The sequence below is a fragment of the Phyllobacterium sp. K27 genome (assembly GCF_054796155.1).
In genome coordinates this window covers 633,727-749,069 of the sequence record NZ_JBTWND010000004.1, presented here as the reverse complement: position 1 = coordinate 749,069, position 115,343 = coordinate 633,727, and the positions used below count along the sequence as shown (strand labels likewise).

Sequence of the window (115,343 nt, the reverse complement as noted above, 5' to 3'; positions counted from 1 at the left end):
TGAAGAGATTCACACGATATCCCGCGATAAGCTGAAGCCTTATCATGCAATGGTCAGTGTGGCGGAAGGGTTGCCCGCACTTGGCATCGTCGCCGCAGTTCTTGGCGTCATCAAAGCCATGGGCGCTCTCAATGAGTCGCCTGAAATTCTTGGACACCTCATCGGCGCAGCTCTTGTTGGAACTTTCGCGGGCATCTTCCTTTCCTACGGTGTCGTGGGCCCGATCGCCACCAAGATCAAGACAACCCGCGAGAAGCAAAACAGGCTTTACATTATCGTCAAGCAGACATTGCTGGCTTACATGAATGGTGCCCTGCCCCAGATCGCACTCGAATATGGCCGCAAGACTATTTCCGCCTATGATCGTCCATCCATTGACGTTGTGGAGCAGGAAACTCTCTCCCCAGCGCCTGCGCAGCAAGCGGCTTAAGGTTCTGTGATGGAGGTCGAGGCCGAGCACAAAAAACCTGACGCACTGGCGGATAGCATCCTGCGGGCAGCAGGCCTTTCAGTCGATGATCTGAAATCCTTTGAAACGGTATTTCGCGATTTGGCCTCGTCGCTTGGCACCAGGATTGCCGCACAAACCGATGCGGCTGTCACTGCTGAATTCCTTAACATTCGATCCCTCGAGAAAGAAGCCGCAACCGACGCGATCCAGGGCTCAGCCTTGGTGGGAATGGTTTCTGTGCCAAAATGGGGATCGAGAATTCTCCTGGCCGCCGACCGGAGCTTTGTCGACTGTGGGATTGAAGCTCTCTTCGGTTCCGGCGGCAGTTCCGAGACGACAACCGCCATGAGACCCTTCACATCCGTGGATATGGGGATTGTGCGACAAATATTCCGCGATGTCACATCTTCACTCGATCATATGTTCTCCAGTGGCGAGCCGCTTTTTCAGATGGGTGAGCTTGCCGAAGCTGCCCACCTTGCGCCAGGCACGGTGACCGAAGCGCGAATGGTAGCTTGCACCATCGGCTTGAATGTAACGGGCCGTTCCGGTCACCTGTCCATTTTATTGCCGCGCTCTGCTTTCCGGCCAATGCAAGACGCAATTGCCCGCCTGTTGCGCCAGCCCGCTCATCATCTTGATCCGACCTGGGCCAAGAAGCTGCGACTGGAAGTCAGTCGCGCGCATATCGAAATTGAAGCCTATTTGCAGCAAGGCTCGATGACCCTTGAGCAAATCGCCCTGTTGCGTCCGGGACAAGTTCTGCATTTGCCCAAGGATGCAATCGATCAGGTCCGTCTGCGCAGTGGCGATCAGGCGCTTTACAAGTGCCGCCTTGGCAAAGCGGGAACTACATTCACCGTTCGTATCACCGATCCCGTCAACGAAGAAGAGGACCTCCTTGATGAGCTTGCTGCTGGTTAATCTGATCTTGTTAGGTTTAAGTGCTGTGTCATTGATTGTGTTTTTTGCGGCGCTGCGCAAAGCAAGCAAACTGACAGCAATGAGTCGGCTTATGGCCAATCAGGTCGCAAGTTCGGCGAACAATCTTCAGAAAGCATTGGCCATCCTTCAGGCAGAGCGGGAGATCTGCCGGGACGAAAGCATCCGGCTTGAAGCACGCCTCAAAGACTCTGATCGGGTACGTTCGGAAATGGCGCGTGCCATGGAGCTGATAAAGCGAGCACGGCTTGATCTGAATGAAGACGCGCTCGTAGCCGCCGCCATGCAGCAACCAGCGGCTGCGCCTCACATAGTCCACCCCACGATCAAGATGAACCCTGTCAATCATTTTGTCAGCGATCAGCTCAAATCGGCACCGCAAACGCATGTTGGTTCGAACGAACCAGCGCGTACATTGCCAGTTTTCGTCAACCGTATCGTCCGCTCCAGCGACGTTGCGGGTGCCGTTCTTTAACCCCTCCTCCGCATTCGGGATCATTCGCATCATGGCTATATCGGACAAGAATTCGATCGAAGATGAATTGAACGACGCAATTGAAGAACTTCAGCGCGATGAACCGCAACCGGCCCGAAAACCAGCCGGATCCAAACCCAATATTGATCTCATCATGGGTATTCCTGTTGATGTACAGGTTGTTCTGGGCAGTACGTCCATGCCGGTCGCGAATCTCATGAAGCTTGGACGCGGCTCTGTTGTGACGCTTGATAAACAGATTGGCGATCCGGTCGATATTGTCGTCAACGGTCGTGTTATCGCCCGTGGCGAAGTGATCGTTCTTGAAGATGACAGTTCAAGGTTTGGCGTCAGCCTGACTGAAGTCATCGGTAGCGGACATTAAGCATCGTCCCATGAGCGATCAAGCAACCGAAGAAGCTTCTAGCGCCATTCAGGATTTATCGGGGCCTGAGAAGGTGGCAGCGTTGCTCGTCGCCATCGGGCGGCCATCTGCATCCCGTCTCCTCAAGCATTTCACAGCGGATGACTTGCGTTCTCTGGCGATACACGCGCGCAAGCTCGAACCCATCACACCGGGCGATTTCGAGGAACTGGTAAAGCAGTTCGAAAACGCATTTGCCGATGGTGCGCCGGTGTCCGAAGCTGGCATGCGTTTTGAAGGCTTGTTGCGTGAATCTCTGACCGCTGATGAGGCAAGTGCGGTTATTGAGAACCGTCGTCCTGAACTTTTGGCTCAAGAATCCGTTTGGGACCAACTGCCGCGAATTCCTGTCGATATTTTGCACGCCTATCTCGTTGCCCAGCATCCACAGGTCACCGCCTATGTCATTTCCCGCCTGCCTTCCGACATAGCAGCGAAGCTGCTTATTCGTTTTTCACCGGCGACACGAAGCACACTGATCCAGCGTACGTTGCATATCCGTAAGGTGGCACCGGCTGTCTCTGCTATGCTCGAAGCCATTTTGCAGCGGGAAGTGACTGGAAAGGACACTACTGCTTCCGAAAACAGTCACCACGGCACGATCGCGAATATTATCAATCAGCTCGAAAAATCGGAAATTGATGAACTGCTTGGTGATCTGACAGATCTGGGTGCAGACGACCTTGCAAAGATCAAGGCCAAGCTGTTTACATTCGAGGACATTGCCCGTCTGTCGCAACGCTCAAGGCTTGTCCTCTTCGATGACATTCAGACCGATGTTGTTACCACAGCCCTGCATGGTTGTGAGCCGCAGCTCCAGGAACTCATTCTTCAGTCGCTATCGACACGCGGGCGCCGCATGGTTGAGACAGAACTCTCCAGCCCGAACAATATCAATGCCAATGCCGTAACGGAGGCCAGGCGCTCTATTGCACGTACCGCAATTGCTTTGGCTGAACGCGGCGATCTTCGCCTTGAGCCCGAGCAGGTCGGACCTTGACGGAGCAGTCTTGCTAAATGTCAGACGAGACCGATAAAGAGAGCAAAACCGAGGAAGCGACTGAAAAGAAAATCAGCGATGCAATGGAGAAGGGTAATTTACCCTTCTCCCGCGAAGCACCCATTCTAGCCTCGATCCTGGCGCTTATCATCATTGTTGTTTTCGTCGCGATTCCAAGTGGCGCGAAACTCACATCATTCCTTTCAGAACTTTTCGACAAGTCAGACGATTGGCGGTTGAACAGCGCCGACGATGCCCGGCAATTGTTCGCAATAATCGGGACAGCCGTCGGCCTTGCATTACTGCCTGTTATGATTTTGATCCCCGGCGCGGGCATTCTCGCCTCAGTCCTGCAAAATGCGCCGAGGATCGTTTTCAACCGTATTGAACCACAAGTATCGCGGGTTTCGCTTGGCAAAGGTTGGAGCCGGATTTTCGGGGCATCCGGGCGTGTTGAGTTTTTGAAATCAACGTTCAAATTTGCTGCGGCAAGCATCATCGTCTTTATGATCTTTTTCCGCGACAGCCATTTTTTTGTTGATGCCATAATTACCGAACCCGGGCAGCTCCCGGAGCTCATCAGAGCCCATATAACAAGGCTGCTTTCGTCGATAGCAATTGCAGTTACGATGCTCGCTGCTTTCGACATTGCATGGTCACGCATCCATTGGCGCAATGAACTGCGCATGACACGGCAAGAGATCAAGGACGAACATAAGCAGGCTGAAGGCGATCCTCTGCTCAAGTCACGGTTGAGATCTCTCAGCCGTGACCGCGCGCGGCAGCGTATGATTGCGTCAGTTCCGACTGCCACTCTCATCGTCGCAAATCCGACACACTTCTCAGTTGCACTTCGCTACAATCCGGCACAGGATCCCGCTCCTGTCGTTGTCGCCAAGGGGCAAGACATCATCGCGCTCAAGATAAGGGAAATTGCCGAGGCGAATGATGTACCGATTTTCGAGAATGTGCTGTTGGCACGTTCTTTGTATAAACAGGTGCAGGTCAATAATGTAATTGCCCCGGAATTCTACAAGGCCGTAGCTGAGCTTATTCAATTTGTTAATACCCGCCGAAAATAATAACATTGTCGATAGTCGGATGAATATATGAAGAAAACCCAGTATTCCGCGACGCGCGTCGAGATTCTAGAGCGCCATCTGACCGAGGTCATCAAAGACCTTCTGCTCGTTGATGTGGCCGACTATATCGCTTTTATCCGCTGTGAACTGTTCGGCAATATCGCTGACATCGTCAACTCAGCCACAGAATTGACCTTCTATCCCGATACGCTGACGTTCGGACACGGCGGTGAGTATCATCTGGACTGGAACTCGAAGCCCACAGTGACGCTTGATCTGGAGTTCAGCAACATGGGCGTAAATGCTTATTTTCGCTTGATCATTTCAGCCCATTCTACTGCTATTGATCTTCATCATTTGCGTTTCGCTCAAACGGGGCGAAGCCCGGCAGAAAATACAGCGCTGCTTGAAGCTGCCTTCGCAGATGCCCATTTGCCTCAATTCACAGCTTCGGAAAGGACTGATTAGAACCTGTTTGCGATAACGGGCATTTCTATAACCCCCAGAGCCAACGCAGTTGCGACGGTTGAGGTCCGATTGGCGCATCCGAGCTTGTTCTTTGCATTTTGCAAGTATGTCACAACTGTCCAGCGGGCAATGTCAAGAATTTCACCGATTTCCCCATCCGTCTTTCCATTGGCAGCCCAGTAAAGGCAATCCAGCTCCCGTTTTGTTAGCAGCTTCGCGACAACGGCAGCAAGTGCAGGATTACGATTGCCGTGGAGCGACGTGTGCAGACGGGCCGAACATGAAACCAGGCGTTGGCGCATCCGCTCAGTGAAACCCGCATGTTCAGATTTGTCGACGTTGAACGTGAACTCCGTAATCCCTTTGAAGCCATGGATATTGGAAGCACTGACTGCCAGAAACAGTTTGCCGGTGTTTCGCATTTCACGGTCCCAGAAGTATTTTTCTACGTGGGAGGACGTTTTGACTTCCTCCGCCAGATTCCGGATGACGCCTGCCGCCTGGGCAGGGCGGCGTGGCATAACCACGGCATCTAGCAGCGGATCTGACTTGTAATATCCCTTGGCCGAGTAGCGCATAACCCAACTGAAAGGCAAAGTTGTCGTGACAGAAACGTCCGGGGCGGACCCGCGATGGGGGATAGCCTGACTAGAGTAACCAACATGCGTTATATGGAGACAACCCAACTGTTCGCGGATGTCAATCAGCGTCTCCAGCGTGTCTCGCTTGGCAGAACTACCGAAAAAGCCTTCCTGAAACTCCGGGAAATGGGCTAAATCAAAATGCATTGGATAACAAACTAGTCCCCCTTGCGAGCATGATTTGCCAGCATTTCATTAGCACTCACAAGGAATGTCTCGTTCTAACGGGCAAGAATCGGCAGCGAGCATATGGTTGCATATTGCTGACGGCCCGCACAAGTTGAGAGCGATTGTATTTTCAACCTTTTGCATGTTTAAAGTAATGATAACTGTTCATCGCCTGCATAATCGGCCTGTGTTACTGTCTGGCATGGCAACTGAAGAAACCAACCATTTTTTCGAAACATTACCTGTATTCGAGCAGTTTGAAGGTGTTGCAGACAATTCCAATTACAAGGCGTTGCCGAATGACTGGATATTGGCCACAGCAGATATAGTGGGCTCGACCGAAGCCATAAAACAGGGGCGCTACAAGGCCGTTAACATGGCGGGAGCGAGTGTTATATCAGCGCTCCTTAATGCATTGGGGAAGCAGAACCATCCATTTGTATTCGGCGGCGACGGAGCCTTGGTCGCCGTCCCTGCATCACAGGAACTCAAGGCTCATGACGCACTTGCCGCAGTGCAAGTCTGGGTCGAGGAAGAACTGCACTTGAACCTGCGAACCGCCCTTGTCCCAATGGCGGATGTCCGCGCACACGGTCTGGACGTACGCGTAGCCAGATTTAAAGTCAGCCCGGACGTGTCCTATGCGATGTTTGCCGGTGGAGGAGCAAGTTGGGCCGAAGCTCAAATGAAGGCAGGCAAATATCTGATCAAGCCAGCACCACCGGGTTCGCGCCCGGACCTGACAGGTCTGTCTTGCAGGTGGAATCCCATTCATGCTCGAAATGGTGAGATCGTTTCCATTATTGCGATACCTGGCACATCAGGGGCGGATGCCCGATTCCAGCAATTGGTAACCGACGTGATTGCTGTGGCGGCCGAGCAAAGTCGCGGCGCCCATCCAATTCCTGAAGAAGGGCCGCCGATCAAACTTACATTGCACGGCATTGATGCAGAGGCAAAAGCAACTGCTCCGACTGGGAAAAGATTCTACAAAAAGTTTGCTATTCTCGCTCAGATCGGGCTGACCGTGATACTGGACAAATTTGGTCTGACGGCGGGGGGCTTCGATCCCAAAGTCTACAGACGCGAACTGGTTCACAATTCTGATTTCCGCAAGTTCGATGACGGACTGAAGATGACCCTTGACATTGACGCCGCACGGCTGACGCGTATCGAACAGCGTTTGAAAAAAGCGGCGAAGGACGGAATTTGTCAGTATGGCCTGCACAGACAAAACTCGGCTTTGATAACCTGCCTGGTACCGACACCGCTCGCGCATGACCATATTCACTTCATTGATGGTGCCACCGGAGGGTATGCGATGGCTGCCAGCAATCTCAAGGCTAAGCTGGTCTGACTGCGATATGGACTGCCCCGTTCTTTAGGCGGCACCCTCATGACTTTACTATATGGTCTGCCACAAGCCCGCGTTTTGTGAAAATATTGCGTGTATCAACGATCAAGGGTGACCATGCCGCTATCGATGCGTAATCAATGCAATCATGATCTGTTGAAATCAAAACCGCATCGTAGGATTCGACACACTCCCTTGTGAGGTCGACCGATTTTCGCCCCTTCAATGCCATATATTCACGCGTCGAGGGAATTTCCGTGACATATGGATCGTGGTAATCGGCCGTGCCGCCACGCTCATGGATGATTTCCATCAGTCGAAGCGACGGGCTTTCGCGAATATCAGGAACATTCTTTTTGTAAGCCAAACCTATGATTAGAATGCGCGAGCGGCTGAGAGCTTTTCCCTCACGGATATCCAAGGCTTCCGACAGCTTACTGACCACGTAACGCGGCATGGCGGAGTTGATTTCGCCTGCAAGCTCAATGAATCGTGTCGGCAGTTCATACTCCCGCGACTTCCACGTCAGATAAAAAGGATCAATGGGAATACAATGACCTCCAAGGCCTGGTCCGGGGTAAAACGGCATGTAACCGAAGGGTTTTGTTTTTGCTGCTTCAATAACTTCCCAGATGTCGATCCCCATTGCAGCATAAACTGTTTTGAGTTCATTGACCAAAGCTATATTCACGGCCCTGAAAATGTTCTCCGTGAGTTTTACGGCCTCAGCGGTTGCATTGGATGAGACAGGCACGACCGTCTTGACGGCTTGCCCATAGAAGGCCTGCATCAACTTGCTGGCTTCAGCACCATCACCAGCAACAATCTTTGGAATACTGGACGTATCAAAATCGCGATTTCCCGGGTCTTCCCGCTCTGGCGAAAACCCAAGGAAGAAGTCCTTGCCTGATTTCAACCCGGTCTTTTCCAGTATGGTTTTGACAACATCGTCCGTCGTACCGGGGTAAGTCGTCGACTCCAATATAATCAGCTGACCTGATCGAAGCGTGGCTGCAATTGAACGGCTGGTGGCTTCTACATAGGAAAGGTCCGGATCGCGATGTTTTGTCAGTGGCGTCGGAACGCAAATGACAATCACGTCACAGGCAGCAAGCTGCAGAAAATCATCCGATGAGCGGAATCTTCCCGCCGAGGTCTCTTTGGTGAGGTCTGCATTGCTTACCGCCTCAATGTAGGATTTTCCAGCGTCCAACGAGATAATTTTTGCCGGGTCAACATCGAATCCTGTCACGTGAAATCCACTCCGGGCAAGCGTGATCGCCAACGGGAGCCCGACATATCCAAGCCCGATCACTCCGGCCCTTGCCTGATGCGTTAGGAGTTTGTGCGAAAGGTCGATGAAAGCAGTATTGGTCACTTGATATTCCAGTCTTATCTGGCCTGCGCCTTCAGTCGTAGATGGCCGCTATACGGATAGCTGTCAAGCGAGCGGCACACCACCACTGATGTCACAATGAAGTGACAGCGCCCTATTGTTTCAAACTGCTGAAATGCCCATCTAACAAATTCCAATGTAATCAATTGAAGGACGCCTGTCTGTTTGCCTGCGAAAATCAAACGCAACTGGCGGGTTCACCTCAAAGGTGGATTGTTTGCCGGCGTTGACACTGCATCCGGATTCACTCATCCTGTTGTTATTATTCTCCTGTTCGCGCGTAGCTGATACGTTCGACAAATGGCATACGCGGAAAATGGACGTGGCTCGAATTTGTAAGGACGAGGGATGAGCGCGACCCAAGCGGATATTTCCACAATTCTTCTCGACAAGGTGGCGGACTGGGTTACTCAGTCAGCTTTGGCTGGTGACAGCCTCGAGTCAATCGTTCGCGGATTTTGCGAGCGCATTGCGGCGGCGGGCTTGCCCATAGCGCGTGTTAATCTTTCCTTTTCAATGCTTCATCCACTTTATGACGCTCTCGGCTTTACCTGGAAGCGTTCAAGCGGCATGACCGTGGAGGGTTACCGCCATAATCCTGGTGAAAAACCCGAGCGGTTTCTCCTCAGCCCTTATTTCTATTTGCTTAGCAATAATCTTGAGCATCTGCGGCGGCGTATCGATCTGGATGGGCCATCGGAATTCCCAGTTCTGGACGAATTGAAGCTTGAAGGCATGACTGACTATCTTGCTTTTCTGCAATCATTCGGTGGCCAGTCGACACAGGGCATGATGGGGTCGTGGGCAACTGATTCCAGTGAAGGCTTCAGCGACCCTATGATTGCCAAACTCTTGCGTTTGCAGAACCATCTTGCTGTAGCGGCAAAAATGGCTGTTCTGGGAAAGCTTGCTGACAATATGCTGACAACTTACCTTGGTGGCAATGCCGGCAAGCGCGTCCTTAATGGCCAGATTCGCCGCGGTGATGGTGAAACTATTCGTGCCGCACTGGTCATGGGCGACATGCGCCAATCAACGATACTGGCTGAAAAGGAAGGGCGGCAAGCCTATATCGATACCCTCAACCACTTCTTTGACGCGATTGCTGCCCCCTTTAACCGCGGCGGCGGCGAGATTCTGAGCTTCATGGGTGACGGTTTTCTTGCCGTTTATCCATGCGGTCGGCACAAAGATCCTTCCAAAGTCGCTTGTCAGTCCGCGCTTTCTGCCGTTTCCAAAGCCCAGGCACGCGTTGCCGAGCTCAACACGATGCGCCAGCAAGAAGGCCTCAGTGCCATCAGATATGGCATCGGACTGCATGTCGGCAATGTTATGTTCGGCAATGTTGGACTGAAGGACAGGCTGACATTTTCGGCGTTTGGTTCGGCCGTAAACGAAGTGCAGAGGCTTCAAAGCCTGACAAAGAAATATGACCGTGAGGTAGTCGCCAGCCAAGCATTTGCCACCTATTGTGGAGGTGATTGGACTACTCTGGGCGAGGAAAAATTGCGTGGTGTAGGTCAAAAGGTAACGGTTCTATTGCCGAAACATGCAGGACAAACGGCGCAGCTCGACGATGCTTATGACGAAATTACCTATGACGGACTTTCGGAAGCCGAACAGGTCATGCTACTTCACCGGGATGCCAAATCTACTCCACCAAAACGTCCCCTCCTAGAGAAATTCATGCAATGACAGGAAGATACATCACTATGGCCTTTCTTGCGGCAGCTTTGAGTGTAACGGGCGCGGCAGCGGAGTCCACAAGCGATGTCCTGGTTGATCGTTTCGATGGAAAAGATTTTTCCGCCGCAGGCGGGCTTTATTATCGCCAGAATTTTGAACAGCAGGCCGGTAAGGTCGAGTTTCAATCCGAGGTCAAACAAACCGGCGCTGGAGCACTGAAATTAAGCGTCAGGCCGTTTTGCCCCAAAGTACGAAAGAATTGCAGTGAGCGTGCGGAAGTTTGGGAGAAAACCCAGCATCGCGTCCCATACGACCAGGGTGTCTGGTATGGTTTTGCCGTCAAGTTTGCTGATCCAATTCCAAAGGACGATCACCGCTATTTGATTGCGCAATGGAAAAGGGAAATTGGGCCTGAAGCCGTAGGTGATTTCAGTCCGTTTTTGGCGTTGCGTCTTAATCATGGAAAACTTTTTGCAACGATTGAAACCAATTATATTGCGCCAGCAAAAGCAGCAGGACAAAGCACTGTTAAGGCTTGCGGGGATGGACAAACGCCTGTTTGGTACCGGCCTGACACCAATCAAATGCGCGCGCTTGTTGCAACTGACGATAAATGGACGCCGCAGGACGGCAAGCAGTTCAATAGTTGCACTGATGCCATTCGCATAACTGACAGGGGCAACAAGCTGCCTGCTCCGGATTCCGGTTGGATCGATTTTGCAATATACACACAACCGGGTCCTGATGGATCTGGCCATGTCGAGATTTTCGCCAATAGTAAATGGATTGTGACTGTTAAAGGGCATATAGGCCACGGCGACAAAGGGCTTGGCGACAATCAATATTTCAAGTTTGGCCCATATCGCGCAGCCGACAAGACTGAATGGACGCTCTATTTCGATAATTTCCGCCGCTCTCCCCGCTGTTCCGATGTTCTCGACGCCTCCGCCTGTCCCTTGCCGTAACTGAGAGTATGTATTTGATCTACTTGGGCAATCGCCATTCAACCAACTGGACTCGCGTAAGAGCGTAAGCTAGTCTCATTTCAGTTGACAGAAAACGACAGCCTTTAAGGATTAAGTCGCTCGCATGACGTCGGGAACGGATTTATTACGCATTGAGAACCTTGGCATCTCGTTTGCGATGCTTGGTGGACGAATGAATGTGGTCAAGGGCGTAAATCTTCGCGTTCTGCCAGGCAAAGTGACCGCTCTTGTGGGCGAGTCTGGCTCCGGAAAATCTGTTATAAGTCAATCAGTTATGGGTATTTTGCCCAATACGGCCAATGTCACGGGCAAAATCCTTTTCACCGATCCCGAAAATGGCCGAACGAACGACGTTCTGCAGATGTCCCCAGACAGCGCACAGCTGCGAGATTTGCGGGGCAAGCGAATGGCTAAAATCTTTCAGGAGCCAATGACGTCTCTGTCGCCATTGCATACAGTTGGCAATCAAATCAGCGAAGTTCTCCAAATCCATACGCGCGCAACCAAAGAAGAACGCAGGGCTCAGACGGAGGAGATGCTGGGGCTTGTAGGATTTCACAATCCTGCACGCACTTATGACATGTACCCGTTTGAGCTGTCTGGAGGTATGCGCCAGCGGGCCATGATTGCAATGGCTTTGATCTGCCGCCCTGCCCTTTTGATTGCAGATGAGCCGACGACCGCCCTCGACGTGACCATTCAAGCTCAGATACTCGAGTTGTTGAAGGACCTTCAGCAGAAGTTGAATATGGCGATGCTGCTGATCACACACGATCTGGGTGTCGTAGCCAACATGGCTGACGAGGTTGTGGTGATCTATCACGGCGAGATCATGGAAGCTGGTCCTGTGGAAGCAATCTTCCGCAATCCACAGCACCCATACTTAAAAGGGCTGATGGCTGCCGTACCGCACTTCGACATGAAGCCCGGAGAGCGGTTGAAGGCTCTACGTGAGGTTCCGGTCAACTCGGACACGCTTTGGGCAAAAAAGCCAAAGCGTGAAAATACGCCGGAGATTTTGCTTAGCGTAAACAACCTGACGAAAACATATGCCATTCGAAAATCTGGCATGTTCAGCAAGCATGACAAGACCCGCATAAAGGCCGTTGATGATGTCAGTTTCGACATCCGCCGGGGTGAGTGCCTTGGCCTTGTCGGCGAAAGCGGGTGTGGCAAGACCACATTGAGCAAGATTTTGATGCGTGCGATTACGCCCGACAGTGGCAGCGTGACTTTCAACGAGGGAAAGGGCGAAGTCGATGTTCTGGCGGCACAGGGCGATGCCCTGATGGACCTGCGAACTCATATTCAAATGGTTTTTCAGGATCCTGTTTCTTCTTTGTCTCCGCGCATGACAGTCCAGAATATTCTGAGCGAGCCGCTGGAAATACATGGACGCGGGAATAAGGCCTATCGTTTGGAGAAAGTGCGCGCATTGATACAGGCAATTGGCCTCGACCAACGCTTTCTCAATCGTTATCCGCATAGTTTCTCAGGTGGACAGCGCCAACGCATAGGTATTGCACGCTCATTGGCGCTTGGACCGCAACTGTTGATTTGCGATGAGCCGGTCTCTGCTCTGGATGTTTCCGTACAAGCGCAGATTTTGAACCTGCTCAAGGATCTGCAAAAGAAACTGGGGCTTACCTACCTGTTTATTTCCCATAACCTCGCCGTGGTTGACTACATGGCTGATCGGATAGCGGTCATGTGTGCCGGACGCATCGTCGAGTTGGCGCCTCGAGAAGTCATCCTGCGCAATCCGATACACCCCTATACCCGATCGCTTCTCGCCGCTGTCCCTTTTCCCGATCTGGACCGGCCTCTCGATTTTAAAACCCTCAAAACAAGTGGGGCCTCCGATAAACGAGCCTGGGGATCTCATTTTTTTGACGAAACCGGTTCAAACGACCTTGCACAAACCGATCTGGGTGGGGGGCATCTTGTTCTGGCTAGACGCAATGTTGATGCCAGGGAGTTACGAGCGTGATAACGCGGCGCAAAGTGCTTGGTACATTTGGGCTTGGTGGTTTGGGATATCTGCTGTCACCGAATTTCGCGTCAGCAGCGGACCGCGATATCGAACCTGAGTTCTTGTCTGATCGATTGAGAGCGCGCAGCCTACCGCCACTTGTCGAGCGGCTTCCTACACGTCCTCGCATCATTGGCCTTAAAAAAATGGGGCGCGTACCCGGCCGTTATGGTGGCACAGTTCGCACCATTATTGGTAGCGCCAAAGACATTCGTTTCATGACGATCTACGGATATGCCCGGCTTGTCGGATATGATGAAAAATTAGTGCTGCAACCGGATATACTCGAGGCGTTTCACGAAGAAAACGACACTGTTTTCACTTTTACCATTCGGGAAGGTCATCGTTGGTCTGATGGTTCACCTTTAACCGTAGATGACTTTCGATACTGGTGGGAAGATGTACTTCTCAACAAAGACCTGACGCCGGGCGGCGGATCGCTTGATCTGCGCGTCAATGGCAAGCTGCCGCAGTTTGAAGTTCTCGACGATCTGACCGTACGCTATACGTGGGATGCGCCAAATCCAAATTTTCTGCCAAGTCTGGCAGCACCGCAGCCACTGGCTATTCATGGTCCCTCAGCCTACCTTAAACAGTTCCACAAGAAGTATCAGGATCAATTCAGGCTCTCTGCATTGATGCAGGAAAACCGGGTAAAAAAATGGGCCGACCTGCACATCAAGATGGCGCGCGAATACCGGCCGGAAAATCCAAACCTGCCAACGCTGTATCCTTGGCGAAACACGACAGCGCCACCTGCCGACCAGTTTGTTTTCGAGCGTAATCCATACTTCCACCGCGTCGATGAGAACGGCAAACAATTGCCTTATATCGACCGCGTTGTTCTCAATGTCAGTTCGTCTTCGATTATCCCGGCAAAGGCAGGTGCGGGAGAAAGCGATCTTCAGGCAGCAGGCATTGATTTCAATGACTACACTTTCCTGAAGGATGCGGAGAAGCGTTATCCTGTAAAGGTCAATCTGTGGAAAATGACCCGCGGGTCGCGCGTTGCAATTCTACCCAATCTGAACTGCAAAGACGACGTATGGCGCGGTTTGTTCCGTGATGTGCGGGTACGTCGGGCACTGTCACTCGCGATCGATAGACATGAAATCAATATGGCTGTTTTTTACGGTCTTGGAACGGCGAGCGCTGATACTGTGCTTCCAGAAAGTCCCCTTTACAAACCAGAATATGCCAATGCCTGGATCAATCATGATCCGGAACAAGCCAATGCCCTGCTCGACGCAGTCGGCCTGCAAAAGCGCAATGACGACAATATACGTTTATTACCAGATGGGCGGTTTGCCGAAATTACTATAGAAACGCCAGGCGAAAGCACACTGGACACTGATGTTCTGGAACTCGTGGCGGATCATTGGCGAAAGATCGGCATTGCACTTTATATCCGAACTTCGCAACGCGACATCTTCCGCAGCCGTGCACAAGCTGGCAGGATTATGATGTCGATCTGGTACGGTATCGAGAACGGTGTTGCCACTGCGGACATGAATCCACAGCAATTGGCGCCCACCTCCGAAGATCAGCTCCAATGGCCTTTATGGGGCATGTATTACCTTTCGCTCGGTCAAAACGGGCAGGCCCCCGATTTGCCCGAAGCACAAGAGTTGATCCGACTGCAAAAAAGCTGGCGGAAATCCAGGAGCATGGATGAACGAACCGCCATTTGGCACCAGATGCTTTCAATCTTTACAAGCCAGGTTTTCTCAATCGGGCTCATAAACGGCACGTTGCAACCCGTCGTTCATACGAACAAGTTACAGAATTTGCCGGAACAGGGCCTCTATGGCTTTGATCCTACATGTTACCTGGGCATTTATATGCCCGATACATTCTGGCTTGAGACGGAGCACGTTTAGGGATGCTTCGTTATATTCTCTGGCGTGTTGCCGCCATGATCCCCACTTTGCTGATCATATCCGCTCTCGTTTTTGTAATCATTGAACTGCCTCCGGGCAACTTCATCGATAGCCAAATTGCAGAAATGCAGGCTCAAGGTGAAACAGTAAACATGCAGGACCTGGAAGAACTGCGCAGGCAATATGGCTTGGACAAGCCTCCTGTGCTGCGTTACTTTTATTGGGTTGCTGGTATGTTGCAAGGTGATTTCGGTTATTCATTCGAGTATCAATTACCCGTTAGCGAGGTGATCGGCGATCGCATGTGGCTGACGATCCTCGTGTCCTTCGTCACGATTCTCTTCACTTGGCTGATTGCTTTTCCAATCGGCATGTACTCGGCGACGCATCAATATAGCTGGAGCGACTATGGACTGACATTTCTGGGCTTACTCGGTATTGCCATTCCCAATTTCATGCTCGCGCTGATCCTGATGTACTTTGCCAATGTATGGTTTGGCACGTCGATTGGTCACCTGATGGACCAGCAATACCTCAACCAACCCATGAGCTGGGAGAAGGCGCGTTCAATTCTTTCGCATTTGTGGATACCGGTTATCATCGTTGGTACGGCAGGCACTGCCGGAATGATCCGCCGGCTACGAGCCAACCTTTTGGATGAGTTGCAAAAGCAATACGTCATGACAGCAAGAGCGAAAGGGCTTCATCCATTCAAAACACTGGTTAAGTACCCTCTTCGCATGGCCCTGAATTTTTTTGTGTCCGATATAGGATCCATCCTGCCGGCGATTATTTCTGGAGCGGAAATCACGGCGATCGTGCTATCTCTTGAAACGACAGGCCCCATGCTCATAAAAGCGCTTCAGAGTCAGGATATGTATCTTGCCGGCTCATTTCTCATGTTTCTCGCGTTCCTGACTGTTATTGGCGTCCTGATCTCCGATATCGCTCTTGCTTTTCTTGACCCCCGTATCCGGCTTGCTGGCAGGAGCACGAAGTGACGGATCAAATACCTCTTCCCGGCGAACCCTTGCAGCACTTTGTCTCGACTGCACCGTTCGATCCGATGTCCATTGAGGAAATGACCGAGGCGCAGGCCAAGGTTCATCTTGCCTCCCAACTGAAGTTGATGTGGTGGAAATTCAAGCGGCATAGGATTGCTCTGGCTTCGGGCATATTTCTGCTGATTCTATACGGCATGATCATCATTGCCGAGTTTTTGGCGCCTTATAATCTGCATACACGCAATGTTGATTTCATTCATTCTCCACCCCAACGCGTCCATCTTTTCCACGATGGCAATTTCGTTGGACCCTTTGTCTATGGCCGCGAAATGCGCTTGGATATGGAATCGCTGAAGCGGGTCTATACCGACAATAAAACCGATGTTCAGCCGCTCCGGTTTTTCTGCAGGGGTGACGACTATCGCTTCTGGGGGCAGGTACAGTCCAACCTCCATTTCGTGTGCCCGGCTAAAGGCGGCCAAATGTTTCTTCTCGGGACCGACCGTCTAGGCCGCGATGTGTTATCCCGTATCATCTACGGTGCGCGAATATCTTTGACTATCGGACTGATCGGGATCACCATAAGTTTCGTTCTTGGCATCGTCATTGGCGGTCTTGCGGGCTACCACGGCGGTGTTTTTGATCTTCTGGTTCAGCGTGTTATCGAAGTTTTGCAATCCTTGCCCAGTTTGCCACTGTGGATGGCTCTCGCAGCCATCATGCCTGTAACCTGGAGCCCCATACTGATCTATTTCGGAATAACCATAATTCTCGGCATGCTCGATTGGACCGGTCTTGCTCGATCGGTTCGTTCCAAGCTGCTCGCTCTGCGCGAGGAAGACTATGTCCTTGCTGCACAACTCATGGGAGCGAAGAGCAGCCGCATTATTGGACGGCATCTGGTCCCAGGCTTTATGTCGCATCTGATTGCAACGGCCACAATTTCTATTCCCGGGATGATCCTTGGCGAAACCGCCCTAAGCTTTCTCGGATTGGGCTTGAGGCCGCCGATAACCAGCTGGGGCATACTCCTTACCGAGGCAAGAAGCGTCAGCGTTATTGCCTTTTACCCTTGGCTGCTTTTCCCTATGGTTCCCGTTATTCTTGTTATTCTGGCGTTCAATTTCTTGGGAGATGGGTTGCGCGATGCCGCTGATCCATACAGATAAGAGGCTGGTAGATTGCAATTGATCACCTATTTGAATGGTATCGCGCGGGCCTGTCCGCAAAAAAGAAAGTTCCGACAATGATGCGTCGTTTCGAGGATGCACGGATCCTGATGTATAGTCATGATACGTTCGGCTTGGGTCATTTACGGCGGTGCAGGACCATTGCACATTCGCTTGTTGAGGATTACCGCGGATTGAACATCCTGATCATTTCAGGTGCAACCATTGCGGGCGCATTTGATTATCGTGCGCGGGTGGATTTTGTTAAGGTGCCAAGCGTCATCAAATTGCGCAACGGCGAGTACACATCCCTCGCCCGGCATATTGACCTGCACGAAACCCTGAAGATGCGGCAATCCATCATCAGACACACTGCAGAAACGTTTCAACCTGACATTTTCATCGTCGACAAAGAGCCTATGGGACTGAAGGGAGAAGTCGAGGAAACTTTGACCTATCTCAAATCACGAGGCACCACGCTCGTCCTTGGTTTGCGGGAAGTCATGGATGCTCCGCACCTTCTGGAAGCGGAGTGGAAGCAAAATCAGGTTATCAATAAAATCGATCAGCTCTACGACACTGTATGGGTGTATGGTCCGCCGGATTTTTATGACCCATTGGTTGACCTCGAGGTACCGGAGACCATCCGGGATAAAATGAAGTTCGTTGGCTTTCTGCAACGCAGCGTCTCTCATGAAACCGCCTCCGTACACGTTCCTGATGGTGACTACATTCTGGTTACCACGGGCGGTGGCGGCGATGGTGCAGACCTGGTCCATAATGTCATTCATGCCTACCAACAAGACCCTACATTGCAGCACAAAGCTTTCATTGTTCTTGGGCCTTACATGCCTGCCAAACAGCGGGCGAAACTGGTAAAGAAGGGCAGTAAAATTCCATACATACAGGTTATCGAGTTCGACAACCGCATGGAGGAATTGATCGCAGGAGCAAAGGCCGTGGTCGCCATGGGCGGATACAATACCTACTGCGAAATATTGTCGTTCGATAAACCAGCATTGATTGTACCGCGTATCGCTCCCCGGGAGGAGCAGTTGATCCGGGCCAAACGGGCTGCTGAGCTTGGTTTGATTGAAATGCTTCTGCCGGAAGAAGCTGAGGATCCGATAAAGTTCGCAGAGGTGCTCAAGCGTCTTCCTGAACGGGCACCGCCCTCCCAAAGCGGCAAAGGCGAAGGCATGCGCCTGGAAGGACTGGTTCACATCTCTGAGATTGTCGGCGAATGGTTGGAAGAGCGAGAGAATCAACCGCTTCCGGCGGTTGCCGAATAAGAGCAAGCATTTTGACGATACGCCGTAAAACACTGGTTGTTCTGAAGGGCTATCCGCGCCTTTCAGAAACTTTCATCGCGCAGGAACTACTTGGACTTGAACGCGCGGGTTTTGACCTCACCCTTATATCCATGCGCAAGCCCACCGATAAGAAGCGCCACCCAATCCACGATGAGATTAAAGCCCGGGTCGTGTATTTGCCGGAATATCTCCATAACGAGCCGTTGCGGGTATTACGGGGTCTGATTGGAAGTTTGAAGCGTCCGGGATTTCGGCCGTTGCTTCGTCAATTCTGGTCAGATCTCTTGCGTGATACAACCCGCAATCGTTTTCGCCGATTCGGGCAAGCATTGGTACTGGCTCATGAATGGCCAGACGCTGGCGAATGGCTGCATGCCCATTTCATTCACACACCGGCATCAGTGACGGCCTACACCAGCATTCTGACCGGTGTGCCATGGACCTGTTCTGCGCACGCGAAAGATATCTGGACATCTCCGGACTGGGAGCTAACCGAAAAACTGGGTAAGGCGCGCTGGAGTGTTACCTGCACGCGTTCCGGTTTCGAGCACATGCGTCAACTCACCGACCGGAAAGAAGAAGTGCATCTAAGCTATCACGGGCTCGACTTGACCCGTTTTGGGCATTTTGACCAACGACGATCCGATCGTGACGGCACCGATAAATCTGATCCGGTGCAAATACTGAGTGTCGGACGTGCGGTGCCGAAAAAGGGCTATGATATTCTTCTAAAGGCTCTGGCTCAATTATCGTCGGATATCAATTGGCAGTTCACGCATATTGGTGGCGGTGATGAGTTGGCCAGACTTAAGCCGCTCGCTGAATCTCTCGGTATTTCAGACCGCATTCTTTGGAAAGGAGCACTTGCTCAAGAAGAGGTGCTGAACCACTACCGACAGTCGGACATTTTTGCGTTGGCATGCCGTGTAGCTGCCGACGGTGATCGCGATGGACTGCCCAATGTACTTGTTGAAGCATCCAGTCAAAACCTCGTCTGCATCTCGACCAATATTTCGGGAATTCCGGAGCTTTTGACCGGCGGAGAAAACGGCTTCGTTGTACCGCCCGAAGATCCTCGCCTCATGGCAGTTGCCATTGAGCGAGCCATACGCGAACCGGATTTAAGACATCGCCTTGGCCTGGCCGCCGGGCGACGCGTTCGCGAGCATTTTGATCACAATTCCAGCATCCGGCAGCTCACTCGGCTGTTTGAAGATGAGTGGCAGAAACCATGAAACCACCACACGTCTTCTTTTACGTTCAACATTTGCTTGGCATAGGGCACCTCGCAAGAGCCAGTCATATTTCACGCGCGCTTGTAGATGCCGGCTTTGATGTGAGCATGGTTACGGGTGGGTCGAGTGTATCCGGATTTCCCGGTCCCGGAGTAAAACAGATCGCATTGCCGCCTCTGCTTGCAGGGAATGCTGGTTTCAGCGGACTTATCGACGGGAATTCCAGACCCGCCAACGAAGATTACCTCAATAAACGCCGCAATCTTCTGCTTGATGCCTTTCACGAAGCGCAGCCCGATATCGTGATTATCGAAGCCTTCCCCTTTGGCCGGAGACAAATGCGCTTTGAGCTTATGCCGCTGCTGGAGGCGATTGAAACAACTTCTCCAAGGCCAATTTTGTTGACGTCGGTACGCGACATACTCCAGGAGCGGACAAAGCCGGGGCGTGATGAAGAAACCGTCTCACTGATCAAGTCGCATTTCGACCACGTTCTGGTCCACGGCGACCCCGGTTTTATAGCCCTGCCTGATACTTTTCCATTGGCAGAATTGATTGCTGACAAGGTTATTTATACAGGGCTTGTAACCGGGCCTGCGCCCTCTCCCGCTGCCGACAGGTTTGATGTTGTTGTTTCGGCTGGCGGTGGCGCTGTCGGCGCTGATCTGCTCCGATCCGCATATCGCTGCGCCACACAATCCGACTTTAAGGGAACCTGGTGCCTTGTCGCTGGCCCTAATCTTCCTGAACCCGATTTTACAGCTCTGTCCGCGGAGGCACCTGACAATGTCACTGTTGTCAGATTTCGTCAGGACTTTCCGGGCCTGCTTCGAAACGCGCAGCTCTCAATTTCACAGGCAGGTTATAATACGGTTGGCGACATCCTTCGTGCCCAATGCCGTTCGATCCTTGTTCCATTCACAACAGGTGGTGAAACAGAGCAGAGTGTGCGCGCATCGCGCCTCGAAACTCTCGGCCTGGCAATTGCATTGCCGGAAGGTGGCTTAAGCAGCGAAGTTCTTGCTAGCGCCATAAAATCTGCTTTCACTGCAGGACCTTGGCCAAAACACAATTTGGACTTGAACGGCGCCCGGCAAACTGCAGCATTGTTACGGCAGATGCTATAGGCTGCATTTGCCACAATACGCATCCACAGTGCCATGTTATATGGCATCATTGGCTTTGATGATGTAAGTTCAGGTGATTCAGCTCACAAGGTCATCTCCACCGCTCCGCCTGTTTCACGATCTAGATTCCTGCTGACGTCACAGCTCACGGTTGTTCATGGAAAAAAGTTTAACTCGGTACATCTGGTCGAACACACGACGGCAGCAGATATGGATTCTGATTGTTGTAGCCGTTTCGATGATCCCGTATTTTTTATCGTTCGATCTGCCAAAACAAATTGTAAACGGACCTATACAGGGAACTGGCTTCGAATCTCCCGGAGCTACGCAGACCTTTATGCGCGTCCGGTACGAAATTCCTTATGTGGGCGAAGTTACATTCTTCAATGGTCTCGAACTGACCCGCTTCGAGACGCTAATGGCGCTCAGCCTAGTTTTCCTATTCCTGGTAATCATCAACGGGCTCTTCAAACTCTATATCAATACCTATAAGGGGCGCCTTGGTGAGCGAATGCTGCGCCGCATCCGGTTTGAGCTGATCGATCGCGTACTGCGTTTTCCTCCATCCCAGTTCAAACGGGTAAAGTCGGCCGAAATTGCTACCATGATCAAAGACGAAGTGGAGCCGATGGGTGGCTTCACCGGCGATGCATTTGTACAACCTGCCTTGCTTGGCGGCCAAGCTTTGACAGCACTGGTCTTCATCATCATGCAGAACTTCTGGCTGGGCATGATTGCTGCCGGCATTGTTGCCATACAGGGCGTCGTTATCCCGCGCATGCGCAAGCGGTTGCTGGAGCTTGGACGACAAAGACAGCTGACCGCTCGCGAGTTGTCAGGTCGTGTAAGTGAGATTGTCGATGGAATTGCTACCATTCACGGCAATGACACCTCCAACTACGAACGGGCTGATATAGCATCACGTCTGGGGCTGATATTCTCGATCCGTTATGACCTTTACCAGTGGAAGTTTCTCGTCAAGTTCATCAATAACTTTTTGGCGCAAGTCACCCCGTTCTTATTCTACTCCATCGGTGGCGTTTTGGCTTTGCAGGGAAGGCTCGACATTGGTCAGCTTGTTGCCGTCATCAATGCATATAAGGATCTGCCTGGACCACTGAAAGAATTGATCGATTGGGATCAGGCGCGGCAGGATGTTCAGGTAAAATACGCCCAGGTGGTCGAACAGTTCAATGTCGACCAACTGGTTGATCCCAAGATTCAAGCGCTCGCGCCCGCCCCGGCAACCCGGCTTGAACACGCATTGCATGCGGTCAATCTAACTGTTTTGGATGATAGCGGCGCCCCGCTACTTAATCATATCTCGCTTGAGATAAAGCCTTCTGAAACTGTTGCAATAGTCGGCAACAGCGCCAGTGGCGCTGAAGCGCTTGCGGAAGCTGTTGCCCGCTTGGTTTGGCCACATCAAGGACGTATTACGATTGACGGAACTGACCTGCTTGAGTTGCCCGAGTCCGTCACGGGCCGCCGGATCGCCTATGCCGCGTCCGATACCTATTTCTTCCATGGTACGCTTCGCGACAACCTTCTTTATGGACTTAAACATGCCCCTTTGACAAAGGTCGAGTATGAAGGAAAACAGGCAGTCAACTATAAATGGAACGTCAATGAGGCACGTCGCGCAGGCAACCCGGAACTCGATCTCAACAGCGATTGGGTGGACTACATCTCCGCAGGCGTAACTGGCCCTCACGATCTTTTCAAAGTCGTTCGTCCCGTTCTTGACGCAGTGATGATCTCACAGGATATCCAGGATATGGCGCTGCGATCCTTGGTCAATACCGCAGCGCACAGCGATCTCACCGACAGGATCGTCGAACTCCGAGAAGCCCTTCGCAAGCGTCTGAAGAAAGAAGACCTTGAGGATTTGGTCGTTCCGTTCAAGCTGAAAGAGTATAATCCGCAAGCCACCATCGGCGAAAATCTTCTGTTCGGCACCATGAAACGTCCCATGATGACCAACAGAAAACTTGCGGCTCATCCCTATTTCCGCTCGGTTCTGCGAGAGAAAGATCTTTATATCGATCTGTATTTGATGGGTCTGGAAATCGCATCGAATGCCGTGGAGCTTTTCCAGGATCTGCCACCAGATCATCCATTTTTTCAGCAGTTGACATTCATGACTGCCGACGACATTCCGGCATACCAGATTCTTCTACAAAAACTGCAAGGCCGTGGAATTGAAGCCGCGTCGCCAGAAGAACGCTCAAACATTATCCGGTTGAGTTTCTCTTATATCGAGCCAAGACACCGTTTTGGTTTGCTGAACGATGAGCTTATGGCCAAGATTGTAGATGCACGCGCTCGCTTTCATCAAAATCTGCCTGACGACCTGAAAGAGGTAATCGAACGCTACGATCCCAAGACGTTCATCTCGTCCGCGACACTTCTGGACAATGTGCTTTTTGGCAGAATTGGATTTGCACAGGCGGATGGCTCCGACAAACTGCGGGATATAATGCGCGATATCTTCAACAAGCTCGATCTCTTCGAGAGTGTTCTTTCTATTGGTCTCGATTTTGACGTGGGTTCAGGTGGAAAGCGCCTGACAAATGTTCAGCGCCAGAAATTGAACGTGGCGCGTGCCTTGCTCAAACGGTCCGACTATTTGATCTTTAATCGCCCGCTGCCAGCACTTGACCAACGCGTTCAGGATAAGATCACGCATAACATTATGGAAAATCTTCACGAAGAAGGTCATTCACCATCAATCATCTGGGTACTTTCCAACACCAATCTTGCCAAACTGTTCGACAGAGTCGTCGTATTTGACAATGGGGCACTGGTGGAGGACGGAACACATGCTACTCTTCTGGAGAAAAACGGTGTATTCAAACAATTGGCTTCATAAAATCCGATGACTGTCACAAGGGATGCTACGCATATGCTGCTTAAAGACGAAGTGGAAATGTTGCGGCGGGTGCCATTGTTTTCGGGGGTTGCTCCCGCGAAGTTAAAACTTCTTGCGTTCACATCGGAACGCGTAAGCTATAAGACAGGCCAAGTGCTTTTTAATCAAGGCGACCCTGCCGATGCTGCCTATGTAATATTGTCAGGCGCAGCTGACATTCTCGCTGACAGTCCAAGCGGCGAAATAAAGGTCGCCGAGATTGAACACGATTCAATTGTCGGGGAAATCGCGATCCTGTGCGACGTCTCGCGTACAGCTACCGTCAGGGCAAATTCACCGCTCGAGGCTCTGCGTATAAGCAAGGATCACTTTATCAAACTGCTGAGCGATTATCCGGAAATGACGATTGAGATCATGCGCGTTCTCGCCGACCGACTGAGCCATACAACAACAGAACTCAGCGAAGCCCGCAGCAAACAAAAGCAGCACGCTGCAAAATAAGTTATCGCCACTGCCCGTTTTTCACTTGGCCCGTTTCAAGCGAAACAGAAAAATTGCACGATGGCAGTCCCGACATGTATGACGCCATCATGCGGAAGATTGTTGCAAATATGCGCTTGGCTTCCCCATTTTTACATAGATCGGATTTGTAGGCATCGATCAACAACCGATACATTGTCATTCTGTCTGCTGATATCCAGTCCAACGCCATCTCGCTGCCCATTCGCAAGCGATACCAATCGCCAAGCATGTCCAGGACTGGAACAGAACTCATTTCTTTCAAGGTCTCTTTCATAACGTTTGAACAAGACCGCTCTGTCTTCAATGTCAGAGCGATATCATCCAGATCAACGACCTTCTCCGATTGGGCCAGCAGAAACAGATCGCCAAGATTCAACTGTTTGACCGCTCGCGCCAGTTCTTGCGGCCATTCTCGTTTGAGATAACGATGTACTACCAGCTGATCTATGTGCCCTGACAGAAACTCACCATAATTGCTGGCCTCAAGCATTGAACCAACATTCTTCTTTGTGACTGCAATTTCGTTTCGATACTGGCAGTTAATCTTGTTATCAATCGGCATATCGCCCAATGATATTGTCTCAATATCCACCCTCTCGTTTCCAATGGTTAAAATCTTGAATGCTGGAGGAAATGCAACAAGCGATGGCACACCAATATTCGTCAAGGTGCCGGAGTTGTTCGAAACGGTCGCCGTGTCATTCACGTGCAGATGGCCACTGAAATGTATTGACACTCCAGCCTTTATAACTGCATCGGCGACCTCCACGGATGGAGTTCGTCTCACCGAGCTTGTCATGCCAAACAACGTCTGTTCATCTGCCGTCGTATTGTCCATCATGTCAATCATCGGGTAGTGGGAGAAAGCCAGAAGTGTCTTCCCCTCAGACTTGGCTCTTGTAGATACATCTTTCATCCATTCCAGAATGAAGGGTTTGTGAATGAGCATGGCGTTCCAGCCCGCATTCGTACTATCTATGAACGCAGCCGAATCTGCGTGTGAAAACGCGCCGTTACGAGGTTCAAATACATTTGCGTCAATCATGAGTAGCCAAAGATCCGGCACCGGTTCAATCAGATAGGACGCGTCCATGAGTTGATACTCGTTGTTCCCATCAGCAGAACAAGCGGCATAAAGACGGCGTTCCGGGACATTATCCCTTCCAAAAGGCGTTTCCCAATAGATTGCATTCGCTTTTGAAAAAAAACCGAGATCGGGAAGCGCGCGCAAGCCTTCAGGATATCCCAAACAGTACATCTTGTCGCTGAACACCATTGCCTCAGCATCTTCATCGACAAATTCATTGTCACTGGCAACGGTCGTATAAGTGCCATTCGCGTTCAGAAACCGCTTGGCGTGATGACGGCCGTTCGGGCCAAAAATATCGTGATTTCCTGTAGTCCCTATGAAAATCAACCCATGGCCTTTGCTATAGCTATCAAGCAGTTTCTTTAGTGTTGAAACTGTACCAACCTGACCATCGTCTGAATGATCGCCGAGCAAAACGACAAGATTTATGCCTTTCGCCACAACGCAATCAAGAGCGTTTCTCAGGGCGTGATAACTCTCGTTGAACACGCGAGTGGAGCGCATCGTATCTGTCAGCCTGCGGGCTATCATGCGCCCCCCCTCGACCTCTATCCCTTCGAAATCATAATCACCATAGAGATCGTGGAAATGAGCATCTGCAATAACGGCGATACGAGCAAATTTTAAAGAAGACATGAGGTCAGCCGTTCAAGTGATAAACATTCTATTCGTATTGGTTAGAGCGGAGAACATCCAAATGGAATCATTCTGCTGGAGGGAATTCGTGAACAAGGTCGAGGGATTTGGCGAGGCCGATGCCTTTCCATCGGACGATGTCGAAGCCCGATGGATTTGGTCCGAATTCACCCGGCCCTTCGGGTTTCCGGCTGGCGGCCAACCACGTTGTCAGGCGGCGTCGGACGATGGAAAAACATCGACCTCGCCACCTTCCTCGTGGATTGTCTCGCCATCCGAGAAACAGAACTGGTTCCATTTGGATGTTCTCCGCTCTAATTGTCATAAACCTTAAAAAGCAAGTTGCTATCGCCTACATATCAACAGAAGCGAATTTTTAATGCGTAGCCTGTCAATAAAAAGGAATACAAGCCTCGCATAACGATCGCAGTTTGACTACGATATCCCCCAAATTGGGGAACTAGGTGTAAAGAGCATAATGAACGACCAAGTATTTCGGGTGAAATTCTGGGGGACGCGAGGCAGTGTTGCGGTTTCGGGACCCGAGTTCGTACGGTATGGAGGAAATACCGCCTGCATCGAGGTTCAATGCGGAAACCGTAGATTGATTTTTGATACCGGCTCGGGTGTACGGCAAGCCGGTGAGGCTCTGTCCCGGGAAGGCGTCGAGCAACTCGATATAATTTATACCCATAGCCACTACGACCATATTATCGGCCTGCCCTATTTCACGCCTCTTTATAATCCCATGATGAGCGTCCGTCTCTGGTCAGGCCATCTGGCCGGGCAAATGACAACAGGTCAAATGATCAAGCAGTTCATGCGCCCACCCTGGTTTCCGATAGAATCTGATATCTGCCAGGCATGTCTCAATTTCCAGGATTTTCGCGCCGGAGACACACTCACTCCGTTTGAGAAGGTTATCATACGTACTGATAAATTGAATCATCCAGGTGGCTGCGTTGGTTACAGAATTGAATGGGCTGGACGCGTCCTCGCATTGATTTTTGACACGGAGCATATTGACAACGAACTGGATCCGGCCGTTCTCGGTCTCATTCGGGATGCTGATCTTGTTGTTTATGACTGCACATATACTGAAGACGAGATGCCACGGCGCTTTGGGTACGGTCACTCGACTTGGCAACACGGAGTCAAGCTGGCAGAAGCTGCAAAGATCGGCAAACTGGCCTTGTTCCACCACGCTCCGTCACGGACGGACGACGAAATTGATGAGTTCGAAAGGCTTGCAAAGTTGCGCTTCGAGCAAACATTCGCGGCCCGGGATTTTCAGGTAGTCGACCTTTAGAGCGGAGAACATCCAAATGGAATCGTTCTGCCGGAGGCAGAACGATTCCATTTGGATGTTCTCCGCTCTAAATCAGCTCCCCTGCAGATACCCAGCGGCAACCTCCCGTTTCAGTTGAAATTTCGAACAGCATCCTTAGAAAACTCCAGGCAGATTCGTCATGGACAAGATGATGGGTCAGAATGCCGATCGTGCTGTCATGATCCTCAAAGCGATCACGCATTTCCTTGACTATCTCCGCGACCAGTTCGGAATGATCCCGGCAACCACGCGTGCCGTGCCAATCAATCAGATCAATGTGAGCATTCACAACACGAATATGGTCTCTCTGATCAACCTTTCGCTTCCCAAACACCGAAAGCGCCGCGAATCCCACGCTGTTCAAGTGCGGCAACAATGAAGAATCGATACGATTCCATGGTGGCACAAGTATCGGCAAAGCCTGTTTGGGAAACAACGTCCCGGTGCGCGTTCTTCCCTCGTCAAGCTCGGCGAGAATCACGCTCAATGGGCGATGGCGACCCAATTCCTGTTTCTTTTCCCCATCCCAGGCATGATTTTCGTGTGACCAGCCATGCGTCGCAACGCCAGCAAACCGCTCCGATTGCAACCGCTCAGCAAGAGGTATACCGGCCAAAGACGGTATCACTGCCAACAATACCGGTACCGCATACTCATTGCTCAGCATCAGCAAGCGTTCGAGAGCCACGGTGGGCTCCACAGCATCATCATCGCGCAACCAGAACTGTACACTGCGGCTGGCATTTATCCAGCGGGATAGCTCGTCGCGCAACGGTTGCCAAACGGTATTCCTGGTCATCGGTCTTGTTCCGTATGCGCTCTCAACAATAGATCCAACTGCTTTGAAGCCAGTTCAAGGGAGTGTTCTTTCAAAACAAATCGCCTCGCCGCATTTCCCATGACATAGCGCCGCTCATTGTTCGTGTGTAAATGTTCTATTGCTTTGGCAAAGGCAGCCACATCGTTTGCCGGTGTAAGCATACCAGTGACGCCGTTTCTTACGACTTCTGGAACGCCAGCTACTGCTTGCGCTACCACTGGCAGCCCTGCTGCCTGCGCTTCAAGGTAAGCAATTCCATAGGCTTCACCAAAGCCTGGCCAGACATATACTCCAGAATCATAAAGGATCTTCGTGACTTCATGTGATTGTTTTTGCCCAACCCATTCAATGCGATCCTGGTTGATACGAGCGAAACAGGCTTTCACCAGAGCGCTGGCAGGGCCATCACCGACGACCTTCAGGGTCCACGGGATATGATTCAAAAGCGCCAGCGATGCAGCCAACATCCGGTAGCTTTCCAATTTATCACCCGGTCTCATCATAGCAACAGTGACGAGTTGATTGGTACCAACCGCAGTTGGCTCGTCGGAGAAGGCCATTATATCGATAAATGGAGATAATCTTTTCAAGCGCTCTTTTGGTACAAGCTGCTCAAGCCCGATCTCGTCTCTTCCTGTAAAACAGATGTTCACTGCCGCCTGCCGGACACCATCAACAACATGTGATTGTTGCTCCCCCCACTCATCACCACTGCGGCGTTCGGAATAGGAGGCTTCGGCGGTAATGTAAGGGAGTCCGAACATACGCGCCAAGTCCGGTCCGAGCAGATCCGGTGCCTTGTAATAGGGGTGATAGGTAAACCAGAGATCGGGCTTGCCTCCCTGTTGCCAAAGTTTGCCGAGGCGATGGCGCTCCTGTTCTGCACTGCTGTAAATCGCAGACCGGCTGGTTGGGTCAGGTGTCCTGGTAAAGCTTCTGAGTTCAGATGCAACCACTACACGATGGCCAGCCATCTGCATTGCCCGGATTAAAAGCCGAGCCATGGCACGATCCCCTGAAGGAACAGAATGATTGGGTGATTTCAGCGGGGCATAAAAAGCAATATACATATGTGAAGCGAGATAACCTTCTCAACAAACATGCCGCACCATGCGGGAAGATTGACAACGGCACAAGAGACCGACTTGCAGAGCGAATGATCATCTATCGATCTAGGCTTTGTCTTGCCATTTTTAGCAGGCAATGCGAGCGCATCGTCTCGCCAAACGACATTGGCTCAACTAAGCTAACCCAACAGAAATTGCTATGGATTTCATGACAGCTTTTGCCGGCAAAATCAGTTCCGAACGATCATTGCGCAGACTACGCCTGATCTCAGGCCTGATTATGCTCATTTTTGTCATGCTTCATCTGGCCAATCATTCACTCAATCTGATTTCGCTGAGAGCCGCGGAAGAGGGGCGCCACTGGTTTCTCGCCATCTGGAGAAACCCAGTAGGAACGTTTATTCTCTACGGAGCGGTAATTGTACATGTAACACTCATCATGAGATCACTTTATCTGCGTCGCACATTGGTTATGCCAGTACGCGAAGCCAGCCAAATCATACTTGGACTATTGATACCTGCTCTATTAATCGAACACGTCGTCAGTACACGTATCCGATACGAAGTCGTCGGCTTGCATGATACATACGAATTCGTCATCAGAAGCCTATGGGTCGATTCCTCCAGCAACGCTATAAGACAGTCATTGGCACTTCTTGTTGTATGGGCGCATGGGTGCATCGGACTGCACTTCTGGTTACGATATCGCGACTGGTATTTTCGAGCGGCTCCGTTCTTTCTAACCCTGGCAATCTTGCTGCCAGTCCTCAGCCTTTTGGGTTTTGCCGATACGGGAAGAATTCTTGCGAGCGAACCTGTCCAATCAAGCTACGGCAGCGGCTATTCCTCGGCGCGCACGCATGGCAACAGCTTTGTGAGCGCGGCGGCATCGCAGCAGTTGATCATGATCAAATTCATGCTCTATGGGCTTTTTGCTGCAAGTCTCCTGAGTGTGCTGTCCCTACGTCTCGTTCGCAGCTGGCGTGAACGTTTCGATCAGATCCAGATTCGCTATCCTGAAGGTCAGATTGTCCGCGTTCCGCGCGGCTTTAGTGTCCTTGAAGCAAGCCGTCTGGGCGGTGTACCGCACTATGCGGTGTGCGGTGGGAAGGGTCGCTGCTCCACGTGCCGTGTCCAGATCATCGAAGGTGGAGATACACTTGTGAAACCGGACACGACCGAGCAGGCAACCCTGAACCGCATCAACGCCGATCCCGATGTTCGGCTCGCCTGTCAGTTACGACCCTTGAATAATATCAGCATTGTTCCATTGCTGGTACCAACTGTGGAAAGCAATCTGCCTGCCAACAGCCAGCAAGTGAATCCTGGCCGCGAGCAGGAAATTGTCATCCTCTTTTGTGATATTCGTAACTTCACCACTCTCACCGAAGCACAGCTGCCATACGATGTGGTTTTCCTGCTTAACCGCTATTTCGCTATTATAGGGCAAGCAGTGGAACAAGCTGGCGGTCGTCTGGACAAGTTTATCGGCGACGGTGCGATGGCTTTGTTTGGCTTGCAAGGACGACCGGAGGATGCTTGCCGGCAAGCACTCAAGGCATGTGCAATAATCATCCGTGAGATAGACCGGTTAAGTGAGGAACTTGCGACTGATCTTGCGATTCCCCTGCGCGTAGCGATTGGAGTGCACTCAGGACCTGCAATCGTCGGCGCCATGGGCTATAGCAATGTGAAGAGCTTAACTGCGATAGGTGATACTGTGAATGTTGCGAGCCGGCTTGAAGCAATTGCCAAAGAACTCGATGTGACCCTTGTCGTGTCAGAACCAACGGTCGTGAAGGCAGGTTCTGATACCAGTCTATTCGAAAGCCGTGAAATAACGGTGAGAGGACGGGCTGAGCCGCTCAGAATCCATGTTGTTACTCGGGAGATGAGCGCTTACTTCTTATGAAAAACAGATGGATCCGACGTTTTGATAAATGGAAATTCGGTGCTGTCTCTCGCTTCTTCGATACACGATATGGACGTGAGCTGTTAATCAATACAATTGGTCCCCGGACCGTGAACTTGACCGTCAATTGCGGCGATCATCTCATGACAGTGTCCCCACATGACTACATTGGCAAGAAAGTATTCCGTAAAGGCAATTTTGAGCGAGACCACGTTGACCGGCTATTTTTAACACTTAGAGAAAAGAAGCTTTTGACCAGTGGAACCACCTTGCTTGAAATCGGCGGGAACATTGGGACGCAAACAATTTACTTTGCATTGAGCCAATCATTCTCACAGATTGTCAGTGTAGAAGCAGATCCTCGTAACTTTAAACTTTTGCAACATAATATTCGTCAGAACGGGCTGGAGGATAAAATACTGGCGATACAATGCGCCGCTGGTGACCTTGAAGGCGAGATTGATTTTTTCCAGCACCAAAACAATCACGGGAAAAGCAGTACGGTCAGGAAAAGCCACCGGGATCACAAAATTACGGTAGCTGTAAAACCTGTCGACAAGATTCTGTCCGAGGCAAATATATCGCCGCAAGAAATTGGACTTATATGGATGGACATTGAGGGGTATGAGCCGGTTGCATGTAATTCCATGCAGACGCTGTTAACAAGAAAAGTCCCGCTCTATATGGAGTTTTCACCGATATTCTACGGTCGGGAACAATCCATTGCTTTCATACAGTATTTGGCACGCTTTTACGAGGATTGCCTCATTTTTCGCGAAGACCACGTAGAGGCAATTAAAGTTTCAACTCTACCTTTCACCGAACCTCAGTTTGATATTCTGCTATTCGGTTCGGCTGTATAGAAAGTAACGGCCGGGCTTTACACTATCAGGAAGCGGCAACTGCTTGAGTGCAGGATGTTTTAGTTCAAGGCCACTGGCTACAATTCCTTGCGGGGCTAACAGTGCAGCTGCCAATTCCGGCAACCATGTCAGTGTCACAGCATCCTTTTCATCGTATCCGGTACCGATATCCGCGTGGACAAGCGCGGCACCTATGCCGATGAATCTTTGTGCTGTGTCGCGTATTTCGCCAATGACAAGATTCTCGGGCTCAGGTGTTGAACACTTGTGCGCCCCGACAGCACGATCAAAAGCGATAATTCGGCGATCCGGAAATCTTTCGCGGAGATGATCATATGTTCGACCATTCCCAAGCCCCAGTTCAATCACAGGCCCCTCCCGATTTTTGACGCTGTCACAAATGTGATTGAGAGTATCGCGCTGTGCCGTCATCCGGCGGATAAAACTGTCAAGCCTGCTCATAGGATATTCGTTTCCGTCACTTCATTGCAAAGTGGCTTATCATGCCAGCTGCAAAGCCGTCGATAATCCAGCCGTACCAGGATTGCACATATACCCATAATTTATCCCGCCTCGGCATCATGTTTGATTTGATGGGACCGGAGCAACCCCATCAGCACAGGTCCTGACGAGAAGGATCCGTCTCGAGCCTTATCCGTCAAAGCACGCAAATATCCTCCCGGGCTCAAGATACTCTCACCTTTTTGAAGTATTGCGGAAACGACAATCGCCGCTTCATTTGGTCCGAATATCTCGATGGCCTGTTGCCATGCATCAGGACTGATCCCAAGAGTTACTCGAACCAGATTTGCTGTTTGTATGAGATCAGGCCAGCTGTTTATCCCGCCGAGCGCGTAATCGATTATGTCCGGGCAAGCCTTTAAAACCAGTCCCAGCGGAAAGGCCTTGGGCGGTCGTAGTGCACTGCGGGCCGATTGGTGTGAACTGGATATCTCTTCGTTATCGGATTCATCTTTCCAATCAGATTGATCGCTGCCATCGCCTCGTTGGGTTTTTCTAAAGCCAGGTTCAAGTTCAAATTTAGAGTCTGGGTTTTGATTCTGTATATGCCGTTCATTTTGAACGTCACTGGCGGTTGTTTTTGCTGAATTGTCGTTTAACTCCAATAACTTCTCAACATCAACGCGCAAATCATCAAGGCACACCGCCAGCGCTTCGAGACCGCCTCTGTCCAGGCCCCTAAGTAATGGCCGCGCCAAGGGCATAAATCTTTCGTTGAGAGCATCCCATGGACCTTCAAGGGCCTCCTCTTCGGCAAAGATGATCATCTTTGCAATATCCCGGCGATGAAGGCTTACTCGCTCTCGCAAGATGCGCTTTGCCAAATCCTCTGCGCGAATAGTTGCTGCAAGCTCCTCATACTCCACTGCCTTGACCACCAAAGGTAGCAGATCAAAGCCGAATGCCGTCTTCAACTCACCTTCCTGATCCCGGCGAACATAGCGCTTTCCATTGGGACTATCACGCCGAATGATCATTCCGGCCTCTACCAACGATGCCAAGTGCCTGCGCAAGGTAACCGGCGCCATTCCGTGACAACGCAGTGATAGCTCCCTGTTCGAGGGAAAAACAATAAGATTCGCTGTGCTATCCAGCTCAATCGGTTTGTGAAAACTGAGCAATGCATGAAGCACTGCCAATGCCCGATCTGAAACACCTAGCAATGGCCGAGCTTCTGTAATCATGCGGAAGAGCTTCCATTTGTCAGCAACTACCTCCGCCTCACTTTTTCTGGCCCCCGCTTGCGCATCCAGCATGGCATACGACATTGGCCGCCGCCCAAAGGGCGTCGTCGTCATTTCCCTGTTCATTGCTTTCACCCTCAATCAGGCAAAAGAAATCCGCTCGCCGAAACGGCGTTAAACGCTTGACAGTGATTCTCGGAAATGCGATTCTCAAGTTGCTTAGACTTTGAGAGGGCTTCCGGGACGTCAGTTTCGGGGGCCTTTTCTTTTGCGATCTTTCTCCAGTTAGAGTTTTCTTATACGCGGTTCACTCTTTTCGCCGCGAAGATAGGCGGCGTAAATCTCAGGCAGTTGTGCTATTAAGTAGTGTCCGAATTCCGGGGTCAGGGCTTCGTCAACCGTCACCTTCGTTTTGCCATTGGCTTGCTCAATTTGGGCATAAGACAGGCCTTCTTTGGACTTCAGTGGATAAATGGCAGGGCTCGATTTTCGAGGCGACAGGCTCTTGAGTACCAAAGCGAAGCGGGCATCACTATCAATCCGAAGCAAATGCTCCAAATCAACTCTTTCTCTCCAAGGGGTATCGTCGTTCTGCAGCAGCTGTGAAAGTTGTTCCCAACGCGGCCGTCCTATTTTCGGAGCAGGACCGATCACCTGAATGAGATCTTCCGGCAGAGAATTTGCAACGGCGATCATTGTTGACAGATTGCCTTTGTGAACTGCAAGCGCAGCCATAAGGGCGTTGCGTTCAATCCCATGCGCTTCCAGTTTTGCCGCAAAAAGTGCACGCTCAATAAAAGAAAGGTCTTTTCTCTCCAGGTTTTCCTTGCCTTGCGCGACAATCAAATCTTCATCCGAAAGATTGCGAACTATCGCTTTGACAGGTCTGCCTATGGCGCGAAGCGCTGCAAGGCGCCTATGCCCATAGGCTACCTGGTAACGACGTTCATCGAGCGGATTTGGTCGTACAAGAATTGGAACCTGCTGGCCATGTTCTTCAATGCTGGCTTTAAACTCATCGAAGTCTTCGGCGTTGACGTCATCAAGCCGATCACGAATGAATGAACCGTCTATGAGATTCGGCTCGATCTGAACAATGTGTTCACCCGAAGCAATTTGTGCCCGCAATGCCTGCGCCTCGTCAGCATCGTCCGAAAGACTTTGCAATGACAATCCCATAGCCTTCAATGAACCAGATTTTTGGGCCGGTTTAGCGTGTCTGTGTTCGTTATGTGACGTATCATTAATAGGTGTCATCATAGCTTTAAGAGCGTCTCTACGCTTGTTCATAGAGCCCTCCCCCACGCATCACGGACCAGCTCCTCTATTTCGAGGTTCACTGCATCCAGCGCTTCAATCGCCCTGTCATAGGTTGCGCGCGTAAAATACTCCCGGCCGACCTCGTACAGTGTCTGTTTCGTCAGACCAGCATCTGAGATTGCAGTAGATTTTAGCAGGGCGTTCGTTAAAACCCGCTCGCCAAAAAGGCTTTTCAATAAACCAACAATTTGTCCCTGAGGGCCATCGCTCGGTTCATATCGGGTAACCACATATCTGAAAAAATCGTAATCGGCATCACCACCAGCTTGCTCAACGACGTCCAGCAATCCTGCAGTCATGTGCAGGAATTGCGACATTGAAGCGACATCGAGCATTTGCGGGTGGATCGTTACAAGGACGCTTCTCGCTGCGCACAGAGCCGATAGAGTGAGGAACCCCAGCGAAGGCGGGCAGTCCAGAACAACAACGTCGTAGCGATCGTCCACTGTTGCCAACGCATTGGCTATGCGGGAAAAGAAAAGCCTTTCCGTTCCTCGACGTCGCTCGGCAAGGATGCGTGGCGTATCATGTTCAAACTCCTGGAGCTCCAGATTGCCAGGAATGATGTCAAGCCCAGAGAAGTAGGTCTTGCGAATAATGTCCGCAATTGGCCGCTGCTGGTCATCATAGCGTATGGCGCCATAGATCGTATCATTGTCTTCCAGATCGAATTCCGGCTGAATGCCGAACAGTGCCGATAATGAAGCCTGCGGATCAAGATCGATAGCCAGCGTCCGATAACCCCGCATTGCAAAATATTGTGCAACATGAGCGGCGGTCGTCGTCTTGCCTGAACCGCCCTTGAAATTCGTCACGGCAATAACCTGCATATGTTCGTTGCCCTGACGAGACGGCAGGTAGCTCTTCTTTGACTTGGCCAAGTGTCGCCGTATCTCATGAACCTGTTCAAGTGAGTACAGCCGGCGGCCACCGGAGGTTTTTTCCGGTTCAGGTCCTTCGCCGGCCAATGACAGATGCCGGATATAGGCGTCAGTAATACCAATCAGACGAGCGGCTTCGCCTGATGTGAACTTTCTCAGTTCCTTTTCTGCAGTTGGTGGAAAAGCACGCGACCTCAACTCCTGCAGCTGTGCGCTCAGAAGATCAGCATCCGCTTCGACCAATCGCGTAAGCGAGCGGACTTTTTTGCCGGTACGGTGGCTCTGGTCTTTTTCAGTTGGAGACAACATACACGCTTAAAACCCAATTTCTGATGTTAAAGCGTAAATTCAACTGAGTCTGACTGAGTCGTCAAGTGATTTCAGTCGTAGTCACCAGTTACTGCCTTAATCGGATCCCTATCATCCAACGATTGATCTGATTATTCATGCATGCTGCAGTCCACCAGCACTCTCGATAAACCGGATGACTTCCTCCAGCCCGTCTCTTCGCAACATGTCGGTGAAGACAAACGGTTTCGGCCCGCGCTGGTTTTTTGTATCACTGGCCATGACGTCGAGATCAGCACCAACATAAGGTGCCAGATCCTTTTTGTTGACGATCAGAAGATCCGAGCGTGTAATCCCCGGGCCTCCCTTGCGCGGGATCTTTTCACCTTGGCAAACGGATATGACATAAAGCGTTAAATCGGCAAGGTCCGGCGAAAAAGTGGCGGCGAGATTATCGCCGCCCGACTCAATGAATACTATATCGAGATCGGGATGTAGCTTGTTCATTGCCGCGATAGCCTGAAGATTGATCGTCGCATCTTCGCGGATCGCCGTATGCGGGCAACCGCCTGTTTCGACGCCCATGATCCTGTCTTCCGGCAGGGCCTGCAATCTGTTCAGGATCAACGCATCTTCCTTGGTATAAATATCGTTTGTGACCACAGCCAGCGAGTAACGATCACGCATGGCTTTACACAACATTTCAGTGACGGTTGTTTTGCCTGATCCTACAGGACCGCCAATACCAACGCGAAGTGGACCGTTTTTTGAAATCATGATCTGAAAACCCGGGAATATTGCGTTTCATGGCGCATCGCCATCACATCCGAAATTATGGCGCAAGTGCCAAGGTCTCCCAGCGTGGATTTTGCTGCCTTGCTAGCGCAGGACTGTATCTCTTCTTCCAATGACGCCAGTATTGCAACGCCATCGCGCTGCCCTAATGGGACCAGCCGCACTGCACCCTGTACCAGATTGGAAACAAAGCCGTGTAGGAAAGCACAAAGCGCTGCTTCAATCTCGATACCATGGCCCCCGGCTATTGCGCCCACGGCTATTGGGTTGGCAATTTGGGAAGGCAACCTTTTCGATACCGGATTTGGCCAAGCTTGGGCTGCCGACAAAAATGCCTCACCTTGCAACATTGTCTCCATATGCCGCTCGCGCGAGCCCGCCAGTGCTTCCGCAAGTTCTGTAATATCTGAAAAATCAGAGCCGCTTCTGGCAATGTGGTAGCTTTGAACAAAGAGCACCGCATCATTCCATCCGGAGCCTTCGCTGAGGATATCGACCAGCCAATCTTCAAGGCTTTGCCTGTCGTGAACTAACCCCTGTTGAATTGCCTGTTCAATACCATGGCTGTACGAAAACGCGCCCACCGGAAAAGCCGGAGAAAGCCATGTCATCAAACGAAGCAGTGCCCCATTTTCAATCATGATGATGATGTGATCCGTGAGAATGATGATCGTGGCTATGTCCACTATGATAGGCACCGCGTAGGGGCTGAAATGGTGCAGTAATCTCGCTCACTCTCGCGCCCAGTCCTTCCAGCATTGCTTTGATCACGTGATCCTTGAGAATGAGGATTCGGTCCCCCTCAAACTGGGCAGGCAGGTGGCGATTGCCCAGATGCCAGGCCAGCTCCGTTAAATGTTCGCGACTGCGCGGAATCACTTCGTAGAGCGCTTCTTCTGCCGCAATAATTTCCGCAAGGCTCCCATCTTCAAGGACTAGTACATCTCCATGGCCAAACAGGACAGCTTCTGGCAGATCTACCAAAATCTGTTCTCCTTGCTGCAGTTTCAAAACTTTTCGGCGCAAATGCCGTTCATCATGTGCCAGGACCACGCTGTCGAAAGGTGTGCCGCGATAATGACCAAAATGTTGATGTCCAGTAACGCGCCTCATACCATGGCTCCTTCAACAAAATCATCATTCATGCAGAAAAAGAAATCCACCGGCGGCGCATCGCCGGTGAGCTGAGATAAAAGAGTATGGGCTTGTCCGCGATGATGGGTCTGGTGATTGAAAATTTGCGTCAAGCATCGGTCGAGTGTGGATGTACAAGGCTCGCCGTTCAGCATGATCCAGTGAAAGGGTGCAGTAATGTCAACCTGCTTCATAGCCTCGATAACATCGGTGATGCGTTCATCAAAGATATTACGTGCGGCGTGCAAACTGCCCAGATCATCATGCAAAATAACATCGTACGAGGGCAAAGCGTAGAGATCGCCTGTAAATCTGCCAAACCACAATTTGTCGACCGCAAGCAAGTGGTTCAAGGTACCATGCATTGATTTGAAGTAAGCTCGGCGATCTGCGAAATAATCTTCCTCATCAAGAAGAGCGGCGGCATCATAAATCTGTTTGTTCGCCCATTTGTTATAACGAGCCAGCCTTAAAAAGTGTTCTTTCATTTTACTCACACTCAGAACAGGAAATAGCGCTGCGTCATCGGCAGTGTGGTTGCTGGATCGCACGTCAACAGTTCACCATCGGCTCGGACTTCGTAGGTTTCCGGGTCAACTTCTATATGGGGCGTTGCTGAATTGTGCACCATCGACGATTTGGAAATGCCTGCGCGCGTGTTCTCCACTGCAATCAGTTCTTTATCGACTTCCAGACTCGAACGAAGACCATTTTCAACGGCTGCCTTGCTGACAAAAGTCACAGATGAGGAAGCGACACTCTTGCCAAAGGCCCCGAACATGGGGCGATAATGTACCGGCTGCGGCGTCGGGATCGAAGCATTTGGATCGCCCATCGGTGCAGCGACAATCGTGCCGCCAAGCAGCACAAGGTCAGGTTTGACACCAAAGAACGCTGGATTCCATAAAACAAGATCGGCACGCTTGCCAGCTTCGATCGAGCCTATATAGCGAGAAACGCCCTGCGCGATTGCCGGATTGATCGTATACTTGGCAATGTACCGCTTCACCCGGAAATTATCATTATCGCCCTGCTCCTGCGGCAGGCTTCCGCGCTGGCGTTTCATCTTGTCAGCTGTTTGCCAGGTACGGATCAGAACTTCGCCGACCCGGCCCATGGCTTGGCTGTCTGACGAGATGATCGAGAATGCGCCAATATCGTGGAGAATGTCCTCTGCCGCAATCGTCTCTTTGCGGATACGGCTTTCTGCAAATGCCACGTCTTCCGGGATGGATGGAGAAAGGTGATGGCAGACCATGAGCATGTCCAGATGTTCTGCTATGGTATTTTTTGTATAGGGCCGCGTCGGATTGGTGGATGAGGGAATCACATTGGGAAGCCCGCAGATCTTGATAATGTCCGGCGCGTGTCCACCGCCTGCCCCTTCAGTATGGAAGGCGTGAATGGTACGTCCTTTGAAAGCAGCGACGGTATCTTCCACAAATCCGCTTTCGTTCAGAGTGTCGGTGTGGATCATCACTTGCACGTCATACTGATCGGCGACAGTGAGACAATTGTCGATGGCAGCGGGCGTAGTCCCCCAGTCTTCGTGCAGTTTCAAAGAACACGCCCCCCCAAGGATCATCTCTTCCAGCGCTGCTGGACGTGACGCATTGCCCTTGCCAGACAATCCGATATTCATCGGTATCGCATCAAAGGAACGGATCATGCGCCCCATGTGCCATGGCCCGGGTGTACACGTCGTAGCCAACGTGCCATGCGCTGGCCCTGTACCACCACCGAACATGGTGGTGATGCCTGACATCAAGGCCTCATCAATCTGTTGGGGACAGATGAAATGAATATGCGCGTCCATCCCGCCTGCTGTAAGGATTTTGCCCTCGCCTGCAATAATTTCGGTTCCCGGTCCGACAATGATCGTTACACCTGGTTGCGTGTCCGGATTGCCAGCCTTGCCGATACCGGCAATTTGTCCATCGCGCAGGCCAATATCCGCCTTGAATATACCCGTCACATCGACAACCAAAGCATTGGTGATTACCGTATCCACGGCTCCATCTGCTCGTGTGACCTGGCTCTGCCCCATCCCGTCACGAATGACCTTGCCGCCACCAAACTTAACTTCTTCGCCATAGATCGTGAAATCCTTCTCGATCTCAATAAAAAGTTCGGTGTCGGCCAACCGAACCTTATCGCCAACAGTCGGACCAAACATTTGAGCATAGGCAGATCGCTTGATTGTTGCTGGCATCTCAGAGCTTTCCCATGATTTTTTGTTGAAATCCGTAGATGACGCGGCCGCCGCCAAATGGGATCAATGTCACATCGCGTTCTTGTCCCGGCTCGAAACGAACTGCCGTGCCAGCTGCAATATCCAACCGCTTGCCTCGAGCCAGTTGGCGATCAAAAACCAGCGCCTCATTGGTTTCATAAAAGTGATAGTGCGATCCGACCTGTATAGGACGGTCACCCGTATTGGCGACCTTCAAAACTGTCACGGGGGCTCCAGCATTAAGCTCGATATCCCCTACTATGGTTATGATTTCTCCGGGTATCATATTGCTCATGCTCCAAAGGCCAACCAGAGACCGGCGAATGCTGTACCGGCGCCAATTGCGCGAATTACGGTCCGCCCTGCACCTGTTCCCAATAAACTACCCAGAGCCAACCCCAACGCATGGAGCAATGTCGTGGCAAGAGCAAAGCCCGCAAGATAGCCGCCAACCGTCGCTGCTCCCATTTCACCACCATGGGCGTAGCCATGAAACAGTGCAAAAAAACCGACAATGGCCATTGCCAGCGATGCAGGAACCTTGAGTGCTATGGCAGCAAACAATCCGATAGCGACAACCGAAGCAAGAATTGCTGGCTCGACGAATGGCAGTGGCGCGCCGGCAATAGCCAACAAAAAACCCGCAATCATTGTGCCAACGAATGCAGCGGGGACCAGCCACATGGCACGTCCCCCAAGCAGTACTACCCATAGGCCAACGGCTACCATCGCCAGAATGTGATCGGCGCCAAACATTGGATGGGAGAAACCTGCACCAAAGGAACTATGTTCAGCAGGGTTGAGATGAGCAAGGGCAGGAGTGGTCGCTGCGACCAGAGGCAAAGTCAATAACAATATCTTCTTCATGAGTTTTCTCTTTAAACTGACTATCGGATTGGTTCGTGAACTGTGACGAGCTTGGTGCCATCGGGAAAGGTGGCTTCGACCTGCACGTCGTGGATCATCTCGGCAATCCCCTCCATCACCTGAGCGCGCGTGATCACATGCGCCCCAGCCTCCATAAGGTCTGCGACGGAGCGTCCATCACGCGCGCCCTCAACGACAAAGTCGGTGATCAAAGCGATTGCTTCGGGATGATTGAGTTTCACACCACGTTCCAGACGGCGCCTCGCCACCATGGCTGCCATCGAAATCAGTAGCTTGTCCTTCTCGCGCGGCAGTAAATTCATCGTTCAGTTTTCCTTTCTATGATGTCCATATTCGCGGCAGCTCGCCCCCGCCATTCAGTAGGCCAAGCAGCGGGATGAGACGTTTTCGCAAGTGATAGGCATCACAATCGACTAGGCGAGCCACCAGCTTACCCATCCATGCTGACGCCCCTCCTCGATCACCTATGATCAAGCGTGCTGTTTTAAGCAACCGCTCGCAATCTGGAGAGACAAGAAGCACCGTTGCCATAGCGTGGTTGCCTCCAAGCAGTGCGGGCCGCCTCAATGATGAACCTGCATGGGGGCCGATAGAAAAATTCTCGGCGTGGAGCAATTTACCTTCCTGTCGGATACGCCATTGATCCGAGAACTGTGTAGTTTCGATTGTTTCGCCAAATGCCTTGCGACCGAATATGGTGGATTCAACCAATAAAGCCCGCGCACGCGCAGCCAGATTTACATTCAGCGATCGCTTGAGATCGGCCGTCTCGAACAGGATGGTTTCTTGCGGCAGCCACGCGACGTAAGAATCAGGTCCAACGTCAATATGCGTTGATACGGTTGCGACCGTCCCCAAAACAGCTTTGTAGATTTTTTCGCAAGCCTGCGTTGTTATCTGAGCCGCGCAATGGTCATCAAGGGCAAAATTCCATTGCATGGTATCACCGCCCGTGAGACCGCCAGCACTGTTGATCATGACCGCTTCCAAGTGATTATCCGAGATAACCGGAAACCGCAGTTTCGCGCAGCCCTCCTGAAACAATGTAGAAATTCGTGTTTTGCCCTCCACTCGCCGGACTGACAATCGCCCTGCTCCAGATGCGCGTTGCGCCCGGTTCTGAACGATCGACGGGTGGCCGAGCATATCCAAAAACTGTATCCTCAATATTCAGACTGTCAGATGTCGCCGTGCTTCACTGGTGTCGAGTATTTCGGCAGCGCCCTCAGTCACAATCTCACCACGATCCATAATGTAAACATGGTCAGCGAGTTCGCGGCAAAAGTCGAGATATTGTTCAACAAGAAGTATCGCTATTCCAAAAGAATCGCGCAGATAAATGATAGCGCGGCCGATGTCCTTGATGATTGATGGCTGGATCCCTTCGGTGGGCTCGTCGAGCACCAGAATTTTGGGGCGCATAACCAGCGCACGTCCAATTGCCAGCTGCTGCTGTTGGCCGCCGGAAAGATCGCCGCCACAACGCGACAACATAGTACTCAGAACCGGAAACAGGTTGAACACATCGGAGGGAATATTGCGTTCGGATCGGGGGAGCTGCGCGTACCCGGTTTCGAGATTCTCCTTCACGCTCAGAAGCGGGAAAATTTCTCTGCCTTGCGGTACATAGCTGATGCCATGTTTTGCACGGGTGTATGGTGCCATACCGGTAAGTTCAACACCGTCGAACGCCACTTTGCCCGCGCTAATACTGTGCTGACCGGTAATTGCCCTTAACAAGCTTGTTTTTCCAACACCGTTTCGACCGAGCACACAGGTGATTTTCCCTGACTCTGCTTGCAGCGATACACCCCGCAAGGCTTGCGCCGCGCCATAGTGCAAATTGACCTGCTCAACACTCAGCACGGCTCACCTCCCTAAATAATTTTCTATGACCCTGGCGTCGTTGCTGACGAAATCAAGTGAACCTTCGGCAAGTACCGCGCCTTCAGCAAGACAGGTAACCCTCACGCCAAGATCGCGGATGAAACCCATATCGTGTTCGACAACAATCACTGCACGGGTTTTCGCAATCTCTTTAAGTAGAATTGCTGTTTCCGAGGTTTCCGCATCGGTCATGCCCGCAACCGGCTCATCCACCAGCAGGAGTTTGGGTTCTTGCGCCAGCAGCATACCAATTTCCAGCCACTGCTTTTGGCCATGGCTCAGATTGGCGGCCAGTTCATCTTTGCGCGCAGTTAGCCGTACGGTTTCAAGTATTTCCTCAATACGCGCGCTATCCCCCTTGGACAGATTGTAGAATAGCGTCGCGAAAGTTCCTCGCTTGCGATTGAGCGCCAGTTCGAGATTGTTCCAAACCGTGTGGCTTTCAAACACGGTTGGCTTCTGGAACTTGCGACCAATGCCAAGCTGAGCGATATCAGCCTCGTCTCTGGTTGTAAGATCGATATTATCTTCGAAAAATACCTCACCTTCGTCTGGCCGCGTCTTTCCGGTAATAACATCCATCATTGTCGTTTTACCGGCACCATTCGGACCAATAATTGCCCTTAGCTCACCTGGTGCTATCACGAAAGACAGTGCATTCAATGCCCTGAAGCCATCAAACGACACGGATACATTGTCCAAATATAGCAGGCTCTTTGGTTTGACTTCCGACATGATCTACTCCGCAGCCATTGGTTCAGCAGGAATATCAGTGCCCTTTTCGCCATTCTTGGAAACAAGCAGGTGATCTCGTGTCCGCGCGCTCTTTTTATCTTTGCTGGATCTAAACACCTGGGGAATTGTTCCGACAATGCCTTTTGGCAAGAACAAGGTGGTTGCAACGAAAAGTGCTCCCAACGCAAATAGCCAGATTTCCGGAAACTGCGCGGTGAAAATGCTTTTGCCGAAGTTCACAAGTGTAGCCCCAATAATGGGACCAATGAGTGTTCCACGCCCTCCTACGGCGGTCCAGATGACGACCTCGATCGAATTGGCCGGCGCAAACTCACCAGGATTGATAATCCCGACCTGCGGCACGTAAAGCGCACCGGCGATACCTGCCATCATTGCGGAAATTGTAAAGGTTACGAGCTTGTAGTTTTCTGGCCGATAACCGAGGAAACGTGTCCTGCTTTCAGCATCGCGCAATCCAACGAGAACCTTGCCGAATTTAGATCTAACAATAGCGGAACTGATAAACAACGCGACTGCCAGTGCGATCGCAGAGGCGGCAAACAATGATAGCCTCATGCCTTGTGATTGAATGTTGAAGCCAAGCAAATCTTTGAAGTCGGTAAGGCCATTATTACCGCCAAATCCCATTTCATTGCGGAAGAAGGCGAGCAGCAAAGCATAGGTCATCGCCTGTGTGATGATGGACAGATAGACGCCCGTCACGCGCGAGCGGAATGCCAGCCAGCCGAACACAAAAGCGAGAAGTCCAGGAACGGCCAGCACCATAAGCGCGGCGAACCAGAAATGATCGAAGCCGTACCAATACCAGGGCATTTCCTTCCAGTTCAGGAATACCATGAAATCTGGCAATAATGGATTGCCGTACACACCGCGTGAGCCGATCTGGCGAACCAGATACATACCCATGGCATAACCGCCAAGAGCAAAGAATGCGGCGTGTCCAAGAGACAATATCCCGCAAAAACCCCAGACAAGATCAAGTGCCAGCGCCAGCAAGGCATAGGTCAGATATTTCCCGAACAGTGACACAGCATAGGTTGGAATATGGAAGATGCTGTCGGCAGGTACGAAAAGATTAAGCGCGGGCACGATGCAGGCAATGGCCAGCAGGATAGCAATGCAGATCGAGATATTCTTGTCGAGCGATTTGAAGACGAATGCGCTGATCATGCCTCCACCGCCCTTCCCTTGAGTGCAAAGAGCCCGCGTGGCCGCCTTTGAATGAAAAGAATGATGAGAACCAGGATGAGAATTTTGCCGAGTACCGCGCCGGCATATGGTTCAAGCAGCTTATTGACGATGCCCAGCGAAAGCGCCCCAACGAGCGTCCCCCAAAGATTTCCAACCCCACCGAAAACCACGACCATGAAACTGTCGATAATATAGCTTTGGCCAAGATTGGGCGAGACATTGTCGATCTGCGAAAGGGCAACGCCGGCAATTCCGGCAATGCCAGAACCCAGAGCAAAGGTAAAAGCATCAACCCAAGGTGTCCTGATACCCATCGAAGATGCCATTTTCCGGTTTTGAGTAACAGCACGCATCTGCAAACCGAACCTTGAGCGCTTCAGCACAAACAGCAACGTCAGAAAGACGCCTGCCGCGAACACCACAATCCACATGCGGTTGTAGGTCAGCGTCATGCCGCCAAGCTCAAAACCGCCTGACATCCATGACGGATTTCCGACTTCACGATTGCTGGGACCAAAGATGGAGCGAACGCCCTGTTGCAGAATGAGCGACACGCCCCATGTTGCCAATAGTGTTTCCAGCGGCCGTCCGTATAGAAAACGAATAATCCCCCGTTCAATGACAAGACCAATGACGCCCGTAACAGCGAAGGCAATCGGGAGTGCAATAATCAACGACCAGTCAAAAAGGTCGGGATATGACGACCTGATTACCTCTTGAACGACGAAGGTCGTGTAGGCGCCAACCATCACCATTTCGCCATGCGCCATATTGATGATCCCCATCACACCAAAGGTAATGGCAAGACCAATAGCAGCCAGCAAAAGCACGGATCCAAGAGACAAACCGTACCATACATTCTGGCCAACATCCCAGAGCGCCTGAGCTGATTGTAATGCTTCTATGGCATTATCTATGTCTGTTCGCAGCTCACCATCAGCGTTTGCCTGAGCGGCACTCAAAATGCCAAGCGCATCTCTGTCCCCGCGTTCTGCAATGATTTTTACAGCGGCGCGTCTGTCTTCAAGCGCGCGATCTGATTTCAGGATCGCGGCCGCCCTCGCCTGCTCCATAACCGACTTGACGGACGCGTCTTTCTCACTTGCTATTGCTGTCTCTATAAGTTCCAGAGCGTCTTCGCTTGGCGATGAGAAAACGGAATTGGCGGCCCGAAGCCTTGTCTCCCTGTGCGGGCTGAGCAGCGTGAGCCCGCCAATCGCAGTTCTGACAGCGCGACGCAGGCTATTGTTGACCTTGATACGCTCGAAATCCGCTTTAGCCCCTCGCCCCGCCGATGTCCCGGTTACAGCATCGGTCAGGTCCAGCCCGCCGCCATTCTCCTTGACTACGAATACAACTCCATCAGCTTTTCTTTCGTAAAGATTACCTGCCGCGAGCGCTTCGAAAACCGGAACGAGCTTAATATCACCCGTGCGGGATAGTTCAGCGATCTTGTCGGCAACCTGCGAAAAGTTGCCTTGTCCCAGGGAGTTTATACCCGAGCGATTGTCCTGCTGGGCCTGACTTGCCGAAATTGGAACAAGCAGGATCAAACAGAAAATAAGCATAAGTGCTTTGATTGCGCGATACATGGATTTTGAAAAGGCGCAGTGGCCTTGTCCTCTAGTCCGAGCAAATGGAAAGCCACGAGCGGGCGTGCCCGTGGCTCAATTGAATGATCAGGAGCCTTTGCCGCCACATTTTCCTGTAGCAACATTAAAGTTGCCGCATGACATCGGCTTGCGCCAATCGGAGATCAGATCTTTGGAATCCGGCAAATAATCAGACCACTCGTCTCCGACCAGCAGCCCCGGCGTTTCGAACACGGTTTCAAACTGGCCATCCGATTGAATCTCACCGATCAAAACAGGCTTCGTGATGTGATGGTTTGGCATCATCGTGGAGTAGCCGCCTGAAAGGTTCGGCACCGACACGCCAACAATGGAATCAATGACCTTGTCCGGTTCTGTGGTTCCGGCGGCTTCGACAGCCTTCACCCACATGTTGAAACCAATATAATGCGCCTCCATTGGATCGTTTGTTACACGCTTGTCGTCTTTGGTGTAGGCTTTCCAAGTCTTGATGAATTCGGCATTAGCCGCCGTGTCAACTGATTGGAAGTAGTTCCAGGCCGCCAAGTGACCGACGAGTGGTGTCGTATCAAGTCCAGCAAGTTCTTCCTCGCCAACAGAGAATGCGACAACCGGAATGTCTTCAGCTTTGATGCCCTGATTACCAAGTTCCTTATAAAAAGGCACATTGGCATCGCCGTTTATAGTCGAGACAACGGCAGTCTTCTTACCCGCAGAGCCGAAATTCTTGATGTCTGAAACAATGGTCTGCCAGTCTTTGTGACCAAATGGCGTGTAGTTCACCATGATGTCTTCAGCGGCAACGCCCTTGGCCTTCAAATAGGCTTCGAGTATCTTGTTGGTTGTTCGTGGGTAGACATAGTCCGTACCGGCAAGGACCCAGCGCTCTACGCCTTCATTTTCAGCGAGATAGTCGACGGCAGGAATTGCCTGTTGGTTGGGTGCCGCGCCAGTATAAAACACATTGCGTTCACTCTCTTCGCCTTCATACTGAACAGGATAGAAGAGCAGGTTGTCCAGCTCTTTGAAAACAGGCAATACCGATTTACGCGAAACTGAAGTCCAGCAGCCAAAGACGGCAGCAACCTTGTCCTTCTCGATGAGGTCGCGTGCTTTCTCAGCAAAAAGTGGCCAATCAGACGCAGGGTCAACGACAACAGCCTCAAGCTTTTTGCCAAGTACTCCGCCTTTTTTATTCTGCTCGTCAATAAGCATTAACATTGCGTCTTTCAGCGTGGTTTCCGAAATGGCCATCGTTCCTGAAAGCGAATGCAGTATACCGACCTTGATTGTGTCTTCCGCTGCAAATGCGCCCTGCAGCGCTGTTGCCGATAGCATGCCGGCCAATAGAGCGCCTTTAATACGTGCTTTAACATTCATCGTTGTGATCCCCATTGTTTTGAACTGACGCTGATTGCGCCTTGTTATTCAGGTGCGGCAAAGCAAATCCGCTGTGTTTGTGAACTATCCGCCAGCCAGCAGCGATCCCACATACGTTAAACAACGTAGGGACGATGACCCAAGTTGGCACATCAGTGCTTTCTTCCGCATCCCATCCAGTGTTTAAGTAAGAAAAACACCATCCGGTCAGCGCTTTTGCCTATGCGCCAGACCATTGCAACGGGGAAAACAGGACGAATGGTTGCGCGCCAACGCATCGTTCCTATCAGACGCGACTATAATCGCTGGGTAGCGGATCAGACACTGGAGGATTATGCCCTTCGCTTTACGGCGAAGAGTGCCCGACGCTATTCATCGCAGCGCATTGCGCAAACTGCAATTGGCGCGATTTCGTTTCTCGCGCTGGAAGCCATCGGAGGGGCTATTACCCTGTCCTACGGCACCACCAATGCCATGGCCGCCATAGTCGTAGCCTGTCTTGTCATGCTGTGTGTCGGATTGCCAATAAGCCGCTATGCCATACGGCACGGGGTGGATATCGATCTTTTGACCCGGGGAGCCAGCTTTGGCTATATCGGATCAACAATCACTTCCCTGATATATGCGACCTTCACCTTCCTGCTCTTTGCTATTGAAGCGTCGATCATGTCCGGCGCTCTGGAGCTGGCTTTTGGAATTCCGTTGTGGATCGGGTATATCATCAGCGCCGTTGTTGTGGTTCCCCTGGTTACCTATGGCGTTCGGATGATCAGCAAGTTCCAGCTGATTACGCAACCGTTCTGGATCATTCTTAACATCCTCCCGTTCGTTGTGATCGCATTTGTCGATTGGGAAAAATTCGACCTCTGGCAGGCCTTCGCAGGTATCAACGCGCCCATTGCAGCTCCTGGAACGTCCGCCCCATTTGTGTTAGCGCAGTTTGGCGCTGCAAGTGCAGTGATTTTGGCTCTGATGGCTCAAATCGGCGAGCAAGTGGACTTCTTGCGTTTTCTGCCGCCTGAAGGACAGCGAAAACTACGGCATCGTATTGCAGTGTTTCTAGCTGGTTCTGGCTGGGTTCTTGTCGGCGCACCGAAACTGCTTGCCGGTTCATTTCTTGTTGTACTGACGCTCAGCAGCGGCGTGTCCGTCGATCGCGCGTCGGACCCTTCACAGATGTATTTGACCGCGTTCGGCTATGTCACACCATCCCATACTTTGGCGTTAATGCTGATGGTTGCATTTGTTGTGGTATCACAACTGAAAATCAACGTGATGAATGCCTATGCGGGCTCCTTGGCCTGGTCCAACTTCTTTTCCCGGCTCACGCATAGCCACCCCGGACGCGTGGTGTGGCTGCTATTCAATGTCGCTATAGCTCTCTTGCTGATGGAACTTGGTATTTACAGACTGCTTGAAGAGACTTTGGGCATTTTTTCGCTTATTGCCATGGCTTGGCTCTGCGCAATCTCTGCTGACCTTTTTGTCAATAAGCGATTAGGACTTGCTCCGCCTGGCATAGAATTCAAGCGCGCTCATCTTTACGACATCAACCCGGTTGGCCTCGGAACGATGGCTGCGGCGACAATGATCTCGCTGATAGCGCATTTCGGCTTTTTCGGTGAAATGGCATCGGCACTTGCGCCATTCATAGCGCTGATTGTGTCTTTCATTGTCTCCCCATTGCTCGCATGGCAAACCAAGGGAAAATACTATCTTGTGCGCAAGCCGCGGCGGGCATGGAAAAAACTGCAAACACTAAAATGCTCGATTTGCGAACACGATTTTGAATCCGAGGACATGGCTTGGTGCCCTGCTTACAGCGCTCCGATTTGCTCACTTTGCTGCTCCCTCGACAGTCGCTGCCACGACATGTGCAAACCCAACGCGAATCTCAACGCACAAATTGCTATAGTAGCTCGTTCTTTTCTGCCGCAACGAATCATCCAAGCGCTAGCATCAAGATTGGGGCGCTATGGAACGTCCGTTGTAATCGCTTTGACGGCGATCGGGACAATCCTCACAATGATTGCCCACCAGGCCGGAGGACCATCGGAAACGTCGGGCGTCGTAGATCGGACGTTGTTGATCGTATTTTTTGTGTTCGCAGTTGTAACAGGAATTGCCTGCTGGTTTTACGTGCTGGCGCATGACAGCCGTGTCGTTGCCGAGGAAGAATCTTCGCGCCAGAATACCCTTTTGCTAAAAGAAATAGCCGCTCACAAGAAAACGGATGCAGCACTGCAAGAAGCGAAGGACACAGCCGAGGCCGCCAACCGTGCCAAAAGCCGCTACGTGATTGGCCTGAGCCACGAATTGCGCACTCCGTTGAATGCCGTGCTTGGCTACGCGCAAATTTTAGAACGAGACGAAACCATCCCTGCTCCCCGCCAATCTGCAATTCGCGTCATAAAGCGGAGTGCAGACCATCTATCTGGCCTTATCGATGGACTGCTCGACATCTCGCGCATCGAAGCCGGTCGGCTGCAGGTTTTCTCCAATGAGATCAATCTCGTTGATTTTCTGGATCAGATTGTACAGATGTTCCAACCACAGGCCGATGCCAAGCAACTGACCTTCACGCATACACGTTCAAGCAACATGCCCGGCTATGTGCGAACGGACGAAAAGCGTCTTCGGCAAATCCTTGTCAATCTCTTGTCCAACGCGATCAAATTCACGACAAGCGGCAGCGTTCTATTCGATGTAACCTACCGCAGTCAGGTCGCAACATTTACGATTTTGGATACCGGGCGAGGCATTTCCGAGCCGGATCTTTCTCGCATCTTCGAGCCCTTTCAGCGAGGAGAAGCCGAAAGCATCCAGCCCATGCCGGGTCTCGGGCTCGGCCTGACGATAACACGTCTGTTGACCGAAACCTTGGGCGGCGAGATTTTGGTTTCCAGCACGTATGGCGAGGGATCCACATTCAAGATCAGGCTGATGCTTTCCGCCGTAACGCGTCCACACATACAGCGGCCACTGCCACGAAAGATTCGGAGCTATACCGGACAGCGCCGCACCATCGTCGTTGTCGACGACAATGAGGATCATCGTGAGCTGGTGCGAGAGATTTTGGTTCCCCTTGATTTCATCGTGCTAACAGCCGCCAGCGGACCCGAATGTCTGACGTTGATAGAGGGCGTCGTGCCTGACCTGTTTCTGATCGACATTTCCATGCCGCAAATGGATGGCTGGCAGCTGGTAAGAAGACTCCGTGAAACCGGGGAGCTTTCGCCAATCATTATGCTTTCTGCCAATATAGGTGATGCAGCCCCCACGGGCGGACCAACTGACCATAATGATACGCTGGCAAAACCCTTTGATCTTCGGCAGCTTCAAAACAAGATTGCCCAGCTTCTGGTGCTGGAGTGGATCTATGACGATGAAACACCGGCTCGTGTCGTGACACCGGGCAAATTGGTTAGCCCGGGTGAAGCGCATATAGGTGAGTTGATCAGTCTTGGCGAGATCGGCTATATCCGCGGCATTGAGACAAAGATTGCCGAGTTGGCGAAGATTGAAGACAACCGCGCATTTGCCGAGGCTTTGGGACAGTTCGTTCAGATGTTTGACCTTGCCGGATATGATCGTTTCCTTCGCACATTCGAAAGCAACAAGGAGCCGGTCAAAGGTGAGTGAGCCAACCAACCCGCGTGACATTGTCCTGATTGTCGACGACTCGCCGCAAGCCCTTGGGTTTTTGACCGATGCGCTCGAGCAATCGGGTTTTTCTGTGCTGATTGCAACGTCAGGATACGCTGCACTCAATGTTGTCGAACGCATCACGCCCGATATCATCCTGATGGATGCGGTCATGCCGCAGATGGATGGATTTGAAACCTGCGCCCGCATCAAAACCACGGCCTCGGTTACGCAGGTTCCGGTTATTTTCATGACAGGACTTTCGGAGACGCAGCATATTGTCCACGCACTTGAATCGGGTGGCGTCGACTATCTGACAAAGCCGATCAATATTGATGAACTACAGGCGCGGATCAGGGTTCACCTTGCCAATGCCCGCGCCGCCCAAAATGCGCGTATAGCGCTGGATGCCGCCGGCCGGCACCTTCTGGCCATTGGCAAGGACGGCGGCTTGCGCTGGTCTACCCCTCAGGCAAACCATCTGATCGAACTGACCATGGGAAGTACACAGGCCGGTTACGAGGCGCTCTCGACATGTGTTGCGGCATGGTTGATCCGGCAACAAAGCCACAAAGACTCCGGCCCCATTACAGTGCCCGGAGAGCAGGGCGGATTGCAGCTAAGTTATCTGGGCGCCCTTACCTCTGACGAGTATCTGTTCCGGTTGACCCTTGCCAATCAGGCCAGTGCAGATGAATTGCTGCGCCAGCACTTCAAATTGACTGCCCGGGAAGCAGAGGTTCTTTTGTGGATTGCCAAGGGCAAATCCAATCGCGATATCGGCGATATTCTCGGACTGAGCGCCAGGACCGTCAACAAACATCTTGAGCAAGTCTATATCAAGATGGGCGTCGAAAACCGCGCTACCGCTGCCGTCAAAGCCGCGCAGGTGTTGCACAGTAATTAATGGAATAACGGGTTGCCATGCGGCGGCTGGACATCGAATGATGCCCAGCCGTTTGGCTTTAGGCCGCCAAAGCCGTTTGATTCAGGGATTTTTCGGCGAGAACCGTCAGTGCCTCATCGGTCGCCTCTTCCTCCCTCAGTGTGGCAACCAGTAACTTATGAGCGTCGGTATAGCGTAGCTCTTTGGCCCAACGTGCCAGAGTGCCATAGCGAGCGATTTCATAATGTTCGACTGCCTGTGCTGCCGACGCCAAGCCGGCATCGAGCGCTGGCTGGCCCTTGAAATCCTCAAGGATTTCTTCACCTTCTGCGATAATACCTTCGATAGCCTCACACGTTTTTCCTCGTGCAGGTTTCCCAATAGCTTCGAACACACCCTGTAGACGTTCAACGTGCACTTCAGTCTGGTCACGGTGCTTTTCGAAGGCAGCTTTTAGTTCTGGCGAGGTTGCACCCTTTGCCATTTTAGGCAGGGCTTTGAGTATCTTTCGTTCAGCGTAATAAATATCTTTGAGCGTCTCATGAAAAAGCGCTTCAAGGGTCTTTGCACTAGCCACTGTCTGTCCTCCTATATCAGCCACGGTTGTGGTCTGAGAAAACAAGCAAACATGTTTAAGGTTCCACAATTAGTTGCAGTTTTTTGTTTCTCATTCGATATTGAAAACTCGTGCTCTCGATGTTCGACTGGGCGAACTTGTATGGCATAATTGCGAGGTGTGGATGAATAACTGGGACAAGTTCTTGATTGCTTTCTGTATCGCGACGATTGCAGCAGGCAGTTTTCTGGCGCAGTCTGATTACGAAATAAACAAATCAAGTGTCAGGATATTTTCCACGGCTCAAGAGGCCGCTCGCTTTGAATGACCCAAAAGAGCCCAGCATCGCCAAATACCGGGCTCTCGCTACGCTCCACAATAGCGAATTGTGTACGACATTGGTTATTTGGCAGGAGTCCGCTGCATAAACAAAGCCTTACGCTTCCTCACTCGCCCCGTTGCCGGTCAACCCTGCCGCTCAACGTGTTGATGCCACCCGGCTTTCGGTCATCCAGATTGTTGTCTCGATGAATCTCATTGAATATAGGTTGTCGTCGTAACGGTTATGATCATCGTTATCTTAAGGGAGCGATTTGCCATGATTACATGCGTTGTCAATTATGAGATTGATCCGAAAAAGATTGCAGAGTTCGAACGCTTTGCCGCAGCATGGATTTGCCTTGTGAATGAGCATGGCGGCACACATCACGGATATTTTCTTCCGTCGGAGGGAGCAAGCGACAAAGCACTTGCGTTGTTCAGCTTTGAAAGCTTTGCAGCTTATGAACAATTTCGCGCGCTGTTTGGAATCGATCCGCGGTTCATCGAAGCAGATCAAATCAGAGATGAAAGCGGCTGCGTGATACGATACGAACGCTCGTTCATGCGCCCATTTTTTGGCGTCGGGCATCGATGCGTTGGAGGATCGGGGGCTGCCCCGAGATGATGTTCCAATAACATTTGTGATCGACGACAATGAATTATAACATCCCATACTATCGGGGGTGTTTTCAACACGTAGGCCTACCCTATCGGCCACCTCTCCAGGTTAAAACTTTCATGGAACCTTACGTCATCTGAACTGTTTTCAGCCCGAAGGGCGTTTGAAAGGAGGAAGACCATGAAACGCATAATTGTTGTGACAATCTCTGCTCTGCTATTGAGTACAAGTCCGTTGCTCGCACAAGACGCCGTCATCGTCGAAGTGCCACAAACTACACGCGACTACGTGGTTGCCCATCCAACAGATCCAGTTGTCCTTGAAGAAGATCTAACCATGGGAACAGTAGTCTCCGAAGACATTGAACTTGTACCTATTCCCGATACGCCGGAGTACAGTTATGTATATGTCGATAAAAAACCAATAATTGTTTCCACTAAAGATCGCAAAGTAGTGTACGTAGCTGAATAATTCACAGGCGCCTATGCGAGATCATGGGCGCATTTCTATGGCAGGCTGAAAAGTGATATATGACTGGTTGCCTTTTCCCAGTATAGATCCATCGCCGGGAAGCGAACCGATCTGTGTCGTGTGGCACGCGTCACGCAACCCGGAACAGAGTTTGGCGGCGCGTTTGGATCGTGCTGTGGTGAACCAGTTTAGCTGGATATTGTGCACTGGATTCTCGCTCGGCTTTGCCACCGGTCGCACACAGTAACCCTCACATTGCTTTTGCTGGCGTCCAGATAACTGGGCATATGGGCAAGTCTCATTTAGCGGCACATTGATTTGTTGCCTGATGAAAGCCTATAGCCCCGCCTAGTTTCGCTCGACAGACTGATGTTGATGGATTGCACCGCCGCGACGGTTGCCATAATGGGAACAATTCAACCCTTCGTTCGTTCGACCAGATAATCAGCCGTCAGAGGTGCAATACACTTTTGGTATCTGGAGCCCTCTCTTGGGGTGGTAAACGGGGGAAATCATGGGTCCTATTACTGACCATATGGCACTCCATATCGTCACGATGAATTTCATGGCACCTGGCTTGGCCCTGTTGGTTGTCTGCTATCACGGAAAAATGGGCTCCGCAGCGCGGTTTTTAGCTATCGCTACAATCGTGCAAGTCGTGGCAATATGGGCTCTGCACACGCCGGTTGTCCTCAATTTTGCTTTTTCAGACCACGCACTTCATCTGTTCATGCAGTTGAGTTTATTCGTTCTGGCTTTGTGGTTCTGGCTTGCGGTGTTTGCAACAACTGGTAACGAAAGATGGAAGCCTGTCGTCGCCCTGCTTCTAACTTCCAAGCTTTTTTGCCTGCTGGGTATACTTCTATTATTCTCTCCACGGCCCCTATATACTTCCTCTCATCACGCGGTCTTGCTTACCGCGTCTCTGCAAGATCAGCAAATGGCGGGTTTGCTGATGTTGATTGCCTGTTCTTTGACTTATGTTCTCGCCGGTATCGTCGTCTCCGGCAGGTGGTTGTTTTCTGTTGACGGCGAAGACCGTGCATCAGGTGTTCGGCATGCCTAGCCACTGGATAAGAACAGCGCGTGTTCTAGGTGTCACTGGCGCTTTAATAGTCGTTGCTGGCGGCCTGTTTATCTGGTCCGGCATCTACAATGTGGCTGCTTCTGCAGATCATCTGGGTGTTACAACATGGCTGCTGGAAAAGGTGCGCGATCAGTCAGTCGCCACACAAAGTAGATCAGTCAAAGTACCACCCACGTTTGATAACGCGATGGTTCTCCTAGGTGCTGCCCATTATGAGGGCGGGTGTGTACCCTGTCACAACCGTCCAGGTGCGCCTGTCAACGCAGTCGTTGCCGGAATGTTGCCCGCTCCACCCGATCTCGCAGGCGCGGCACCACACAGACCTCCGGCGGAACTCTTCTGGATTGTTAAGCACGGGCTCAAATATACCGGCATGCCCGCTTGGCCGAGCATTCAGCGCGATGATGAGATTTGGGCTTTGGTGGCCTTCTTAAACTCCTTACCAATCTCCGACAAAGAATATTCCGTTCAGGCAGGATTGAGTCGGCTATCAGAAAGGCGAGAAGGCGGGCGCAACGCAGATACAGTGGCACTAACCCAATGTTCACGCTGTCACGATAGTGAAGGATTTCTAACAAACGGTAGTCGCATCCCCCGCCTCGCGGGTTTGCCACACGATTATATTGCTAGAACGCTTCATGAGTATGCCCGCGCAATCCGCCCGAGCGGGATTATGCAACCGGTTGCCGAATTGCTTGATGACCGTGAAATCGAGCAGATCGCTGCATATTATGCAGCCTTGCCTTCGCCTGGGGCTCGATCTGCACAAGCGGACGAGCGCGAACAAATGCACCGTGGAGCCGAACTGGCAAAAAAGGGTGCTGCCAGCCAGGACTTGCCCGCCTGTCAAAGTTGCCATTCGCCAGAAGGAACGGGACGAATTCCGCCACTTGCCGGACAGCATGCAGATTACCTCGAGCTTCAACTTGATCTGTTCAGAAAGGGCGAGCGAAACAAGTCCCCCTATGGCCGGGTCATGACCACCGTTGCGCGAAGAATGACTGATCAGCAGATTGCCGACGTGTCGCGCTATTTTTCATCTCTGGAACGGCAAGGGCGAAGCGAGACGAACGCAACCGAGAAAGGGCCGTCATGACCCTGAGACTAGCGGTATGGATGTTGCTGTCGTCAGGTGGGACACTCATGCTCGGCGGGTGCGCGGGAGTTCAGTCGGCGCTTGATCCTGCCGGCGCCGAGGCACATCGTATCGCATCGCTTTCGTGGCTACTTATTGTTGGCTGTAGTGTAGTTCTTCTAGTTGTCTGCGCACTGACCGCCCTTGCACTGTTCGGAAGTGCGCGATGGCGCCAACGCCTATCGGGCGAAAGTCTGGTGATTGCAGGAGGAGTGATTTTCCCCCTCGTCGTACTGACTGCATTGCTTGCTCTGGGGTTTTATCTGATGACCAGCGGCAAGAGTTCAATTCTCTCTTTGACGGGACGCTTGCGCGTGGAGGTTGTTGGCGAGCAGTGGTGGTGGCGCGTCACTTATATTGATGCCGAGGGGCGGCGAACCGAAAGTGCAAACGAAATCCGCCTGCCGGTCGGACAGCCGGTCGAGATACATCTGACATCTTCCGATGTAATTCATAGCTTTTGGGTGCCGCGCCTGGCTGGCAAACTCGATATGATTCCCGGGCGCACCAATGTGCAGACGCTGGAGGTTACGGCGCCCGGCTTCAGCAGAGGACAGTGCGCTGAGTATTGCGGCGGAGCCCATGCGCTCATGTCATTTTATGTCGTCGGGATGACAGAGCCTGAATTCAGTTCCTGGCTTGCCAAAGAGGCCGCCGAGAGCCACGCACCGACCACAAGAGCGGCTGTCGAAGGCCACGAGCTTTTTCTCGCGTCTGGTTGCGGTGGGTGTCATTCAGTACGCGGCACGTCAGCCGATGGCACTATCGGGCCCGATCTGACCCATGTTGGAAGTCGTCATTCGCTGGCTGCTGCGACTTTGAAGAACGATGTAGAGGATTTCGCGCGTTGGATTCAGGACAGTCATCACATCAAGCCTGAAAACTTGATGCCGTCTTATGACGGCTTCTTCTCACAGGAAGAAACGAACCGGCTGGCCTCCTATCTCGAACAACTAAGGTGATGTTGATGTTTGACTTTTCTGCCTTGGGTCTTTGGTTGAATCTGGCGCTGTTCAGCGTTGCAGCTGCCTGTGTTTGGTTTGCTGGTGTGAGGATCACGCGCTATGCAAATGTCATCAGCCAAAAGACCGGGCTCGGGCAAGCTCTGATCGGTTTGCTGCTTCTTGGTGGTGTTACTTCACTGCCGGAACTCGCAGTTTCACTCACGGCCTCGTTCAGCGGAAAAGCGGACTTGGCGGTGAACAGCATCCTTGGAGGAATTGCTATGCAGGTAGCGATTCTTGCTGTTGCGGATGCGCTCACCGGCAAGCGTGCTCTGACGTCGATTGTTCCGGATCCCGTGGTTATTTTTCAGGGCTCCCTAAAGATACTTCTTTTATCGATCGTTTCGGCGGCTCTCATCGTTGGTGACTACCCCGTCCTCAACGCCGGCATCTGGATGTGGCTGCTGGCGCTGGTAACCAGTTTTTGCCTCTGGGCGTTGTCCAAGGTCCAGGGCGACGTTCCTTGGATTCCCGCCGAACGCCATCTCAGAGACAAGGAACAGCAGCGGGCAAAATTGATGGCTGGGAAAGATGGGGAGAAATCGCTCCGCTGGGCGGCGTGCCGGGCCAGTATTGCCGGAGCGGTAATCGTCATCGCCGGTTATGTTCTTGCTCGAACCGGTGATGAGATCGCCCAGGCAAGCGGCCTTGGCCAAAGCTTTATCGGCGCGGTTTTGGTGGCAATTGCGACATCGTTGCCGGAGCTTAGCACTGTACTCAGCGCTGCACGGGCCGGCCTTTACACGATGGCCATGTCAGATATCTTCGGCACCAATCTGTTTGATCTGTCGTTTTTGTTTCTGATCGATATCAGCGAAGGCAGCCAAGCAGTCATGAACGGTGCGGGCCGCTTCGAATCGCTGGCCGCCATGATCGGCATAACCGTGACGGCGATTTTTCTGGCAGGCCTGTCGGAAAGACGAGATCGCACGATCTTGGGCGTAGGATATGATTCCTTCGCAGTGACAATTGTCTACCTCGCGGGGCTTGTTGGCCTTTTCTTTTTGCGTCAGGCAGGAGGGGCGTGATGGTGAAGCTTCCCAATCCCGGCCGCCGGCCAGAAGGCGAAATCGCAGAACTTGAACGTATATGGGCCACTCCCAAGGGATGGCGAATGTTCACGGCAGTCAACAATACCGTCATTGGCCTGCTTTACATTGGTGTTGCTTTTCTCTTTTTTCTGATGGCAGGTGTTCTGGCGCTTCTTATGCGCACACAACTTGCCGTCGGCGATAACGATTTTATCGGCCAGAATCTCTACAACCAGCTTTTCACGGTCCACGGAACAACGATGATGTTTCTGTTTGCTGTGCCTGCCGTCGAGGCACTAGGGGTTATGCTGCTTCCGCAAATGCTTGCCGCCCGCGATCTGCCGTTTCCCCGGTTGAGCGCTTTCGCCATCTGGGCATATGTCGTCGGCGGTCTCGTCTTCTTCTCGACGATTTTTTATGACCTGGCACCGAAAGGAGGCTGGTTCATGTATCCTCCCTTGACGCTTATGAAGTACTCGCCAGGGGACAATGCAGACTTCTGGCTTCTGGGGATCGGTTTTATCGAGATATCGGCAATCGCTGGAGCTATCGAGATAGTCGTCGGGGCGCTGAGAACCCGACCACCCGGAATGACGCTCGCCAAGATGCCTGTCTTCGTCTGGTCCATGCTCATATTCGCAAGCATGATCATGTTCGCGTTTCCTGCTGTCATCCTCGCCACGATGATGTTGGAAATCGAGAGGGCGTTCGGTTGGCCGTTCTTCAGCGCGACAGGGGGCGGAGACCCGGTTCTGTGGCAGCATCTGTTCTGGTTTTTCGGACACCCCGAAGTCTATATCATATTTCTCCCCGCAGCCGGCCTTGTCTCCATGATGGTGCCGACGATGGCACGCACGCCGTTGGTGGGATATCCGCTGATTGTAGTTGCTTTGATCGGGACCGGTTTCTTTAGCTTCGGACTTTGGGTGCACCACATGTTCACAACAGGCATACCTGCTCTAAGCCTGGCATTCTTTTCCGCGGCAAGTATGGTCGTTGCCATTCCATCTGGTATTCAGGTTTTCTCCTGGATCGCAACAATCGCGGCGGGGCATCGACGCTATCGGATTACCACCCCTTCTCTTTTCATTCTCGGATTTTTGTTCATCTTTACCCTCGGCGGGCTCACGGGAATAATGGTGGCGATGGTTCCGTTCGATTTCCAGGCACATGATACCTATTTCGTGGTAGCGCATTTTCACTATGTCCTAATTGGCGGCATGGTGTTTCCCCTATTCGCTACGTTTTACTATTGGGCTCCCATGGTAAGTCGAAAGATGTTGTCCGAGCGTATCGGCCGCTGGGTCTTCACGCTGATGTTCATCGGCTTTAATGTCACCTTCCTGCCAATGCATGTGACGGGTTTGCGCGGCATGCCCAGGCGGGTATGGACCTATCCCGGGAATATCGGCTGGGACACGCTCAACACCGTCTCGACGATCGGATCTTACGTGATGGCCGTCGGCGTCCTGCTCTTCGTCATCGATCTGTTTCGCAACTTCCGTATCGGAAAAGGCGGGCCGCAGAACCCCTGGGGCGCCGGGACGCTCGAATGGCTGCCCGGTGGTGTCTATTCGGCCCGCAGCATTCCCCACGTCACCAGCCTGGATCCGTTGTGGGACCAACCGGGGTTGGCGCACCAGGTGACAGCCGGACATCATTATTTGCCTAATGCCCCTACAGGAGGACGCGAAACCATCGTGACCTCTCCTATCACAGCGCAACCACAATACGTCATCCGGATGCCAGGACCAAGCTGGTGGCCCTTTCTTGCAGCAATTTTCACGGCAGCATTCTTTCTACTCCTGACAGTAAAGGCGGTTGTCATTGCCTCCATCTGTGGCATTCTGGCAGTGGCGTTTTGCCTGCTTTGGGCGTGGGAGCTGGATCTGGGTCCCTCGAAGGGCGACATCGAGATCGGAAACGGGATCAAGGTACCCACCTATATGTCCGGCTCGACATCACATTCCTGGTGGGCAATGATCGTCCTGATGTTCGTTGCGGGCTCACTCTATCTCGCCTACATTTTTTCCTACCTTTATCTGTGGCTTGTTTCGCCGGACGTATGGCCATCGACAGATGGTCTGGAAATTCCGTCGCTTGCTTGGCCTTCTGCCTCGGCCAGTTTTCTGGTGGCAGGCACGGCCGTTTTATGGTCAGCGAACCGCCGCTTGGCATCACTTGCGACACGTCGTTTCGTCCTGCCACTCATATTGCTGGCATCGCTTTTTATACTTTTTGCTGCAATCGGTTTGGAACTGCTGGGGCACTATCGCAGCGGCCTTCGGCCTGGCGACAATAGCTATGGAGCGTTGGTATATCTGGCAGCGGTCCTGTTTGGGCAGCTCGTGCTGGCTTTGTTTGTCATGGGTTTGTTTACGATCGCTCGCCATATTGCCGGACGCTTGGATTCAGTGCGCAGGGTCACCTTTGACAACTACAGGCTGCTTTACTACTACGCCGCCGCGCAGTCACTTGCAGGACTGCTTCTCGTTCACGGTTTTCCCAGGATGATCGGCTGAAAATGGCGATGAGTAAGGGTAAGAAAGAAAACTCGATAACAAGTGCAGTGCTTGTCCTGCTGATCGGCCCTCTGCTGTGGGCCGTACATTTCACATTGGTTTATGGATATCAATCCGCATTCTGTGCCATCAGCAATCAAGGTAATGGTGAAGGCTCCTCCACTGCCGTTGTTGTCGCTATTGTGGTCATGACGGCCTGTGCCGCTTTTGGATTAGCCGCCGCGCTTTATTGGCCTGTAACTCTTACCCGCTGGCTGCGCTATCATCCACGCAGTAAGGCAACTTGGTTGTTCTCCGTCAGAGTAACGAGGCTTCTGATTTTGATTTCGCTCGCCGGGGTTCTTTGGGGAGGAGCGGCTGCCCTCGTAATCGATACCTGTGCTCATTTTCGCTGAGACCGTTGTAACGCGCGAAGAGATCACCGCGAGTAATGCCGTGCCAAGACGAGAACTCGTGGGCGAACCTCCACATGTGGTCTGTACATTGTCGATTAATGAGCCTCCGACCGGACGCGATCGCGACTGCAGATCCCGTTTATGCGCCGACCTATCGCTGCCTCAATGCCATCAAGCATGAGCCGGAGGTCAGATCCGAATAATTCCAGCATTAGGGAGCAGTGACTTTGGTTAAGGTATGGTGGCTGGATGACATCGCGGGTTCCAAAAATGGTTTACGCGGCCCAGCACGCTGTTTTGGCGAGTTCAAAGTAATGAGCTCAGATTTGGAACAATGGAGTGCCTCATTCGTTATTTTGTGAAGCGGAGAACTGGATGCCCACATTAACTTTGAATCACGCACAACTCCAATTGCTCAAAAGTCTATATACCGACGCAGCCTTGCGTCTCGACGACAGCGACGATCATGAGCACATTCGAGCCCTCAAACTATTGCCCAAAATTCGCCAGATGACTCCTGACCATCCTGTCGAGTTCAATCATTCCGAATTTGAAAGCATAGCCATGGTCGCAGATGTGACATTGGGCTGGCATCTTGCCGGAACGCCGACGGCTCTGTCTCCCGAAGAAGTTGCACTTGGCCAAGAAATTCAGGCCAAGCTCCTTCAGGCAAACAGAACCTGATTCGTCATGGATTGCGCGTGAATCTGGCATTGCCAAGGCCGGTTCCGATCGTGAGGATACCCCAGCGATGAACATCTCCCATTAACGGAACTTGAGAAAGTCCCTGAACGACGGCATCATTATGGATCACTACGAAAGTGTCCTTGCCCTGGATCGATGGGATTGAGCTGGTGATTTCATGGGCCAGATTGAAAGACTTGCTCTCCCAGTCGCCCGGCAAATTCTGACCTCCTGCGGCAATAGAACCATCGCTTTCAATGATCCCGGGGCAGGCAATTCCGATTATGGGAGCCACCCTGATGTCGGCTTCTTTTGCATCTTCCAAAAGATTTTTGATCATCTTGGCCAAACGCTTTGTAGCTTTGCTTCTTGACGGCACCTCGTCGCCATGACGCCACAAATCCATCTTCCAAACCTTTGCTTTAGAGACGAGGGTGCCTTTCTTTTTGGTCTCCCATGCGACTATTCCCGCCCGGATATTGGTACCTCCTATGTCTACACCGACGATCGCGTCATGGCCCTTTAGCACCCATGCAGGCACAAGGTGAACGGCGCCGATCAGTCCTGCCTCATCTGCCGGATATTCAATCGGAACAAGATCAATTTCAGTCCCCAGTGAATTCAAGCGCAACATTGCCTCCGCGATGGCAAGTCGTCCGGCGGCACTTTCGCTGAGACCACCTCCGACGGCAATCCGCTCGGTTTTCGCCCAATTTTTTTCCTTCAAAAAGCGATCAATAACGTCAGACAAGTCGGCTGCAAAGTCATGGATTGCCGACCAGACAATGGCCTGAGCCAGTTCATCCTCGCCCTCGAGTATCTTTTCTATACCCGTTTTGGAGATGTCGGAACTGGCCTTGTGCAAGTGCTTTTCGGCTGTATGCCCATCAATCTGCTTGCGCCAATGGGCCACTTTTTCCAAGAATGCGGCCTTGTTTGCATTGTCTCCTATAAACCCGTCTTTGTCGCTAATTCTGAGATTATAACTGTCGACCTGGACCGAGGATAATATGCGTGCGCCATGCTCAAAGGGTATATTGGGATGCTGACGCTTGTTGCGATTACGCTTCGGCATTCGGTGCTCCGTTGTATGAATATGATGCCTGAACGTTGACCTAGTGCAGTAGGTTCCAGCGACAGACTTCGCTGCCCCGCAACTGCTGGCTGCATCTTTGAGTCAAAAGCTGGTCTTCCAGCCCATGCATTTCGATCATAATCTTGGTGGTTATACACCTCACCATTAGTTCGGATTGCTTGTCTTGAGCCTGCGAGCAGCACTTGGAATATTAATGCCTGTCAGCTCGAAGGCTTTGCGCGATATTACCCATCCGAGTTGCTCCTAGAAATGTTGGACATCTCTCGGTTTCATGAGCAGACTGTCGTAAATGGGGCCCAGACACCTTTACGACCGCACGGCCGAAATTGAAACCGAGATGATCTGGTGTTCTGCCTCAAGAGACATTGAAGCCGGATTTAAACTGGAACCAATAGGCAAAACGGGAGTTGGAGCAATAGTCGAAACCAAGGAAGTGTGTGATTGACATCGTCCGTTGAATATGGCGCGCTTCGCCAATCATCTACTCTGACACAGGCAAGTTCCATTACCAAAATAGGAATCAATGCTTGGTGTAAAGCTCATTCTCGGCGTGTTGCAATTATTGTAGATGCTGCGGACTATTATCGTTATCTCGAAGAAGCGTTCAAAAGTGCACAAAAATCAATCCTGATAGCAGGATGGGACTTCAACGGCCGGATCATGTTGCGACCTGATCGCCGTGGTCCGGAAGAGCTCGGGCGCTTGTTGCTTCGCCTCGTGGAGGCCAAGTCCACCCTCGTCATTCACATCCTCATATGGGCAAGTGGACCAATCTATTCCGGCAGACAAATGCGTTTTTTTACCCGCGAACCATGGGCTCAACATCCCCGTATAAAGCTATGCTATGACAGTCGGCATCCTTGGCGCGGCAGCCATCATCAAAAGATTGTCTGCATTGATGATTCTCTCGCATTTTCAGGAGGTATTGACTTAACGATCCGCCGCTGGGACACCTCTCGTCACTTGGTCCACGATGTCAGACGCAAGGATCCGGACGGTAAGCCGTACGATGCTGTTCATGATGTGCAAATTGCCGTCGACCACGAAGCTGCCAAGTCTCTGGCCGATCTCGTACGTGCGCGATGGTCAGCCTGCAATGCCTCCCGCATTGCAGCGCTCGAAACGACTGAAGACCTATGGCCGGAAAGCTTGAAGCCCGACCTGCGCGATACTTTTGTCTCGATCGCGCGGACAATGCCGGGCACGCTGTTTACTCGCGGGGTCCGCGAAATCGAAAGTTTGAATGAAGCGGCATTAAAATCGGCCAGACATCTTATCTACATCGAAACGCAATATCTTACCTGCCGCAAAATCGGAGCGTTGCTTGCCAGGAAATTGGCTGACCCCAACGGGCCGGAAATCACAATTGTTGTTCCAAAAGAAAGCCACGGACACCTCGAACGCATTTACATGGGCGGCAATCGAGACCGGCTTGTTCGCCGCCTGCAACAGGCAGACATATTCAAACGGTTACGTGTCGTCTATCCTGCGGTACAGGATCCTGAAACCCTCGCCTCCGTGCCCGTTTTTGTTCACTCGAAAGTCTTGGTCGTTGACGATGTGTTCTTACGAATTGGCTCGTCCAATTTCAACAATCGCTCGCGAGGCATGGACAGCGAATGCGACGTGGCTCTTGAAACGAACTCATCGTCCGAAAGCGAAGCGATTTCGCGGATGCGCAATTCGCTAATTGGTGAGCATCTGGGCCTGTCGCCACTGGCGGTGAATGATCACATCCGTAGATGCGGATCTATTATTACACTGATTGACGCGAAAATTGAAAAAGGGCAGCGTTGGTTGACCCCGCTGTGCATAGACCAAAAGAATGGGACGAGAACTCCGATCCCCCTCACCTCGTTGTTCGACCCCGCAACACCGTTTCGTCCGCTTCGATATATTCTGAAGCTTGCGCGCGCTTTTCGATCCCGGACTTCAATGCGCGATTTTTGAAAGAGCGCTCTGCAGCAGCAAACAACAAGAGACCAAATGGCAGAGGCAGGAAAAAATAGATGACGCGAAAAGCAATTACGGCTCCGATTGTTGCTGCTTGTGGTAACAAAAATTGCGTGGTTGCCTCCAGCACTCCCAGCCCTCCCGGCACGTGACTGGCTATTGCCGCTCCGTTGGCGATTGCATAGACTGTTGATACATCCCAATAACTGACGTCCTGGAACGCCAGAATAAGTTGATGGAGACTGGCCGCTATAAGCGAAAAATTCAAAGTTCCCAAGACGATCTGAGTGATAGCCAGACGCATAGTGGGTAATTCAAATTGCCAACGCCAGATCATCACAGGACGGCGAAGCTTTGCACATAGAAAAACAAATATCACCAGTGATGCCGCAATTGTAAGTCCGACTGCCATAATCCATCTGTGAGCTATGCCAGTAATTTCGACGGCAGAAAGAGGACTCGCGAGCATAGAAACTGCACATAAGGTCAGAAGGCCCAGGGCGACCGTTAATCCTGAAAAAAGAACAACCTTGGCAACGTCCTGGGCGTCCAATCCCCAACGCGAATAAAAGCGGTAGCGAATTGCTCCGCTGCTGAGAGCCGAAAGCCCGATATTATGGCCAATTGAAAGGCTGACAAAGGATGTCAATGCGACGCGCGCATAAGGCAGTGGCTTTCGAGCGTATCTCAGTCCCAGTGCGTCGAAACCTGTGAGGCAGGCGTAACTCGTCGCTGCAAATCCGACCGCTGGGATCAAGTGTTGGAATGGAATGCCGCCGAGTGACTGGACAATTTCATCTAGACTGTACCGATTGATGCTGCGATAAATCAAAAACAACGATAGCAATATCGCCACGGTCACGGACAGTTTTACAACACGTTTGCGCCAAGTCATCAATTATCGCTCTGCCACTGTTCACATTTCTCGACCTAGATGGAACGGAAGTCGGACAGGTAGGTTCCTTCTCCAACAAGTGGGAGCAGCAAATCAGAATCCTAACGTATAACGTACACAGTTGTATTGGTTCTGACGGCCAAGCTTCGCCTTCGCGCATTGCAGAAGTAATCGCAGCTTGCCGCCCCGACGTGGTAGCACTTCAGGAACTTGACGTGGGGCGAAGGCGCACCGGAGGCATAGATCAGTCACATGCGATTGCTGTTCATCTCGGTATGAAGCTATTTTTCAATCCAACAATCACGGTTGCCGAGGAACAGTACGGAGATGCCATCTTGACGACAATGGACATGCGCCTTGTGAAAGCGGGCGCTCTGCCATCAATTGGTGAAACCAGGGGAGCAATCTGGGTCCAAATTGAAAACCAGGGAACCTGCTTTAATGTCGTCAATACGCATTTGGGTTTGTCTCGCAAGGACCGATCACTACAAGTTGCGGCTTTGCTTGGACCGACGTGGTTGGGTAATCCAGACTGCAAGTCTCCCAGAATTCTTCTCGGTGACTTCAATGCCATACCTTCATCCTTGGCTTACAAGCAAATCACACGGGAGTTCGCAGATGTCTGGGTGGAAGGAGGATTTCGCCCGAAGAACACATTTCCATCCCGTCTCCCCCTGCTACGCATAGACCACATCTTTACCGATAGGCGGCTTGGCGTGTCAGAGGTGACTGTCGGTGGCATCAAGACTGCAAAAATGGCATCCGATCATCTGCCGCTTGTTGTCAAATTCGACCGTTGATAATTCAGCAAAATCGTCCGCGTGATCGCAGCGCGAGCGCGATGGAATTCGGAAGTGCAGTGAGTGGATTCGCCAATCAAACACGATACGCCGATTACTAAAGCGATCAACTGAGCACTCCCATCGTTAGCGCCCCATCAGTCTCGGTCCACCCCTGCTCTCCGACGAGCGGAACGAACATCACGCCTCCAAGATCGTCTTCCTCAAATCCTGTTTCGCTCACGCGCGTGATCTTGACGAGGCGCTGATCGCGCGTTTCGCCACCGAGTGGAATAACAAGGTGGCCGCCAATACGGAGTTGTTCTTTCAGGTCTTTCGGTACGCTCGGACCGCTTGCCGCAACGATTATTGCATCGAATGGAGCCGCTTCCGGCCAGCCCTTGGTTCCATTACCAATTCTGAACTCAATATTGTTGTAACCAAGCGTTTTGATCCGCTTTCTAGCGGCGGTGCCCAACTCTGTATGACGCTCTATTGTATGAACACGTGCAGCAATGCGGCTCATGACCGCGGCGGCATAACCAGAACCAGCACCGATCTCGAGCACCCTGTCCCCTGCCGCGACTTCGGCAGCGTCAATCATCAACGCAACGATATAGGGTTGCGAGATTGTCTGATTGGCCGCAATCGGCAGCGGATTATCCTCATAGGCGAATTCCTCAAAACCTGGATCAACAAACTTTTCACGCGGCACATGGCGCATTGCATCCAACACGTTGCGGTTGTGAATCCCGCGGCGTTCGATATGCACGTCTACCATGCGGTTGCGGGCGCGGGGCATGTCAAGCATAGTATCTCACGGTGCCTCCAATCACGACATTTGTGGGAAACGATCCAAACAGCGGCGGGTTTCTTGTTCCAACAACACAATCAATAGTCGATGCTGTTTACCAGATCGTGCCTCAAGTCACTTTATCGGTAGCGGAACGAAAAACGGAGACGGTCGTTGATTCGATAAAACTGGAACCGTTATTCATGTTCAAGTTGAGGCAAACCAATCTCTCGGAACTTGTGCCTTTTTTTGCACGGAACATTCGTCCGGCTTCAGCCGCAGGTAAAAAAGTTCCTTATTGGGAGATGGAAAAAGGTCTTTGGTTCAGCGGTGAAAGTTACTACCGAAGTTTAATTTCTGACGACTGCGTAATGGTTTTTCCGGATCCGACTGGTGTTTTGGTGGGAGAGGAAATCACTTCATCCATGTCAGAAGCCCCACGCTGGAATGCAGTGACAATGCTGCAACCGAGAATCACGCAAGTGACAAAACAGTTTGTTTTGCTGACCTATAAGGCAGAAGCTCACCGCGACTCGAACTTCCATTATCGCGCCTATTGTAGTTCTGCCTACGCACAAAAAGACTCTCAATGGCTCCTTGTGTATCACCAACATACCCCTGCGACTGTCTGAGCGCTTGCATAGAAGGCGATGCCGCCGGCTTATTAGCGCGGCAACTCCATGCTAAACGGACAGAAACCTTGCTGGCGTAGCGGCACGTCTCAATATTATCCAATGCTGTGGCACCCCTGCAGTGATCCTATTTCGGTTGTCTCAACACCGGTTTCCAGCTCAAAGGAACCGAACTAATGGAAGCAGGCCAATAGTTAGAAGTCCGACCGGAACAAGACGGTGTCCGGCCAGACCATTGCAGCGTCGATGTGCGATGTAGAGCTCGTCGTGGGTCGTCACAAGCTTCTTCCAGTCATCCCTACCGAAAATCCCACGCCGTTCCAATCAAATAGCAGAACCCTCAGTCGACCATTGATGCCGTTAAAGTTGAAGATTGCGTTTTTTTAATCGCTCCAGCGGTCGACGTTTATGTCTGTGTGGGGCGAATGTTGTCGACGGCAACATGGCCGTCTATCACACCACGCCTTAAATCGGTTCTGTCTGTCTCAACTTCGATAACTGTATAAAGCTTATCATCGCGAAAGGCGCTCGCGTTAAAAGTAGTGACGTCATCCGCCGGTGCCGCATCAACTTCCATGAAATCCAGCTCACGTCCAGCAGCCACTATCCGGGCATCGCCGGTTGATCTCGCGGCAACCCCAATTTCACCTTGATACGGTGAATTATCCCATCGTGGATCATCCGGCGATACCGTTGGGACGAGCTTATAAACGTGAAGTGTCTCTCCTTCCCCTACCCTACTTGACGATCGTATTTCCGCATCGGCGATCTGCGCTTGGCTTTCAACTGATCGACCCAAAAAAGACGAACTGCCTCGATTGTAAGCAGAGTTACCGTTGGATTTATCGTTGTCTGACATGATAGTCTCCCTTAGAGACAGACGTAACGGGTACTACCCCTAAACGTTCCCGCTGTGGAACGGCGCCCCCCATGAAAATTCGAACGCAGCCATCTTACATTCAAAAATGAGGTGCCCATGCTTTGGATCGACTACTGGCTATATGCTGCAGCCCTCATGGGCATGATAGCTCTCGGCTGGTTTATCTATAGGGGCAAAGACTAACTTAGCGAAGCGCGATCGTATTCTGCCCAAACTGGAAGCTCCCTAAGCCCGTGCAAATTGACCAGCACCTCAACGTCTTGAAGGATGGCTTGACTTCATCGGATTTCATCATTGTCAGTTTCTATGGATCAATCTGGTTGATCAAGCGTTGCGTGTGAAAGACTATAGCTACAGGAGAGTGCCATGAATGCCGCCAATCTGCAGATTGAGGGTCTATGTCTTGCCATAGCGTCGATCAATCGCTTGCTTGTATCCAAAGGTGTCGTTAGCCAAGTTGAGATTGATAATGCATTGGAAAAGGCAGAAGCCACTGCCCGCGGAGACGACCGATTTATAGAGGACCTTTCGCCAGCCAATCGCGATGCCGTCTGTTTTCCAGTACGCGTGCTTCAGATCGCCAACGACACAGGTGCAGAAATTCCTTGGTCCTTCTCGCAATTAGCCAAATTGGTGGCAGAAACCAAAGATCCCTATAATGATCAGCTCTAACGGACATTGTGCCGGGAATGGACGAAACTGGTCATCCAAAGCGGTCGCCGACGCCTTTGATATAGCCCGCAGTTTTACTCCTGGGCAGGACCACTTCAACGACTCAGTTAGTTATCTTGACAGTCACACGCTGCCAAGATTGTTCTTGAATTGCTAATTCGCTGCGCCTTTCGGGTCGTTCAGCATGTTGGGTGTGGCTACCTTGATATTTTCTCTGAAGAAACTGGTATTGCATGAATGACCTATCCTCGTGAGTAGCAACTGGACCGCAGACCTTAATGTTTATGGGCCGCAGTCGTTTGGCGATTGCGACGGATTATCATCAGTCACGGCTGATAAACTTATTGAAACGGCTTTTTTCCCCATCTTCTGTCTTGTCCTGATAAAGAAAGGAAAGTTTATTGCTGTCGAATACCCGAAAAAAATCCTCCCACTCAATTTTCTCAAGTTCATCATCGGGCTCACCGAAATCAATGCGCAAAATGCCACCATCTCCTTTTGTTCTGATAATGGCAGGCTGGCCACCGCGGGTTTCCACCCAGTTACGGATTTCATCGTGATTGATGGTACTCTTTGAATTGCTCATCGAGATCTCCTCTGCTCATGTCTGATGCAGAAATAACTCCAGCAGGCTAAAGCTGGTTCCACCACAAGCTCGTGTCGGCGCCGAGTTGCTTTCAGGAAATGCAAGCTTCAATATCCGGGGAGCAAAAATTAGCACTCGCCTCGCGCTGCTGCCAACATATTGGAAAGGCACAATAATTTCTGTAATGACAATGGATTGTCTGTTGATTTTCACGCAAAGATGCGTCACCCTGATGACCGTTAAGGAACGGAGATGAAGCATGCAGAATTCATCAGAATTGGAGCGCCAGCTCAGTGGTTACGGCCTGACTACAGCGCATATTCTTTATCGCATTCCGGATTTCAAATTCATCCTGCAGACTTATATTTGGCAGGATTATGATCTTGCACCGGACTTCCTGGAGATGAGAAAGTTTCTCGACTTCTGGCAAAACACGCTTGATGGCCCGATTCACTCGGTTCGATATACTCACAAGCGCCTTATCGGCGCCAATGAGTGGCGACAGGTCAACGGCGAAATCACCATCCACTGACTTACAAGCTTGAGTGGCTCTTCAACGCGCCGTCACAAGACAATGGCTCCCCGAGTAATTCTCAACTGATATGAGATCATATGCGGCGATGTTTATCTCGAGATAGTATTGCCGGAAATGCTTGCCTGACTTGGTTCTGAGAACAATCCGACTGCCCTCGTTGAAGACTAAACAGCGAAAACCGTCCCATTGAAGTTTATATTGCAAACTGGCACCTCTGGCAGCTGTCCGTGCGCCCCCTAGGCGGATTTCTAGCGGCAAGCCAAATTGGCCTCCCGCTGTCAATCATGCGGTCACATGGCCGCATGAAGGCTCTAATGGCACGTATTCATTCTCACTCCAGTCGCCGCCGGAACAGCCATGAGGCGGCAGTGAGTGTGGTAATGGCGATCAGTGCTAGAGGGATGGTGTTGGCCAAGACCTCGCTGGCGGGCAGGTCGCGCAAGAACACGCCTTTGACGATAACGAGAAAATAGCGCAGCGGATTGACGAACGTCACCGGTTGGAGCCAGGCAGGCATGTTTTCTATCGGCGTTGCGAAACCGGATAAAAGCATCGCCGGAACCATAAACAGGAATGCACCGAGGATTGCCTGCTGTTGCGTCATCGACAAAGCGGAGATGAATAGACCGATCCCAACTACCGCCGCCAGATAAACGACCGCACTACCATACAGCAGGAGCAGCGAACCTCTGAGCGGCACACTGAAGATGAAAACGGCGGCCAGGATATAGATCGTCATATGAAACAGGCCGATGATCATCGGCGGCGTCAGCTTGCCAATGAGTATCTCGTGGGTGCGAAGCGGTGAAACCATCAACTGGTCGAATGTTCCAAGCTCCCGTTCGCGCGCGATCGACAGTGCGGTTACGATGAGTCCGATCAAGAGTGCTATGCTGGCGATCAGGTTGGGGACCATGAACCATTGGAAGATCAGGTTTTGATTGAACCAGTTGCGTGGAATAACCTCGATCTCGGTCAATGCAGCGCTCCTACCGGCAGGCGTATCGGCGGCAATGCCCGAAACGATCTGGTTGAGATAACCAGCAACGAGCTGCGACGCGTTCGACCGGCGACCATCGAGAATGATTTGGATCTCGGCCGGACGTCTTGCCTCTATATCGCGTGAAAAGGACTGCCCGATCTGCACGGCGGCTATCACCTGCTGTCGGTCGATGGCGTCACGCACGGTGGCCGGATCCTGCGCATAGAGGATCGTGCGGAACGTCGGCGCACCGTCTATCCGATGCACCAGTTCCTGTCCCCAGGTCCCGCCGTCGCGGTTGAGTATCATGATATCGACGTTCTTCACTTCAAGAGTGGCGGCGTAGGAAAAGACGACGAGCTGGATGATCGGTGGTCCGATCAGGATGAGCCGGCTCTTGGGATCGCGTAATACGGCCAGCAGTTCCTTGACGATCAGAGCCTTGATCCGGATCCACCACATTTCAGCCAATCCTCTTGCGGGTGCTACGGGCGGCAAGGGCGAAGAATACTGCGCCGATAATAAGCATGGCAGCGATGGCATTCAAAAACATCGGCCAAATGTCACCAGCCAGGAATACCGTCTGCAAGCTTGGAATGAGATAGCGCGCAGCAACGATCGTGGTCAGCCACTGGATCACCTGTGGCATCGAATTGATCTCGAACAAGAAGCCGGAAAGCAAAAAGGCTGGCAGGAAGGCCGAGATCAGCGCCAGTTGCGAGGCCAGGAATTGGTTCTTTGTGGCAGCGGAAATAAGCAGGCCCTGACCGAGAGCAGGCACCAGGAATGTTGCCGATAGGGCATAAAGTGCCAGAATTGAGCCTCTGAACGGCACGCCAAACAAAAAGATGGCGAGAAGGACGCAGAGCGTCATCGAGGCGAGCCCCAAAACAAAATATGGCAAAATCTTTCCCGCCAGAAGCTCCGCCGCGGTTACGGGCGTGGCCATAATTGCTTCCATCGTCCCGCGCTCCCATTCGCGCGCAACAACGAGTGATGTGAGAAGCGTTCCGACCAGCGTCATCACGATGGCAATGGAGCCCGGCACCAGGAAATAGCGGCTGGTGAGCTGCGGATTGAACCAGAAACGCTGTTCCACGTCGATAGCAGGCGGATGCGCCGCGACCTGGGCGCTGTGCAGCGCCGCCCAGGTTGCCACAACGCCCTGCGCATAGTTCTGCACGAAGCTTGCCGTGTTCGGATCGGAGCCGTCGACGATCACCTGGATTTTCGGCGCGGCACCCTCGGCATAATCGGAAGCGAATGTCGCGGAGATCACCACGATGCCCCTCACCTCGCCAACGATAAGACTCTCCTGAAACTCCCGCCTGTCGCGACCATTCACAACGTCAAAATAGCGGGAAGCCTGGAAACTTGCGGCCAGATCTCTGGTAATAGGTGTGGGTTCCTCCACCACGAGTCCGATGCGGGTGCGGGTGGCATCGAGCGAGACCCCATACCCAAAGAGGAAGAGCAGGATCAGCGGCAGTACGAAAGCAATGAGGATACTGCTCGGATCGCGGATGAGCTGATAAGTCTCCTTTCGCACCAGAGCGACAAACCGGCGGACACGGTCAAGACGCGGGGTATGATCAGGGTCTTGACCAAGCTTGTAGGTATTCATGCTACAATGCCTTCTGCTTCGGATTCTTGCACCAATGCAATGAACGCATCTTCCATTGTCGGGTCGGGATTGTCCTTCCCGGCGACGCGTGCCTTCAGTTCATCAGGAGAGCCGAGCGCGATGGAACGACCGCGATAGATCAGTGAGATGCGATCGCAGTATTCCGCCTCCTCCATGAAATGAGTGGTAACCAGCACGGTCACACCCTTTTCGACCAATCCGTTGATATGCGTCCAAAATTCACGCCGCATGATGGGATCGACACCAGAGGTCGGTTCATCAAGGAAAAGCGCTTCGGGCTCATGCATAGCCGCGCAGGCAAGCGCCAGGCGCTGCTTGATACCGAGCGGCAGATCCTTCGCAGACATGTCGGCATGCTGCGCGAAATCGAATATCTCCGTCATCAGCGCAATACGCTCCCGCTTGCGCCTGCCGCTCAACCCATAGACACCGGCAAAGAAGGCGAGGTTCTGGGCAATACTCAGATCACCATAGAGCGAGAATTTCTGGGCCATATAACCGAGATGATTGCGTGCCTCGCCCGTGTCGCGACCCAGATCGATGCCAGCGACACGGCCCTCGCCTCCCGTTGGCCGCAGCAGTCCACAGAGCATCTTGAAGGTGGTGGACTTGCCAGCCCCGTTGGGCCCGAGCAATCCGAATATCTGTCCGCGTGGGATTTGAAACGAGATGTCGGCGGCAGCGGTGAAATCGCCAAAGCGCTTGGTGAGGCCATGTGCCACGATGACTGGATAGCCCCCGTCAGATGCCAGGGTCGAGGCAGCTTCCGCCAATTTGGACCTGCCGCCCGGTCCGCCGCCAAGCATATCAACAAATGCGTCTTCGAAACGAGGTGTTGCAGGCTCCAGGCGCCCCCTCGAGCCGATCTTCTTCTCGATAGCAGATTTGACTCCGGGAGCCAGCACCAGTCGGATCGCTTCCCCCTGAATGACCCCGTCCACCACACCATCTTGGTTGAGCATCTCGGCAAGAAGAGGACGGCGCCGTTCCACCATGCCGGTTAGCTTGAACACCCTGCCCTTCACCCGGCTGGTCAGTTGCGAGGGCGGGCCGGTAAAGAGCAACTTGCCCTGATTGAGAAGGAAGACACTGTCGCAAGCCGCCGCCTCGTCCAGATAGGCTGTCGACCACACCACGCCGATGCCTTCTCGTGTTAGATCCTCGACCATCCTCCAAAGGTCGCGACGCGAAATTGGATCGACGCCCACGCCCGGCTCATCAAGCAACAACAGGCGCGGCTTCTTGAGCAGCGCACAGGCAAGCCCGAGCTTCTGCTTCATTCCCCCGGACAGCTTTCCGGCAAGACGACTCCGAAATGGCTTGAGATCGGTGAAGGCCAGCAAGTCGCCATAAACGGCAGGTCGCTCCGCATTCGGCAAGCCCCTGAGATCGGCATAAAGATCAAGGTTCTCCTGTACGGAAAGGTCTTCGTAGAGGCCAAAACGCTGTGGCATATAACCGATCCCAGCCTGGATCGCGGCAGAGTTTCGCCGTGTGTCAAAACCCAGCACGTCGATGGTACCGGATTCAGGCAGCATGAGTCCGGTCATAAGCCGAAGAAGCGTCGTCTTGCCAGCGCCATCTGGTCCGACCAAACCCGTAATTTCGCCACTTCTGACTATTCCCTCAATCGCATCAAGGGCTGGAGGCGCATTTCCAAAGCGTTTGCTGACATTCGTCAGACGGATAACATCGACAGTTGCGTGTTCGGCAGGCGAGGACCGGGACTTCACGATTTGCCTCCGCCAGTGTCATTGAGCAGTCGCACTGTCACGGGCATACCCTGACGCAGTCCGGAGTCGGCGTTATCAATAATGATCCGCAGGCGGTAAACAAGATCGGTTCTCAGATCGGGCGTTTCGACGGATTTCGGGGTGAACTCAGCGACGGGAGAAACAAAGCCCACCTTTCCCCTGTAGGGTTTGTCAGGCGTCGTGTCGGAGATCACTTCCACAAGCATGCCGGGATGGATCCTGCCAAGGAACGGCTCCGAGATATAGGCACGCACCCAGACCGGCCTGGTCAGCGACACGACATAAACGATATCGCTTGGCGACACGATTGCACCCGGCTCACGCACCCGCGAGAGAATGACACCTCCCTCTGGTGCGCGAAGCTCGGTATCAGCAAGCGATGTCTCGGCAGAGGAAAGATCTGCCTCCGCCACTTGCAGATTGGCACGTGCCGCTGCGATATCTTCGGGCCGGCTGCCCTCCTGCAGCAAACGCAGCCCCTCAAGCACCGACTGAGATCGTGCCGAGGCCATATCTTTCAAGGCCTTCGCCTGATCAAGTCGAGCCTGTGAGATCGCGTCACCGGGCCTGAGCTGACGCGCCCGTTCGAAAGCCTGGCTGGCATTTTGCAGATCGGCACGGCTCTCGGTATACAAGGCTTCTGCCTGAGCAATCTCCGCGACGCGTGGACCGGCCTGGAGCTTTTCCAGCGTGGCATGCAAGCTCGCAACTTTGGCTCGCGCCGCGCGGACGGCATTCTCGGCAGGTGTTTCATCAAGGCGCGCGAGGACGTCACCGGTCTTGACGGCATCGCCTTCATCTACCCGCACTTCCCTGATCCGCCCTGCAATGCGGAAGCCGAGCTGGACTTGACGAATGTCGACATTGCCGTAGAGCGTCAGGCGGTTGTCCGGCTGCATATCCCAGCCAAGGCGTGATGGAATATCGAACCGCCAAGCTACCACGGTACCCGCAATGAGCAGCAGAACGATGATGGCAGCAAGCTTTTTGGTCACGCGTACTTACCTCCCGAGTTGATGGCGGCAACGAGCTCGCGTGCGAGTCCTCGCACTGTTTCGACCTCTTTAGGACCGATAGACTGCCACTCAAGCTGTGCCAGAACTGCCGCATGAGCCACCCGGAACACCATGACACTCCCCAGCAGCGCCAGCGTCCGCAGCCGTACGCGCTGCGAAACATGGGGCTCGTCCAGGAGAATGGCGACAAGCCGCGCCACAACTTCAAGCAACGGCTTCATGACACCGCCATAGATCCGCCTGAACGCTTCCGTTGGCTCCATCTGCTCGCGAATAAGGAAGCGGGCCCATGGCTCGGACTCCCGGCTGACGAACAGTGTCGCGATCACCTGCAAAATTTCCGTCAAATGGCTGCGCGCGTCATCCTCACCAAGGGGAATGCCCGTATCTTCCGCTTCGGCAAGCCGCGAGCGAGTGTCATTGCGCAAAGTCGACACATGAGCCGCAATGGCCGAGCCTATATGCTCTGCTGCAGCGATATAAAGCCCTTCTTTGCCACCGAAATAATAAGGGATCGCCTGTTGGTTCACGTCGGCCGCTTCGCTCAGCGTCCGCGTCGTCGCGCCATCGAAGCCGTAGCGACCGAACACATCAATCGCTACTGTTAGTAGCTTCTCGCGGGTTACGTCCCCGCGATCCTCTTTGGATTTGCGCATGTCATTGACCCTGTCTTCATCTGCAATTCTCGATTTTAATTCATTCAATTGATTTAGTCAACTTGCATGCTCATAGAGGTACAAAATGCCCGCCGCTAGCTGTGGAGCCTCAAGAGGTTGTCCCAGTTTAGACTGAGTCGACTGATGGGTGTTTGTGATTTTAGGCTGCCGTGCGGGCGATGCCAATTGTACATATGCGTCCACTGTGGGAGATGGGCTTTGCGGAGCTCTGACGAAGGATAGGCACGTGCATAGGCCCATTCTCGCAAGGCTGTCTGGATGAAGCGTTCGGCCTTGCCGTTGGTTTGGGGCGTATAGGGTTTGGTTCGGATATGCTTGAGACCGAGCGCCTTGCAGGCCTTTGCAAAGTCCTTGGCTTTGTAGCATGAGCCGTTGTCGGTCATGACGCGTGTGACGGTGACGCCGAGGTGCTTGTAGTAGGTGACCGCCGCCTTGAGAAAGGCAATGGCGCTGACGGCCTTCTCGTCGGGCAAGATATCTGTGAAGGCGATGCGGGAGGCGTCGTCGATGCAGACGTGAACGTATTCCCAGCCGACACCACGTGAGTTGCTCTGCCCTTTGCGGTCACCGGTGATGCGGTGACCGACCCGTTCGAAACGGCCTAGCCGCTTGATATCGAGATGGATCAGGCCACCTGGCTCACTATACTGGTAGCGCACCACCGGTTCGGCCGGTTCAATGTCCTTCATCCGCGAGAGCTTTGCGCGCCGCAGGATACGGCTGACGGTAGCGGGCGAGACGCCCGTTTCGAGAGCAATGTGCTTGCCAGTCAGGCGCTGGCGGCGAAGCGTGATGATGCGCTGCGCCAGCGCCTGATCTGTCTGCTGTGGACTGTTTTGCGGGCGCGACGAGCGATCGATCATCTGGGCACGCCCACCCTGTTCGAAGCGTTTGACCCAGCGCGACACGATCTTGAGCGAAACGGCATAAACGCGGCCGGCTTCTGCCTTGGTCAGCGCACCGCAAAGAACCGCGACAGCCATTTCCTCTCGACGCAACGGGGTCAGTCGGGCATTCTTATGAATGTTCATTCGGAGCGATCCTGGAAAACTGAGGTGTGGTAACTCCAGTCTCCTAAATCCGCTCCGAATGGACAACCTCCTGAAAGCTCACAGCTAGAGCGTAGATCTGCTGGCAAATCCTATTTGGATCAGCACTGCTTGCTGATCATTCAAGCCGAATGGGGTCCACGGAATCAAGGATGGATTGCAGACCAGTGCATCCCTACCGGACGGGCGCATTGACGAAATGCGTTTCTTTCACCATACCGTTAAGGGTGACTCTTGAGAGGCCAAGTCTGGCGGGAAGCGAGTTAGCATGATTCTGCTGGATTGAGAGAACTGCTGGTTGCCACCAGAAACACATAATTGCGCAACATTTCTTAACATTACAAAACCCACGAAAATACCAAATGAGATAACCCTGATTCAAGCTGGATATCCAAGGTCAGGTTGGCCCCGATTATCTGGTCGGTGATGCAGCAGAAGGCCCAATTGCACAAGATTCACACGTTGGCGCTGCTTATGCATGGCTATAAACTTTAGCCGTTCAGGGGGGCACAATTGTTCAATAATACGGCACCAAGGCTCTCGCGGAGACATGATTGGCTCTTAATTTTCACCATAACTAAATGTGGCTCCAGATGACAAGGTAACGCCATTCATGGGACATTATTTACCCTCACACCCGAACACGGTTTGAGGGACTGGAGAATGAATACTCACATGCGCGTTAAAGTCTTCGATCAGTCTGCAAGCGTGCTTCTCGTGGAGGATGACCCCGAGATCGCCAAGATGGTCATAGAGACCTTAATGGACAACAGCTTTAACGCCGTCGCCACAGGTTCGGCAGCAGAAATGGAAGCCTTGCTTCGCGAGCAATCATTCGATCTTATTTTACTGGATGTGATGCTGCCCGGTGAAGACGGCTTTAGCATTTGTCGCAGGCTGCGTGCACAGGCGACAACTCCCATCATCATGCTGACAGCCCTTGGTGATGATATTGATCGTATCGTTGGCCTCGAATTGGGGGCCGATGACTATATCACCAAACCTTTCAATTCGCGTGAGCTTCTGGCACGAATTAAAAGCCTGCTCCGGCGCTCTTCATACACTTCTGCCAGTCCGCAAATTCAGGACCCATTGCAATTTGAAGGATGGCGGATTGATCCCATATTGCGGCGAGTACGCGATCCCAATGGGGTCCACATCTCAATGACGACAGCCGAATTTGACGTACTCCTCGCGTTCTGCCGTAATCCTGGCAAAGTGCTTACGCGCGAACAACTGCTGGGCTTGACGCATGCCGGGGCTGCAGGCCCCGTCGAGCGCAGTATTGACGTTCATGTCAGCAGGGTAAGACAAAAAATTGAGCCCGATGTCCGCGAGCCTACCCTCATCAAAACGGTTCGACTTGCGGGCTATCTCTTCACACCTAAAGTGGAGCGCGTGTGATGTTGCAATCATCCAATCTCGACACTATTCGCGGACAGATTATTGCGCTCGCAATTGCGCCTATTCTAATTGCTTGTGCGATGGGCGTTGTTACAGAACCCTTGGTGTTTGATGATTCAATTCCATATCACCGCTCGACAGCTATCCAGATTGAAACAGTGGTAAATCAGTTTCTGGCAGCAAAAACTCCAGAGAACGGCAAAACAATTTTACAAGTGACGGCCAATAGCGACATCCCGGTTGAAAAGGTTGGCAATGCGCAGTTCGATGAAGCCGCGTCAAACGCCGATCAATCGAATGATCTTGGCGCGCGCATCCGGGATGCGCTTACAGGAAAGTTTCAAGTGGCTCTGCGATCTTCAAATGTCGATAATGTTCTGCTGATCAAAATAAATCCCACAGAATCATTGGCGTTCTCAATCAGGCCAGAACCCAAAGAATTCTGGTTGCCTGAGACGCGATTCAATTCTGTTTTGAAAGGTTTGGCAATTGTGGTTCCGGTGATCCTTCTGGCTTTTTATGCCGGGTGCGTGATCGTTGCTCCCTTGTCGCGTTTTTCCGCGGCAGCTTTGGTATTAAGCGCAGATGAGGGTCCTGACAGACCTTTCGAGGAGCGTGGTGCACAAGAAGTCGTTGCACTGGCCCGTGCTCTAAATGACATGCGCAGCCGGTTGCGTAGCATGATGAACGATCGAACCCGAATGTTGCGTGCCATCGGTCATGATCTCAGAACGCCGCTGACGCGCCTGCGGCTTCGCGTTGAGCGTTCAAAAGAGGACGTTTTGCGCGAAGCGATGCTGAATGATATCGCCACCATCAATGGGATGATGGAAGAAACCCTCACCTATTTGAGCAAGGAGGTGGCTTCAGAGGCTCTTTTGCGATCAGATTTGCCAAGTCTTCTGGGCACGGTCTGCTCTGACTTTGCAGATATGGGATTTAATGTAAGCTACACGGGTCCAGACCGTCTGGCCTATTCCTGCAAGCCTCGCGCCCTTAGCCGTGCCATTACTAATCTGGTAGACAATGGTACCAAATTTGGCACACACGTTGTTGTGTCACTTGTCGCTTCAGGAGACGGCGCTTTGGCAATCGAGGTTTCAGATGATGGACCTGGACTGCCAGTGGAGCTTCAAACAGCGGTGTTCGAACCGTTCTTCAAGGTTAGCCCCGCTCGTGCCACCAGTGGGTTTGGCTTGGGTCTTTCTATCGTTCAGGATATCGTTAGAGGGCATGGCGGTTCTATTTTTCTGAAGAACAAGAGTATATCCGGGCTGATAGCTCGCATCAGCCTGCCATGCGACCCGGGAAAGCCGGAAAAGAAACGTGTTTTCGATTCGACGCAACGTGGACTGCTCGCGACGTACAAGACTGTGTCAGAAACAAACTGTTCATAGCTTTGACCAAACCGTCGCCAGCCATGTGTTAGAAACAAATTTGAACATGCCATCAAATGAACTCCTGCACCTACCTTCAACTATATGTACTGTGACATTAAGTATTATCTACGTATAAAACAGACTTTTGCTGAAGGTTATAGTTTTATTATTATTCGCTTGCGGATATATTCTTCAAGTGCAGAATGTTACATTAGGTGTAAACAAATCCATACATTCTGAAACATATCTAAATAAAATCTCGTGAAAGAAGCCTGTTTTCAGCTGGATACTCATTGAGAGGCCACAATGTGGCGCCCAAAGATGGTGAGTATCAATGACAAGTTACAAACGACCAGTTCGCCGCAGAAGCCGGCGCTTCACACGGCGTTCGACGCGATCTCAAACTGCAGCTGATCCTGCGGAAATGTTCAAATCAAACTAACGCATCGCGTCCAATCATTTCCCATCGCCGAGCTTCAAATCGCCTCCTTAGTACAGTCGAAGGCCAAAGAAGCACGCTTGCTTACTGAGGTCTCAAAGTATCATGAAATATATTCAACCCGTCTCTATTATCATTCCGACACTCAATGAAGTTGACAATATAGACTTGCTTTTGTCTTCAATCACGTCTCAGCCTGCTGCGGATACAATATTGGAAATTCTCGTCGCCGATGGTGGCTCAACCGACGGGACATTGGAGCGCGTTCGGTCTTGGCAAGCCGAAATTCCTGTCAGGCTTATCTGTGGAAATGGGATGCGGGGATTGGCTGGTGACGTGCTGGAAGCGTCGCGCTGTGCCAGTGGCAGCATCATTGTCGTCATGGATGCCGATCTAAGTCATCCGCCAGACCAAATCGCCAATATGATCGAGCCCATTATATCGGGGACGAGTGATATGGTGCTCGGCAGTCGTTATGTATCTGGTGGAGCTACGCCGGGTTGGCCTGTATCGCGTCGTCTCTTATCGCGTCTTGGTGGCGCGTTGGCGTGGCCGATTACCGAACTGCATGATCCAATGTCCGGATTTTTTGCGGTTCGCAAGGAATATCTTTTGGCCGTAGACCCTGACGCTGCAGGGTTCAAGATCGGATTGGAAGTCATAGCCGCCGGCGGGCGGAACTTCCGGGTTCGCGAGATACCCATCATTTTCCACGACCGAGCTTCAGGGCAATCCAAGATCGGCCTTGGACATTTGACAAGCTATATTCGCCGTCTGCTGGTCTTGGGAGGTGGCAACATCTCGCTCGGCACCGCTGGACGTTTTGCAGGCGTGGGGCTGTTGGGTTTTACTGCAGATATTCTGTTGTTCCAGCTTCTGATTGCCGCTGGCTTCAGCCTGGGCCAGTCCCATGCGATCAGCTTCGTCTTTGCTGCAATCATCAACTATGGGCTCAACTCCCGATGGGCTTTTTCTAGCAGCACGACCGGTGCCCAGCAGCGGGATTGGACACGCTTTGCCCGGTTCATGACCGTGTGCTTGCTTGCGTTCTCACTACGGGGCGGCATCATCGCCTGTGCCGTTCAGCTCTTTGGATGGCCACCATTGGCGGCGCTTATGCTGGCTATCGGAGCTGCTGTAACTATAAACTACTTTGGCAACGCCTTCTTTGTTTTTCCTTCCCCGAAGTCACGTTTGACATTTGATATATCGTGGCGCGTGGCTGCCATTGGCATTCTGGGATACACCCTTGCGCTTCGGCTAGTCTTCCTCGGTACTGTGGATCTCATACCGGAAGAAGCCTATTACTGGAACTACGCACAGCATCTCGACATCGGGTACCTCGATCATCCCCCTATGGTTGCGTGGTTGATTTGGGCGGGAACAAGCCTGTTTGGCAACACTGAATTTGGTGTACGCATTGGGGCTTATGTTGTTTGGGTCGCAGCGGCTATCTTTGTCTTTCTGTTGTCCCGCAGTCTGTTTGGAAAATCTGCAGCACTGGTCAGCTTACTTCTGATAGCAACGCTACCATTTTTCTTTTCCACCGGCATCCTGATGATGCCGGATGCTCCTCTTACAGCCGCCTGGGCTGGAACCCTTTATTTTCTGGAGCGAGCATTATTGGGTGATAAACGCTGGGCGTGGCTTGGCATAGGTGTTTGTGTCGGTCTTGGAATGCTTTCCAAGTATACGATCATTCTGCTCGCACCAGCTACACTCCTTTTCCTGATCTTGGATGTTGCATCTCGACAGTGGCTGCGACGACCGGAGCCCTACATCGCAGCAGCACTTGCTGTTCTACTGTTTTCACCCGTGATCATATGGAATGCGACGCATGAATGGGTTTCTTTCACTTTCCAAAGCACGCGACGGTTAGGAAGCCCGTTCAATTTCTCATTTCCCGCCTTGATAGGCAGCATTGTCATCTTGCTCACTCCGCTTGGGTCGATTGCGGCATTTACTGCACTGAGCCAGCTTAACTTCCGGATAAAAAATTATAACTCTATGGCCATTCGCAGGTCGTTCTTCATTGCAATATACACGCTCGTTCCGCTTTCAGTCTTCATCGCGTTCAGCGTCTTTCACAGCGTCAAGCTAAACTGGACGGGACCCGTCTGGCTCGCCGTTATACCGGCAATCTCTGCCGCAATCGTCAAGACGACAAGCGACGAATCCAGATTTGCCGCCGTGCTCCGACGACTGTGGGTTCCTACCGTGGCTTCTACGTTTCTTATTTATGGACTCGGCCTGCATTACCTCGCTCTTGGATTGCCGATGACCCAAAATATCGGCACTATTCGTACTTTGCCCATCGCGTGGGAAGAATTCGGAGATACTGTCGGACTGATCCAAAACTCGGTTGAACAGGTGACAGGCGAGCCGGTGTTGTTGATTGGAATGGACAGGTACTTTCTTGCCAGTCAAATCGCCTTTTATAATCGCCGGTCCAAAGACCCGGTTAATAGCTCGGTTGGTAGCGGTGTCCTGGGTAAAAACAGCCTGATGTACAATTACTGGTTTCAACCAGCAGATTTACAGGGAAAGAACGCAATTCTATTTAGCTTGAAACGGCATGAATTGGAGCACGATTCTCTGAGCAAGCACTTCCACCGCCTTGCCAACATCCAGCAGCAAGAAGTGATTAAACAGGGTATTGCCGTTGGCAGATTTTATTATAGGATTGGACATACACTGCGCTCATGGCGTGCATCCAGCCCTTAGAAAGAGAATTCGGAATTTATTGAACCCAACGACGGTGTGTCCGAAGGCACAAACCTGTCACTACCGGTTTACCCCGCGTTGCGCCTCCGAAATCCTATATTGAGCACCTTCTTTTAGGCCCTTGACTTAGAGTATACTCTAACCATTAGCCTCGTATGCGTCGTGGAGAAGGTACTGATGAAGATTGGCGAACTAGCAAAGCGTTCGGGGTTGTCGGCTCATACCATCCGTTACTATGAGCGGATTGGGCTACTCCCTTACGCGGATAGGGACCGATCGAAGCAACGTGACTACGACGCAACGGTCCTCATCTGGATTCAGTTTCTTGGTCGCTTGAAAACAACCGGGATGCCCATCCGGGAGATGCTGCACTATTCAGCCTTACGGGAACGGGGCGTCGGCACGGAGACAGCGCGTTGTGAGCTATTAAAACAGCATCGTGAGCGCGTCCGTGCCCATGTGACTGACCTGCAAGCCTGCCTTCTCGTCCTCGACACAAAGATTGCCGGATATGCCGGTAAGGAACAGAGGAAGAAGGAACATGATACAGCACTCCCAGAACGCCGGCGAAAGCCGACTGGAACGCGGACAACGCGTGCTCGCTGAAATCGACGGTGAAGCCGGGGGAAATGTCATCGCCGCCCTGGCGGATATAGCTCCCGATTTTGCACGCTATCTTTTCGAATTTCCCTTCGGAGACATCTATAGCCGCCCCGGCCTTGACCTGCGTGCCCGCGAAATCGCAACGATTGGCGCATTGACGGCGATGGGCAACGCCACTCCGCAACTGAAAGTTCACATCGAAGCTGGTTTGAATGTTGGACTCAGCCGCGAAGAAATCACCGAGATTATCATGCAGATGGCGGTCTATGCCGGCTTCCCGGCAGCACTCAACGGGTTGTTTGCAGCCAAGGAAGTATTCTCTCGGCGCTTCCCTACAGCGCAGGAGAATGCGGCATGAAGAATTTTATTCGCGCTTGTTTCGCCGGCAGCTGCCTCACTCTCGCTATTGCTGCGTTGCCTTTGCCGGCAGCAACAGTCACCGCCTATGCGAACCAGGCTGTGCCTGTGAAGCTTTGGGATGGATTCAGTTCGCCCGTCGGCATGGCTTATGATGCTACGGGCAACCTGTTTGTCGCGGAATGGGGAGCGGGACGCATTTCCCGGATCGACCCCGACGGAAATCGCACGACCTTTGCGGATGGGATTTCCGGCCCTACCGGGCTGGCGATAGGCTCTGACGGCACGATGTACGTTGCGTCCTATTCCCGTGATGAGGTCTATCGCTTTACACCGACAGGAGAACGCAGCGTACATGTAACTGGCCTTGCGACACCCGCCGGGATCAGCTTCGACAGGTCAGGACGGCTTCTGATTGCCAATCGTCGCACCAATCAGATTCTCGCTGTGGTTGGCAATAATCGACTGGAACCTGTGATCGACGGTCTGCGAACGCCGGTCGGGGTCGTCCAAACACCGGACGGCGGTTATGTTGTTTCCAACATTGACGGCGACGTCACGATCGTCCGCCCGGATGGTTCTCGCATCCGGACGGACGAGGCTTTCAGCACACCTGGCCCCGGTGTCGCTATGACAGCGAGCGGACGCGTCTTTGTGGTCGACTATGGAGGAACCACCGTTCGGGAAATTTTGCCGGATGGGAAGTCACGCGCTGTTGCCGATGGACTGAGAAGCCCCGTTGGACTGGTATTGGCACCTGACGGTGCATCTTTGCTCACCGCTGCATGGGGTGATGGGACGATATATCGAATCGCGCTTTCAAACTAAGAGCACAATTGCTGACTACCGTAGCGAGATGAGTTTACACCACATACTGCACCAAAGGGACACAAAGGCTCAAACCTTGTGAAATCTTCTGTCAGGAGAATGGACCGGGTGTATCCCGGTCCATCACAAATCACAGAACGCCATTAGCCCGGGCAAGGCCAGGAGTTAAAAGCAAGCACCGGCACCTAACTCTACCATACCATTCCTCATGCCCAGCCGGACTATAAAAGCCCACACAGCGCACGGTTCGAATTGTATCTTTCGATTTCAAACAACAGGTCGGATCGACATTCAGGATTGAATTAAGCGGCTGTCGCGGCGTTTGGGGCTGACTATGACTAAGTCCTGCTGACTGGATAGTGATGTTGCCCTTCTATCTGAATACGAGCCCGATCCGATCCCCGTGCATCTGGTCTTCCAATCGCGACTATTCGAAGGTGGTGCCTTACGCGCATTCATAGACTTCGCCGTGCCTCTCCTGCGAAAATCGGTTGGCGTGACGCCGTCTTCGTGAAGCGGTTGAGGCATTAGAACGCGACCGCTGCGAAGGTTGATGAACCTTTCGTTGCCTTCCGGCCGATGGCAGCCGGACGCGAGTCATAGAGGACTACAGCTACACCGGCCCCTCGCTGCGCTGCCACCCGATATCCCGTTCCCAAAGCCGCAGACATGGCCGTTGTTTATTGCATTGACATATCGGGAAATATCGATATGATTAGCATATGGAATTGCTCGAAATATTCAAAGCCCTCTCAAACCGTACACGTCTTGAAATCGTGCAGGGTTTGAAAGATCCAGTGAAGAACTTCCCTCCGCAGGATGAAGGTGACGTTCATACAGTGGGGGTCTGCGTCAGTAGTATTCAGGAAGGGGTCGGACTGTCGCAGTCAACGGTGTCCGATTATCTTGCAACGCTGCAACGGGCTGGTTTGGTAGAAGTCAAACGCATCGGTCAATGGACCTACTACAAGCGGAACGAGGCGACCATCCGTGTTCTTGCCGAGATCATCGGGAAAGAACTCTGATTTTTTACCGAACTATATCGAGAATTCTCTATATTCCTTTTAACCGAAACGAGGATCTGCAATGAAAGCGATGACACTCAAATCATTTGGCGGCCCGGAATCGTTCGAGCTTACCGAAGTATCCAAGCCTGTTCCGCATGCGGGACAAGTCCTGGTGCGCGTACATGCCACGTCGATCAACCCGTTGGATTACCAGGTTCGGCGCGGTGACTATCGCGACCTGGTACCATTGCCCGCCATTACCGGTCATGACGTATCCGGGGTTGTCGAAGCAGTCGGTCCAGGCGTGACGACGTTCTCCCCAGGAGACGAAGTCTGGTACACCCCGCAAATCTTCGACGGTCCTGGAAGTTATGCCGAGTACCACGTCGCAAACGAAAATATCATCGGAAAGAAACCCGCCTCGCTCAGCCATCTCGAGGCGGCAAGCCTCAGCCTGGTCGGTGGCACAGCGTGGGAGGCGCTGGTCTCGCGTGCCGCTTTGCGAGTAGGAGAAAGCATCCTGATCCATGGCGGCGCGGGAGGGGTCGGTCATGTCGCGATCCAGGTCGCGAAAGCCATCGGCGCGAAGGTCTACACGACGGTACGCGAAGATAACTTCGAATTCGCACGGAGTGTCGGGGCAGATGTCGTCATTGATTACAGGAAAGAAGACTATGTCGATGCCATTATGCGGGAAACGGATGGCCGCGGGGTCGACGTCGTATTTGACACCCTCGGTGGTGACACCTTGTCCCGCAGCCCAAACGTGCTCGCGCAACTTGGCCGCGTCGTCACGATCGTAGACATCGCACAGCCACAGAACCTCATCGAAGCATGGGGCAAGAACGCTAGTTTTCACTTCGTGTTCACAAGGCAAAACCAAGGCAAGCTTGATGAACTGAGCACATTGGTAGAGCGCGGTCAGCTACGGCCGCACGTTGGCGCTGTCTATGCGCTCGCTGATCTCTCTCTCGCCCATGCGCTGCTTGAGGCCCCGAACAACGGTGTCCGGGGAAAAATCGCGATTGCTGTTGAGCCGTCGGCTGACACTACGCGCGCAAATCATAAACACTACAATTCACTTTGAAGGTGCAACCATGATTTATGAGATCGCTCAGCTGCCCGTTTATGGGGAGCATACTGAAAAGTTCAGACAAGCATTCGAAGAAGTCGTTCCGCTACTCAGCCGCGCACAAGGTTACCTCGGTCACCTTCTGGCGCAAGGGATCGAAAGGCCCGAACTATTTCACCTGATCGTGCAATGGCGCTCACTCGAGGATCACACACCGGGCTTTGAAACAAGTGAAGACCATCGGATGTTCATGAGAGGCATACAGGAATATTTTTCGGAAGAACCGATGGTCTATCATCTCGAGGGCGGAGCTTTTGCCGCAAGCGAATATCTTCTTTAAAAGCTGACAAAGAGCACGTAACGGAAGCTGGGGGCAACGAAAACCAAGCAGAGTCCTTTTCCAGCCAGTCTCGCCGATGAGAGTAAGGCGTTTCACACCGCGTGAGGCCAGCTTATCCGGCGGATTACACAAATGATATGGCCTGGCGTGAGGGCGTTTGCAGTTTTCGAACAGGACGCAAGTCGAACTCCTTTTGGAGAAAATGCTCACTGTAGGGCATTCACGCTGGAGGCGCGGTACTGAAATCCTCATGAACCAGGGCGCCCGCCATCATACGCGCCCGGAGCAACTGCCCTGAGCCCTCGACGTTGGTTCTTGGGCCTGTTCCGCTGGACTACCCGTCCGGCGGAACAATGGGCCTACAGCCTCAGCTCCGCATACGGAACATCATCGTCCACCGCCTTGCCACGCGAGCCGACTAACAACAGGATTTCGTTTTTGGACCGCTTAAGGCTGTTGCGCGCCCGTCGCTGTTACATAGATCGCGTACAGCGATTGCGTTGCTGTGATAAACAAGCGGTTACGCCGGGTTCCACCAAAGGTGAGGTTTGAAACTGTTTGTGGAACTTTTATTTTGCCAAGCAGCGCCCCGTCGCTGCCAAAGCAGTGAACACCATCGGCAGCGCTCGACCAGAGATTGCCCTCCATATCAACTCGTATACCATCGGGAATTCCGTTATCGATCTGCGCAAAGACACGGCCGTTGCTCAGGGTTTTCCCATCTACAACATCAAAGACGCGGATATGCCTTGGAGCAGTATCCGCATGGCTTGCGCCGGAGTCGGCTACATAGAGCAGGCTTTCATCGGGCGAAAAAACCAGACCGTTAGGCTGGAGAAAATCGGTCACCACCGCAGACAGGCCACCGCTCACAGGATCAAGTCGATAAACATTGCGCGATGGCTGTTCGGGTTCAGATTTGTAACCCTCGTAATCCGAGAGTATTCCGTAGGTCGGATCGCTGAACCAAACCGAACCATTCGAGTGGACAACGACGTCATTAGGAGAATTGAGGCGTTTGCCAAGGTGGCGATCGGCCAAAACGGTGATGGTCCCATCCACTTCCGTGCGTGTCACGCGGCGCGTACCGTGTTCGCACGATACGAGGCGGCCTTGCCGGTCCCGTGTATTGCCATTGGTGAAACTGGAGGGAGACCGGAACACAGAGACGCCCCCGTCAGGTACCCATCGCAACATTCGTTGGTTCGGGATGTCGCTCCACAAAAGGCTGTTGCTATCATTGAACCAGACCGGTCCTTCAGCCCAGCGACAAGATGAATAAAGTTCCTCAAGCGCCGCGCTTCGTACTATAAGGGCGGCAAAGCGTTGATCGTGGACTTCATAAAGCGCTGTATTGATCATTTCATGTGCACCAGTTTTAACGTTGTTCAGAGTCGTGTCCACCGGCAAGGACGATAACGCCGATGATAATAATGCCCGTCATAATCAGGCGAATGCCGGCATCAAACCCATAGGTATTGAGCATTGACACAACGAGGAACATGAAAAGAGAAGCACCCCATATGCCAGGCACGTTGGAGTTGCCGCCCGCAACTGCTGTTCCGCCGATGACGACAACAGCGATAGACATCAGCAGATACTCCGAGCCCATATTGAGCGCGGCACCGCCTGAGAAATTTGCCAGCAGGAAGCCGCATACGGAGGCCAGCACCGCACACAGAACATAGGTAGCAATACGCACCCCATCGACCGGAATCCCAGTCATGCGGGCCGCCAGTATATTTTGTCCAATTGCAGAAACCCACCGACCGTAAATCATCTTGTGCAAAAGCCAATATGCAATGATGGAAAGAATGAGTGCAATCCAGGCAACGTTGGGAATACCCAGTGTGGTCGATATGGCAAAATCAGCAAGAACCTCCGGCGGCTTGATCCGAAGTCCGCGATTGGTCCAGATTGCCGTCGACTGCACGATAAAACTCATCGACAGGGTAGCAATGATTGGTGGAATACGCAGCAGCTTGATCAGGCCATAGTTACACACACCAACGGCAACGCCGATTGCGATAGCCACCAGCAAACCCGGTACTACCATTGAATCGGCGCCGCCCATGATTTTCAATGCAACCGTACCGGCCAGCGTCAGTGTCGCTGGCACACTAAGATCGATATTACCCGGTCCGAGCGTGATGACAAACATCTGGCCAATGCCGACGATGATCGTAAATGCCGCGAAGGTCAATGCGGCCTGCGTGAGGCCAAGCGCGCTCGCGCCACCGGTGAATATGACCGTGACAAACCAGACGATTGCAGCCGCGACGAAAGACCAAATCCATGGCTTGCGTAGTGCGAGCTTGATCGGTGTCATGCGGATTTACCCCGCTTTTCCAGCCGGTTGAGCAACAACCGAAGAGCAAGAACAATAATCAGGATCGTGCCTTGTGCGCCAATCTGCCAGTCCGGTGATATCCTCAGGAAAGACAGGAACGAACCGGCCAATGTCAGTGTCAGCGCGCCAATGACTGCGCCGATCGGCGAAACTCTGCCCCCCACAAACTCACCACCGCCCAGAATAACGCCGGCGATTGAAAGCAACGTATACCGCAGGGCAATATTGGCATCAGCCGAGGTTGCAAGGCCTACCAGCGCAAGGCCGGCAAGAATGGCAAAAAACGCTGCCAGTGCATAGATTGTGGCGCGCGCACGCACGATCGACCACCCTGCTCTTTCAACGGAACGAAGATTGCCGCCCACCCCGCGCAAAACCACACCGAGGGAGGAGCGCATAATAAGGAAATGGGCGCAGACAGCGATAAGAATGCTGGCAATAATTGCCAACGGCATCAGAGGCGGCTTCGAGATCATCAATGTCCGCAACCATACAGGGGACTGGCCTCCGGGGGCTGGCAGGATCAGAACCGCCAAGCCGCCCCAGACAAAACTCATGCCAAGCGTAACAACAATGGAAGGCAGGTTTCGTACATAAATGAGAACACCAAGAGCAGCGTAAACGATGATCGCGGCAGCAAGGATGGCGACACCGAGCAAGGGATTGGTATTGAGAAATGTAGCCACAACGCATGCCACAAAACTGACAAAAGTGCCCATGGAAAGATCAAGATCGTTGACTGTCATGATAAGCATCTGGGCGATCGTGGCCAGAGCGATCGGCACGGCAAGATTGAACAGCAGGTGCAGTCCATTGTAACTCATGGCGCGTGGTTGCAGATAAAAGATTACCAACAAGAGAGTGGTAAGCGAGAGCGCCGGGATCAGCAGGCGCACGGTATCACGTGTGAACCAGTTTATCATGCGGCGGCACCCATGAATGATGCTGCAAGAATATTCTTTTCCGTTACTTCGTGCCCGGTCAGCTCTGCAACAATGACACCACTGTTGAACACGTAAACACGGTCGCACAGACAGATTTCATCCATCTCCGTTGAATACCAGACGAAGGTACGTCCCCTGTCCGCTTCTGAGCGCAGGATTGAATAGATTTCCTGCTTCGTCCCAATATCAACACCACGCGTCGGATCGTCCATCAAGACCGCATCGGCGCGCGTCGCGAGCGCGCGGGCGAAAAGCACCTTTTGCTGATTGCCTCCCGAGAGCGAAAGAATACCGTTTTCCACATTTTTCGTCCGTACTTCGATCTTTGATTTCCAGGTGTCGACAAGCTTCGCCTCGTCCTGCTGTCGGATAAAGCCCCGTGTTGAAAGGTCCGGCAGGTGACCGATCGACATGTTCTCGATGATGCTCCATAGGGGAAACACACCATTCAGGCGGCGGTCACCAGCGACAAAAGCGACCCTGGGTGCCCGTTCACGCAACCAGCTACCGCTATGCCTGAGATAAATGTCCATCAGTGTTTCCGTCTGGCCATGGCCGCCAAGGCCTGCCAGTCCGATGATTTCCCCCCGATACGCCCGGAACGGCAATCCCTGTCTCCGGCGGCTGGCAGAAAGAACGGGGTCACCGGTACTGATATCTCGAACTGCTCTTGCGGAAGGTCCTTTGACCACGCTGCCCATGGATTCAACAAGGCTATGTTCGGTGAACTCCGCGGATGGCCTGGCTGCAACCACCTTACCGTCCTTCATGACAACAATCCGGTCACAGGTCGAAAGTACCTCTCCCAGAATATGCGATATGAAAATGACAGCACCACCGGTTTTGACAAATGCACGCACATATTTCAGCAATTGTGCGGCGAGCCCCGCATCAAGCGACGATGTCGGCTCATCCAGAATAACAAGCCGGACCTTTTGCATCACCTGGGAAAAAGCGGTGGCGATTTCCACCATCTGCCTTTCTGCGATAGTGAGATCGCCAACAAGCGCCCCAGCTGGGATGTGATGGCCGGGGAAAATTTCGTCAAGCTTTGCACGAACAACGGCACTGGCTCTTTTCCGCCAACCCCAACCTGCAAGGCTCCGATGCATGATACGGGTATTTTCTGCAACTGTCAGATTGGGACACAATGACAATTCCTGAAAGACACAACGTACTCCATGATCGCGTGCCACCTTGACATTGTACTTTTCAATGGACTGACCGCCGAGTGCAATATCTCCTTCATGCGGTGTAAGGCCGCCATTGATCACATTGACGATCGTGGATTTGCCCGCACCGTTGTGGCCGATAAGACCGACACATTCACCGGGCTGAATGGCAAGCGATACACCGTCAAGCGCCTTGACCGCACCAAAGCTGATCCTGGCATCTGTCACCTCTATCACGGCATCCTGCGGTCTGGCATTCGTCATGCGGTAATCCTCAAAGCTGCAATCGCTCTGCCTGATCTTGCGTTCAGGCAGAGCGATTTTTATCGAACGACGAAATCTATTTGGTTGACGCAATTACCTTCTGCGCGTCCTCAAGCGAATACTCCACGTTGGCTACTCCACCCTCCTCGGTATTCTTCAAACTGGCCTCCAGATCATCTTGATCTATCTGAAGGAACGGAACGGTCAATTCCTTGTTTACTTCTTTGCCATCGAGGATCTGCTGCGCAACCCAGAATGCCAGCGTCGACACGCCAGGGGCAATCGACACCGACATGGTTTCATACTTGCTGGCATCCTTCTGTTTTTTCCACCAGACAAGTTCGTCATGGCGATTGCCCATGACAATCACCGGCGTGGGGCGTTTTGCAGCCTCGAATGCTTGGGCTGCACCGTAACCATCCCCACCTTGGGTGACAACGCCGACGATCTCAGGCAAGCTTGGAAGAATGCCGGCGACAGCACGCTGGGCTACATCCTGTGCCCAGTCTCCATGTACAGACCCCGCGATTTTGAACTGCGGGAATTGCTTGACGCCGTCATGAATGCCGGCGGAGATTTCGTCATCTACCGAAACCCCGGCAAGACCGCGAATTTCCAGGAGGTTGCCGCCAGCGGGTATTTTTTTGGAAAGATACTCGACCTGCTTGCGGCCCATCTCTTTGAAGTCAACTGCAATGCGCCAGGCGCAGGGCTCCGTCACGATACCATCGAAGGAAACCACCGTGATGCCAGCATCACATGCTTCCTTTACTGCACCGTTCAGGGCCGTGGGCGATGCTGCATTGATGACGATTGCATCGTAGCCCTGCAAGATCATGTTCTGGATCTGCGCAGCTTGTTCTGTTGCCTGATTTTCCGCCGTAGTGAATGGATCAGCTGCAGCAACAATACCGCTCTTGGCTGCTTCACCGGCAATTTTTGTCCAACTCGTCAACATGGCCTGTCGCCACGAATTGCCGGCATAATTGTTTGACAAGGCGATTTTCTTGGCCGAGGTATCAGCAATAGCCAGATTTGGTATTGCAGCACAGACAAGCGTCATTGTCGCCAAAAGAATATTGGTAGTTTTCATTGCTCTCTCCCCAGATTTAGCTGTGTCTTCGAACAGATCCCGATCAGCGTTCTTTCTGATCAAGACTTCCTCCTGTCGAATTCTCCTCCCTTAGGACTTACAGAATGAGTTACGTTGTCAGGCTTGTATAGGCGTTTTAAGGCAGGCATTTTGCGGATTGTGCCAAAAATGATGCGGGATCACGCAAGACGAACTCACATGGGTTGGCGCTTTATGCGAACAAGCGAGATGTACGCCATTGCCTGTGGGCCACAGGCGACACATTTGCGGGAGGAGAGACAGTATGTTGAAGATGGCACCAGCTGCCCTGCTTGATCACTATATCGGGATTTCGCGACTGCTGGCGGGTCAACTGGAATTTCATTCTGCGATCCGCGCCGTGGCTGTCGAGATCGCCCACATCATTCCCCACGATCATCTCGATGTCTGCATAATCATGCATGGGGGCAAATACCACACCGCCTATGAGACCGGATTGGAAACGGCGTGGGGAACTCATCCACCTGCACTCGTCTCCCAAAGCCCCATCCGGGCTCTTTTGTGGGGCGAAGTACCGTTTATGTTGACCGACGACGCGCTGGCAGATGCACGTTTCAATTTCAAGGGCGCATTTATTCAGCCCGCTTTCGAACAAAGATTGCGTAGCCGCATCCACCTTCCCCTGAAAGTTGAAGGGGACATTATCGGGGCGCTGAGCTGTTCTTCACATCAAATTCATTTTTATACAATGGAAGACGTCGATAATGCGCGTTTCATTGCCGATCTTCTATCTGCATATTTCTTTGCGCTGCGCGCTGCCGATCAGGCCCAAAAATCGGCCATTGTTGAGGTGGAAGCGAGGGTTAGAGAAGAGGCACTGCGTCTCGGCGCGCTGAACCTTACGGAAGCGTTGGAGCGTGAGCGTCAACGTATTGGCATGGATCTGCACGATCAGACATTGGCCGATCTTACCCGTTTGGCGCGCTGGTTGGAACGCCTGGCCAGCGAACAGGTCGTTTCAGGCGACGAGCTTGAATCACTTGCTCGAAGCCTGCAACAGAGCATGCAGGATCTGCGGCAAATCATAGAAGAAGCAAAACCCTCGGTTCTCCAGCTTTTCGGCTTCAGCCAAGCTGTGGAAAATCATCTCGACCGGTCAATCCGTGACAGCGGCTCAGGACTTGTGCAGCAACTGGTAGACGAGACCAATGGCATTATCGATCAACTCGACCAGACTGTTTCGATCGCCCTCTTTCGCATCACTCAGGAAGCGATCAACAATGTGATACGCCATGCTGCAGCAAAACGCATTGTCGTGCGGTTGCTTGAACAGGCCGGTGGCATCTCAATAGAAGTTATGGACGATGGATGTGGTTTGAAAACCCGCCGTCGCGCGGGGGGCGGCATCAACAACATGAAAACACGAGCCCGGCTGATTTCAGCCAAGTTTTCGATCGGTCCCAATCAGGACAATGTGGGAACACAGGTCATCGTTCATCTGCCATTGACCACCGCACCCAATCGCGAATTTTGAGGAGGATGGAATGCAAATACTAATCGTCGAGGATGATTCACTCCATCGATCTTATCTGCGCGACGCGGTCAATGCCGCGCTGCCAGAATGCAAAGCCATCTTCGAAGCTGACAATGGCATGATCGGGGAGAAAATGGCGCGCGACCATAAGTCAGCCCACATTGTCATGGATCTTCAGATGCAAACCAGAAACGGTATCGAAGCTGCCCGTACCATCTGGAAAGAGCGGCCTGACACACGTATTCTGTTCTGGTCAAATTACTCGGACGAGGCCTATGTGCGCGGTGTTGCCCGCATTGTTCCGGATGGTGCCGCATTTGGCTATGTTCTCAAATCCGCATCCGAGGAACGGCTGAAGCTTGCACTTCGCAGCATATTCATCGAGGCGCAATGCGTTATCGATCGCGAAGTGCGGGGGATGCAACAGAAAAGCCTCGGTCAGGCAAAAGGCGTGAACGATATCGAGTATGAAATTCTGATTGATGTTGCTTTGGGGCTGACGGACCGGGCTATAGCGGCCCGTCGCAATCTTTCGCTCCGCAGCGTGCAAAACCGCCTGCAACAACTTTACGAGAAACTTGGCGTCTATCAAACATCCAGGGATGGTCATGACGGACAATTCAATTTACGCGCACGCGCAGTTGCCGTCGCCTTTATGCGTAAACTGATAAATTACAACGGGCTGGAACGCTCCGAGGTCGAATTGAACGAATGGCTTGATGCTGACTGACCGGTCAAAAAGATTGGTTTCTCGTTTATCTTCAAGCCAGTATCGCAGATTTTTAATCCTGTCGATGACACCATGTGGCGGCTTATTGGCTCAGCGCGGAATTCCATAAGCTCACGGGTTTCGTCGCATATCGTACTTAGTAGCTACAGAGGCACGATAGACACGCCATCAGGAAACTCTGATGACAGATAATACCTACTGATCATGCTTCCGAACGTGCGCCAGGGCTCACGTACAAACCCATTCGCGCTTACACCAATTTCGGACCCCGGAGAAGTAGACTGATTGTACTATGAATCCGACCCGGTTTTTCGATGAACGGTATCAAACGGCGGCATCTCCGTGGAGATGTCATTCTTTGAGCAGCAGTGCGTTGGACAACGTACGTGTCTTGCAGCTTTTCAGCACAGGCAGATACGCGAATCTGGCCGGGCCATCAGTTGCTGATAAAAAAAAGCCCGATCAGTTCGTTTCACTATCAAAACATGCTCAATCGCATTCGAGGATACTCCAGTGCGTTAGGGAACAAGATATCAGGTAAAGACTGCTCGCGTTGCGAACATCGTCACTGACACAGTGCGACATGGTGCAAAGGAAGGCCAGATGTGTCTTCAGACTTTGCTCGTTGCCAGTAATTTATCCAGCGACATCCTTCCAGGTCCCCATGCCATGATACCGAACGCCATGGCTGCCCAGGTCAAGTGGATTGGCCAACCTTCGGGGACGGTGAGCTGAACCACAAGTGTCATCAGCAGCAGGCCAAAGGCAGAAAATCGCGTGGCGAGGCCGACAACAAGGAGGAGCGGCAGAACAATCTCTGCTGAAGCTGCGGCAAAGGCAAATGTGCCCGGCGCTGGAAATGGGTATGGACCGCCCGGCAAGTGCAACCTGAACTCCGAACTAAACAGCAGTACTGCAACATCGTTCAATTGCAGAAAGCCGTCCCACTTGTTGATGCCCGATCTCCAGAAGGGTAGCGCCAGCCCGATACGCAAAATGAGCTGGGTCAAGGAAGGCGGAGAAAGTGCAACAATGAGGCGGTTCGCACGTTCAAACAATCCGCGCATCCCGCTTCGGGTTATATTGCCGATGTCTTTGGGCGCGAAAGTCATTTGTTCAATCTCCTTGGTGGATCGCTGCGAAAACTCCTGCCTGAAGCATTCCAACGATGTTGCTGGGCAGATCAAAGTCTGCAGATGCCGTAATTGCTGCGGCAACGGCTGCGTTGAACATCTCTCCTTTGATGAGGTGATCCAGGAAGGTGAAGCAGCCAGGTGGCAAACTCCTAACGGTGACGTCGAGCGCCGGCCTGGTCACCAGAGCAGCCTCCGGTCCGGCGACCTCGATTGGCCCTACCGGACCTTTGCTGCGGTTTGCTGCAAAAATGGTAACTGCTGGGTAAGGTGAAAAGACAATATGCGTTGCCGGATGCGGCACAAGGACGATCTCTCCGAGGCGTTTGGGCGAGATTGCAGCCAAGTCCTGCGGTGAAAGGGGCGCAACATCGGCCGCGTGATAGGCATCAAGCCAAGCACGTTCAATGCGGGCGACGTCTGCCAGCCAGGGCATGGAACGCGCATATTCGTATCGCTCGATAAATCCGGGAAAATCACCTCCATAATCGAATAATAACGATGAGGTCGGTGGACTGGTACGAATGTGGAAGCGCGCCATAGCCCGAAAAAAATGCTCGCCAGTTATGCGTCGTGTTACCGGAAAGGTCGCTGATAGTGCCTCGATGAGACTGACCGTGACGTTATTGCGATAAATATTATATCGTTTATTCACGACCTTGCCATCAGGTCCGCAAATGGGGACTGGCATTGGACGTTCCGGATCAAGCAGGGCTAAAGCAAATGTCGCTGCATAAGAGGATAGACTGTCCAAGTCTGCGGCAGAAAAATCAGGCTCCGACATGGGCAGCTCCAGACGTGAAACTCATAGCATGACGATCAAGAATGGATTGTGCTGCGAGCGCCTCCGCCTTGAGGATGGCCCACTCGGGAATAGCGCTGTCCCATTCAACAAGGCTTGGAATAGGACCACATTGACTGATGACGATATCAAAGAGTTTCCATACAGCGTCGGCAACGGGTCCATCGTGGCTGTCAATGAGAAGGAGATCCCCCTCATCGTCCTGTTGTTCGGCATGTCCTGCCAAATGAATTTCGCCAACATGTTCGAGGGGATAGTCGACCAGATAATCCAAGGCTGAAAAACCGAGATTGGCGGCAGACACAAAGACGTTGTTGACGTCGAGCAGCAGACCGCAGCCGGTGCGCCTGACCAGAGCCCTGATGAAATCGGTCTCGCTCATCGTGGACTCTTTGAAAATCAGGTAGCTTGAGGGGTTCTCCAGCAGTATCGGGCGTCCAATGGCCTCTTGAACCTCGTCAAGATGGTCGGCAACATGGTCAAGGGTGGCTCGCGTATAGGGTAGCGGCAGCAAATCGTTGAAGTAGGTTGTATCATGCGTCGACCAGGCAAGATGTTCCGATACGAGCGCTGGCTCATAGCGTTCGATCAACGCCTTGAACCGTCCTAGATGCACAGCGTTCAAGGGCTGCGGCCCACCAATTGACATACAAACACCATGGAGTGAGACAGGATAGTCGCTCCGGATACGGGTAAGTGCATGATGCGGCGGACCACCGGCGCCCATGTAATTTTCCGCATGGACCTCGAAGAAGCCCTGATACGATCTGTCATCGAAGATATCCGCCAGATGCTCGTGCTTAAAGCTGGTTCCTACGCGCGACGCAATCGGATGATCCGGAAAGTGGACGGCTTGCGAGACGCATAGTCTCGGCTGCGTTGCCCATATACTCATCTCTACCTCCACTTTCCGGTATTTTACCTGTTACGATAGGATATCGCGGGTAAGCGGCTCGGCAGAGCCCTTCCGGTCTTCAGGCAGTTGCATTGTGGTGCAGGTACCGCCATCAACGAATTTCCAGGCATTGCCCTGATAGTCGATGGTGGAAGTACCCTGGCAGGTCGTGCCGGGACCTGCGGCACAATCATTCTGGCCCTTAAGTGCCACTCCGAAGCATTTCTCCTTGCCCGCATCCATCGCTGCCTTCGCCTGTTCAGGCGTCAACGGCGCGGCCATCACAAATGAAGAAAGCGCCAATGATACAGCGCTCGCCAATGCAGCTGCAGTTACGGTTGATCGCGTTGACATGGATATCGTCTCCCTTGGGTTGCATGCGCTGTTTTCAGACGCACACAGGGCAATTCGGTCGGACGCGGAAAAAGTTACAGTCGGCAAGTTCACGACGCCGTGATCAAGCCGGTTGAATGGTGTCATTGCGAATGGCTGGGCAGAAGGTCGCAAAGCACCCCGGTCATCATGCGTGTGCATAAAAACCGAGAGTACCGAAGCGAGCCTCAGGCTTCAATTGGCGGTGGTACTTGGCAGAGGACATCATGCCGGTTAGGTTTCAATTTTGGGAGTTTAGCTTGGCAATTCTGGACGATCACAAATCCCTCTCAGGTGCCCATACGCGGACAGATTCGGCTTCGCTGGAAACCGAGCTGAAATTACTTATTTCCCCGGCAAATTTCGATAAGTTTTGCCGCGCGGCTCTTGAGCGTCTGCCTGTCAAAAACAAGGGTACGGTCAGGAATCTGGAAACTGTATATTACGATACCAACAACCAAGAATTATTCGCTTCCAACTCCTCCTTGCGCGTCAGGCGTGCTGGAAAGCGTTTCATCCAAACTTTGAAAAACTCTTCAACGGACGCGGCACTAACGCGTAATGAATGGGAAGTTGAAATCACGGACGAAATGCCGAATCTAAGTGCCTTTACTGCAAAGGAACTTGCGACATTTCTCAATGGTACGAAGCAAGCAGATCTAGCTCCCATTTTTACAACAATTGTCCGCCGTCATGCAGTACTCGTCGAAGACGTCGATGCCCGGGTTGAGATTGCATTTGACCGGGGCACGATCAATGCCGGTTCGCATCAATTGCAGCTTTCGGAGGTGGAACTTGAGCTTAAGGAGGGTGAACCAGCTGCCCTCTATCGCCTTGGCTTGAAGCTGGCGGATATCGCACCGCTGCAACTGGGCACTCAAAGCAAATCTGCCCGCGGTTATGCACTTGTTTCGAAAAAGCAGAGCAATTCCACAAAAGCGTCAGAGTCGACCTTTCTCCCCGGTGATACGGTCGATGAGGCAATAGCCAAGCTATTTTGCGAGTGCCAGAGGCAGCTGACCGCCAATATACATCTGGCAGAAAATTCAGATCCGGACGGCATTCATCAAATGCGTGTTGCGCTGCGCCGGTTGCGAACGCTACTTTGGATTCTGCGACAGGAGCTTGCCGGGCACTCTTTGGCAATCTTTGACCAGGGTGCCAGGACTTTGGCAAAGACACTTGGTGAAGCCCGAAACTGGGATGTTTTTGCCGCTTCAACGATTCCCGCACTTGAGCGATTGGAAATACCCAATATCAATCTTGCTTATCTGAGTGATGCGAGTGCGGCTTTCAACACGCAAGCTCATGATGCTGTCTTTGCAACGCTCAAAGAACCTCAAACGACGCAGTTTCTTCTTTCACTCGGATTGTTCATCGAAGAGAAGCGTTGGCGCAACGAAGCGGAAAGTAAAGACTTGGCGGTATTGGGCGAACCGGTCAGGATTTTCAGCAACCGGGTACTTGCAAGTGCTCAAAACAAGGTTCTCAAACGAGGACAACACTTCGAACGTTTGACAACAAAAGAAAGACACCGTCTCCGCTTGTCTCTGAAGAAGCTACGTTACACAGCGGAATTCTTCCTGCCCCTTTATGGCAGTCCCAAGACCGACAAGTTTATAAAACGATTAAAAAAACTGCAGGATGCACTGGGTCAAAGTAATGATGCGGAAACAGCTCAACTCCTCATGATGCAGATTACAGAACACTCCAGCGAACCAGAAGTACACCGCGCCATAGGAGCTTTGATTGGTTGGCATCACTCTCAACAATTGGCCGCTCTTTCCGAACTTCGCGGACTGTGGACGAAGTCCAAACATCAGCAAGTATTTTGGAAGGGCCGTTAAGATGAACCCGCACGGCGGTGAGGTTTGGGTTTTCCGTTATGCGTTTTTATACGAACAGCCGCAGGTCAGCAGATAGGGCAATAGCAACTTTCCCTCGCGGGGCCATGCGCTGCCCATTTCCTCCGCAACCTGCACGGTGAAATCGGGAAAAGCTAATCCTGACAAATGGATGGCGTTAGAATAGGGGGGCGCCACCAGCTTCATAATAAAAATCTGGGATTGGGATGCCAACGCTCGTGGCCCAGGCACATGAACGTTGCTGTGCCACCGACGGTTGGCCAATTGCGCCCTCGTCAAGAATGGCACACGCTGTTTGATGTGCTCCACCCAAAAATGTGCAGGCGCAGCGCCGGCAAGCAGGTTCTTTGTCTTCGCAGTTTTGTCGAGCTTCTGACCCTCGGCAAAATTGATACCCAAGGTTTTCCGAGTAAGTGTGTTTTCCTGCATCCAGGGCCTGAAGCCCCACAGCAACATGGGCATTGGGAATCGTCAGATTGACGATGATCTCCACACCGGGATCAGCCAGCAATGCAACCACGTTTGCAGCGGGTATGTTGAACTCGGCCCCTCTGGCGCGCGCCAGGTCTTCATTGATATCTGCCAATCCGACAACGTTCAAAATTGGAACCATCGCCTTCAAGTAAGCAGTAGAAATATTGCCGCAGCCGATAATGCCTATGCCGATAGGTTTCATTCTGTTTCCTCCCGAATGCAGGTGCGCCGAACCATCAAAGTCCTTGCGCAGGCCCTGTTGTTCCCAAGGGGATTCATAAAGTTCGCACAGGGCAACAACCGCCGCACCTTGTGCCCAGACTTCTTCTGCAGAATGATCGAAGATTAGTTCTGCCACATCTTTTAGCGATAGTGGTAGCGCAGCTGTAAGCCGTCCTCATGCTGTCAACAAAGGGCTTGCCCAGCATGATCGAGGTCATGACCTTGGCTGATAAAATCGTAGTCCTCAATCACGGACGAATTGAACAGCAGGGTTCCCCTATCGAGCAATATCGCAATCCCGCCAATCTGTTCGTTGCAGGATTCATCGGGTCGCCATCCATGAATATCCTGAATGGTATCGTGAAGGGCGTTGACGGAAGCCCGACCGTCCGATTGAGCGACGGAACAGCAATTGGTGTCACCATGAAAAGACAAGTAAAGCACGGTCAAACAGTCGTGGAACTGGAAGCACCTTGCGTGGCAAGACGCTTCTCGTGGAACCGACTGGCGCACAAACCCATGTGGTTTTCGATTTGGCCGCCAGTCGCGTAACGGCGCTGATGAATGGAGATACCGCAGTATAAGTCGGTTCGCCTTTTTCAGTCACCATCGATACCGAGCTTGCTCATGTCTTTGATAGTGACAGCGGTCGTGCACTTTGATTCAATTAGATTGCCGAACTTACGGGAGAAAAACGCGAACTGCAGTTTTTCACGGCTGCGATCGCCGAAGACGAGACCTTGTAATTACCAAAGATCGGAGTGATCCGCAGACGTTCAGCACAGCGCAACGGCAGGATATATGGCACCTCGCGGAGGATAGAGCTGAATAGACAATAATTACGAGTCCCGGCAGAATATTTGCTTGGGATGCCGGAGCTCGCGGCCCGGGAGGTTGGGTATTCGGGCAATTAAAAGGTAAAATGAGTCGAGCAGTCTTGCAGTTCAATTTATGCAACCTTCGGACACATCGCGACAGCGACGATGATCAATTGCTTCTAGACTGTTCGCCGATCTCTCGCCGCCACTTCGTGAGCTTGCAATCGTTGTCCCGTTTTTGAATCAAACAGATGCAGATCATCAGCGGCGACATCTATGCCCACGACGTGGCCAATCTTGACGTCGGTAGCCGCAGGGACAGCAATGCTGATTTCGTGGCTATCGTTACGCAATGTCACAAGCCTTGTCTCTCCGTGAAACTCGTTACGCTCGACCCGGCCGCGATACCCACCCCCTTGGTCTGTCAGGCGCAATGCGCCGGGCCTGACACCTACGGTCACTGGACCGGGCCTGATCGCAAATGGAGCCTCGAACCTGACAGAAGAATCGCCAATCTCGTCATTAAGCGCCTGGAGATGCAAAAAATTCATGTTGGGCGTACCGATGAAGCTGGCGGCAAACAAGGTGGCAGGAGATTGATAAATTTCCTCGGGTGTACCCATCTGCTCGATACACCCGTCCTTCATCAAGACAATCCGGTCGGCAAGCGTCATTGCTTCGAGCTGGTCGTGCGTGACGTAAATGCTAGTCGTCTTCAGGTCGCGGTGCAGGCGAGCGATTTCGATACGCAGGCTACCGCGCAACTTGGCATCCAGATTTGACAATGGCTCGTCGAACAGGAAAACCTCGGGGGTCTTGATCATCGCGCGCGCGATCGCCACACGTTGCTGCTGGCCGCCCGACAGTTCCATCGGCTTGCGGGACAGGTAGATGCCAAGGCCGAGTGCCTCTACAACCGGCACGAGGCGTTCCTCGATCGCCCTTTTTGCAACACCGGCACGTTCCAGACCGAACACGATATTCTCGCGCACGCTCATATGCGGATAGAGTGCATAGTTTTGGAAGACCATGGCGATACCGCGATCTCCCGGATCGCGATCATTCATGCGCTCACCACCAATCAGTAGATCGCCGCCAGATATTTCTTCGAGACCGGCGATCATGCGCAGCATCGTTGATTTCCCGCACCCTGAGGGTCCAAGAAAGACAACGAACTCATGGTCTTCGATCTGAAGGTTAAAGTTACGCATGACCTCCACCGAACCATAGACCTTGCGGATGTCACGACATTCAACAGTCGCCATCAATTCCCCTCCCCATCCAGGATGATTTGCAGCTTCACATCTTCTGGACGTCCCTCAGCGGCACGCTCGAAGGCGGCGATGGACTGCTCGAAGGTGAAGGTGCCCGAGACCAGCGGTTGCAGATCGACTTTACCGGCCGCGATGAGGGCCAAGGCACGATCAAACACGTTGGCATAGCGAAACACCGTTTCGATGCGACATTCGCGTGAGCATGCAGCAGCAATGTCCATTGGTACTGGCTCAGGTGGCAAGCCGACCAGAACTACCGTTCCGCCAGGACGCACGACCTTGAAAAGATCAGCCACAGCCGCCGGTGCGCCAGAACATTCAAATACAATATCAGCTCCCCAGCCACCTGTGGCGGCATCGACCGCATCGACAAAGTTTTCTTCTCGCAAATTGATGCCGATGACACCGTCATAGGTCTCGGCCAGTTTCAGTTTGGGTGGAGAAACATCCGAAATCAGCACTCGCGAGCAGCCACCGGCCAGCGCTGCCAGTGCGACCATGATCCCGATTGTACCGCAACCTGTCACGACTGCCGTGTCCCCTGGCGTGATACGGGCACGCGCTGCGGCCTGCATGCCCACGGCAAAGGGTTCGACCATCGCCCCTTCGGCAAAGGAGACGTTGTCCGGCAGTTTGTAGGTGAAGCTGGCGGGATGAACGGTTTCCGGGCACAGCACACCATGCACCGGCGGCGTTGCCCAAAAGGTAACGGCGGGATCGACGTTGTAAAGCCCAAGGCGCGAGGCACGCGACAAGGGGTCAGGAATTCCCGGCTCCATGCAGACCCGGTCGCCAAGATTCAGATGGGTTACATTCGCACCAACCTCCACCACGGTACCGGCGGCCTCATGACCCAGAACCATGGGCTCGCTGAGCACGAAATTACCGATGCGGCCATGGGTGTAATAGTGTACGTCGCTGCCGCAGACTCCGACGGTATGGAGGCGGACGCGGACATCGTCCGGGCCCATTTCCTGAGCCAGATTAATATCGCGCAGCGTGAGTTCACCGACGCGCTCCAGGACAAGTGCTTTCATGAGGTTCAACCTTGGTCAGTTTTCTTTGAAAATGCAGCATTGAGCCCGCTCGCCATGGCCCCAAGCAAAATGAGAGGGGGCAACGACAAGAGGACGACGGCAGCGTTGAGAATGCCCCAGGGTACGTTCATGCCGAGCTGGGACATTTCAGATGCAATGATAGGCAGCGTCTTGGCCTTGGAGGTGGTGAGCATCATGGCGAGTAGAAATTCGTTCCAGACGAGCACGAAGGAAAAGGCGATGGCACCAAAAACCTGAAAGCGGACAATGGGAAGTGCTATGCGAAAAAAGGTGGCATAGGGCCCCAATCCGTCAACCCTGGCGGCCTCTTCGACATGCAGGCTCACTCCTTCGAAAGCCGGCACCGACAGCCAGATGGTGATCGAGGTCGTGACGATCAAATAGGTGACGATCAAGGAAAGACGGGTATCATAAAGATCAAGACCGAGCCAGATAACCAGCATCGGAATTGCGATGGCCACAGGCGGCAAAAAGCGCAACGACAGGACGAAGAACTGCGCCTCGGCTGTGAGGCGGTTTTTGAACCTTGCGATAACATAGGCAGCCGGGACGCCAAGGACGGATCCAAGCACCACAGCGCTTGTGCAGATGATAAGTGAATTGGTGAGCGCGCGGGCGACCGAGCGTCGATTCAGCACATAGCTCATATTATCCCAGACCGGCTGAAAGAAGATTTTTGGCGTACTGACCAGAAGGTCGGCATTGGTCTTGAAGGCATTGAGCAGGGTCCATAGCAGCGGCAGGACCACCAGGGCAGCCGCCAGCGTCAGCAGCAGCCGCAGAAGCACGGTCGACAACTTCATCGGTTCAGCCTCTTCCAAGTGAAGGTGAAGGTGACGATGGTCAGCACCATCATTATGACCGCCATTGACGAGGCGTAGGAGATTTTGCCGGATTCGATGAAACCTTGGGAATAAGCATACATATCGAGCGTTTCCGTCGAGATGCCGGGACCACCGCGGGTCATGACATAAACCAGATCGAAGGAGCGCAGGCTTTCGATCGCCTTGACAAGAAGCAGACTGATGAGCGGAGCCTTCAGCATCGGGAGTGTAACGAAGCGATGGACTTCCCAGCGCGTTGCACGGTCGATGCGGGCAGCTTCCAGAGGTTGTGAGGGAAGCGATTCCAGAAGCTTCAGAATAATGACTGCGAAGAATAGTCCCCATTGCCAGGCGTCGACGAAGGCCACCGCGAACAGGGCACCGAACGGCGTTGAAAGGATATCAGGGGTGCTTCCGGTGAGCTCCCGCATCGGCCAAGTCAAGGCACCATACAAAGGATGAAAGGAGAACTTCCAAACGAAAGCCGCGCAAACGCGTGGCAAGAGTACCGGAATTATGAACAGGACGCACAAGACATTGCGCATCCTTGGACCTGTCGCCTCAAACATGGCGATGCTCAGCGCAAGTCCCGTCAGCATCGTGGCAGAGACACTCAGTATCTCCCACTTGAGTGACACCCACAGTGCATTGAGAAAACGCGCATCGGAGAACAGGGCCGCATAATTGGCGAACCAGATATAATCGGCTTGCGGCTGCGCGAGCGTTCTGTTCTGCAAGGAAATATTGATAGCATAGATCGTCGGCACGAGTGCCAGAATGATCAGGATGCCCAAAGTCGGACCGAGAAAAACGTAAGGCAGCGAACGCCCGCGGCGCATGGCATGAATCCTCAATTAACAGGGGTGGGCGCGTCGTCTGCGGCGCGCCCAATACAAAAACAAGTGTCAGAGCTTGCCAGCGAAAGCCTCAAGCTCGTTGAGAGTTGCCTTGATATCCGTGCGGCTACCAGTGATCAGCTCTTCGAGCATAATTCCCCATTGATTACCCAATTCCTGCCAGCGCGGGTCCTGCCAGAAGGTTACTTGCGTCTGGTTTCCGGTCCGAGCCATTGCGTCGGCAAGGTTCTGGCCAAAGGTCGCGGCATATTCCGGACTCTGATAGGTGCTGGTGCGAGTCAGTTCACCCGGCTGCCCTGCAGCCAGACGACGCGCCTCTTGCTCCTTTGAGGTTGCCCATGCGACGAATAAACCGGCACAAGTCTTTTCCTCCTCGGTTGCATTGGCTTTTGCGGCAATGGCAAAGCCGTGGGCATAACCGCCACCGGGTAGCGGCGTGGGAGGTACAGAGAAGGCCACCTTGTCAGCCACCTGACTCTGCGCCTTGTCTACCGACATGCCGCCAAGCGGTGCAGATTCAATGATGATGGCGACCTTGCCGGCGCGGAAAGCACCGGTCGATTCGTCCCAGGAACCGGTCTGCGTTCCGGGAGCGGAATATTTGAAAAGGTCGAGATAAGCTTGGGTGGCCTTAAGCGCGGCATCCGAGTTAAATGCCGGCTTTCCGTCTTTAAACCACTCCCCGCCATTTGCCTTAAACAGCGGCATCCAGCGCCAGACATTGGCACCCGAGCCCCGCTGCCCCCTTAGGGCCGTCCCGTACACGCCGTTGTCGGGGTCATGCAGCTTTTCGACGGCTGCCAGATACTCCTCCCAGTTTTTTGGTGGCGCGATGCCGAGTTTTTCCAGAAGATCCGTACGATAGACCATCAGGTCGCCACCGCCCTGTATGGGTGCGAACCACTGCTTGCCCTCGTAGGTCGCGGCAGCGCGCATGCCGGCATCGAAATCGGCATAGTCGTAGTCAGCTGGATAATAGCCATCGAGCGGCACGATCCAGCCGGAAGAGGCAAACAGAGCGAGATTTGCCTCATCGACATAATAGACGTCGAAGCTACCGACGGTGGATGCGTCGGCCTGCGACTTGGCACGACGGTCATTCTCGTTGAGGTAACTAATTTCGAAGCCTGCACCGGACAATTCTTCAAATTCGTCCACATACTCTTCCAGCAGTGTCAGTCCATCGCGTGGCTGGGCGAGGACGCGTAGTTCGTCGCTACATTGAGCAGCAGCAAAGGCGTTGGACGTCGCAAGGAATGCAATTGCCGCGCAGCCGGCGCGGAGCCTGTTGAATGTCATGATATCCTCCCTCGGACGGCAAAACTCCCTTGCCGCCTACGGGATCTATTTTGCCCAGACTTGTCATTGCGACTAGTTTGCTTTTGACTGAGAAATGATACTATTTTGACTTTCTTTGCGCAGAAGGCGGCTTGATGAATGTCAATTGCATCAGATTTTCCACATACGGCTTCAGATACCTTCACAGCCACCCGAGAGCAGATCATCTTGCCCGGCGGCATGTCCTACCTCATCCGCCGAGACGACTACCCGAACCCGATTTGCATCTGGAACTATCATCCGGAATGGGAAATTCACTACATCCCCGAGGCTCAAGGGTTTGCCTATGTCGGCGACTACATTGGTCCGTTCAAGCCGGGTCATCTAATGCTGACCGGCACGAACCTGCCGCACAACTGGATCACGCCGGGAGCGCCGCATCTGCCGGGACGTGACCTGGTGCTGCAATTCGACGCTGAAGCGCTGATGGGCATACGCGCTGTGTGTCCGGAGTTTGATGTCCTCCATCGCCTGAAACCCCTTGCCCAGCGTGGTATCGAGATCATGGGACCGGCTGCTCTCGAAATCGGCAACAAGATGCTGAACCTTCATGCACATGAGAGCGCAGGGGGTCTCGGGCTCTTCATCGAGATCCTGTGTGACATTGAGAACGCTCCACAGAAGCGACCTCTTGCTAGCGAGCATTTCATCTCGTTTTACAACCAACTGTCTGACAGGCGTCACCGCAGGATCGATCAAGCCATCCAGATCATGCAGTCCAGTCCCAGTGCCAGGATGCACGAGGTTGCCGAACTCGTGGGTCTCGAGCCTTCCGCATTCTCCCGCGCCTTCGCTCGTTTGACAGGTATGAACTTCTCAGCCTACAGCCGCTCGGTGCGTGTCTGGCGCGCCCGCACCTTGCTGGCGGAGACGGGAATGTCGATCACAGACATCTGTTTCGAGGCCGGCTTTAACAATCTGTCGAACTTCAACCGCTATTTCAGAACGGAAACCGGCCTTACCCCGCGATCCTATCGAAAGGCAGCACGGATCCGTTCTAAGTCGATGATCGGACCAGCCACAACGTTAGGGGTACGAAATTTGTCAGCTGGGAGCGCTCCTTGCAGCATGAAAAATCAAACATCCTCCAGTTGAGTTGGTTCACCAGCGCTGAACGGTATGTAGGTAAGTTTCTTGTAGAGATTGATCACGGCGGGGCTAAAGAGTTCGCCGAACTGGCATATTATGCCAGTCATCCTGAGAATGATTGAAAGACAGTACAGAACTAACGATCTCCACTTGCCTTCTGGACGTTCAGTATATATTTTAGCCGAATGCTTGACCATTCATCCCGATCGACTTCACAACCGCATATCCCAATGGACGCGCTTAGCGAAGTATTGCAGGACTTTCGCTTGAGTGGCGTCAACTATGGCCGTTGTGAACTCCGACATCCATGGAGTATTGCCTTTCCGCAACAGGCGCAGCTTCGTTTCCACTTCGTCAGCCAGGGTCCATGCTGGATTCACACTCAAACACAAGGCTGGCAAGAGTTACACGATGGCGACCTGGTGCTCCTGCCACAAGGCATCGCCCATCGGTTGGCCAGCGCTCCCGATGTCATGGGTGATTCGCTCCAGGATTGTCAGGTGACCAGGTTGGGAAGCAATGTTTGCGAAGTGGTGCAGGAAGGAACGGGCGCGACAAGCACCCTTTTCTGCGGCTCCATGACCTTGGGCGCCTGTGCGCTTAATCCCTTGATCACTTTGATGCCGCCAATCATCAAAGGTTGTGACGTGGCTGGCAATGATCCGATTGTTGGTCCTTTGCTCGCGGCTATGACAGCAGAGGCCACACAACCACAGATGGGCAGCGCCACCATCCTATCGCGTATGGCAGACTTGCTAACAGCCCGACTTATCCGCTGCTGGGTCAATTGCACTGGAGCTTCAACCACCGGTTGGCTCGCCGCCATTCGTGACCCTCATATCGGCCGCGTTCTGGCAGCCATGCACCGAGACCCCGGCCATAACTGGACCCTAGAGAGCCTCGCAGGCTTGGCAGGTCAATCACGTTCAATTTTTGCTGCGCGCTTCAGTGCTGTTTTGGGCGAAGGCGCTGCACACTATCTCGCCCGTCTTCGCATGCAGCTTGCCCGGGATCTGTTGGGGCAAAACGGTATGTCTGTAGCCGAGGTCGCCAATCGTTTGGGCTATGAATCCGAGGCTTCTTTCGCGCGCGCATTCAAGCGCATTACGAATGTCTCGCCAGGCGTTGTGCGTCGCACAATTTCCGGACGAACGGACATGCATTTCGGATTATAAGGTACATATAATCCGAAATAACTTGTTTAAGAAGATCTCCAACTTTGGAGATTTTCAATGACAGACACAACATTAGAGCTTGATAGCGCAGCGATAGGCCTTGAGGCCGCTTCGCCAGACGTGTGGAGCCCAGGCACCTGGTTCGCGGTCATTTCAATGGCGGCCACCAGCTTTGCCTTAGTATCAGCCGAATTTTTGCCGGCAGGTTTGCTGACACCAATGGCGCGCGATCTTGGCATCAGCGAGGGAACGGCCGGACAGGTCGTCACAGCCACTGCTTCTGTTGGTGCCGTGACGGCGATGTTCAGCAATGTTCTCATTGGTCGATTGAACCGCAAGACGGTACTGGTTGGTCTCAGCGCCTTGGCGATCGGTTCCAATGTTCTTGCAGCCTTAGCGACCGATTTCTGGCTGTTACTGTTGGGTCGGGCTGGCCTGGGGATCGCCCTTAGCGCGTTCTGGGCGCTGTCAGTTGCTGTTGTAGCAAGGCTCGTTGGCACCAATGCGACAGGCAGGGGTATGGCAATCGTCACCCTCGGCGTTTCGCTTGCCACCATTGCTGCACCGTCAATGGGTGCATTGATCAGTGACTGGTTGGGCTGGCGCAGTGCCATGGCCATGACAGCGGGGCTGGCCGCCCTGGCCATGCTGCTGCAGTTGCTGAGCTTGCCGACCTTGCCCGCAACAACCAGTAACAGTCTTTCCGATGTCCTTCGATTGACGCGGCGGCGTGGTATCCAACTGGGCATGCTTGCTATCCTTTTGCTGATGACAGGGCATTTTGCCGGTTCGGTCTATGTGCGCCCCTTCCTTGAACAGGTGACACTCCTTGCAACGGGACCGATTGCTCTGGCACTGCTCGGATTTGGCATTGCCGCTGTGATCGGTAACATTGCTGGTGGTCGCATGGCCGACGCCAATATTCGCATGGCGCTTGTGGTTACTGCTACGTTAATGGCGTTTGCAGCGCTCGCTTTGGTGTTTTGGGGCGCGCATATCGGCGTTGCCTTCGGCTTTGCTACGGTTTGGGGCTTTGCCTTCGGCATGGCACCAGTGGTGTTGCCAACCAACCTGTCTCGCGCAGCGCCCGATGCGCTGGAGGCCGCGGGCAGCCTGATGGTCACCTCTTTCCAAGTCGCCATTACCATTGGCGCAGTTGCGGGTGGTTATGTCGTAGACACCTATGGCGCCACGGGACCCTTGACCCTTACCGCCATCCTTGCCGCACTGACGGTTGTGCTGGCACTGCTGCAGCCCCGCAACTAGTTTGTATTGCGGTGTGGCAGGTGAAAAACTAGAAACTGATCAATGGACGCCCAAGCATACAAAATAAGCGGTCGAACCTCTGAACGAAAAGACCAGAAAGGCGATGATTGTGTCGAGAAGGGCCGTGCAAAAGGAAAGGTTGCAATCACCATGAAGTCATCGGTAGGATGCTCTAATGTGGCACGGGAACGTCGGACACTTTCTCTTTAATGCAAGAAATTGCACCAATCAGGCTGTATTGCAAAAGCAGCAATTTTCATAAAATTCGCACGATAGTTCGAGCGGAACATTAAATCCTGTTGACTAGAATACGCCCCATAACAAAAGTATTGGAGGCTACTACATGACACTTTCCATCGCTCATCTAAACAGTCTGAAATGGATAACGGCAGCAGCAATCGGATTTACAGTTTCTGTTGTCAGCCTGAATGCGCAAGCCGGAGAAATCCGCAAGCCAAAAGAAGAGATCCGATCCGTCTACCTCGTCAAATATCGGGTCAATGATAAAATTCGTTATGCCAAGAAGTCTGTTGGCAAAGTCAAGAAGGTGTCCGCGTCGCGATACAGGAACAGCAACCCGTATGTGTGTACGCCAAGCGGGTTTGGGCAGAAAGCGCGCTGCTATAATGCAGGCGTTTTCAAACGTCCAGATGCTTGAGAAAGACTTTGGAATAAAGAAGCTGCCGCGCCTGATCCCGGCAGCTCTTTATCTTTTTGTCAACGACGGTCCTTGAGACGAGACACTTGCGTGCTCACCCGATCACCTTTGACCAGTTTGAGGGCTTCATCTCCCTTGCGAACAGGATTGTGCCTGAACACATACCAACTGCCACCTAAATTTGGCTTTTGATAGATGACGCCGTCCTTTTCGCGATGCAGGAAACATGTCACGGCACCACTTGCTCCGGCCCTGCTGGACCAGAGAGCCCGTAAGCAGAGCTTTCCACTGTTGGTGGCATACCACCGGCCCTCACCGTAGGACCAGGCCGCGCCCTTACGCGACCATGCAGCAAACTTTTTCCGGTCGACGGAAAAGAAACCACCACCGGTTTTCCATTTCCATGTGTGATTGGCATAAAGCTTTTCCAGTGCCATGGCCGTCATCGGGGGCGCCGCAGCGGCAAGTTTCGCCGTCACTTCGTCCACTTCTGGCTTGGATGCAGCACTGACATTGCCCACTAGCAAGAGGGTAGAGAGTGCCGTACTTACGATAACTGAACGGATCGAATACATTTTACTTCCTGACTAACTGAGCGGCTCTGGCGAGAATGCATGAGGTTCCCGCATCGGCTGCGCAAAGAACTAAAGGTTTGAGCGGTTCGACCGGTCGAACAGACGAACCGCCCTGTGAAATGCCATAGATCAGTCCAGCGGATGGTTGGCGACGCGCCAATCAGGCCGGCCGACATTTCTAGGCCACGGATAGACTTCACGATCATTGAAATAAACTACGGCGGTCATTGCAGGAAATTCGGTATGTGGCTTGTTTGCTTCCGCAGCCCAGTTGCGAACGTAATCATCGTTGCCTTCATAACCAAGCTCCGCGACAGCGATTGGTTTGCCAAAGGCCGCCACACGATCGTATCCCGGTTTTGTCCGCTCAACAAACGTCGTGTCATGACCAACTTCCAGTTTGTCATAGGGCTGATAACCAAAGACGGACAGACCGATAATGTCGACATATTCATCGCCCGGATAGAAGGCTTCCAGCCCCTCCTCTCCTTTCGGCGACCACATATATTGGGCCGACGGAAGTTGCTTTCGGCACACGTCATTCACATGCCGGTAGGCCTTTACATATCCTTCCGGCTTCCAGAAGGCCCAGGTGAATTGCCCGTCATTATCTTCCATTTCCTGTGCCCAGCGAATGGTGACGGGGCTTTTCAGTTTAGCGGCCGCAGAGCAGACCGCTGACATGTTTGAATCGTATCGTCCAGCCAGAATTCCGCTGAGCAGATCGTCTGGGCTGACACGCCAGTCACGCGCCCATGACCATGGCTCGATAGTGATCAGTAGCGACCGTCCCCGCTCACGCGCATATGCGTCCGCAGCACTGAGAGTTGTAAGATCCACGTCCTCCCAAGGCAAAAACAGGTGTTCGATCTTGGAATTGGAATCATTGGTGAAATCTCCGTGCGGATCGTAGGCACCGGGCGTCACAGCATCGGCAGCAATGATCGGTCGCTTGTCGTGAAACGGATTGCGGCTATCAATACTTGCCCCGGAAACCCCGCTGGCAGCATAAACCCCTCCTGAAACCAATGCTCCGCAAAGCAAAATTGCGGATAGTCTAACGAGACGTTTCATCGCCTCCTCCTTTTCTTATTGTTTGGGCAACTGAGCCGCGCCAAGCGCGGTTTTGATGCTGTCGCGTTGTTGGGAAACCAGATCGGTAGAAATCAGCTTTCGAGCCTCGTCGTCTTCACGGGACTTGGGGTGGCGAAATATGTACCATTCACCATCGGGCTCACGCTTTTGGTAAATCGTTCCATTGTCGATACGATGCGAGAAACAGGTTTTCGCCGGAAATGCGCCTGGTTCGGAATGCCAAGTCGCATTGAGGCACATCAGACCTGTCTCGGTAATAACCCAGCGCCCTTCGGCCCAGGTTGCGCCTTTCTCACCATGGGCCCATGCACTGAATTGCCGGCCTTCGTCCTTCAGATACCCAGCCCCCTTATCCCACTGCCAGCTTTTGTTTTTGTAAAGATTGTAGATTTCAAAAGCCATCATGGGGCGAGTTCCCGGTTGTTCGGAAACTTGCAATGACGCGGCACTTGCCGGTGTGGAAACCCAGGCTAAGGCCCAGATGACGGTTGTTATTGTGTGCAGGCCTGGCCGGAAACCATGCTTTCCAGTTTTAGAAGTTGTCATTAGAAACTCCCTCTATGTCAGGACGAACGTCCTCGGCATTTTGTTTTTGATGGACTTGTTCCGCCGTGTGAGCCAGCGCAGAGTTCCTCGTGTCATACCGGACCGTCGTTGATCGGCCGATAGCTGATACACGGAACCCGACTGCCTCAGCAACGCCCTGTTCAAAGGCATTCCTGAGATCAATCAATACTGCCTGGCGCATGGTCTCCTTCAAACGCGCAAGGTCGAGTTTGCGAATGCTGTCCCATTCCGTGATGACAACGACAGCATCAGCGCCGCGTGCGCATTCATACGCATCATCGAAAAACTCGACATCCGCGAGGATGCGGCTGGCGTTGTCCATGCCCACCGGGTCGTGAGCGCGGATAATTGCGCCGAAACGCTGCAGGGTTTCGATGAGAGGAACCGAAGGCGCATCACGCATGTCGTCCGTATCGGGTTTAAAGGTAAGACCCAGAACGGCGATCGTCCGCCCTTCAATATCACCGTCCA

The 115,343-nt window shown here is 52.6% G+C and carries 108 protein-coding genes and 3 pseudogenes (2 of these 111 only partly in view); 57 read left to right on the top strand and 54 right to left on the bottom strand.

The annotated features are described in order from the left end of the window. The 7 genes in view from motA to ACYJL1_RS24985 are tightly spaced (at most 31 nt apart) and all read left to right on the top strand, a layout consistent with a single transcriptional unit that may run on beyond the window. On the top strand, positions 1–430 hold the final stretch of the coding sequence (gene motA / locus ACYJL1_RS25015) for a flagellar motor stator protein MotA (RefSeq protein WP_460899784.1). It extends 443 nt beyond the left edge of the window; 430 of the gene's 873 nt are visible here — the last part of the coding sequence; the start codon falls outside the window, past its left edge; its stop codon occupies positions 428–430. Positions 431–439: 9 nt separating this feature from the next. After that, positions 440–1,375 (top strand): FliM/FliN family flagellar motor switch protein, encoded by a 936-nt coding sequence (locus ACYJL1_RS25010; RefSeq protein ID WP_460899783.1) that lies wholly within the window; start codon positions 440–442, stop codon positions 1,373–1,375. Next, entirely contained in the window at positions 1,356–1,868 is a 513-nt protein-coding gene (locus tag ACYJL1_RS25005) for a BAB2_0123 family type IV secretion system effector (RefSeq protein WP_460899782.1), read from the top strand. The genes ACYJL1_RS25010 and ACYJL1_RS25005 overlap by 20 nt, the downstream gene beginning before the upstream one ends. A 31-nt stretch (positions 1,869–1,899) precedes the next feature. Beyond that, positions 1,900–2,253 carry a flagellar motor switch protein FliN gene (gene fliN, locus ACYJL1_RS25000; RefSeq protein ID WP_460899781.1) on the top strand — a complete coding sequence of 118 codons (354 nt, stop codon included), beginning with the start codon at positions 1,900–1,902 and terminating at the stop codon, positions 2,251–2,253. A 10-nt stretch (positions 2,254–2,263) separates the two neighbouring features. Beyond that, positions 2,264–3,292, top strand: a complete 1,029-nt coding sequence (locus tag ACYJL1_RS24995; RefSeq protein WP_460899780.1) for a flagellar motor switch protein FliG — start codon at positions 2,264–2,266, stop codon at positions 3,290–3,292. A gap of 17 nt (positions 3,293–3,309) precedes the next feature. Beyond that, a complete protein-coding gene (locus tag ACYJL1_RS24990; RefSeq protein WP_460899779.1) occupies positions 3,310–4,374 on the top strand; it encodes an EscU/YscU/HrcU family type III secretion system export apparatus switch protein in 1,065 nt (354 codons plus the stop codon). Positions 4,375–4,401: 27 nt separating this feature from the next. Then, positions 4,402–4,842 (top strand): hypothetical protein, encoded by a 441-nt coding sequence (locus ACYJL1_RS24985; RefSeq protein ID WP_460899778.1) that lies wholly within the window; start codon positions 4,402–4,404, stop codon positions 4,840–4,842. On the opposite strand, the gene ACYJL1_RS24980 is transcribed toward ACYJL1_RS24985, so the two are convergent. After that, a complete protein-coding gene (locus tag ACYJL1_RS24980; RefSeq protein WP_460899777.1) occupies positions 4,839–5,630 on the bottom strand; it encodes a helix-turn-helix transcriptional regulator in 792 nt (263 codons plus the stop codon). The genes ACYJL1_RS24985 and ACYJL1_RS24980 overlap by 4 nt on opposite strands. Positions 5,631–5,853: 223 nt before the next feature. Here ACYJL1_RS24980 and ACYJL1_RS24975 point away from each other — a divergent pair, with 223 nt between their 5' ends. Continuing rightward, the gene (locus tag ACYJL1_RS24975) at positions 5,854–7,008 is read left to right on the top strand and encodes a DUF3095 domain-containing protein (protein ID WP_460899776.1); all 1,155 of its coding nucleotides are present in this window, start codon (positions 5,854–5,856) and stop codon (positions 7,006–7,008) included. 37 nt (positions 7,009–7,045) lie between these two features. Here ACYJL1_RS24975 and ACYJL1_RS24970 read toward each other — a convergent pair whose 3' ends face one another. Next, positions 7,046–8,383, bottom strand: a complete 1,338-nt coding sequence (locus ACYJL1_RS24970) for a nucleotide sugar dehydrogenase (RefSeq protein ID WP_460899775.1) — start codon at positions 8,381–8,383, stop codon at positions 7,046–7,048. 366 nt (positions 8,384–8,749) lie between these two features. Between ACYJL1_RS24970 and ACYJL1_RS24965 the strand changes: the two genes are divergently transcribed. The 11 genes from ACYJL1_RS24965 to ACYJL1_RS24915 all read left to right on the top strand — a co-directional run bounded on the left by ACYJL1_RS24965 (position 8,750) and on the right by ACYJL1_RS24915 (position 24,206). Next, positions 8,750–10,096, top strand: coding sequence for an adenylate/guanylate cyclase domain-containing protein (locus ACYJL1_RS24965; protein ID WP_460899774.1), 1,347 nt, complete (start codon positions 8,750–8,752; stop codon positions 10,094–10,096). Continuing rightward, a complete protein-coding gene (locus tag ACYJL1_RS24960) occupies positions 10,093–11,052 on the top strand; it encodes a polysaccharide lyase (protein ID WP_460899773.1) in 960 nt (319 codons plus the stop codon). Before ACYJL1_RS24965 ends, ACYJL1_RS24960 begins: the two co-directional genes overlap by 4 nt. Before the next feature lie 124 nt (positions 11,053–11,176). Beyond that, a complete protein-coding gene (locus tag ACYJL1_RS24955; RefSeq protein ID WP_460899772.1) occupies positions 11,177–13,063 on the top strand; it encodes an ABC transporter ATP-binding protein in 1,887 nt (628 codons plus the stop codon). A gap of 41 nt (positions 13,064–13,104) precedes the next feature. Then, entirely contained in the window at positions 13,105–14,985 is a 1,881-nt protein-coding gene (locus ACYJL1_RS24950) for an ABC transporter substrate-binding protein (RefSeq protein ID WP_460900006.1), read from the top strand. A 2-nt stretch (positions 14,986–14,987) separates the two neighbouring features. Then, a complete protein-coding gene (locus ACYJL1_RS24945; RefSeq protein WP_460899771.1) occupies positions 14,988–15,986 on the top strand; it encodes an ABC transporter permease in 999 nt (332 codons plus the stop codon). Then, the gene (locus ACYJL1_RS24940; protein ID WP_460899770.1) at positions 15,983–17,158 is read left to right on the top strand and encodes an ABC transporter permease; all 1,176 of its coding nucleotides are present in this window, start codon (positions 15,983–15,985) and stop codon (positions 17,156–17,158) included. The genes ACYJL1_RS24945 and ACYJL1_RS24940 overlap by 4 nt, the downstream gene beginning before the upstream one ends. A gap of 77 nt (positions 17,159–17,235) precedes the next feature. After that, the gene (locus ACYJL1_RS24935; RefSeq protein WP_460899769.1) at positions 17,236–18,450 is read left to right on the top strand and encodes a glycosyltransferase family protein; all 1,215 of its coding nucleotides are present in this window, start codon (positions 17,236–17,238) and stop codon (positions 18,448–18,450) included. Between the two features lie 11 nt (positions 18,451–18,461). Beyond that, a complete protein-coding gene (locus ACYJL1_RS24930) occupies positions 18,462–19,706 on the top strand; it encodes a glycosyltransferase family 4 protein (RefSeq protein WP_460899768.1) in 1,245 nt (414 codons plus the stop codon). After that, positions 19,703–20,833, top strand: a complete 1,131-nt coding sequence (locus ACYJL1_RS24925; protein ID WP_460899767.1) for a glycosyltransferase family protein — start codon at positions 19,703–19,705, stop codon at positions 20,831–20,833. The genes ACYJL1_RS24930 and ACYJL1_RS24925 overlap by 4 nt, the downstream gene beginning before the upstream one ends. A 157-nt stretch (positions 20,834–20,990) precedes the next feature. Continuing rightward, positions 20,991–23,705: an ABC transporter transmembrane domain-containing protein gene (locus ACYJL1_RS24920; protein WP_460899766.1), complete on the top strand. Its 2,715-nt coding sequence runs from the start codon at positions 20,991–20,993 to the stop codon at positions 23,703–23,705. Positions 23,706–23,738: 33 nt separating this feature from the next. After that, positions 23,739–24,206, top strand: a complete 468-nt coding sequence (locus ACYJL1_RS24915; protein ID WP_460899765.1) for a cyclic nucleotide-binding domain-containing protein — start codon at positions 23,739–23,741, stop codon at positions 24,204–24,206. Position 24,207: 1 nt separating this feature from the next. Here ACYJL1_RS24915 and ACYJL1_RS24910 read toward each other — a convergent pair whose 3' ends face one another. Then, complete coding sequence (locus tag ACYJL1_RS24910) at positions 24,208–25,953, bottom strand: metallophosphoesterase family protein (protein ID WP_460899764.1); 1,746 nt, start codon at positions 25,951–25,953, stop codon at positions 24,208–24,210. A 478-nt stretch (positions 25,954–26,431) separates the two neighbouring features. Between ACYJL1_RS24910 and ACYJL1_RS24905 the strand changes: the two genes are divergently transcribed. Beyond that, positions 26,432–27,262: an MBL fold metallo-hydrolase gene (locus tag ACYJL1_RS24905; RefSeq protein WP_460899763.1), complete on the top strand. Its 831-nt coding sequence runs from the start codon at positions 26,432–26,434 to the stop codon at positions 27,260–27,262. 67 nt (positions 27,263–27,329) lie between these two features. Here the strand turns inward: ACYJL1_RS24905 and ACYJL1_RS24900 are convergent, their stop codons facing one another. Together ACYJL1_RS24900 and ACYJL1_RS24895 are read right to left on the bottom strand one after the other, a co-directional pair. Beyond that, entirely contained in the window at positions 27,330–28,082 is a 753-nt protein-coding gene (locus ACYJL1_RS24900) for a polysaccharide deacetylase family protein (protein ID WP_460899762.1), read from the bottom strand. Continuing rightward, entirely contained in the window at positions 28,079–29,173 is a 1,095-nt protein-coding gene (locus ACYJL1_RS24895) for a glycosyltransferase family 4 protein (protein ID WP_460899761.1), read from the bottom strand. Before ACYJL1_RS24895 ends, ACYJL1_RS24900 begins: the two co-directional genes overlap by 4 nt. Before the next feature lie 205 nt (positions 29,174–29,378). Here ACYJL1_RS24895 and ACYJL1_RS24890 point away from each other — a divergent pair, with 205 nt between their 5' ends. Next, complete coding sequence (locus tag ACYJL1_RS24890) at positions 29,379–31,082, top strand: adenylate/guanylate cyclase domain-containing protein (RefSeq protein WP_460900005.1); 1,704 nt, start codon at positions 29,379–29,381, stop codon at positions 31,080–31,082. After that, the gene (locus ACYJL1_RS24885) at positions 31,079–31,945 is read left to right on the top strand and encodes an FkbM family methyltransferase (protein WP_460899760.1); all 867 of its coding nucleotides are present in this window, start codon (positions 31,079–31,081) and stop codon (positions 31,943–31,945) included. Before ACYJL1_RS24890 ends, ACYJL1_RS24885 begins: the two co-directional genes overlap by 4 nt. Here the strand turns inward: ACYJL1_RS24885 and ACYJL1_RS24880 are convergent. From ACYJL1_RS24880 to urtA, 18 genes are all read right to left on the bottom strand, one after another. Further along, entirely contained in the window at positions 31,925–32,407 is a 483-nt protein-coding gene (locus tag ACYJL1_RS24880; RefSeq protein ID WP_460899759.1) for a class I SAM-dependent methyltransferase, read from the bottom strand. The genes ACYJL1_RS24885 and ACYJL1_RS24880 overlap by 21 nt on opposite strands. 101 nt (positions 32,408–32,508) lie before the next feature. After that, positions 32,509–33,723 carry a plasmid replication protein RepC gene (gene repC / locus ACYJL1_RS24875; RefSeq protein ID WP_460900004.1) on the bottom strand — a complete coding sequence of 405 codons (1,215 nt, stop codon included), beginning with the start codon at positions 33,721–33,723 and terminating at the stop codon, positions 32,509–32,511. 213 nt (positions 33,724–33,936) lie between these two features. After that, on the bottom strand, positions 33,937–34,941 hold the full coding sequence (repB, locus tag ACYJL1_RS24870; protein ID WP_460899758.1) for a plasmid partitioning protein RepB: 1,005 nt from the start codon (positions 34,939–34,941) through the stop codon (positions 33,937–33,939). Then, complete coding sequence (repA, locus tag ACYJL1_RS24865; RefSeq protein WP_460899757.1) at positions 34,938–36,161, bottom strand: plasmid partitioning protein RepA; 1,224 nt, start codon at positions 36,159–36,161, stop codon at positions 34,938–34,940. Before repA ends, repB begins: the two co-directional genes overlap by 4 nt. Before the next feature lie 135 nt (positions 36,162–36,296). Then, positions 36,297–36,917, bottom strand: a complete 621-nt coding sequence (gene ureG, locus ACYJL1_RS24860) for an urease accessory protein UreG (protein ID WP_460899756.1) — start codon at positions 36,915–36,917, stop codon at positions 36,297–36,299. Beyond that, a complete protein-coding gene (locus tag ACYJL1_RS24855) occupies positions 36,914–37,576 on the bottom strand; it encodes an urease accessory protein UreF (protein ID WP_460900003.1) in 663 nt (220 codons plus the stop codon). The genes ureG and ACYJL1_RS24855 overlap by 4 nt, the downstream gene beginning before the upstream one ends. Next, a complete protein-coding gene (locus tag ACYJL1_RS24850; protein ID WP_460899755.1) occupies positions 37,569–38,048 on the bottom strand; it encodes an urease accessory protein UreE in 480 nt (159 codons plus the stop codon). Before ACYJL1_RS24850 ends, ACYJL1_RS24855 begins: the two co-directional genes overlap by 8 nt. Continuing rightward, complete coding sequence (locus tag ACYJL1_RS24845) at positions 38,045–38,557, bottom strand: DinB family protein (RefSeq protein WP_460899754.1); 513 nt, start codon at positions 38,555–38,557, stop codon at positions 38,045–38,047. The genes ACYJL1_RS24850 and ACYJL1_RS24845 overlap by 4 nt, the downstream gene beginning before the upstream one ends. A gap of 11 nt (positions 38,558–38,568) precedes the next feature. Next, the gene (gene ureC, locus ACYJL1_RS24840; RefSeq protein WP_460899753.1) at positions 38,569–40,281 is read right to left on the bottom strand and encodes an urease subunit alpha; all 1,713 of its coding nucleotides are present in this window, start codon (positions 40,279–40,281) and stop codon (positions 38,569–38,571) included. 1 nt (position 40,282) lies between these two features. Next, positions 40,283–40,588: an urease subunit beta gene (locus tag ACYJL1_RS24835; RefSeq protein WP_460900002.1), complete on the bottom strand. Its 306-nt coding sequence runs from the start codon at positions 40,586–40,588 to the stop codon at positions 40,283–40,285. Positions 40,589–40,593: 5 nt separating this feature from the next. Continuing rightward, a complete protein-coding gene (locus ACYJL1_RS24830; RefSeq protein WP_460899752.1) occupies positions 40,594–41,169 on the bottom strand; it encodes a HupE/UreJ family protein in 576 nt (191 codons plus the stop codon). A gap of 20 nt (positions 41,170–41,189) precedes the next feature. Then, positions 41,190–41,492, bottom strand: a complete 303-nt coding sequence (locus ACYJL1_RS24825; RefSeq protein ID WP_460899751.1) for an urease subunit gamma — start codon at positions 41,490–41,492, stop codon at positions 41,190–41,192. Positions 41,493–41,508: 16 nt separating this feature from the next. Further along, complete coding sequence (locus ACYJL1_RS24820; RefSeq protein WP_460900001.1) at positions 41,509–42,336, bottom strand: urease accessory protein UreD; 828 nt, start codon at positions 42,334–42,336, stop codon at positions 41,509–41,511. Between the two features lie 24 nt (positions 42,337–42,360). Further along, entirely contained in the window at positions 42,361–43,056 is a 696-nt protein-coding gene (urtE, locus tag ACYJL1_RS24815) for an urea ABC transporter ATP-binding subunit UrtE (RefSeq protein ID WP_460899750.1), read from the bottom strand. A gap of 3 nt (positions 43,057–43,059) precedes the next feature. Beyond that, positions 43,060–43,812 (bottom strand): urea ABC transporter ATP-binding protein UrtD, encoded by a 753-nt coding sequence (urtD, locus tag ACYJL1_RS24810; RefSeq protein ID WP_460899749.1) that lies wholly within the window; start codon positions 43,810–43,812, stop codon positions 43,060–43,062. Positions 43,813–43,815: 3 nt separating this feature from the next. Further along, the gene (gene urtC, locus ACYJL1_RS24805; RefSeq protein WP_460899748.1) at positions 43,816–45,003 is read right to left on the bottom strand and encodes an urea ABC transporter permease subunit UrtC; all 1,188 of its coding nucleotides are present in this window, start codon (positions 45,001–45,003) and stop codon (positions 43,816–43,818) included. Next, positions 45,000–46,616, bottom strand: coding sequence for an urea ABC transporter permease subunit UrtB (urtB, locus tag ACYJL1_RS24800; protein ID WP_460899747.1), 1,617 nt, complete (start codon positions 46,614–46,616; stop codon positions 45,000–45,002). Before urtB ends, urtC begins: the two co-directional genes overlap by 4 nt. 87 nt (positions 46,617–46,703) lie before the next feature. Further along, entirely contained in the window at positions 46,704–47,996 is a 1,293-nt protein-coding gene (gene urtA / locus ACYJL1_RS24795; RefSeq protein WP_460899746.1) for an urea ABC transporter substrate-binding protein, read from the bottom strand. 258 nt (positions 47,997–48,254) lie between these two features. On the opposite strand from urtA, the gene ACYJL1_RS24790 reads away from it, so the two are divergent. Together ACYJL1_RS24790 and ACYJL1_RS24785 are read left to right on the top strand one after the other, a co-directional pair. After that, complete coding sequence (locus ACYJL1_RS24790; RefSeq protein WP_460899745.1) at positions 48,255–51,638, top strand: hybrid sensor histidine kinase/response regulator; 3,384 nt, start codon at positions 48,255–48,257, stop codon at positions 51,636–51,638. Further along, complete coding sequence (locus ACYJL1_RS24785) at positions 51,631–52,548, top strand: response regulator (RefSeq protein ID WP_460899744.1); 918 nt, start codon at positions 51,631–51,633, stop codon at positions 52,546–52,548. Before ACYJL1_RS24790 ends, ACYJL1_RS24785 begins: the two co-directional genes overlap by 8 nt. Positions 52,549–52,606: 58 nt before the next feature. Here ACYJL1_RS24785 and ACYJL1_RS24780 read toward each other — a convergent pair whose 3' ends face one another. Beyond that, the gene (locus ACYJL1_RS24780) at positions 52,607–53,104 is read right to left on the bottom strand and encodes a YciE/YciF ferroxidase family protein (RefSeq protein ID WP_460899743.1); all 498 of its coding nucleotides are present in this window, start codon (positions 53,102–53,104) and stop codon (positions 52,607–52,609) included. Positions 53,105–53,267: 163 nt separating this feature from the next. Between ACYJL1_RS24780 and ACYJL1_RS24775 the strand changes: the two genes are divergently transcribed. The 10 genes from ACYJL1_RS24775 to ACYJL1_RS24730 all read left to right on the top strand — a co-directional run bounded on the left by ACYJL1_RS24775 (position 53,268) and on the right by ACYJL1_RS24730 (position 62,352). Further along, positions 53,268–53,411 carry a hypothetical protein gene (locus tag ACYJL1_RS24775; protein WP_460899742.1) on the top strand — a complete coding sequence of 48 codons (144 nt, stop codon included), beginning with the start codon at positions 53,268–53,270 and terminating at the stop codon, positions 53,409–53,411. A 270-nt stretch (positions 53,412–53,681) separates the two neighbouring features. Next, positions 53,682–54,029 (top strand): NIPSNAP family protein, encoded by a 348-nt coding sequence (locus ACYJL1_RS24770; RefSeq protein WP_460899741.1) that lies wholly within the window; start codon positions 53,682–53,684, stop codon positions 54,027–54,029. 174 nt (positions 54,030–54,203) lie between these two features. Further along, complete coding sequence (locus tag ACYJL1_RS24765) at positions 54,204–54,494, top strand: DUF1236 domain-containing protein (protein WP_460899740.1); 291 nt, start codon at positions 54,204–54,206, stop codon at positions 54,492–54,494. A 514-nt stretch (positions 54,495–55,008) separates the two neighbouring features. Continuing rightward, the gene (locus tag ACYJL1_RS24760) at positions 55,009–55,560 is read left to right on the top strand and encodes a cytochrome c oxidase assembly protein (RefSeq protein WP_460899739.1); all 552 of its coding nucleotides are present in this window, start codon (positions 55,009–55,011) and stop codon (positions 55,558–55,560) included. Continuing rightward, positions 55,553–56,677, top strand: coding sequence for a c-type cytochrome (locus ACYJL1_RS24755; RefSeq protein WP_460899738.1), 1,125 nt, complete (start codon positions 55,553–55,555; stop codon positions 56,675–56,677). The genes ACYJL1_RS24760 and ACYJL1_RS24755 overlap by 8 nt, the downstream gene beginning before the upstream one ends. A gap of 2 nt (positions 56,678–56,679) precedes the next feature. Continuing rightward, entirely contained in the window at positions 56,680–57,678 is a 999-nt protein-coding gene (locus ACYJL1_RS24750) for a cytochrome c oxidase subunit II (RefSeq protein ID WP_460900000.1), read from the top strand. A 5-nt stretch (positions 57,679–57,683) separates the two neighbouring features. After that, complete coding sequence (locus ACYJL1_RS24745; RefSeq protein WP_460899737.1) at positions 57,684–58,748, top strand: sodium:calcium antiporter; 1,065 nt, start codon at positions 57,684–57,686, stop codon at positions 58,746–58,748. Positions 58,749–58,750: 2 nt separating this feature from the next. Further along, positions 58,751–61,273, top strand: a complete 2,523-nt coding sequence (gene ctaD / locus ACYJL1_RS24740) for a cytochrome c oxidase subunit I (protein WP_460899999.1) — start codon at positions 58,751–58,753, stop codon at positions 61,271–61,273. A gap of 8 nt (positions 61,274–61,281) precedes the next feature. Further along, a complete protein-coding gene (locus ACYJL1_RS24735) occupies positions 61,282–61,668 on the top strand; it encodes a hypothetical protein (protein ID WP_460899736.1) in 387 nt (128 codons plus the stop codon). Between the two features lie 375 nt (positions 61,669–62,043). After that, positions 62,044–62,352 carry a hypothetical protein gene (locus tag ACYJL1_RS24730; RefSeq protein WP_460899735.1) on the top strand — a complete coding sequence of 103 codons (309 nt, stop codon included), beginning with the start codon at positions 62,044–62,046 and terminating at the stop codon, positions 62,350–62,352. A 4-nt stretch (positions 62,353–62,356) separates the two neighbouring features. On the opposite strand, the gene ACYJL1_RS24725 is transcribed toward ACYJL1_RS24730, so the two are convergent. Further along, positions 62,357–63,427, bottom strand: a complete 1,071-nt coding sequence (locus ACYJL1_RS24725) for an ROK family protein (RefSeq protein WP_460899734.1) — start codon at positions 63,425–63,427, stop codon at positions 62,357–62,359. Positions 63,428–63,889: 462 nt separating this feature from the next. Here ACYJL1_RS24725 and ACYJL1_RS24720 point away from each other — a divergent pair, with 462 nt between their 5' ends. Continuing rightward, complete coding sequence (locus ACYJL1_RS24720; RefSeq protein ID WP_460899733.1) at positions 63,890–65,398, top strand: phospholipase D-like domain-containing protein; 1,509 nt, start codon at positions 63,890–63,892, stop codon at positions 65,396–65,398. Here ACYJL1_RS24720 and ACYJL1_RS24715 read toward each other — a convergent pair. Further along, on the bottom strand, positions 65,298–66,296 hold the full coding sequence (locus ACYJL1_RS24715; protein ID WP_460899732.1) for a lysylphosphatidylglycerol synthase domain-containing protein: 999 nt from the start codon (positions 66,294–66,296) through the stop codon (positions 65,298–65,300). The two genes, ACYJL1_RS24720 and ACYJL1_RS24715, sit on opposite strands and share 101 nt — an antisense overlap. A gap of 92 nt (positions 66,297–66,388) precedes the next feature. Here ACYJL1_RS24715 and ACYJL1_RS24710 point away from each other — a divergent pair, with 92 nt between their 5' ends. Continuing rightward, positions 66,389–67,096: an endonuclease/exonuclease/phosphatase family protein gene (locus tag ACYJL1_RS24710; RefSeq protein ID WP_460899998.1), complete on the top strand. Its 708-nt coding sequence runs from the start codon at positions 66,389–66,391 to the stop codon at positions 67,094–67,096. An 8-nt stretch (positions 67,097–67,104) separates the two neighbouring features. On the opposite strand, the pseudogene ACYJL1_RS24705 reads toward ACYJL1_RS24710, so the two are convergent. After that, positions 67,105–67,886 (bottom strand): annotated as a pseudogene (locus tag ACYJL1_RS24705) (protein-L-isoaspartate(D-aspartate) O-methyltransferase); the annotation flags it as partial. 32 nt (positions 67,887–67,918) lie between these two features. On the opposite strand from ACYJL1_RS24705, the gene ACYJL1_RS24700 reads away from it, so the two are divergent. Next, on the top strand, positions 67,919–68,500 hold the full coding sequence (locus ACYJL1_RS24700; RefSeq protein ID WP_460899731.1) for a hypothetical protein: 582 nt from the start codon (positions 67,919–67,921) through the stop codon (positions 68,498–68,500). 406 nt (positions 68,501–68,906) lie between these two features. Here the strand turns inward: ACYJL1_RS24700 and ACYJL1_RS24695 are convergent, their stop codons facing one another. After that, a complete protein-coding gene (locus ACYJL1_RS24695; RefSeq protein WP_460899730.1) occupies positions 68,907–69,359 on the bottom strand; it encodes a hypothetical protein in 453 nt (150 codons plus the stop codon). Between the two features lie 387 nt (positions 69,360–69,746). On the opposite strand from ACYJL1_RS24695, the gene ACYJL1_RS24690 reads away from it, so the two are divergent. Next, a complete protein-coding gene (locus ACYJL1_RS24690) occupies positions 69,747–70,052 on the top strand; it encodes a hypothetical protein (RefSeq protein ID WP_460899729.1) in 306 nt (101 codons plus the stop codon). A gap of 322 nt (positions 70,053–70,374) precedes the next feature. Here the strand turns inward: ACYJL1_RS24690 and ACYJL1_RS24685 are convergent, their stop codons facing one another. Then, on the bottom strand, positions 70,375–70,638 hold the full coding sequence (locus ACYJL1_RS24685) for a hypothetical protein (protein WP_460899728.1): 264 nt from the start codon (positions 70,636–70,638) through the stop codon (positions 70,375–70,377). A gap of 259 nt (positions 70,639–70,897) precedes the next feature. Between ACYJL1_RS24685 and ACYJL1_RS24680 the strand changes: the two genes are divergently transcribed. After that, on the top strand, positions 70,898–71,170 hold the full coding sequence (locus ACYJL1_RS24680; protein WP_460899727.1) for an usg protein: 273 nt from the start codon (positions 70,898–70,900) through the stop codon (positions 71,168–71,170). Between the two features lie 334 nt (positions 71,171–71,504). Here the strand turns inward: ACYJL1_RS24680 and ACYJL1_RS24675 are convergent, their stop codons facing one another. From ACYJL1_RS24675 to ACYJL1_RS24650, 6 genes are all read right to left on the bottom strand, one after another. Further along, positions 71,505–72,617, bottom strand: coding sequence for an ABC transporter permease (locus ACYJL1_RS24675; protein WP_460899726.1), 1,113 nt, complete (start codon positions 72,615–72,617; stop codon positions 71,505–71,507). Position 72,618: 1 nt separating this feature from the next. After that, positions 72,619–73,779: an ABC transporter permease gene (locus ACYJL1_RS24670; RefSeq protein WP_460899725.1), complete on the bottom strand. Its 1,161-nt coding sequence runs from the start codon at positions 73,777–73,779 to the stop codon at positions 72,619–72,621. Then, the gene (locus ACYJL1_RS24665; RefSeq protein ID WP_460899724.1) at positions 73,776–75,533 is read right to left on the bottom strand and encodes an ATP-binding cassette domain-containing protein; all 1,758 of its coding nucleotides are present in this window, start codon (positions 75,531–75,533) and stop codon (positions 73,776–73,778) included. Before ACYJL1_RS24665 ends, ACYJL1_RS24670 begins: the two co-directional genes overlap by 4 nt. Continuing rightward, on the bottom strand, positions 75,530–76,549 hold the full coding sequence (hlyD, locus tag ACYJL1_RS24660) for a secretion protein HlyD (RefSeq protein ID WP_460899723.1): 1,020 nt from the start codon (positions 76,547–76,549) through the stop codon (positions 75,530–75,532). Before hlyD ends, ACYJL1_RS24665 begins: the two co-directional genes overlap by 4 nt. Beyond that, positions 76,546–77,226 (bottom strand): CerR family C-terminal domain-containing protein, encoded by a 681-nt coding sequence (locus ACYJL1_RS24655; protein ID WP_460899722.1) that lies wholly within the window; start codon positions 77,224–77,226, stop codon positions 76,546–76,548. The genes hlyD and ACYJL1_RS24655 overlap by 4 nt, the downstream gene beginning before the upstream one ends. A 95-nt stretch (positions 77,227–77,321) precedes the next feature. Continuing rightward, positions 77,322–78,278 carry an IS481 family transposase gene (locus tag ACYJL1_RS24650; RefSeq protein WP_460896073.1) on the bottom strand — a complete coding sequence of 319 codons (957 nt, stop codon included), beginning with the start codon at positions 78,276–78,278 and terminating at the stop codon, positions 77,322–77,324. Between the two features lie 681 nt (positions 78,279–78,959). On the opposite strand from ACYJL1_RS24650, the gene ACYJL1_RS24645 reads away from it, so the two are divergent. The 10 genes and pseudogenes from ACYJL1_RS24645 to ACYJL1_RS24600 all read left to right on the top strand — a co-directional run bounded on the left by ACYJL1_RS24645 (position 78,960) and on the right by ACYJL1_RS24600 (position 88,449). Then, positions 78,960–79,700, top strand: coding sequence for a response regulator (locus ACYJL1_RS24645; RefSeq protein ID WP_460899721.1), 741 nt, complete (start codon positions 78,960–78,962; stop codon positions 79,698–79,700). Beyond that, positions 79,700–81,097, top strand: a complete 1,398-nt coding sequence (locus ACYJL1_RS24640) for an ATP-binding protein (RefSeq protein WP_460899720.1) — start codon at positions 79,700–79,702, stop codon at positions 81,095–81,097. Before ACYJL1_RS24645 ends, ACYJL1_RS24640 begins: the two co-directional genes overlap by 1 nt. A gap of 526 nt (positions 81,098–81,623) precedes the next feature. Next, positions 81,624–82,118, top strand: a pseudogene (locus ACYJL1_RS24635) (glycosyltransferase); the annotation flags it as partial. Between the two features lie 153 nt (positions 82,119–82,271). Beyond that, positions 82,272–84,242: a glycosyltransferase family 39 protein gene (locus ACYJL1_RS24630; RefSeq protein WP_460899997.1), complete on the top strand. Its 1,971-nt coding sequence runs from the start codon at positions 82,272–82,274 to the stop codon at positions 84,240–84,242. A 177-nt stretch (positions 84,243–84,419) separates the two neighbouring features. Next, positions 84,420–84,848 carry a MerR family transcriptional regulator gene (locus tag ACYJL1_RS24625; protein WP_460899719.1) on the top strand — a complete coding sequence of 143 codons (429 nt, stop codon included), beginning with the start codon at positions 84,420–84,422 and terminating at the stop codon, positions 84,846–84,848. After that, positions 84,784–85,203: a carboxymuconolactone decarboxylase family protein gene (locus ACYJL1_RS24620; protein ID WP_460899718.1), complete on the top strand. Its 420-nt coding sequence runs from the start codon at positions 84,784–84,786 to the stop codon at positions 85,201–85,203. The genes ACYJL1_RS24625 and ACYJL1_RS24620 overlap by 65 nt, the downstream gene beginning before the upstream one ends. Beyond that, positions 85,200–86,030, top strand: a complete 831-nt coding sequence (locus ACYJL1_RS24615) for an NHL repeat-containing protein (protein WP_460899717.1) — start codon at positions 85,200–85,202, stop codon at positions 86,028–86,030. Before ACYJL1_RS24620 ends, ACYJL1_RS24615 begins: the two co-directional genes overlap by 4 nt. 722 nt (positions 86,031–86,752) lie before the next feature. Continuing rightward, positions 86,753–87,055, top strand: a complete 303-nt coding sequence (locus ACYJL1_RS24610) for an ArsR/SmtB family transcription factor (protein WP_460899716.1) — start codon at positions 86,753–86,755, stop codon at positions 87,053–87,055. A 61-nt stretch (positions 87,056–87,116) separates the two neighbouring features. Then, a complete protein-coding gene (locus tag ACYJL1_RS24605; RefSeq protein ID WP_460899715.1) occupies positions 87,117–88,124 on the top strand; it encodes a zinc-dependent alcohol dehydrogenase family protein in 1,008 nt (335 codons plus the stop codon). 10 nt (positions 88,125–88,134) lie between these two features. After that, positions 88,135–88,449: an antibiotic biosynthesis monooxygenase family protein gene (locus tag ACYJL1_RS24600; RefSeq protein WP_460899714.1), complete on the top strand. Its 315-nt coding sequence runs from the start codon at positions 88,135–88,137 to the stop codon at positions 88,447–88,449. Positions 88,450–88,896: 447 nt separating this feature from the next. Here ACYJL1_RS24600 and ACYJL1_RS24595 read toward each other — a convergent pair whose 3' ends face one another. The 5 genes from ACYJL1_RS24595 to ACYJL1_RS24575 form a co-directional block, all read right to left on the bottom strand. Beyond that, positions 88,897–89,811 carry an SMP-30/gluconolactonase/LRE family protein gene (locus ACYJL1_RS24595; RefSeq protein ID WP_460899713.1) on the bottom strand — a complete coding sequence of 305 codons (915 nt, stop codon included), beginning with the start codon at positions 89,809–89,811 and terminating at the stop codon, positions 88,897–88,899. 16 nt (positions 89,812–89,827) lie between these two features. Next, entirely contained in the window at positions 89,828–90,778 is a 951-nt protein-coding gene (locus ACYJL1_RS24590) for an ABC transporter permease (RefSeq protein ID WP_460899712.1), read from the bottom strand. Continuing rightward, complete coding sequence (locus tag ACYJL1_RS24585; RefSeq protein WP_460899711.1) at positions 90,775–91,722, bottom strand: ABC transporter permease; 948 nt, start codon at positions 91,720–91,722, stop codon at positions 90,775–90,777. The genes ACYJL1_RS24590 and ACYJL1_RS24585 overlap by 4 nt, the downstream gene beginning before the upstream one ends. Next, a complete protein-coding gene (locus tag ACYJL1_RS24580) occupies positions 91,719–93,179 on the bottom strand; it encodes a sugar ABC transporter ATP-binding protein (RefSeq protein WP_460899710.1) in 1,461 nt (486 codons plus the stop codon). Before ACYJL1_RS24580 ends, ACYJL1_RS24585 begins: the two co-directional genes overlap by 4 nt. A gap of 76 nt (positions 93,180–93,255) precedes the next feature. After that, positions 93,256–94,272, bottom strand: a complete 1,017-nt coding sequence (locus ACYJL1_RS24575) for a substrate-binding domain-containing protein (protein WP_460899709.1) — start codon at positions 94,270–94,272, stop codon at positions 93,256–93,258. A 283-nt stretch (positions 94,273–94,555) separates the two neighbouring features. On the opposite strand from ACYJL1_RS24575, the gene ACYJL1_RS24570 reads away from it, so the two are divergent. Then, positions 94,556–95,785: a GAF domain-containing sensor histidine kinase gene (locus ACYJL1_RS24570; protein ID WP_460899708.1), complete on the top strand. Its 1,230-nt coding sequence runs from the start codon at positions 94,556–94,558 to the stop codon at positions 95,783–95,785. A 10-nt stretch (positions 95,786–95,795) separates the two neighbouring features. Next, positions 95,796–96,515, top strand: coding sequence for a response regulator transcription factor (locus tag ACYJL1_RS24565; protein ID WP_460899707.1), 720 nt, complete (start codon positions 95,796–95,798; stop codon positions 96,513–96,515). 611 nt (positions 96,516–97,126) lie between these two features. Here ACYJL1_RS24565 and ACYJL1_RS24560 read toward each other — a convergent pair. From ACYJL1_RS24560 to ACYJL1_RS24545, 4 genes are read right to left on the bottom strand one after another with little or no spacing between them, the layout of a single operon-like run. Continuing rightward, positions 97,127–97,627 (bottom strand): DoxX family protein, encoded by a 501-nt coding sequence (locus tag ACYJL1_RS24560; RefSeq protein WP_460899706.1) that lies wholly within the window; start codon positions 97,625–97,627, stop codon positions 97,127–97,129. Between the two features lie 4 nt (positions 97,628–97,631). Beyond that, entirely contained in the window at positions 97,632–98,432 is an 801-nt protein-coding gene (locus tag ACYJL1_RS24555; protein ID WP_460899705.1) for an HvfC/BufC N-terminal domain-containing protein, read from the bottom strand. Then, positions 98,419–99,345 carry an MNIO family bufferin maturase gene (bufB, locus tag ACYJL1_RS24550; RefSeq protein WP_460899704.1) on the bottom strand — a complete coding sequence of 309 codons (927 nt, stop codon included), beginning with the start codon at positions 99,343–99,345 and terminating at the stop codon, positions 98,419–98,421. Before bufB ends, ACYJL1_RS24555 begins: the two co-directional genes overlap by 14 nt. A gap of 30 nt (positions 99,346–99,375) precedes the next feature. Next, on the bottom strand, positions 99,376–99,699 hold the full coding sequence (locus ACYJL1_RS24545) for a BufA1 family periplasmic bufferin-type metallophore (protein WP_460899703.1): 324 nt from the start codon (positions 99,697–99,699) through the stop codon (positions 99,376–99,378). A 278-nt stretch (positions 99,700–99,977) separates the two neighbouring features. On the opposite strand from ACYJL1_RS24545, the gene ACYJL1_RS24540 reads away from it, so the two are divergent. After that, positions 99,978–101,564 carry a CYTH and CHAD domain-containing protein gene (locus ACYJL1_RS24540; protein WP_460899702.1) on the top strand — a complete coding sequence of 529 codons (1,587 nt, stop codon included), beginning with the start codon at positions 99,978–99,980 and terminating at the stop codon, positions 101,562–101,564. Positions 101,565–101,745: 181 nt separating this feature from the next. Here ACYJL1_RS24540 and ACYJL1_RS24535 read toward each other — a convergent pair. Continuing rightward, positions 101,746–102,258 (bottom strand): annotated as a pseudogene (locus ACYJL1_RS24535) (Gfo/Idh/MocA family protein); the annotation flags it as partial. A gap of 197 nt (positions 102,259–102,455) precedes the next feature. Between ACYJL1_RS24535 and ACYJL1_RS24530 the strand changes: the two are divergent. After that, on the top strand, positions 102,456–102,830 hold the full coding sequence (locus ACYJL1_RS24530; RefSeq protein ID WP_460899701.1) for a hypothetical protein: 375 nt from the start codon (positions 102,456–102,458) through the stop codon (positions 102,828–102,830). A gap of 445 nt (positions 102,831–103,275) precedes the next feature. Here the strand turns inward: ACYJL1_RS24530 and ACYJL1_RS24525 are convergent, their stop codons facing one another. The 5 genes from ACYJL1_RS24525 to ACYJL1_RS24505 form a co-directional block, all read right to left on the bottom strand. Further along, positions 103,276–104,361 (bottom strand): ABC transporter ATP-binding protein, encoded by a 1,086-nt coding sequence (locus ACYJL1_RS24525; RefSeq protein WP_460899700.1) that lies wholly within the window; start codon positions 104,359–104,361, stop codon positions 103,276–103,278. Then, a complete protein-coding gene (locus ACYJL1_RS24520; protein WP_460899699.1) occupies positions 104,361–105,407 on the bottom strand; it encodes an NAD(P)-dependent alcohol dehydrogenase in 1,047 nt (348 codons plus the stop codon). Before ACYJL1_RS24520 ends, ACYJL1_RS24525 begins: the two co-directional genes overlap by 1 nt. A 5-nt stretch (positions 105,408–105,412) precedes the next feature. Then, positions 105,413–106,231, bottom strand: a complete 819-nt coding sequence (locus tag ACYJL1_RS24515) for a carbohydrate ABC transporter permease (RefSeq protein ID WP_460899698.1) — start codon at positions 106,229–106,231, stop codon at positions 105,413–105,415. After that, positions 106,228–107,091, bottom strand: coding sequence for a carbohydrate ABC transporter permease (locus tag ACYJL1_RS24510; protein ID WP_460899697.1), 864 nt, complete (start codon positions 107,089–107,091; stop codon positions 106,228–106,230). The genes ACYJL1_RS24515 and ACYJL1_RS24510 overlap by 4 nt, the downstream gene beginning before the upstream one ends. A 66-nt stretch (positions 107,092–107,157) precedes the next feature. Then, complete coding sequence (locus ACYJL1_RS24505; RefSeq protein ID WP_460899696.1) at positions 107,158–108,408, bottom strand: ABC transporter substrate-binding protein; 1,251 nt, start codon at positions 108,406–108,408, stop codon at positions 107,158–107,160. A gap of 138 nt (positions 108,409–108,546) precedes the next feature. Between ACYJL1_RS24505 and ACYJL1_RS24500 the strand changes: the two genes are divergently transcribed. The 4 genes from ACYJL1_RS24500 to ACYJL1_RS24485 all read left to right on the top strand — a co-directional run bounded on the left by ACYJL1_RS24500 (position 108,547) and on the right by ACYJL1_RS24485 (position 112,635). After that, positions 108,547–109,542 (top strand): AraC family transcriptional regulator, encoded by a 996-nt coding sequence (locus tag ACYJL1_RS24500; RefSeq protein ID WP_460899695.1) that lies wholly within the window; start codon positions 108,547–108,549, stop codon positions 109,540–109,542. Positions 109,543–109,721: 179 nt separating this feature from the next. Next, on the top strand, positions 109,722–110,711 hold the full coding sequence (locus ACYJL1_RS24495; RefSeq protein ID WP_460899694.1) for an AraC family transcriptional regulator: 990 nt from the start codon (positions 109,722–109,724) through the stop codon (positions 110,709–110,711). Between the two features lie 57 nt (positions 110,712–110,768). Then, complete coding sequence (locus ACYJL1_RS24490) at positions 110,769–111,977, top strand: MFS transporter (RefSeq protein WP_460899693.1); 1,209 nt, start codon at positions 110,769–110,771, stop codon at positions 111,975–111,977. Positions 111,978–112,320: 343 nt separating this feature from the next. Continuing rightward, complete coding sequence (locus ACYJL1_RS24485) at positions 112,321–112,635, top strand: hypothetical protein (RefSeq protein ID WP_460899692.1); 315 nt, start codon at positions 112,321–112,323, stop codon at positions 112,633–112,635. 59 nt (positions 112,636–112,694) lie between these two features. On the opposite strand, the gene ACYJL1_RS24480 is transcribed toward ACYJL1_RS24485, so the two are convergent. From ACYJL1_RS24480 to ACYJL1_RS24465, 4 genes are all read right to left on the bottom strand, one after another. Continuing rightward, positions 112,695–113,210, bottom strand: a complete 516-nt coding sequence (locus tag ACYJL1_RS24480; RefSeq protein ID WP_460899691.1) for a DUF995 domain-containing protein — start codon at positions 113,208–113,210, stop codon at positions 112,695–112,697. A 129-nt stretch (positions 113,211–113,339) separates the two neighbouring features. Then, entirely contained in the window at positions 113,340–114,284 is a 945-nt protein-coding gene (locus ACYJL1_RS24475; protein WP_460899690.1) for a glycoside hydrolase family 26 protein, read from the bottom strand. A gap of 15 nt (positions 114,285–114,299) precedes the next feature. Then, on the bottom strand, positions 114,300–114,851 hold the full coding sequence (locus ACYJL1_RS24470; protein WP_460899689.1) for a DUF995 domain-containing protein: 552 nt from the start codon (positions 114,849–114,851) through the stop codon (positions 114,300–114,302). Beyond that, positions 114,838–115,343, bottom strand: partial view of a UDP-glucose dehydrogenase family protein gene (locus ACYJL1_RS24465; RefSeq protein WP_460899688.1) — the end only. 922 nt of this gene lie beyond the right edge of the window; the window shows 506 of its 1,428 coding nt (coding positions 923–1,428); the start codon falls outside the window, past its right edge; it ends in the stop codon at positions 114,838–114,840. The genes ACYJL1_RS24470 and ACYJL1_RS24465 overlap by 14 nt, the downstream gene beginning before the upstream one ends.

Coding starts and splice junctions, on each gene's coding strand:
- ACYJL1_RS25010 (WP_460899783.1), top strand. CDS start 440: ATGGAGGTCGAGGCCGAGCACAAAAAACCTGACGCACTGGCGGATAGC.
- ACYJL1_RS25005 (WP_460899782.1), top strand. CDS start 1,356: ATGAGCTTGCTGCTGGTTAATCTGATCTTGTTAGGTTTAAGTGCTGTG.
- fliN (WP_460899781.1), top strand. CDS start 1,900: ATGGCTATATCGGACAAGAATTCGATCGAAGATGAATTGAACGACGCA.
- ACYJL1_RS24995 (WP_460899780.1), top strand. CDS start 2,264: ATGAGCGATCAAGCAACCGAAGAAGCTTCTAGCGCCATTCAGGATTTA.
- ACYJL1_RS24990 (WP_460899779.1), top strand. CDS start 3,310: ATGTCAGACGAGACCGATAAAGAGAGCAAAACCGAGGAAGCGACTGAA.
- ACYJL1_RS24985 (WP_460899778.1), top strand. CDS start 4,402: ATGAAGAAAACCCAGTATTCCGCGACGCGCGTCGAGATTCTAGAGCGC.
- ACYJL1_RS24980 (WP_460899777.1), bottom strand. CDS start 5,630: ATGCATTTTGATTTAGCCCATTTCCCGGAGTTTCAGGAAGGCTTTTTC.
- ACYJL1_RS24975 (WP_460899776.1), top strand. CDS start 5,854: ATGGCAACTGAAGAAACCAACCATTTTTTCGAAACATTACCTGTATTC.
- ACYJL1_RS24965 (WP_460899774.1), top strand. CDS start 8,750: ATGAGCGCGACCCAAGCGGATATTTCCACAATTCTTCTCGACAAGGTG.
- ACYJL1_RS24960 (WP_460899773.1), top strand. CDS start 10,093: ATGACAGGAAGATACATCACTATGGCCTTTCTTGCGGCAGCTTTGAGT.
- ACYJL1_RS24955 (WP_460899772.1), top strand. CDS start 11,177: ATGACGTCGGGAACGGATTTATTACGCATTGAGAACCTTGGCATCTCG.
- ACYJL1_RS24945 (WP_460899771.1), top strand. CDS start 14,988: ATGCTTCGTTATATTCTCTGGCGTGTTGCCGCCATGATCCCCACTTTG.
- ACYJL1_RS24935 (WP_460899769.1), top strand. CDS start 17,236: ATGATGCGTCGTTTCGAGGATGCACGGATCCTGATGTATAGTCATGAT.
- ACYJL1_RS24925 (WP_460899767.1), top strand. CDS start 19,703: ATGAAACCACCACACGTCTTCTTTTACGTTCAACATTTGCTTGGCATA.
- ACYJL1_RS24920 (WP_460899766.1), top strand. CDS start 20,991: ATGGAAAAAAGTTTAACTCGGTACATCTGGTCGAACACACGACGGCAG.
- ACYJL1_RS24915 (WP_460899765.1), top strand. CDS start 23,739: ATGCTGCTTAAAGACGAAGTGGAAATGTTGCGGCGGGTGCCATTGTTT.
- ACYJL1_RS24910 (WP_460899764.1), bottom strand. CDS start 25,953: ATGTCTTCTTTAAAATTTGCTCGTATCGCCGTTATTGCAGATGCTCAT.
- ACYJL1_RS24905 (WP_460899763.1), top strand. CDS start 26,432: ATGAACGACCAAGTATTTCGGGTGAAATTCTGGGGGACGCGAGGCAGT.
- ACYJL1_RS24900 (WP_460899762.1), bottom strand. CDS start 28,082: ATGACCAGGAATACCGTTTGGCAACCGTTGCGCGACGAGCTATCCCGC.
- ACYJL1_RS24895 (WP_460899761.1), bottom strand. CDS start 29,173: ATGTATATTGCTTTTTATGCCCCGCTGAAATCACCCAATCATTCTGTT.
- ACYJL1_RS24890 (WP_460900005.1), top strand. CDS start 29,379: ATGACAGCTTTTGCCGGCAAAATCAGTTCCGAACGATCATTGCGCAGA.
- ACYJL1_RS24885 (WP_460899760.1), top strand. CDS start 31,079: ATGAAAAACAGATGGATCCGACGTTTTGATAAATGGAAATTCGGTGCT.
- ACYJL1_RS24880 (WP_460899759.1), bottom strand. CDS start 32,407: ATGAGCAGGCTTGACAGTTTTATCCGCCGGATGACGGCACAGCGCGAT.
- repC (WP_460900004.1), bottom strand. CDS start 33,723: ATGCTGGATGCGCAAGCGGGGGCCAGAAAAAGTGAGGCGGAGGTAGTT.
- repB (WP_460899758.1), bottom strand. CDS start 34,941: ATGAACAAGCGTAGAGACGCTCTTAAAGCTATGATGACACCTATTAAT.
- repA (WP_460899757.1), bottom strand. CDS start 36,161: ATGTTGTCTCCAACTGAAAAAGACCAGAGCCACCGTACCGGCAAAAAA.
- ureG (WP_460899756.1), bottom strand. CDS start 36,917: ATGATTTCAAAAAACGGTCCACTTCGCGTTGGTATTGGCGGTCCTGTA.
- ACYJL1_RS24855 (WP_460900003.1), bottom strand. CDS start 37,576: ATGATTGAAAATGGGGCACTGCTTCGTTTGATGACATGGCTTTCTCCG.
- ACYJL1_RS24850 (WP_460899755.1), bottom strand. CDS start 38,048: ATGAGGCGCGTTACTGGACATCAACATTTTGGTCATTATCGCGGCACA.
- ACYJL1_RS24845 (WP_460899754.1), bottom strand. CDS start 38,557: ATGAAAGAACACTTTTTAAGGCTGGCTCGTTATAACAAATGGGCGAAC.
- ureC (WP_460899753.1), bottom strand. CDS start 40,281: ATGCCAGCAACAATCAAGCGATCTGCCTATGCTCAAATGTTTGGTCCG.
- ACYJL1_RS24835 (WP_460900002.1), bottom strand. CDS start 40,588: ATGATACCCGGAGAAATCATAACCATAGTAGGGGATATCGAGCTTAAT.
- ACYJL1_RS24830 (WP_460899752.1), bottom strand. CDS start 41,169: ATGAAGAAGATATTGTTATTGACTTTGCCTCTGGTCGCAGCGACCACT.
- ACYJL1_RS24825 (WP_460899751.1), bottom strand. CDS start 41,492: ATGAATTTACTGCCGCGCGAGAAGGACAAGCTACTGATTTCGATGGCA.
- ACYJL1_RS24820 (WP_460900001.1), bottom strand. CDS start 42,336: ATGCTCGGCCACCCGTCGATCGTTCAGAACCGGGCGCAACGCGCATCT.
- urtD (WP_460899749.1), bottom strand. CDS start 43,812: ATGTCGGAAGTCAAACCAAAGAGCCTGCTATATTTGGACAATGTATCC.
- urtC (WP_460899748.1), bottom strand. CDS start 45,003: ATGATCAGCGCATTCGTCTTCAAATCGCTCGACAAGAATATCTCGATC.
- urtB (WP_460899747.1), bottom strand. CDS start 46,616: ATGTATCGCGCAATCAAAGCACTTATGCTTATTTTCTGTTTGATCCTG.
- urtA (WP_460899746.1), bottom strand. CDS start 47,996: ATGAATGTTAAAGCACGTATTAAAGGCGCTCTATTGGCCGGCATGCTA.
- ACYJL1_RS24790 (WP_460899745.1), top strand. CDS start 48,255: ATGGTTGCGCGCCAACGCATCGTTCCTATCAGACGCGACTATAATCGC.
- ACYJL1_RS24775 (WP_460899742.1), top strand. CDS start 53,268: ATGAATAACTGGGACAAGTTCTTGATTGCTTTCTGTATCGCGACGATT.
- ACYJL1_RS24770 (WP_460899741.1), top strand. CDS start 53,682: ATGATTACATGCGTTGTCAATTATGAGATTGATCCGAAAAAGATTGCA.
- ACYJL1_RS24765 (WP_460899740.1), top strand. CDS start 54,204: ATGAAACGCATAATTGTTGTGACAATCTCTGCTCTGCTATTGAGTACA.
- ACYJL1_RS24760 (WP_460899739.1), top strand. CDS start 55,009: ATGGGTCCTATTACTGACCATATGGCACTCCATATCGTCACGATGAAT.
- ACYJL1_RS24755 (WP_460899738.1), top strand. CDS start 55,553: ATGCCTAGCCACTGGATAAGAACAGCGCGTGTTCTAGGTGTCACTGGC.
- ACYJL1_RS24745 (WP_460899737.1), top strand. CDS start 57,684: ATGTTTGACTTTTCTGCCTTGGGTCTTTGGTTGAATCTGGCGCTGTTC.
- ACYJL1_RS24735 (WP_460899736.1), top strand. CDS start 61,282: ATGAGTAAGGGTAAGAAAGAAAACTCGATAACAAGTGCAGTGCTTGTC.
- ACYJL1_RS24730 (WP_460899735.1), top strand. CDS start 62,044: ATGCCCACATTAACTTTGAATCACGCACAACTCCAATTGCTCAAAAGT.
- ACYJL1_RS24725 (WP_460899734.1), bottom strand. CDS start 63,427: ATGCCGAAGCGTAATCGCAACAAGCGTCAGCATCCCAATATACCCTTT.
- ACYJL1_RS24715 (WP_460899732.1), bottom strand. CDS start 66,296: ATGACTTGGCGCAAACGTGTTGTAAAACTGTCCGTGACCGTGGCGATA.
- ACYJL1_RS24695 (WP_460899730.1), bottom strand. CDS start 69,359: ATGTCAGACAACGATAAATCCAACGGTAACTCTGCTTACAATCGAGGC.
- ACYJL1_RS24690 (WP_460899729.1), top strand. CDS start 69,747: ATGAATGCCGCCAATCTGCAGATTGAGGGTCTATGTCTTGCCATAGCG.
- ACYJL1_RS24685 (WP_460899728.1), bottom strand. CDS start 70,638: ATGAGCAATTCAAAGAGTACCATCAATCACGATGAAATCCGTAACTGG.
- ACYJL1_RS24680 (WP_460899727.1), top strand. CDS start 70,898: ATGCAGAATTCATCAGAATTGGAGCGCCAGCTCAGTGGTTACGGCCTG.
- ACYJL1_RS24675 (WP_460899726.1), bottom strand. CDS start 72,617: ATGTGGTGGATCCGGATCAAGGCTCTGATCGTCAAGGAACTGCTGGCC.
- ACYJL1_RS24670 (WP_460899725.1), bottom strand. CDS start 73,779: ATGAATACCTACAAGCTTGGTCAAGACCCTGATCATACCCCGCGTCTT.
- ACYJL1_RS24655 (WP_460899722.1), bottom strand. CDS start 77,226: ATGCGCAAATCCAAAGAGGATCGCGGGGACGTAACCCGCGAGAAGCTA.
- ACYJL1_RS24650 (WP_460896073.1), bottom strand. CDS start 78,278: ATGAACATTCATAAGAATGCCCGACTGACCCCGTTGCGTCGAGAGGAA.
- ACYJL1_RS24645 (WP_460899721.1), top strand. CDS start 78,960: ATGAATACTCACATGCGCGTTAAAGTCTTCGATCAGTCTGCAAGCGTG.
- ACYJL1_RS24640 (WP_460899720.1), top strand. CDS start 79,700: ATGTTGCAATCATCCAATCTCGACACTATTCGCGGACAGATTATTGCG.
- ACYJL1_RS24625 (WP_460899719.1), top strand. CDS start 84,420: ATGAAGATTGGCGAACTAGCAAAGCGTTCGGGGTTGTCGGCTCATACC.
- ACYJL1_RS24620 (WP_460899718.1), top strand. CDS start 84,784: ATGATACAGCACTCCCAGAACGCCGGCGAAAGCCGACTGGAACGCGGA.
- ACYJL1_RS24615 (WP_460899717.1), top strand. CDS start 85,200: ATGAAGAATTTTATTCGCGCTTGTTTCGCCGGCAGCTGCCTCACTCTC.
- ACYJL1_RS24610 (WP_460899716.1), top strand. CDS start 86,753: ATGGAATTGCTCGAAATATTCAAAGCCCTCTCAAACCGTACACGTCTT.
- ACYJL1_RS24605 (WP_460899715.1), top strand. CDS start 87,117: ATGAAAGCGATGACACTCAAATCATTTGGCGGCCCGGAATCGTTCGAG.
- ACYJL1_RS24600 (WP_460899714.1), top strand. CDS start 88,135: ATGATTTATGAGATCGCTCAGCTGCCCGTTTATGGGGAGCATACTGAA.
- ACYJL1_RS24595 (WP_460899713.1), bottom strand. CDS start 89,811: ATGATCAATACAGCGCTTTATGAAGTCCACGATCAACGCTTTGCCGCC.
- ACYJL1_RS24590 (WP_460899712.1), bottom strand. CDS start 90,778: ATGACACCGATCAAGCTCGCACTACGCAAGCCATGGATTTGGTCTTTC.
- ACYJL1_RS24585 (WP_460899711.1), bottom strand. CDS start 91,722: ATGATAAACTGGTTCACACGTGATACCGTGCGCCTGCTGATCCCGGCG.
- ACYJL1_RS24580 (WP_460899710.1), bottom strand. CDS start 93,179: ATGACGAATGCCAGACCGCAGGATGCCGTGATAGAGGTGACAGATGCC.
- ACYJL1_RS24575 (WP_460899709.1), bottom strand. CDS start 94,272: ATGAAAACTACCAATATTCTTTTGGCGACAATGACGCTTGTCTGTGCT.
- ACYJL1_RS24570 (WP_460899708.1), top strand. CDS start 94,556: ATGTTGAAGATGGCACCAGCTGCCCTGCTTGATCACTATATCGGGATT.
- ACYJL1_RS24565 (WP_460899707.1), top strand. CDS start 95,796: ATGCAAATACTAATCGTCGAGGATGATTCACTCCATCGATCTTATCTG.
- ACYJL1_RS24560 (WP_460899706.1), bottom strand. CDS start 97,627: ATGACTTTCGCGCCCAAAGACATCGGCAATATAACCCGAAGCGGGATG.
- ACYJL1_RS24555 (WP_460899705.1), bottom strand. CDS start 98,432: ATGTCGGAGCCTGATTTTTCTGCCGCAGACTTGGACAGTCTATCCTCT.
- bufB (WP_460899704.1), bottom strand. CDS start 99,345: ATGAGTATATGGGCAACGCAGCCGAGACTATGCGTCTCGCAAGCCGTC.
- ACYJL1_RS24545 (WP_460899703.1), bottom strand. CDS start 99,699: ATGTCAACGCGATCAACCGTAACTGCAGCTGCATTGGCGAGCGCTGTA.
- ACYJL1_RS24530 (WP_460899701.1), top strand. CDS start 102,456: ATGCTGTCAACAAAGGGCTTGCCCAGCATGATCGAGGTCATGACCTTG.
- ACYJL1_RS24525 (WP_460899700.1), bottom strand. CDS start 104,361: ATGGCGACTGTTGAATGTCGTGACATCCGCAAGGTCTATGGTTCGGTG.
- ACYJL1_RS24520 (WP_460899699.1), bottom strand. CDS start 105,407: ATGAAAGCACTTGTCCTGGAGCGCGTCGGTGAACTCACGCTGCGCGAT.
- ACYJL1_RS24515 (WP_460899698.1), bottom strand. CDS start 106,231: ATGAAGTTGTCGACCGTGCTTCTGCGGCTGCTGCTGACGCTGGCGGCT.
- ACYJL1_RS24510 (WP_460899697.1), bottom strand. CDS start 107,091: ATGCGCCGCGGGCGTTCGCTGCCTTACGTTTTTCTCGGTCCGACTTTG.
- ACYJL1_RS24505 (WP_460899696.1), bottom strand. CDS start 108,408: ATGACATTCAACAGGCTCCGCGCCGGCTGCGCGGCAATTGCATTCCTT.
- ACYJL1_RS24500 (WP_460899695.1), top strand. CDS start 108,547: ATGTCAATTGCATCAGATTTTCCACATACGGCTTCAGATACCTTCACA.
- ACYJL1_RS24495 (WP_460899694.1), top strand. CDS start 109,722: ATGCTTGACCATTCATCCCGATCGACTTCACAACCGCATATCCCAATG.
- ACYJL1_RS24490 (WP_460899693.1), top strand. CDS start 110,769: ATGACAGACACAACATTAGAGCTTGATAGCGCAGCGATAGGCCTTGAG.
- ACYJL1_RS24485 (WP_460899692.1), top strand. CDS start 112,321: ATGACACTTTCCATCGCTCATCTAAACAGTCTGAAATGGATAACGGCA.
- ACYJL1_RS24480 (WP_460899691.1), bottom strand. CDS start 113,210: ATGTATTCGATCCGTTCAGTTATCGTAAGTACGGCACTCTCTACCCTC.
- ACYJL1_RS24475 (WP_460899690.1), bottom strand. CDS start 114,284: ATGAAACGTCTCGTTAGACTATCCGCAATTTTGCTTTGCGGAGCATTG.
- ACYJL1_RS24470 (WP_460899689.1), bottom strand. CDS start 114,851: ATGACAACTTCTAAAACTGGAAAGCATGGTTTCCGGCCAGGCCTGCAC.